We start from the raw sequence: 112,688 nt of genomic DNA, 5'->3' as shown, positions 1-112,688 counted from the left end.
CGCATGATCGCCGATGTCATGGAGTACGCCGCCGCGCACCGGATCGACGAGGTGTCGCTCAACTTCGCGGCCTTCCGCGAGCTGTTCGAGACCGAGGACCGCGGAGCGCTGGAGCAGGGGAGCTACCACCTGATCCATCTGCTCGACCGGTTCATCAAGGTCGAGTCGCTGTACCTGTTCAACCGCAAGTTCAAGCCGCGTTACGTGCCGCGCCGCGTGATGTTCCCTTCGTGGGCGAGCATCCTGCCGATCGCGCTGGCACTGCTGATGCTGGAGTTCGGGCACTGGCACCCGGGCTCGGAGGCCCGCCGTCAGGCCGAGCCGGTGCCCGAGGAGTCCTACGCGACGCTGCCGATCTATCCGGGCTGGTAACCGGCGCGACCGCACGGAGGCCGGGCACGGTGCCAGGACGCGGCGCCGTGCCCGGCCCGCGTTCAGGCGGATGTGACCTCGGGCCGGCGCATGACGACGACGCGTCCCAGACCTGTCTCGGCGATCCGGCTCCGCTCGAATCCGGCCGAGGCGGCCTCTTCGCAGAGCCGCTCCGCCGAAGGGGCGAATTCGGCGCCCCAGTGGCGGTACAGCAGCCGATCGAGGGCGAAGCCGCGCGCCCCCGCCTCATCGCCCGGCTCCGGGGGCACGAAGAGCTCCTGCATCAGGAGCGAACCACCCGGCTTCAGCGCATGAAAGATCATTTTCAGGACGCCGCCACGGGCGGACTCGGCGAAGAAGGGGTGAGCCCAGAACGACAGGTCGAAGGCGTTTTCCTCGTCGAAGGTCCGAGCGTCCTGGCACCGTACCTCCACCCGGTCCTGGACACCGAGCGCCTCCGCCCGCCTTCTCGTCTCCGCGGCGACCTCCGGGACCAGCTCGAGTCCCACCTGCCGCCCCTGGGGAAAGAGCGTGGCGAGATCGAGCATCGCCCAGCCGACTCCGCATCCGACGTCCAGCAGCCGGCCGCCCTCGCCCAGCACCTGGTACTCGGGGAGAGCGTCGACGAGTATCCGGAACACTTCCTGGGAGACGGGCGTGACGCGTCCGGCCGTCGCCTTGGCGAGGACGAGCGCGTCGCCCTCGTCCAGCGGGGCACCGGGGCCGTCCGCGACCGCGTCCCGCACCAGCCGGGGCAGCATCGCGAGGTGGGCGAGCATGTCCGTGAGGTCGACCGGCGCGTCGCCGGCGGACAGCAGCGCGAAGGCCGGGGCCAACCGCACCACGTCGGCGTCGCGCTCCACGATGTCGTATGCCGCCAGCGCCCCGAGCACGTCCTCCAGCCTCCCGGCCGTCAGCCCGGTGAAGTCCCGCAACACCGCGAGTCCGCGGGGTTCGGCCAGAAAGCCGAGCCAGCCGGCCTCGTGCACGGCCTCCAGAAGTGCCAGTGCCTGGGCGGCGCGGGCCCATCCCCTGACCACGGTACGGGCCGCGAACATCCCCTCCATGCGTTCCCGGTCCGTACCCGGCCGATTCTCCCGCGCACTGCTTCGTCATGCCGTCGACCCCGTTCGTCCTCACCATGCGGACCCGCCGGCGCCCGGCTCGCGTCCCTCGGTCCGGCAGGAGGCCGACCCTGATTTCGGCCTAGCCCGCGATAACTATAAAGACGACCGGATTAGGCGTTAGGGCTGGATGCGGGGCGACCCCGCCTACTCGGTGAGTCCCGCTACGAGCTCGTCGGCGGCGGCGTACGGATCGCACGAGCCGTCCAGCACCTTCTCGGCGAGCACGTCGAGACGCTGATGCCCGTGCAGGTCGCCCATGCGCTCGCGCAGCGCCGTGACGGCGATCGCCTCGATCTCGTCACGAGCACGGGTACGCCGGCGGCGGCCGAGCTCGCCCGAGTCCTCCATCCAGGACAGGTGCTCGTCGAGTCGTCCGATGACGTCCGCGACTCCCTCGTCCTTGACGGCCACGGTCGGCACGATCGGCGGCCTCCACCCTTCGGGCGCGGCCAGCGCGATCATGTTGCGCAGGTCGCGTACGGTCTGCTGGGCGCCGTCGCGGTCGGCCTTGTTCACCACGAACACGTCCGCGATCTCCAGGATGCCGGCCTTGGCCGCCTGGATGGAGTCGCCCATGCCGGGCGCGACCAGCACGATGGTGGAGTCGGCGAGCGAGGCGATCTCCACCTCGGCCTGGCCGACCCCGACCGTCTCGACCAGCACCACGTCACAGCCGGCCGCGTCGAGCACGCGGATGGCCTGCGGAGCCGCCCAGGACAGCCCGCCGAGGTGACCGCGGCTGGCCATCGACCGGATGAAGACGCCCGGGTCGGAGGCATGGTCCTGCATCCGCACCCGGTCACCGAGCAGCGCCCCGCCGGTGAACGGCGAGGACGGGTCGACGGCCAGGACGCCGACCCGTAGCTCCTGGGCGCGGAAGGCGCGGACCAGCGCACTGGTGGACGTCGACTTCCCGACGCCCGGCGCCCCGGTCAGGCCGATGATCCGCGCCTTGCCCGCGAGGGGGTTCAGCGCCGCCATGACCTGGCGGAGCTGCGGCGAGGCGTTCTCGATCAGGGTGATGAGCCGCGCGACCGCGCGCGGCTCGCCCTTGCGCGCCCGCGCGACCAGGTCGTCGACGTCGGCCTTCCGCGCCAGCGTTGCCACCCTGGGGCCCCTCAGACCTTCAGGATCAGGGCGTCGCCCTGGCCGCCGCCGCCGCACAGCCCGGCCGCGCCCACTCCGCCACCACGCCGGCGCAGTTCGCAGGCAAGGTGCAGGACGAGGCGGGCCCCGGACATGCCGATGGGATGGCCCAGCGCGATCGCGCCGCCGTTGACGTTGACCTTGGTCTCGTCCACACCGAGGTCGCGCATCGACTGGACGCCGACGGAGGCGAACGCCTCGTTGATCTCGATGAGGTCCACGTCGCCGACGTCCAGCCCCTGCTTGCCGAGCGCGTGCTTGATGGCGTTGGCCGGCTGGGACTGCAGTGAGTTGTCCGGGCCCGCGACGTTGCCGTGCGCGCCGATCTCGGCGAGCCAGGTGAGCCCGAGCTCCTCGGCCTTGGCCTTGGACATCACGACGACGGCGCACGCGCCGTCGGAGATCTGGGAGGAGGAGCCGGCGGTGATCGTGCCGTCCTTGCTGAACGCGGGCCGCAGCCGGCCGAGCGACTCGGCGGTGGTGTCGGCACGCACGCCCTCATCGGCCCTGAAGACGACCGGCTCACCCTTGCGCTGGGGGATCTCGACCGGGACGATCTCGTCGTCGAACAGGCCGTTCTTGGCGGCCTCGGCGGCACGCCGGTGTGAGCGGGCGGAGAACTCGTCCTGCTCCTCGCGCGAGATGCCGAGCTTGGCGTTGTAGCCCTCGGTCGACTCCCCCATGGACACGCCGTCGAAGGGGTCGGTGAGCCCGTCGTGCGCGGTCGCGTCGAGCATCTCGATGGAGCCGTACTTGTAGCCCTGCCGCGACTTGGGCAGCAGGTGCGGCGCGTTGGTCATCGACTCCATGCCGCCCGCGACGACGATCTCGAACTCGCCCGCACGGATGAGCTGGTCGGCGAGCGCGATCGCGTCGAGGCCGGACAGGCACACCTTGTTGATCGTCAACGACGGGACGTCCATCGGGATGCCTGCCTTGACCGCGGCCTGGCGCGAGGGGATCTGACCGGCGCCCGCCTGGAGCACGTGCCCCATGATCACGTAGTCGACCTGGTCGCCCGTGACACCGGCGCGCTCCAGCGCCGCCCTGATGGCGACCGCGCCGAGGTCCACCGCCGCGAAGCCCTTCAGTGAGCCCAGAAGGCGGCCGATGGGCGTCCGAGCCCCGGCGACGATGACGGATCCGGCCATAAAGAGACCTCCACTACCCGGGGCTGCGCGACGTTTGCCAACATACCCACACGGGGACGGTGGACTTCCTGGAGGGCAACGCATGCTCACACGCATCGACCATGTCGGTATCGCCTGTCACGACCTTGAGGAGAAGATCGCCTTCTACGAGACCACTTTCGGCCTCGTCCTGGCGTCCCGTGAGGTCAACGAGGCGCAGGGCGTGAAGGAGGCCATGATGCACGTCGCGGACGGCCCGTCAGGCTCCTCGTACATCCAGTTGCTGGAGCCGCTGGGCCCGGACACGCCGGTCGGAAAGTTCCTCGCCAAGCGTGGCGAGGGAGTACACCATGTCGGCTACGGTGTGGATGATGTCGCGGCCGCGCTCGAGGCGATCGGCGCCAAGGACGTGCGTCTGCTGGACAGGCGCCCCCGTCATGGGTCGATGGGAGCGTCCATCGCGTTCTTGCACCCCAAGGACGTGGGTGGAGTGCTGACCGAGCTGGTGCAGGCATCAGAGGGTCAGCACGAAGGCGAGTAAACGCCCGAAAATCAACTACAAAGAAGACAATGCACCCAGGGCGTCCAGTTGAGCCCCCAACACGGCAGTGTCCGGAGTACGCTGCTGTCGCCGGAAGTGGTCCCGCGCGTGCACTACCCCGTAACACGCAGTGTTCGCGTAGCCATGATCCGGCATCTCTACCACTTGTAGCCGTCTCGTCACAGCAGGATTGAGCCTCATGCAGTCCGACATCGACGCCCAGCTCAGTAACTTCTTCGAAGACACGCCCCCACGCGAGTTCGACGTGGTGCTCCGCGGCTACGACCGGCACCAGGTCGAAGAACACATCAAGCAGCTTGACAACGAGGTCCGCCAGAGCCGCGAGCAGACCTCGGCGATGCAGCGTGAGCTTTCCGACGCGCACCGTCAGTTGCAGGAGCAGGAACGCCCCACCTACTCCGGTCTCGGAGCGCGCATCGAGCAGCTGCTCCGGCTGGCCGAAGAGCAGGCCACCGAGCTCGTCCAGGCCGCCCGGTCGGAGGCCAACGAGATCAAGGCCGCGGCCAAGGTCGACGCGGCCGAGCACCGCGCCACGGCCGAGAACGAAGCGGCCGAGCTCCGCGCCACCGCCCAGCGCGAGGGCGAGGACATGCGCAACATGGCCGAGCGCGAGGCCGAAGAGGTGCGCACCGGAGCCCGCCGTGAGGCCGACGAGCTGACCTCGACGACCGAGCGCGAGGTGGCCAAGCTCCGCGCCACCGCCGACCACGAGGTCGCCGAAAAGCGTGCCGGCGCCGAGCGGGAGATCGCCAAGCTCCGCACCACCACCGAGCGGGAGGTCGCCCAGCTCCGGGCGTCCACCAAGCGGGAACGCGACGAGATCCTCACCACGGCCAAGCGCCAGGCCGACGAGATGCGGGCCCAGGCCCAGCGCATCCTCGAGGAGAGCGAAGCTCAGCGGGCACAGGCCGAGGGCGAGTTCGAGATCCAGCTGGCCGCACGGCGCGAAGAGGCCGAGCGGCAGGATGCGGAGCGTCACAGCGCCGCGCAGACCGCCACCCAGAAGCTCGTCGCCGAAGCCGAGCAGCGGGCCGCGTCCGCCGAGCAGCGCGCCACCAAGGCGACGCAGCAGGCCGAGCAGACCCGTCGCGAGGCCGACAGCCACGCCAAGCAGCTGGTGGCCAACGCCCGAAAGAACTCCGACTCGGTCATCGCCGAGGCGAAGTCCCAGGCCGAGCAGCTCCTGTCGGACACCAAGTCCGAGGCCGAGCGGATGCGCACGACCGCGCAGCGCCAGGTGGACGAGCTCACGCGCCAGCGCGACAGCATCACCAGCCACCTCAACCAGCTGCGTCAGCTGATCGGTGGCATGCAGTCCCCGCTGGGTGGCGCCGCCGCCGAGGAGGCTCTCGCCGCACCGCCGGAGAAGCCCGCCCTCGCGGCCGCCGAGCCCAAGCCGGCACAACAGCAGCAGCAGAAGGCGCAGCAGCAGGGCCAGCCGCGCAAGAAGGACGAGGACGACGACTGGTGGCAGGAGTAACCATCAGCCCACTCCCCGAATAACGCGGGCAATCCCGCTATAAAACGCGAGACGGCGGAAAGCCTAGAGGCAAACCTTGCCTCTAGGCTTTTTGCCATAATTTGGGGCACTTCAAAGGAGGTGGGGAGTGCCTGACGAGCTCCCGAAAAACAGCCGGCGCGCTGACCGGGGCCTACTTGCCCGGGACCGGCGCCGGGACGACGACTCGGCCGAGCGACAACGGGCCGAGTCGGACACGGCTGAACCGGATTCAGCCGATGAAGGTGCTGCGTCAGATACGGCCGACGTGGATACGGCCGGCATCGATACCACCGAATCGGACACCGGCGGCCCGGAAACGGGCGCGGACACGGAGCTGGAACCCGCCGAACCCGGCGAGCCCATCCCGGCCGAAACCCTGTCCCCACAGGAGAGGGCCGCCGACCCGATCACCGATATGAAGGCCCGCGAACGCGAGGCCGGCGTGGACGAGCGGTTCCCCTTCGGCCGCCCTGGCCGCCCGCTGACCAGGAGCCACCCGTTCGTCTTCGGCTTCTACGGGGCACTCGGCGTTCTGGTCGCGTACATGCTGGTCCAGGCGCTGCAGAACGCCCTCCAGGTGATCATCCTGATCATCGTCGCGCTGTTCCTCGCGGTCGGCCTCAACCCCGGAGTCGAGGCGCTGGAACGGCTCGGCATCTCGCGCCGGTGGGCGGTGCTTCTGGTGTTCCTCGCGCTGGTGGGGTTCTTCGTCGGGTTCGGGTTCGCCATCGTCCCGCCGCTCTCCCAGCAGACCACCGCGATCATCCACAACCTCACCAGCGGGAACGGCTACCTCGAACAGCTACAGAACAACCCTCGGGTGCAGGATCTGGATCACCGCTACCACATCATCCAGAAGGCCAGAAGCGCTCTGCAGAGCAAGGACCTGGGCACGCGGGCGGCCAACGGGGTGGTCGGCTTCGGCCAGGTCGTGCTGAGCGGGCTCTTCAGCGCGCTGACCGTACTCATCCTCACGCTCTACTTCCTGAACTCGCTGCCCAGCATCACCGGCTTCATGTACCGGCTGGCGCCGCGCTCACGACGGGCGCGGGTGGCCCTGCTCGGCGACGAGATCCTCACCCGGATCGGCGGCTACGTCGCCGGCAACCTGCTCATCTCGCTCATCGCCGGGGTGACGTCGTACATCTTCCTGTTGATCGCCGGGGTGCCGTTCGCCCTCGCGCTCGCCCTTCTCGTGGCCATCACCGACCTGATCCCCCTGGTCGGTGCCTCGATCGGGGCGGTGTTCGTCACGGCCCTGTCGTTCTTCTCCGGCTTGTGGGTGGGGGTCGCCACAGCGATCTTCTTCATCATCTACCAGCAGGTCGAGAACTACATCGTCCAGCCGAGGGTCATGAAGCGGTCGGTCGACGTGCAGCCGGCCGTGACGATCATCGCGGCGCTGATCGGCGGCACGCTGCTGGGCGTGATCGGCGCCCTGCTCGCGATCCCGGCCGCAGCGGCGCTGGCTCTGATCCTGCGTGAGGTCGTGATGCCTCGCCAGGAGGAGGTCTGACCTCGCGGCCCTGACCGTACGCGCCCGCTCAGCGGAGCGTACGGGTCAGGGCCGCGCCGAACTCCGTCACCGCGTCGTTGAACAGCTGCGGCTGTTCGACGGCGGTGAGGTGACCCGAGCCGGGGATCATGATGAGCTCCGCGTTGGGCAGGGCCTCGGCCATGCTCCGCGCCTCGTCCTCGGTGATGATGGCGTCCTCCGCGCCGTGCAGGACGAGCGTGGGCGCACGGAACTCCGCGAGCGCACCGGTCGAGTCGGGTCGCGCGGCCATCGCGCGCTGGGCCCAGGCCGCGGCGAGCGGGGGCGTGGACTGCACCAGCCCGCGGACCCGCCCGTACACCAGCGCACGCTGCTGCATCGTGGTCGGTCCCACCAGTCTCGGCAGCAGGTCGTCCAGGAGCACGCTGACGTTGCCGTCGGCCTCGAGCCGCTCGGCGATACTGATCCGCGCCTCCCGTGCCGCGGCGGCGTCCTCGGTCGCCTTGGTGTCGGCGAGGACGGCGCCCAGGACGCGATCCGCGTGCCGCCGGCAGAACGCCAGCGTGACGTACCCGCCCATCGACAGTCCGCCGATGATCGCCCGGTCGATGCCCTTGGTGTCGAGCAGGGCCGCGACGTCGTCCGCCATGGCGTCGACGGATGGCTCCTCGGCTCCGAGCGGAGACCCGCCGAATCCCCGCATATCAGGCGTTAGCACCCGAAAGCGCGACACCAGGCCCTCTCGCTGGGCCAGCCACATGGCCGACGACAGCGGGAACGCATGCAAGAGCACTAACGGCGTCCCGCTCCCGACGTCGCGGGTGTACAACTGCACGGCGTGCCCCTCCCCGTTTGCTACGCAAACCTCCCCAGTCCGGTACTTACCGGACCCCGCTCATCGTTACCCGTGATTGCCGCCCTGCCGACACCGTGGCCGCGATCGGTCTCAGACGTTTAGGCGAAGCGGGTTTCTGGGAGGAGTACTCCCCATATCGGCCCCTGTAGACGCGGAGCCTACGGGACCTCGGTCGACAACGGGTACGCCTCAGGCGCCACATGCTTCACGATCTCGTTGAGAACGATCCGGACATAGGGCTCACCTACCCACAGATGCTTGGCACCGTCGACGCCGATCACCTCGGCCTGGGGTACCCGCTTGAAGCGCTCACGTGCCTCCGGCGGCCGCAGGTAGTCGTCGCGCTCGGGTACCAGCGCGACCAGCGGGCGGCCGAACTCCGCCCAGGCGTCGAGATCGCCGTCGGTCGCCCGGTGGAGCGGCGGCGACAGCAGAATCGCCCCTTCGACGAGCGGGTCGCGCCCCCAGCGAAGTGCCAGTTCGGTGCCGAACGACCAGCCGAGCAGCCAGGTCCTGGGCAGATCGTGGTATTCGGCCCACTCCAGCGCGGCCGCCACGTCGTACCGCTCGGAGTCGCCGTCGCCGAACTCTCCCTCGCTCGTACCGCGATCGCTGCTCGTGCCCCGGGTGTTGAACCGGAGCACGGCCACGCCGGCGAGGGCCGGCAGCCGGTACGACGCCTTGCGCAGCACGTGGCTGTCCATCATGCCCTCGGCCGTCGGCAGCGGATGCAGGCACACGAGGGTCGCGACGGGCGGCCGGTCCTCCGGGAGTGCCAGCTCACCGACCAGGGTGAGCCCGTCGGCCGTCTGCAGCTCGATTTCGGTACGGCGCGCGGGCAGTACCGTGCTCGCCCGGATCTCCGCCATCCTCGTCCTCTCAGTAGCGCGGGCCGCGACGGGACCGCTGGATGTTGGGCAGGCGGTTGAGCCGGTGATCCCAGCACGGCCGGTGCCAGTGGCGCCGGTCCTGCGGGCCACCACCCTCGGCCGGCCATGCCACGAGATGCCCGACACCCGGTGGGATCTCCTGGTCACAGCCGGGGCAGCGGTAGGACTTCGCGGCCCCGGCCGCCGGACGTACGATCCAGTCTCCGTCGGGCCCTTCCTCGGTCCGCTGCGGACCGCCGAACGCGCCACTCCCGGTTTCCCGTGCGGTGTCGCGTGTGCGGCGATTCTTACGCGGACTCATGCCGATCAGGGTAGATGAGGCCGTTCCGGATGAGTGGTGGAGGCTCAGGCGAGCCCGCCACGCCGCCGCCTCCATACGACTAGGGTGGGCGACCGTGCGTCTCGTCATCGCCCGCTGCAGCGTCGACTATGTCGGCAAGCTCACCGCCCATCTCCCCATGGCCCCGCGGCTCGTTCTCATCAAGGCCGACAAGTCGGTCTCGATCCATGCCGACGACCGGGCGTTCAAGCCACTCAACTGGATGAACCCGCCCTGCACTCTCAAAGAGGAAGAGGGCAAGTGGACGGTCACCCACGCGAAGTCCGGTGAGCAGCTGATCCTCACGATCGAGGAGATCCTGCACGACTCCAGCCACGAGCTCGGCATCGATCCCGGCCTGCAGAAGGACGGCGTCGAGGCGCACCTGCAGGAGCTGCTCGCCGAGCACATCACGACCCTCGGCGCGGGCTGGAAGCTGATCCGCCGTGAGTACCCCACCGCGATCGGCCCGGTCGACATCCTCTGCCGCGACGACGCGAGCACGACGGTCGCCATCGAGATCAAGCGCCGCGGCGAGATCGACGGCGTCGAGCAGCTGACCCGATACCTGGAGCTGCTCAACCGTGACCCGCTCCTCGCCCCGGTGAAGGGCATCTTCGCGGCGCAGGAGATCAAGCCGCAGGCGCGGGTGCTGGCCGCGGACCGCGGCATCGGCTGCGTGACGCTGGACTACGACGCCCTGCGCGGCATCGAGCGCGACGGCACCCTCTTCTGAGCCGGAGATAACCCGTCAAGAACTGACAGGTATCTCCACCAGGGTGAAGGTCGCCACCTGCGGGGTCGTCGTCTCCCGGTCTCTCACGCGGGTGGCGGGTCTCAGCGTTTGCCGCGCTGGGCTTCGGAGAGGGCCTGGGTCAGGCGGTCGCCGCCGCCCAGCCGTGCCATGCGGGCCGCCAGTACCGGGGCCACGCCGGCGAACCTGGCGCCCAGGCGGAAGGTCAGGGGTGCGACGTCGACCTCGGCCAGGTCGCGCTCGATCGCGCGGCTCACGGCGTGTGCGACGTCGCCGGGGGTGTGGGTGCCGAGGCCGCGCGGGAGGGTGATGTCCGTCTCGGCGAACATGCCCGCGTCGCGGATGAAGCCCGGATAGATCGTGGAGACGCCGACGCCATGGGGCCGCAGGTCCTCGCGGAGCGCCAGGGAGAACCCGCGCAGCCCGAACTTCGTCGCGTTGTACAGCGACGTCCCACCGGCCGCCATCTTGCCGCCAACCGACGACACGAACACCAGGTGCCCGCGGCGGCGGGAGACCATCTCCTCCGCCGCCAGCCGGGCCAGCACGACCGGGGCGCGGAGGTTCACGTCCAAAGCCCGGTCGACCGCCTCCAGGGTGTACTCGGTGAGCGGGCCGCTGGCGGGCAGCCCCGCGCCGGCCACGAGGATGTCCACCGGGCCGGCCTCGTCCATCAGCGCGGCCGCGGCGTCGCGGTCGGTCAGGTCGGCGATGATCGCCCGGCCGCCCAGCTCGGCGGTGAGGGGTCCGAGCACGTCCGCGCGCCTGCCGGTCAGCACCACTGACGCGCCCCGGCCGGCCAGCTCCCGTGCGATCGCCTGGCCGAGCCCGCCCGTCGCACCGGTGACCAGAGCGGTCATCTGGGCGATCTTCATGGCGGCATCGTGTCACGTCGAGCGCCGCCCGAACATGCTTCGCACGGCACCAGAACGCCGAGTCGTCCGGGTGGAACGGGGACGTACCCTCTGATCCGGCGTCTCGCGTTCACGCACCGTGCAACAGAAGGCAACATCTGTCTCATGTGCCGCCCCCTCGTCGTACCGATAACCTGCGAGGCATGCCGCAGGTCTCCGAGATCCGGGAACGGATCGTGAACGCCGCCGAGGGGTGCTTCGCCCGGTACGGCGTCGGCAAGACCACGGTCGAGGACATCGCGGCGGCGGCGGGGCTGTCCCGCGCCACCGTCTACCGCAGCTTCGCCGGCGGGCGGGACGAGGTGATCCTTGCCGTCGTCCAGCGCGACCTACGGCGCTTCCTCGACCGCCTGGCCGGACGGCTGAGACGCGAACGTTCCGTCCCCGACGCCATCGTCGAGGGCGTGGTCGACGCGGTCGCCTTCGTACGAGGAGAGCCCCAGGTCGCCGCGCTGCTCACGCCCGACGCCGCCGGGCACACCCAGGCCGCCGTCGTCGGCGGCGCCAGGAGCCTGCTGGACCTGTGCGCCGACTACGTACGCCCTCACTTCGGCGCCGCCCAGCGTGACGGGGCCCTTCGGCCGGACATCACCGTCGAGGGCGCCGTCGAGTTCCTTTTCCGGATCATCTCCTCGATGATCGTCATGCCTCGCGAGGACGAACCCCGCGAGTTCCTCCGCACCTACGTCGTCCCCGCCCTGGCAGAGAGCAACTGATGAGCAACGTCACCGCCCTGCGGTCCTCCGTGCGGCCCAGCCCGATCTTCCTGTTCGTCCTCGGTATCTTCGCCCTGTCCGGACTGGCCGTCTGGCGGTACGGCACGGATGTCGGGCACGGCGCCCGGTTCCTGCTGTTCGTCTTCGTGGTCACCGGCTGGATCGTGTCGCTGTGCCTGCATGAGTTCGGGCACGCGTTCTTCGCCTACCGCTCCGGCGACCGCAGCATGGCCGCCAAGGGATACCTGACCCTCAACCCGCTGAAGTACACGGACGTGGCGCTGAGCTTCCTGCTGCCCGTGCTGTTCCTGCTGCTCGGTGGCATCGGACTGCCCGGCGGCGCGGTCTACATCGACCGCGGCGCGATCCGCGGCCGGCTCCGCCACAGCCTGATCTCGGCGGCCGGTCCCCTGGCCAACCTCGTCTTCGCGATCGTGCTCGGCGTCATCCTCTCGAACCTCGCCACGAGCCTGGACCACGCGCTGTTCTGGAGCGGCATGGCGTTCCTGGCCTTCCTCCAGGTGACCGCGGCGGTGCTCAACCTCCTGCCGGTGCCGGGCCTGGACGGCTTCGGCATCGTCGAGCCGTACCTGCCGCGCCACTGGGTCGCGCAGGCCAACAGGGTCGGTGGTTACGCCTTCATGGCGCTGCTCGCGCTGCTGTGGATCCCGCCGGTCAACCGCCAGTTCTTCTCGATCATCTACCACCTGACCGACCTGTTCGGGATCAACTCCGACCTCACCACGGTCGGGCACGCCCTGTTCCAGTTCTGGCAGAGCGTGAACCTCGGCTGAGGTACGGCGCCGTGTCCACCGTTCGGTGGACACGGAAAGGACCGGACCGCCGATCGCGTGAGGCGCCCGCCGCCACGACGCTGGCGGTATGGACGAAACGGCAGTGCGCGTACGCGGTCTGCGCAAGCGATACGGCGATCTCGACGCGGTGAACGGCGTCGACCTGGACATCCCGCGCGGTGAGGTGTTCGCCCTACTCGGGCCGAACGGCGCCGGCAAGAGCACGACGGTAGAGATCCTCGAGGGGCACCGGCGGCGTACGGGCGGTGAGGTGTCGGTCCTCGACCTGGACCCCGGCCGGCCCACCCGTGGCTGGCGGGCCCGCATCGGCATCGTGCCGCAGACCTCGAACGAACAGCCTCAGCTGAGCGTACGGGAGATGGTGCGCCACTTCGCCGGCTACTACCCCGCGCCGCGCGACCCCGACGAGGTGATCGAGGCGGTCGGGCTGACCGGCAAGGCCGATGCGCGGCTGTCGGTACTGTCCGGGGGCCAGCGTCGCCGGGTGGACGTCGCGCTGGGCATCGTGGGCGATCCCGAGCTGCTCTTCCTGGACGAGCCGACGACCGGCTTCGACCCGGACGCGCGCCGGCGGTTCTGGCAGCTGATCAAGGGCCTGGCCGGCGGCGGCACGACGATCCTGCTGACCACCCACTACCTGGACGAGGCCGAGGCCCTCGCGGACCGGGTCGGTGTCATCGCCGGCGGACGGCTCGTCGAGGTCGCCCCGCCCGGCGACCTCGGTGGCCGTGCCACCGCCAAGGCGCGGGTGCGCTGGACGGGCCCCGAAGGCCCGCAGTCGCTCGAGACGGACTCCCCCACCCAGGTCGTGGCCGAGCTGGGCCACCGGTTCGACGGCGAGGTGCCCGGCCTGACCGTCACGCGGCCCACGCTCGAGGACACCTACCTTTCGATGATCGGAGCAGGCCGATGACCGCTCTCGCGATGCCCTCCACGCTGAGGGTCGGGCTCTCACGCGGCGCGCTGGAGCTGAAGGGCTTCGTCCGTGAGAAGGAGGCGATGGTCTTCACGTTCGCGATGCCGGTCCTGCTCATGGTGGTCTTCGGCACGATCTTCAAGGGCCGGGTCGACGGCACGAACGTGGACTTCCGGCAGTACTTCGCCGCCGGCATCATCGCGAGCGGCATCGCGTCGACCACGTTCATCAGCCTCGGCGTCGGCATCGCGCAGGAGCGCGACGACGGAACGCTCAAGCGGCTCTACGGCACCCCGATGCCGCCGGCGGCGTACTTCATCGGCAAGACGATCTCGGCGCTGGTGCTGTCGGTGACGGAGACGGTGATCCTGTTCGTGCTCGGCGGCGTGATGTTCGGCCTGCGGCCCCCGAGCACGCTCGAGCGCTGGTCCACCCTGATCTGGGTCTTCGCCGCGGGCGTGACCGTCTGCACCCTGCTCGGCATCGCGGTCAGCAGTGTGCCCCGCTCGGGACGGGGCGCCGCCGCCGTGCTCAACCTGCCCTACCTCGTGCTGCAGTTCATCTCCGGGGTGTACTTCACCTTCAGCGGCCTGCCATCGGGCATCCAGCAGGTCGGCGCGGTGTTCCCGCTCAAGTGGATCTGCCAGGGCCTGCGATCGGCGCTGCTGCCGGACACCCTGCTCCCCGCCGAGCCCGCCCACTCTTGGGAGCACGGCCGGATCGCCCTGGTGCTGGCGGCCTGGGGTATAGCAGGCTTCGTCCTGTGCCTGACCACATTCCGCTGGAAACGGCGCGGCGACGGATGAACGGCGAAGACGCGTGGGAGCTGGGCGTCGGCCGGTGGGAGATCTACTTCGGTCTGGTCCTGATCTGCACGGTCATCTATGTACTGGCCGGGGACGGCTCGTGGCCCAAGGGGGCGGTCGCGGCCGTCCTACTGGCCGCCATGGTGCCGTGGTACGCCGCGTTCGGCCGGCGCGCCATCGGCGCGGACCGCCAGGGTGCCACCGCCCTGGTCTACGTCGCCGGGCTGGTCGCCCTGTCCGCCGGCGCGGCGGCAGCGACGCCGGAGAGCGCACTCGTGCTGTTCGCGCTCTGCCCGCAGTGCTACATGATGCTCAACTGGCGGACGGCGATCGTCGCGGTGGTCCTGCTCAACATCGTGCCGGCCGCGCGTTTCCTGGTCGGCTCGACCGGCGCCGGCGCCATCGTGTCGTTCGCGCTCTGGACCGTCGTGGTCATCACGTTCTCGGCGTTCTTCGGGCTCTGGGTCGAACGCATCATCAACCAGAGCATCGAGCGGCGTGAGCTCATCCGGCAGCTCGAGGCGACGCGTGCCGAGCTGGCCACGGTCAGCCGGGAGGCCGGGGTGATGGCCGAGCGCGAACGCATGGCCGCCGAGATCCATGACACCCTCGCGCAGGGCTTCACCAGCATCCTCATGCTGCTGCAGGCGGCCGAGCCGCGCCTGGCCGACGATCCCGGCGGGGCGCGGCGGCAGATCGGCCTGGCCGTCCGTACCGCACGCGAGAACCTCGCCGAGGCCCGTGCCCTCGTCAGCGCCGTACCGCCCGCCGCGCTGGGCGAGGCGTCCCTGGACGAGGCCGTACGGCGGCTCGCGGACCGGCTGGGGGAAGAACTGGACGTCGACACCGAATGCGTCGTCTCCGGTGAGCCGCGACGACTGGACGCCCGGTCCGAGGTGGTCCTGCTACGGGCGGCCCAGGAAGGGCTGGCGAACGTCCGCAAGCACGCAAAGGCCGACGCTGTCGCCATCACGCTCGACTACGGCGCCGCCGCGGTACGCCTGGAGGTGCGCGACGACGGCACCGGCTTCGACCCCGAGACCGCCAGCGGCTTCGGCCTACGCGGCATGCGTGAGCGCGCCGCCCAGGTCGACGGCACGCTCGACGTGCGCAGCGTGCCCGGCGTGGGGACCTCGATCACGGTGGAGGTGCCGGCGAGTTGATCAAGGTACTGCTGGTGGACGACCATCCGGTCGTACGCGAAGGGCTGCGCGGCATGCTCGCGGCCGAGGAGGACCTCACGGTCGTGGCCGAGGCCGGCGGCGCCGCCGAGGCGGTGGCCGCCGTACGCGCCCACGAGCCCGACGTCGTCCTCATGGACCTGCGCATGCCGGGCGGCGACGGCGTCGAGGCGACCGCGCGCGTGCTGGCCCAGCGCCCGGCGGCCCGGGTGGTGGTGCTGACGACGTACGAGACCGACGCCGACATCCTGCGCGCCGTGGAGGCGGGCGCCGCGGGCTACCTGCTCAAGGACGCGTCGCGCGCCGAGCTCGCCCAGGCGATCCGCGCCGCGGCGCGCGGTGAGACGGTGCTGGCCCCTTCGGTCGCGGCCAAGCTGGTGTCGCGGATGCGCTCGCCGGTGGAGCTGTCACGGCGCGAGATCGAGGTGCTCCGCCTGGTCGCCCGCGGTCATACCAACGCCGAGATCGGGCGGGAGCTGCTGATCAGTGAGGCGACGGTCAAGACGCATCTGCTGCGGACGTTCGGCAAGCTGGACGTTTCGGACCGTACGGCCGCGGTGACGGCGGCTCTGGAGCGAGGCATCCTGCCCGCCCCGGGCCGGTAGACGGCCGGATGCACAGACCCCCGGGCGCTGCGCCGAACCGTCCTCGACCGCGCGGCCCAGCGGACCGGGTGAAGTACCCGCTGCCCCGCCGGTCGGGCAGTCGCTCAGCGATCAGCGATTCTGGGTGCCCGGCCGAGCCGGACCAGCGCCAGCGCGGCGGCGACTGCCAGCACGGCCGGGCCGGTGGTGTTGGTGACGCGATCGCCGCCGGATGATCATCACCGCCACGCCGGCCGGCGCCGAGCTGCTGCACGAGGCAACCCGCCGCGCCGTTGAGCTGGAGCGCGAACTCCCCCGATGACCCAGGACCCGCCTCACCCGCACGGACCTCGAAACACCGACTGGCCTGGACCAACCCCACTGCGCCGGATCGCACCGGAACGAACAGGAACGTCCAGGCCGGGACAGGTCCGGTTGCGGTAATTTACGAAGTACCAGAATGTCCTTCTAGTGGGTGGTGGCGATGACGGCGACCATGGATGCCGAGACCACGGAGAGTTTCCGGTCTCTCAACCCGGCGACCGGCGAGCTCGTCGGCGAGCATCCGGTCCACGGTGAGGAGGCGGTGAACGCCGCGATCGAACGCGCACGTGCCGCGTCCGTGTGGTGGGCCGGCCTGGGGTGGAAAGAGCGGCGGATCCGGCTGCTCAACATCAAGGGCGCCCTCACGCGCTCGCTCAACCGGGTCGCCAGCCTGATCCACCAGGAGACCGGCAAACCCATCGAGGACGCCCAGCTCGAAGTCATCCTGGCCGTCACGCACCTCGACTGGGCCGCGCGTAAGGCCGAAAAGGTCCTCGGCCCGCGCGGCGTCTTCCCCGGCATGCTCGCGATCAACCAGAAGTGCGTGCTGGAGTATCAGCCGCTCGGCGTCGTCGGTGTCATCGGCCCGTGGAACTACCCGCTCTTCACGCCGGTGGGGTCGATCGCGTACGCGCTGGCGGCGGGCAACGCGGTGGTGTTCAAGCCCTCGGAGTACACCCCGGGCGTGGCCCTGCTGCTCGCCGAGATCGTCGCCGGAGTCGTGCCCGAGCAGCCGGTGCTGCAGGTCGTCACCGGCCTGGGCGAGACCGGCGCCGCGCTCACCCGCGGAGCCGTCGACAAGATCGCCTTCACCGGGTCGACCCCGACGGCGCGCAAGGTCATGGCCGCCTGCGCCGAGCGTCTCACCCCGATCGTGGCCGAGTGCGGCGGCAAGGACGCCTTCATCGTGGACGCGGACGCCGACGTGGACAGTGCCGCCGAGGCCGCTCTCTGGGGCGCCATGTCCAACGCGGGCCAGACCTGTATCGGCGTCGAGCGCGTCTACGTCGTCGACAGTGTCTATGAGACGTTCGTCGACCGGCTCGCCGAGCAGGCGAGCGCGCTGCGGCCCGGCGAGGACCGCGGCGCCTCGTACGGCCCGATCACCATGCCCAGCCAGCTCGGCGTGATCAAACGCCACATCGACGAGGCCGTGGCCCAGGGCGGCAAGGCGATCGTGGGCGGCTCCGCGTCGGTGAAGGAGCCCTACGTCGAGCCGGTCATCCTGCTCGACGTGCCGGACGACTCCTCCGCCGTACGCGAGGAGACGTTCGGCCCGACCATCACCGTGCACCGGGTGAAGAGCGTGGACGAGGCGATCGCCCGCGCCAACGCGACGGAGTACGGCCTGGCCGGGACGGTGTTCTCGAACAGCAAGTCGGCGGCGATGAGCGCCGCGCGCCGGCTGCGCGGCGGCATGACCTCGATCAACGCGGTGGTTGCCTTCGCGGCCGTGCCGGCGCTGCCCTTCGGCGGGGTCGGCGACTCCGGCTTCGGGCGCATCCACGGCGCCGACGGCCTGCGGGAGTTCGCCCGTGCGAAGGCCATCACGCGCCAGCGGTTCTCGTCGGTGAACCTCTCGTCCTTCAAGCGGACGGACAAGGACATGGCCAGGGCCCTGCAGCTCGTCAACCTCCTGCACGCCAAGCGCTACAAGTGAGCACGGAGTGAGCACGGCCGCCGGGCCCGTACGCCCGGCGGCCCGCCTCAGCCACCGCTCACGAACGGGACCACGGCGGGGTGGGACCGGCGTTCGCCGATGGCGATCTCGAGCCGGTCGAGCCGCCGCAGCGACCGCGGCGGGGCGATGCGCGTGTGGGCGATGGCGGCGGCGAAGAAGACGAAGCCGGGGAGCCCGGTCCCGACACGGTCACTGATCACGCTGGTCAGGTCGGCGACGCCGAGCAGGGCGATCGACCATGGGCCGTACCTCGCCTGCCACCGCAGGACGCGGCGCTTCCGCGTGATCATCGCGAGGACGGCCTGGTCCAGTACGGGGTCGGCGGGGGCCTCGCCGGAGCGGTAGGCCCGCGCCATGGCGATCCGCTCCGTCCGGCTCCATCCGTGGCGGAACCGCCGGTCCGCGAGGCCCGCGGCGACCAGGGCGGCCGCGACCAGCCCGACCACGAGACCGCCGGACAGATCCGCGGCCGTACTCACCTCGGGCGCGGCCAGCCTCAGCAAGGCGCCGAACCCTGCCGTCGTGATGACGAGACAGCACAGCGCGACGGCCCACAGCGGCAGTGTGGCCGGGCTTCTCACCGGCACGGACTCCGCATCTTGCGACATAGCGGAGCAACGCTACTAGAGCAGAGCGATTCCTTTTCCGGCGACGACGGTCTTCATAGGCGACGGACACGGCCGAAAGAGGACACATGCCAAGCAAGCAGTCACAAACGGTGAAAGAGCTCTACCGGGGCTGGACGCGAGCCATGATCGAGTCGCGGGAGCCCGACATCGATGGCTGGGGTGACCTGACCGCCGAACCGCGTGGAGTCGACTATCTGGAGACCGACGCGGGCGGCGTTCCCGCGATGTGGGCGGTGCCCAAAGGATGCGCCGAGGACCGTGTGCTGCTCTGCCTGCACGGCGGGGGGTTCATGAGCGGATCGATGTACACGCATCGCAAGCTCTACGCCCACCTCGCCAAGGCGGCCGGCGTACGTGCGCTGATCCTGGAGTACCGCCTCGCACCCGGGCACCTCCATCCCGCCCAGGTCGACGACGCCACGGACGCGTACGCCTGGCTTCTGGGCCAGGGCGTCGGCGCTCGTCACATCGCGTTCGCCGGGGACTCCGCCGGTGGCGGTCTGGCCATCACCACGATGCTGCGCGCCCGCGAGCGGGGCCTGCCGCTGCCGGCCGCGTCGATGCCGCTCTCCCCCTGGGTGGACATGGAGGTCCTCGGCGGGTCGTACGAGTCGAACCGTGACAAGGACGCCTTCTTCTACCGGGAGGTCGTGCAGGCGCTGGCGGACCTGTTCCTCGGGACGGACGGCGATCCGCGGGATCCCCTGGCCAACCCGCTCCACGCCGACCTCACCGGGCTACCGCCGGTCTACATCCAGGCGGGCGGCGACGAGACACTGGTGGATGACGCCCACCTGCTGGAGGAGCACGCGCGTAAGGCGGGCATGGAAGTGCGGCTCGACGTCTTCCCCGGCCAGCAGCACAGCTTCCAGATGACCGCCGGGCGCGCGCCCGAGGCGGACGAGGCGATCCGCTCACTGGCGGCGTGGGTGCGCCCGAGACTCGGTCTCTGACCGGCCCGCCCGGACGCGAGAAGGAGTGACGATGCCACCGAGCCCAGGGGCCGGACCGGAGAGCGCGGAGTTCGCCCGGCTCGCCGAACCGTTCCGGCGTGAACTGCTGGCGCACTGCTACCGCATGCTCGGCTCGCTGGACGAGGCCGAGGACCTCGTCCAGGAGACCTACCTGCGGGCGTGGCGTTCGTACGGCGGGTTCGAGGGACGGTCGTCGCTGCGGGTCTGGCTCTACCGGATCGCGACCAACGTCTGCCTGACCGCGATGGAACACCGCGGCAGGCGGCCGCTGCCGTCCGGGCTCGGCGGCCCGGGTGAGGACCCGGACGGGGCGCCGGTCGCGGCGGGCCCCGGGGTCACCTGGCTCCAGCCGATCCCGGACGCGCTCGTGACGCCGGACTCCGCGGATCCCGCGGCGATCGTCGCCCTGCGGGAAAGCCTCCGGCTCGCCCTCGTCGCCAGCCTGCAGTACCTGCCCGCGCGGCAGCGGGCCGTGCTCATCCTGCGGGAGGTGCTGGCATTCCGTGCGGCCGAGGTCGCAACGATGCTGGACACCACGACGGCCGCGGTCAAGAGCACGCTGCAGCGGGCGCGCGCCCGGCTCGACGAGGTGGGCGCGGCCGGCGTCGAGCAGGCCGGCGAACCCGGCGATCCGCGGGCCCGCGCTCTGCTCGAGGCCTACATCGCCGCCTTCGAGAACGCCGACGTGGCGGCTCTGGAGCGGGTGCTGCGCGAGGACGCGACCCTGGAGATGGTGCCGTCTCGTACATGGTTCGACGGCCGCCGCGACTGCATGCGTTACGTCACCCGGTTCCTCGGCACTCCCGGGGACTGGCGGATGGTCCCGGTCGTCGCGAACGGCCAGCCCGCGGCGGCGGCCTTCCTTCGTGGCGAGGACGGGACCCACCGGGCGTTCGGGCTCGCCGTGCTCACCACGACCTACGCCGGGATCGCCCGCATCACGGTGTTCGGCGATCCTGGCCTGGCCGCGAGGTTCGGCCTCGGCAGGTCCTCCCCACCACCGCGGATCGGGGGCCGGGACCACTTCAGGACGGTGTGACGCGTGCCGGTTCCGCGAGTGGGTAGGTGACGCCGGTCTGCCGTTCGGACTCCTGCCACAGACGGCGCCCTGCCGCCATGTCGTGGGAGCGTGCGGTGGACCGGACGCGGGTGGGATACCCGGTGAACTGGGCACGGCCCGGCGGGCCGTAGTAGTCGCCGCCGCGCGCCTCCGGGTCGACCGCGGCGCGCACCGTGGCCAGGGCCGCTTTCTGCGGACTCTGCATCAGCCACCAGGTGAGCATCCGGAATTGCGGACGCATCATGACCCGGACCGGGAGCGGCATCTCCCGGCCGAACTCCGTGCGCGCGTTGCCGGGATGGGCGGCCACCGCGATGGCCGGCACGCCGGCCGCGGCCAGCCGCCGGTGGAGTTCGTAGGTGAACATGAGGTTCGCGAGCTTGGACTGGAAGTACGCGTGCGCGTACCGGTATCCGCGGGTGAAGTGCAGGTCGTCGAAGGCGACGGTGCCCCGCCGGTGCCCGATGCTGGCGACCGTGACGACCCGCGCCCCTGGTACGGCCAGGAGCCGGTCCAGGACCAGGCCGGTGAACGCGAACGGGCCGAGGTGGTTGGTGGCGAAGGTCAGCTCGAAGCCGTCCTCGGTGACCGCGTACCGCCGCCTGACTCCGCCGGCGTTGTTGACGAGCAGGTCGATCCGTGGGTGGTCGGCGCGGAGCCGTTCGGCGGCACGCCGGACCGAAGCCAGTGACGACAGGTCGAGCCGCAGTGTGCGCACCGTCGAGTCCGGCGCCAGTGCGGTGATGCGGGCCGCGGCGTCCGCCGCCTTGACCGTGTCGCGGCAGGCCAGGATCACGGTGGCGCCGCGTTCGGCGAGCAGCCTGGCCGTCTCGAAGCCGAGCCCCGTGTTCGCGCCCGTGATCACGGCCGTGCGTCCTCGCTGGTCAGGAATGTCGGCAGCCGTCCAGCGCCGCCTCGTGCTCAGTACCATCTGACATCTCCGGTGCACGGGGTAGAATCGGGACAGCCGTCCCGGTTCTGGGAAATATACGGGACGGCCGTCCCGCTTGTCGACCCCGAGAGGAGACGCGGCCCCGCGATGGACGATCCCGCCGCGAGCGATGCCGACGGCCGCAAACCCGGCAGGGCACTACGCGCCGACGCCCGGCGCAACCGCGCCCAGGTGCTCCAGGTGGCGGCCGAGGTCTTCGCGGCCGAAGGGCTGTCCGTGCCGGTGCACGAGATCGCGCGCCGCGCCGGCGTGGGCACCGGTACCGTCAGCCGGCACTTCCCCACGAAGGAGGAGCTGTTCGCGGCGGTCCTGCTCGACCGCATGAGGCAGCTCACCGAACAGGCGGACGAGGTCGCCGGCACCCATGACGCCGCGACCGCGTTCTTCACCTTCTTCGCCACACTGGTCCACGAGGGTGCGGCCCACCGGGGACTCGCCGAGGCCCTGGCCGGCGCCGGCTACGACGTGGAGACCGCCGCCGTTCGCGCCGGCTGCGACGTCTCGGGCCGGCTGCGCACCATGCTCGTCCGTGCACAGGAAGCGGGAGCGATACGGGCCGACATCACGTACCCGGACGTGAAGGCCCTGATGGCGGGCTGTCTGGCGCGCGAGGCCGACGACCCGCACGGCACCGCGCTGAGCCGGCTCGTCACGGTGGTGTCCGAAGGGCTCCGTACCCGGCCGAGCCGAGCGGGGAGCGAGGCGGCCGCCGGGCCCCTAAGGCCGTCTGGGACGGACTAAGGCGCCCTAAGGAGGCCTGAGGCGGCATCGGCCGAAGAGATAGTGCATCGTCCCAATGTGGGGGCACCCGGCTTAGCGCGAATCTTGGTATTGCGAGGCCGGATCGACCGGTTCGCAGCAGGAGGAGCCGGACATGCATCCCGACATCATCAGGGCCATCATGAACGAGCACGTACGCGAGCTGAACGCCGACGTCGAGGCCGGGCGCCGGACGCGGAAGAGCCGCGCGCGGTGAACCCGCGTCGGCCCGCTCAGCCGAATCCCGCCCACGCCGGAACCCCCCGGCCGGGCGGGATTCTTCGTCTGTGCCCGGCCGGCGGTGTCGCCCGTGCGTTTCGCGGCGGCTGTCGGACATCACTGGCGAGGCGGAGGGCGTTCATCCAGATCTACGGCTGGTCGGCGGCAGGGAGCAGGCCGTCGGTGGAAGCCGGGTCCGCGGAAGGCAGCAGCGGGCCGCCCGCGATCAGGTCGGCGGCGCGTTCGGCGATCGCGATGGTCGGGGCGTTGGTGTTGCCGCGGGGCACGGCCGGCATGACCGAGGCGTCCACGACACGCAACCCGTCCACGCCGCGTACGCGCAACTCCGGGTCGCACACCGACTCGTCGCCGCCGCCCATCGCACACGTGCTCGTCGGGTGGTACAGCGTCACGACCTCGTGACGGATCCAGTCGGTCACGTCGATGCCCTCGCCGGGAGCCGCCTCGCCGCCGCTGATCCGCGCGAACGGGCGGTTCGCCGCGATCTCCCTGGCCTGGCCGACGCCCGCGAGGAGCACCTCCAGGTCGGCCCGCTCACTGAGGTACGCCGGGTCGATCAGCGGCTTCCAGCGCGGGTCGGCCGACCGCAGGGTGATGCTGCCGCGGCTCGCCACCGAGACCACCGTGGCGAAGACGGAGATCATCCGCTCGGCGACGTCGACCAGGCCCTGGCCGACGTACGGGGTGCCGAGCACGTGGTACTGCAGGTCGGGTGCCGGCAGCCCCGGTGTGGTCCGGACGAACCCCCCGGCCTCGGCCACGTTGGAGGCGTACGGTCCGCGGCCCAGCGTCTGCCAGAGCATGAGGTTGCGCAGGTTGGCGACCTCCCAGACCGACTTGGTCCCGGGCGTGTGCCACCGGACCGGCACGATCGGGTGGTCCTGGAGCCCGGTGCCGACCGAGGGCAGGTCCGCGACGACGTCGATGCCCAGCGAGCGCAGGTGGTCCGCGGGGCCGAGCCCGGACAGCATGAGCAGCTGCGGTGAGTTGACCGCCCCGCCGCACAGGATGACCTCGCGCTGGGCGAGCGCCTCCTCCTCGCGGCCACCGGTCACGTAGCGGACGCCGGTCGCCCGGCCGTTCTCCACCAGGACCTTCGTGGTGAGCGCGTCGGTCTGCACGGTGAGGTTGGGGCGGTCCAGGACCGGCCGGAGGTAGGCGTCCGCCGTCGACCAGCGCCGTCCGCGCCGCTGGGTGACCTGGTAGTAGCCGACGCCGTCCTGCTCGGCGCCGTTGAAGTCGTTGTTGGCGGGCAGGCCGAAGGCCTTCGCCGACTCGACCCACGAGCGGGTCAGCGGGTGCTTGTAGCGCAGGTCCTCCACACGCAGCGGCCCGCCGACGCCGTGGAACTCCGACTCGCCCCGTTGCTGGTCCTCCGCACGCCGGAAGTAGGGCAACAGGTCGGCATAGCCCCAGCCTTTGCAGCCGTAGTCGTCCCGCCAGGTGTCATAGTCGTGCCGATGACCACGGATGTAGATCATCGCGTTGGTGGACGAGCTCCCACCGAGCGTGCGGCCGCGCGGCCAGTAGACGCCGCGCCCCTGCGCGTTCTCCTGGGGCGTCGTCGTGTAGTCCCAGTCGTAGGGGCCCTTGAAGAGCGTCTGCAGGCCTGCCGGGATACGGATCTCGGGCGCGTCGTCGGCCGGGCCCGCCTCCAGCAGGAGTACGCGGGCACCGGAGTCGGCGCTGAGCCGCGCGGCGAGCACACAGCCCGCACTACCGGCACCCACGATGACGTAGTCGTACACGGCCGCCTCCGGAGCTTGGGGAACCTCGGCGAAACACTATCGATTACGGGCGTTCTGGGGCAGTCCACCGAACCGTGTTCTAGCCAACACTGCCGAACTCGACAACTAGTCGGTTACAACGGCTGGCGGCGGGATGCCAGAGATGTCAATCTCTGGGCATTACCTCCGCTTTACCTGTTGAGAAAGGGCGCTCGTGCGCAAACTCGCCATCGCTACCCTCATGGGCCTGGCCGCCGCCTCGATCACGACGGCGGTTCCGGCGGACGCGGCCGCGCATCCGCGGCTCGACAAGCTGGTCAAGCTCAAAGACATCCGTAGACACCAGCAGGACCTCCAGACGATCGCCACCTACAACGGCGGCACCCGCGCCGCGGGTGAGCCCGGCTTCGAGATCTCGACCAAGTACGTCGTCAAGGAGCTGACCAAGGCCGGCTACAAGCCGACGGTGCAGGACTTCCCCTTCGACTACTTCAAGGAGAAGACGCCCGCGGTCTTCGACCAGCCCGGTGGCCCCGTCTACACGTACGGCACCGACTACGACACGCTCGACTTCTCCGGCTCGGGCGACGTCACCGCGACGGCCGAGGCGATCGACACGGCCGGTGCCGGAGTGGGCAGCGGCTGCGAGGCCGAGGACTTCACCGGGTTCACCAAGGGCGACATCGCGCTGGTCAAGCGGGGTGGCTGCAACTTCTCCGTCAAGGTCACGAACGCGGTGACCGCAGGCGCCACCGCCATCGCGATCTACAACGACGGGGCGGCACCCGACCGGATGGGTCCGGTCGCGGGCACGGCCAGCCAGCCCTTCCAGATCCCGATCATCGGCCCGACCTTCCAGCTCGGCACCGACCTGGCCAAGGCCGCCGCGTCGGGCACGCTGAAGCTGCACATCAAGACCGACACGATCAACGAGAGGCGCACCGCGCACAACGTGATCGCCGACACCGCGCGCGGCCGCGCCGACAACGTGGTCGTCATGGGCGCCCACCTCGACAGCGTGGTCAAGGGCCCGGGCATCAACGACAACGGCAGCGGCACGGCCACGGCCCTCACCGTCGCCGAGCAGATCGCCAAGCTCGGCGGGGACATCAAGAACAAGGTCCGGTTCGCCTTCTGGGGCGCCGAGGAGGAGGGCCTGCTCGGCTCGACCTACTACGTCACCCACCTGAGCGCCGACCAGAAGGCCACCATCGCGCTGAACCTCAACTTCGACATGCTGGGCTCGCCCAACGGCCGCCGTGGCGTCTACGACGGCGACGACTCCGAGGGCGCGGGCACCAACCCGCCCGCGGGCTCCGGCGCGATCGAGAAGGTCTTCCTGGACTACTACGGCGGACGTTCGCTGCAGACCTCCCCGAGCACGTTCGACGGGCGCTCGGACTACGGACCGTTCATCGACAACGGCATCCCGGCCGGCGGCCTGGACTCCGGCGCCGAGGGCCTGAAGACGCCCGAGGAGGCCGCGATCTACGGCGGCGAGGCCGGCAAGGCGTACGACGGCTGCTACCACCAGGCCTGCGACACCTACGACAACAACAACTCCACCATTCTCGACCAGCTGTCCGACGGTGCCGCGCACGCCGTCCAGGTGTTCGCCAAGAGCACCCTGCCGGTCAACGGTGACCGGATCGCCGCGCGCAAGGCGGTCACGCACACCGTGCTCCGCGCCCCCGCGGGCGTCGACGTCCGCTGAGTGCGGGACGGGTCCCCGGCCGCGCCCGTACGGGGCGGCCGGGGGCCCGTCGCGATATCGCGGTTCCCGGCACGCCCCCGAGGTCCGCCGGGCACCGCTTGTGAGGCCGTCCCGCGCAAGCGGAACGGCTGTCACCTGGGAAGACGCCGCAGACGGCGTCCAGCGTTGCCTGTGCCGGCGAATCCATGCCATGGACGCGTGAGCCCGCCGGGCCCTCGTGGCTAGGGTTGGTGTCATGCCCAAGAACCGCGATGACCAGCCGGTCGTGCTCTCGAAGATCTACACCCGTACCGGCGACGACGGCACGACCAACCTCGGCGACATGAGCCGTACCTCCAAGAACGACCCGAGGCTCGTGGCGTACGCGGACGTCGACGAGGCCAACAGCGCCATCGGCGTGGCGATCACGCTGGGCGGCCTGCCGGAGGAGGTCGCCACGCTCCTCCAGCGCGTGCAGAACGAGCTGTTCGACGTGGGCGCGGACCTGTGCACGCCCGTCGTCGAGGCGCCGGAGTTCCCTCCGCTGCGGGTCACCGAGGAGTACGTCGACAGGCTGGAGGCGGCCTGCGACACGCACAACGCCGGGCTGCCGACGCTGCGCAGCTTCATCCTTCCCGGCGGTACCGCGGGCGCGGCGCTGCTCCACGTGGCCCGTACGGTCGTACGCCGGGCCGAGCGCGGGACCTGGGCGGCCCTCGACGCGCATGATGACATCAACCCGCTCACCGCGCGCTACCTCAACCGCCTGTCCGACCTGCTGTTCATCCTCGGCCGGGTGGCCAACGCCGACCACGGCGACGTGCTGTGGAAGCCGGGCGGCGAACGCTGAGGCTCGGGGCCGGTGACGCGCCGGCTCTCCGTGCTTCGCCCGTCGCGGTCAGGCCCCTCCGTTGACGTGAAGCGAACTGCCGGCGATCCACTGGGCACGGTCGGACAGCAGGAACGCGATCGCCTCGGCGGCGTCACGGGCGTCGCCGCCACGGCCGATCGGAACCGCGGCGTACGCCTGCTCCGCCGTTCCGCCCATGGCCCCCGCCATCGGCGCCAGCACCTCGCTGCCCCCGGGCGTGAGGACCATGCCGAGGACGACGGTGTTGACCCGGATGCCGGACGGCGTCAGCTGGGTTGCAAGGCCCTTGGACCAGCTCTCCAGCGCCGCCTTGGCCGCGCCGTAGTGCAGGACGGGCGCGGGCGGATCGGTGCTGACACCCGACGAGACGTTGACGATGGCCGCCCGTTCGCTCTTCCGCAGGGCCGGCAGGGCGGCTGAGGTCACCCGTACGGCCGACAGGAAGTTGATCGCGAGGGAGTCCTCCCACTCCTCGTCCGGAATGCCCGCGAGGTGCGCGCGGGCCGCGCCCGCGTTGTTCACCAGGAGGTCAAGGCCGCCGAGGGCGTCGAGCGCTCCGTCCACGAGACGGCGGGCCCCGTCGGCGCCGCGGATGTCGGCACTGATGAAGGTGGAGTCCTTCGGGGTGTCCTCGGTGCGGTTGCGGGCGCTGGTGACGACGGTCGCCCCGCCGTCGATGAGGTGCCGGGCCACGGCCGCGCCGATCCCGCGCGACCCTCCGGTGACCAGGGCGCGCCGCCCCGCGAACTCGCCTGGAACCGGGGTTGTCGGGACGAATGCCTGTGCGACGGACATGAAGATGCTCCTCCGAGGGTGCTCGGTCGAGGTGGAAGCGCCGGTGCACCGGAGTTCCGCGGACGAGCGGAGCTCCCAACAGAGCGGCCACTTTGTTGAAGGCTAAATTATCATACTGAGAGTCCGACCAAATTAGATGGTCTCACCGCCGCGCCCCGGCACGGTGGCTCACCAGCCCCGGTCCGGAGAGGCGCGGCGAGACGGCCGGTAGGCTCGGCGCGCGACGAGCGCGCACACCACGTGGTCGGCGGCGACCACGGAGCGGACCAGGAGCGAGGACATGAGTGCGAGGCCGCCGGCCAAAGGGACCTACCGCTCGGGCATCCGGGCCCAGCAGGCCGAGGCGACCCGGCGCGCCGTCCTCACCGCGGCATCCGATCTCTTCGCCGCACGCGGATACGCCGGCACGTCGATCGACGCCATCGCCGAGGCCGCGGGGGTCAGCCGGTCGACCGTCTTCACCGCGGCCGGAGCGAAGCCCTGGCTGCTCAAGACCGCCTACGACCAGGCCCTGATCGGCGACGACCGCCGCGTCCCCCTCGCCGACCGGCCCGAGTCGCGGGACATGCAGGCCCTGGACGACGGCGCCGACATCATCGCCGCCTACGCCGACATCCTCGCCCGCATCGTGGCAGGGGTGTCGGCCCTGTACGAGGTGGTCCGCACCGCCGCCGACACCGACACCGACGTCGCCGCCCTGTGGGCCGACATCGGACGCCAACGGCGCGAGGGCGCGCGGCGGGTCGTCGCCCTCCTAGTCGCCGCCGGCGCCCTCACCCCCCGGCTCACCCCGGAGCGGGCCGCCGACGTGATCACCGTCTACAACGACCCCGGCCTGCACCGTCACCTCGTCGGTGATCGCGACTGGACGTACGAGGACTTCCGCGACTGGCTCGCCCGGACCCTCCACCACGAACTGCTCACCTGACGGCGGTCCCGTGCAGGTCCGCGAACCCACCTTCGCGAGGTCGGCCCAGCGGCACCATGACCACAGCGAACGCCTTCTGGCCGGGCGGGCGCGGCCGGCCTTCTCGATCACCCTGCAGTTCGAGGCGGGGGGCAGCCGATCAGCGGCGCGCCCGGACCGATCAGCGAGCCGACCCTGCCGGGCTTCGCCGGCCGCGGGCAGAACAGCTTCTACGAGTACGGCGCCCGCGAGGGGGTGCCCCGCCTCTTGGACCAGGATCGCGAAGAACGTCCAGGCCATCGAGGAGGCCACCGGTACCCGGCCCTCGCCCATCCCGAGACCGCCGCGTGGGTGGAACGCGATCCCGCCCCTGTCAGCGGCCTGCCCGGGACCAGCACCTGAGAACGTCTCAGTTGAGCGAGGACCCCGGCGGGGAGGACTCCAGCCAGGCGAGGAACCCCGTCAGCGCCGCGCCGCTCATCGCCAGCTCGACGGTGTGCCCGTCGTCCTGGACCTCGACGATGCCGGTGTCCGGGTGCAGGGCCGCCTCCTCGGCGGCCTCCGGCTGGCGACGGCCGGCAACGACAAGGCCCCGGCGGTGGACGACCCGCCGGGGCCTGAAACGAAAACCGAAGATCGCGAACCAGAGCAGCTCGTCACCGTTGTAGCGGCCGATGCCGAGGCGCCATACGCCACGGCCGTCCGGCTCACGCAGGCTGCACTCGACCGTGCCGCCACGGCGTTCGAGCAGCCAGCGCCGGAGCGACAGCATGGCGAACACGGCGACGACCGCCAGCAGGACAGCGGCAAGGACCCCGCCTACGTTCAGTGCCAGGTACCCGCCCACTCCCCCCTGCTCCCCCCGGAGATCGGTGAAGATCAGACTTCTTCGCCGGCGGCTCTCAGTCGTGCCCGCGCGCGGCGCTGGGCCGCGGCGGCCTCGTCGCCTTCGGACGCCGAGACGCGTTCGTACTCCTCGCGGGCGGCGCGAACATCGATCTCACCGCCCAGCTCGGCGTACTCGGCGAGCACCGACACCTCGTTGGAGGCGACCGAGAAGAATCCGCCGGAGACCATGGCCGCGACGACGTCGCCGCCATCGGCCGGCTTGATGCGCACGACACTACCGTCCACCATCACGCCGAGGACCGGCGCATGGCCGGGCAGGATGCCCAACTCACCGTCAATGGTCTTGGCGACGACCATATCGGCTTCGCCGGCCCAGATCTCACGCTCGGGTGAGACCAGCTCGACGTGCAGCTTCGCCACTTGGCTCTCCTCTTAGTTTCCGGCCGGGCTACTTCTGCAGTTCCGAGGCCTTCTTCTCGGCCTGCTCGATGCCGCCGACCATGAAGAACGCCTGTTCCGGAAGGTGGTCGTACTTGCCCTCGGTGATCGCCTTGAAGGAGGAGATCGTCTCGCTGAGCGGGACGTTCTCGCCCACCTGGCCGGTGAACGCCTCGGCCATGTACATCGGGTGGGACAGGAAGCGCTCGATACGCCGCGCCCGCTCCACCGTGACCTTGTCCTCTTCGGCGAGCTCGTCGATGCCGAGCAGGGAGATGATGTCCTGCAGCTCCTTGTAGCGCTGGAGGATCCGCTTCACTTCCTGGGCGACGTCGTAGTGCTCCTTGCCGAGGATGACCGGGTCCATGATCCGCGACGTCGAGTCGAGCGGGTCCACCGCGGGGTAGATGCCCTTCTCCGTGATCGCACGCGAGAGCACCGTGGTGGCGTCGAGGTGGGCGAAGGTCGTGTGCGGCGCGGGGTCGGTGATGTCGTCCGCGGGCACGTAGATCGCCTGCATCGAGGTGATCGAGTGACCACGGGTCGAGGTGATCCGCTCCTGCAGCTCGCCCATCTCATCCGCCAGGGTCGGCTGGTAACCCACGGCGGACGGCATGCGGCCGAGCAGCGTGGAGACCTCCGAACCCGCCTGGGTGAACCGGAAGATGTTGTCGATGAACAGCAGGACGTCCTGGTTCTGGACGTCACGGAAGTACTCCGCCATGGTCAGTGCGGACAGCGCAACCCGCAGACGGGTGCCCGGCGGCTCGTCCATCTGGCCGAAGACGAGGGCGGTGTCCTTGAGGACGTCCGCCTCCTTCATCTCCAGCAGAAGGTCGGTGCCCTCACGGGTACGCTCACCGACGCCCGCGAACACCGAGGTGCCACGGTGGTTACGCGCGACACGGGTGATCATCTCCTGGATGAGCACCGTCTTGCCGACGCCCGCGCCACCGAACAGGCCGATCTTGCCACCCTTGACGTACGGGGTGAGCAGGTCGATGACCTTGATGCCGGTCTCGAGGATCTCGGTCTTGCTCTCCAGCTGGTCGAACGCCGGCGCGTGCCGGTGGATCGGCCAGCGCTCGGTGACCTCGAGCGAGGAGGTCGGCACGTCCAGGGACTCGCCGATCGTGTTGAACACGTGGCCCTTGACGCCGTCGCCGACCGGCACCGAGATCGACTCGCCGGTGTCGACCACCGGGGCGCCGCGGACGACACCGTCGGTCGGCTGCAGCGAGATGGCGCGGACCATGTTGTCGCCGATGTGCTGGGCGACCTCGAGGGTCAGCGTCCGCTCCCGCTCGCCGAGCGTGACGTCGATCTTCAGGGCGTTGTAGATCTCGGGCATCGTGTCGACGGAGAACTCGACGTCGATCACGGCGCCGGTGACACGGGCTACCCGGCCCGTCGCCGTGGCTGTCTCTTCTACCGAAGCAGTCATGGTGGCTCTCACTCACTCCCCGCGGACGTCTCGGCGAGCGCGTTCGCGCCACCGACGATCTCGCTGATTTCCTGCGTGATCTCGGCCTGACGGGCCTGGTTGGCCACCCGGGTCAGGTTCTCGATCACATCCTTGGCGTTGTCGGTCGCCGACTTCATCGCCCGCCGGCGCTGTGCGTGCTCGGAGGCCGCGGCCTGGAGCAGCATGTGCCAGATCCGGCTCTCGATGTAGTTCGGCAGAAGGGCGTCGAGGACGGCTACGGCCGAGGGCTCGAAGTCGTACGCCGGCAGTCGTCCCTGGGCATCCTCGTCGGGAAGCTCTTCGGCCTCCTCGATCTCCAACGGGAGGAGACGGCGTACCTGGGCGGTCTGCGTCAGCATCGAGACGAACTCGGTGAAGACGATGTGGATCTCGCCCACACCGCCCTCCTCGGTCTCCTTGTTGAACTCCTCGACGAGGGCACGGCCGATCGTCTCGGCGTTCTCGAAGCGCGGGTTGTCGCTGAAACCGGTCCACTCGGCGGCGAAGTCCCGCTCACGGAAGCGGTACCAGCCGACACCCTTGCGGCCGACGATGTACGGAACGGGCTCCTTGCCCTGTTCGCGCAGCAACGTCATGAGACCCTCGGCCTCGCGGAGGACGTTGGCGTTGTAGCCGCCGGCGAAGCCGCGGTCGCTCGTGATCAGGAGCACCGCGGCCCGCTTGGAATCGGGCTTCTCCGCCAGGAGCGGGTGGCTGATGCCGACGTTGTGGCTGACCAGCGCGGAGATCGCGCGCGTGATCTGCCGGGCGTACGGACCCGACTCCTTGACCCGCTGCTGTGCCTTGACGATGCGGGACGAGGCGATGAGCTCCTGCGCACGCGTGATCTTCGCCATCGACTTCGTCGAGGCGATGCGCCGCCTTACGACGCGAAGCTGGGCGCCCATCCGCTACTTCTTCCTCACGCGGGTGATCTTTTCCTGCTCCACGTCACCCTCGTCGATCGCCTCGACCGTCTCCTCCTCGACGAGGAGGCCGTGGCTCGTGGTCTCGAAGCCCTGCTTGAAGTCCTTGATCAGGTCCTTGAGCTTCGTGGCGGCGTCGTCGTCGAACTTGCCGGTCTCCCGGATCGTCTCCAGCAGGCCGGACTCGTTGCGCTTGATGTGGTCGAGCAGCTCGCTCTCGAACCGGCGGATGTCCTCCATCGGCACCTCGTCCAGCTCGCCGTTGGTGCCAGCCCAGATCGAGATGACCTGCTCCTCCATCGGGAACGGGTCGTTCTGCGGCTGCTTGAGCAGCTCGACCAGGCGTGACCCGCGGTCCAGCTGGGCGCGCGACGCGGCGTCGAGGTCGGACGCGAAGGCCGCGAACGCCTCGAGGTCACGGAACTGGGACAGGAACAGCTTCAGGTTGCTCGTGGCCTTCTTCATCGCCTTGGTCATCGCGGCGCCGCCGACGCGGGACACCGAGATACCGACGTTGATGGCCGGGCGGACACCCTGGTTGAACAGGTCGGTCTCCAGGAAGACCTGCCCGTCGGTGATCGAGATGACGTTGGTCGGGATGTAGGCCGAGACGTCGTTGCCCTTGGTCTCGATGATCGGCAGGCCCGTCATCGACCCGGCGCCGAGCTCGTCCGAGAGCTTCGCGCAGCGCTCCAGGAGACGCGAGTGCAGGTAGAAGACGTCACCGGGGTACGCCTCGCGGCCCGGCGGGCGGCGCAGCAGCAGTGAGATCGCGCGGTAGGACTCGGCCTGCTTGGACAGGTCGTCGAACACGATCAGGACGTGCTTGCCCTCGTACATCCAGTGCTGGCCGATGGCCGAGCCGGTGTAGGGGGCGATGTACTTGTAGCCCGCGGGCTCGGAGGCCGGGGCCGCCACGATGGTGGTGTACTCCAGCGCGCCGGCGTCGCGCAGCGTCGCCTGCACCTGCGCGATCGTCGAGCCCTTCTGGCCGATCGCGACGTAGATGCAGCGGACCTGCTTGTCGGGGTCGCCGGTCTCCCACGCCTGCTTCTGGTTCAGGATCGTGTCGATCGCGACCGTGGTCTTGCCGGTCTGCCGGTCGCCGATGATGAGCTGGCGCTGGCCGCGGCCGATCGGCGTCAGGGCGTCGATCGCCTTGATGCCGGTCTGCAGGGGCTCGCCGACGGGCTGGCGCTGCATGACGCCGGGCGCCTGCAGCTCGAGCTCGCGACGACCGCTCGTCTCGACCTCGCCCTTGCCGTCGATCGGGTTGCCGAGTGAGTCCACGACGCGGCCCAGGTAGCCGTCGCCGATCGGGACGGACAGGACCTCGCCGGTACGGCGGACCTGCTGGCCCTCTTCGATCTTGGAGAAGTCGCCCAGGATGACGACACCGATCTGCCGAACGTCAAGGTTCAGCGCGATGCCGCGCGTGCCGTCCTCGAACTCAAGGAGTTCGTTCGCCATGGCCGAGGGCAGGCCCTCGACGAAGGCGATGCCGTCGAAGCACTCGACGACGGTCCCGACCTCCTCGCGCGCGGCGGCTTCCGGCTCGTATGCCTGCACGAAGCGCTCGAGCGCGCCCCGGATCTCCTCCGGCCGGATCGTCAGCTCCGCCATGTCTTCTTCGTCTCTCTCCGTGAGTCCAATGCGTGGGTTCAGCTCGCCCGTTCGATGCGCCGGCGGATGTCTGCCAGGCGGCGAACGATGGTGCCGTCGATTTCCTCATCCCCCACTCGGATGGACATTCCACCCAATACGGAGGGATCGACCTCAATGTTCAAGTGAACGTCGTGGTCGTACTGTGCCGAGAGCGCGGCGGCGAGGCGTGTCCTCTGCTGCTCGCTCAGCTCCACGGCGGTGCGGACCACCGCGACAAGGCGGTTACGGCGCTCGGCGGCGATGCGGCCGAACTCGGCCAGCACACGCTCAAGACTACGTCCTCGCGGATGCGTCACCGCCTCGATGATCAACCGCAATGCCGACGTGGTCGTCTTGCCCTCGAGCAGGTCGGTCAGCAGCTCGGCCTTGCGGTCGACCGACACGCGCCGGTCGGCCAGCACACCGCGCAGCTCCGGCTGCCCCTCGACGATGCGGCCGAACCGGAACAGCTCGTCCTCGAGGTCGTCCAGGTCGCCCGAGGCCTCCGCGCTCGCCACCGTGGCGATCACGGCGAGCCGCTCGAGCGCGTCGGTGAGGTCGATCGACCGCGTCCACCGCAGCCGTACGACGTCCGCGACGAACTCGGCGGTGCCCGCGGCGACCTTGCCCTCGAGTACGGCGGCGGCGAACTCGCCCCGCTGCTCCGGGGGCCGGGCCGGGTCGGACAGCGCCCGCCGCAGCACGTGCTCGCGATCGAGCAGCCGCAGCACCGCGAACAGCTCGTCGCCGAGCGTCGCGGCCTCGCCCGCGGACAGCGCGGAATCGAGCCGCTCCTCCGCATCGGCGAGTGATGCCCTGCTAGCGCCCCTCATATCTAGGCCTCCGCCCGCGCCCGGTCCTCGAGCTGGTCGAGGAATCGGTCGACGGTGCCGCGGCGGCGGGCCTCGTCCTCCAGGGACTCGCCCACGATGCGACCGGCCAGGTCGACCGCCAGCTCACCGATCTCCGTGCGCAGCCGGGTGAACGCCTGCTGGCGGTCGGCCTCGATCTGGGTGTGCGCCTGGTCGATGACGCGCTGGGCCTCGGTCTGAGCCTGCTCGCGCATCTCGGCGATGATCTGCGCGCCCTGCTCGCGAGCCTCCTCGCGAAGACGAGCGGCCTCGTGCCGCGCCTCGGCGAGCTGCTCCTTGTACTGCTCGAGGAGCCGCTGAGCCTCGTCCTGGGCCTCTTCGGCCCGCTTTATACCGCCCTCGATCGCGTCGGTGCGCTCGGCGAGGGTCTGCTGGATCCGCGGGATCAGCATCTTGCCGAGAACGAAGAGCACGACGAGAAACGCGAAGATACCGAAGACCAGCTCCGCCGCGTCGGGGAGCAGGGGGTTCGGGTTCTTCGTCTCCGCGGCAAGGAACCCGGCGGCGTGTTCGGCCAACATCATGGCGTGCACAGCCTTCCGTCAGAGGACCTGGGTCAGGAGGTGTAGATGAACGGCGCGACCAGACCGATCAGGGCGAGCGCCTCACTGAAGGCGAAGCCCAGCAGCATGTTCGTGCGGATGGTGCTGGTCAGCTCCGGCTGACGGGCGATCGCGTTGACGCCCTGGCCGAAGACGATGCCGACGCCGATGCCCGGGCCGATCGCGGAAAGGCCGTATCCGATCGACTTCAGGCCGGGGTTGATGTTCGTCTCGGCGACGGTCGTCGTAGCGGCGGCGAGGAAGGACATTCGTAATTCCTTTACAGTCGGCCGGCGGGTCGTCTCCGCCGGTCAGGTGTTGACGATCTGCGGTCGGGTCTCAGTGGTCGGAGTAGAGGCCGGCGCTTATGTAGAAGGCGGCCAACAGTGTGAAGACGTAGGCCTGCACCGCCTGGATGAACAGCTCGAAGGCGGTCATGACGATGGTCAGGACCACTCCGAGGATGCCCACGCCGAAGCCGAGCGGGGTGACCTTCTCCCAGAGGAAGTGAAAGGCGACGGTCGCGAAGAGTGCGATCAGGATATGACCGGCGAACATGTTCGCGAAGAGTCGTACGGCGTGCGTGAACGGCCGGATGAAGAACGTCGAGACGAACTCGATCGGGATGACGATGATGTACAGCGGCTTCGGCAGGTCGGGCGGCATCGTCGCGTTCTTCAGCAGACCGAAGAAGCCCTGGTTCTTGACCCCCACGACCCAGAAGGTCAGGTAGATCAGGACGGCCAGCACGAGGGGGAACGCGATACGGGAGTTCACCGGGAACTGCGCGACCGGCACGACCGACATGAGGTTGCCGATCCACACGAAGAAGAACACCGGGATCAGCAGGCGCATCCAGGGCTCGGCGTCCTTGCCCAGGAAGGGCCGGCCGATCTCGTCGCGCACGAACACGTAGGCGACCTCGCCGACGTTCTGCCAGCCGCGGGGTACCAGCTGCGGCTTGGAGAACGCGGCCCAGAAGAAGCCGACAACAATGATCATGACCAGCAGGACCAGGACGATCGGCTTGGCGACCGCGAAGGAGCCTATGTGAAAGAGGGGCTTCCACTCGAACAGGCCGAGTCCCGGGGCTTCGAAGTCTTTGGCGAGGATGTGCGGGGCGCTCACCCGGTGTTCCTTTCGCTGTCGTAGCTCATCGTGGCGGCAACCTTGCTGTCGTCTCGGTGGGCCACGGCCCCGCTCGGCGCGTTCAGCGGCCGTAGCGGACGTAGACCAGGTATCCAGCGAAGACCAGGCCCAGCACCAGGAAGATGGGTAGCAGTGCTTGGATATCCAGCCAACGAGCGAGGAGCCAGCCCGCACCGCCGAAGACCAGCATCCCAGCCAGAATGGTGGCGGGGGCAGCCGACACGGCGTTGGCGAACTCGCGGTCTTCCGACTCGGTGGGCAGACGCCCATTTCCAGTCATCGCGCTCCGGACGATAGCAGGCCACCTGCCGCATAGTCATATTGGAGTAGTCCAATGTCATCATGCGCCCGGTTTGCCAAGGTCACGCGACCCCCGGCCGGGGTCGACATAGGGGGTCTTGGCGTTGATCGTGGCGTTCACCTCGGCGGCGAGCCACACGATGGTGAGGGCGAGCACGGTCCAGCCGAACGCGTGGGCGTTCCAGGCGGTCACGTGGTTGAGCGCCGCGATCAGCGCGATCACCGCCACCAGCTTGACGAGGTAGCCGAACAGACCCGCGGCCATCACAAGTTGTTGCGACAATCTCGAGACATAGCTGACGACGAGCATCCCGAGGGTGAAGAATACGAGAACGAGGACAGCCCCAATGGCCGAGCCGAGCGCGCCCTTGCCTCCTGCGAGCAGGAGACCGGCGATGATGGCGCCCAGTCCGGCGAGACTTGTGGGGATCACGGCGCCGCGGAGGATCCGGGCGTCGGTGGAGTGCATGTGTGCTCCGGGGTGTTCACAGTGGGTGGTTGCTGCCCGCTCGTGAAAGATATCACAAGCTTCTCAGACTCCAGGATTACCCGTCAAGTAATGGCAAAGTGCGCAGTTCAGGCGGGTTGCCGTGGTCGCTCATCAGCTGATCGCTCCGCCGTACGGTGCCGTCGCCCGTGGGGCCGCAGTTGCGGGAAGGCCATCACGACGAGTGCCGCGATCGCGACCAGGCTCGCGACCGACAGCACCACGAGCGGCGACTTGACCGCCGACAGCGCGACCACGCCGAACGAGAACAGCCCCGTCCACAGGTACATCACCAGGGCGGCGCCCCGGTGGGAGTGGCCCATGTCGAGCAGCCGGTGGTGCAGGTGCTTTTTGTCCGGCGCGAACGGCGACCGGAGGTCGTAGGAGCGGCGGATCACCGCCATCAGCATGTCGGCGTACGGGACGACGAGGATCGCGAGCGGGATCAGCGGCAGGATCGTCGGGAACCGGTTGATCGAGCCGCGCAGCGCGACCGGGTCGAACCCCGACACCGTGATCATGGACGTGGCCAGGAGCAGCCCGATCAGCATCGACCCGGTGTCGCCCATGAAGATCCGCGCGGGGCTGAAGTTGTGCGGCAGGAACCCCACGCACATGCCGGCGAGGACCGCCGCGATGAGCGCGGGCGCCGACTGGTGGTCGAGGTGCACGACGACCGTGACCAGGAAGGCGTAGAGGAAGAAGGCGAGCGCCGAGACGCCGACGATGCCGGCGGCCAGACCGTCGAGGCCGTCGATGAAGTTGACCGCGTTGATCGTCGCGACCACGAGGACGATCGTCAGCGGCACGCCGTACGACGGGGGCAGCACGAGGGTGCCGCCCGGCAGCGGGATCCACAGGAGCTGCACGCCGTTCATGATGAGCAGGCCCGCGGCCGCGACCTGACCGGCCATCTTGGTCAGCGCGTCGATCTCCCACCGGTCGTCGGCGATGCCGACCACGACGAGCAGGCCACCGGCCGACAGCAGGCCGATCCAGGTCGGGCTCTCGGTGAAGACCTTGTGCAGGTGGGGCAGGCGCGAGGCCATGAGGAGCGCCGCCAGCATCCCGAAGAACATCGCGAGCCCGCCCAGGCGTGGCGTCGGGATCGCGTGGACGTCGCGGTCGCGCACCGGGGTCATCGCCTTGAACCAGATGGCGAACTTGAGCACCAGCGGCACAAGGAGGTAGGTGACGATCGCGCCCGTCAGGAACGTGAGGATGTACTCCCTCACCGCTCCACCTCCCTTGACCGGGCGCCGGCGCCCGCTACGAACCAGGCACCAACTCTATTGCTCCCGGCCGACCAGGACGCGCGTCCACGGGTACTCACGTCCCGCGACCGGCACATCACATTTCAGTCACCCTGCGTGAGCCTCCGCAGCTCAGCACCGGTGCTCGCTAGTGTGCGCCCGTGAAGGTCACCCGGATCTGCGCACTTGTTCTCGCACTCGGCTCCGGCTGCGCGCACGGCATGACGCTGCCCGAGGCGGCCGATCGGCTCGAGTCCGACTCCCGCGGCGTCCTGGCCGAGGGTGCGCGACGGCTCGGCGCGCCCGGCGCGCGCCCCCGGATCGTCTTCAACGACCGTCATCCGTGCGGGGGCGGCAGGTCCCGCCGGCTCCTGCGCGGCACCGTCCCCCTGCGTCACGGGCCCGATCCACGCGTCGATCTGGACAATGCGACCGATGTCACGATCGGATTGGCGCGGGCGCGGGGTTATCGGCTCGAACGCCCGCCGGCAATCACGCGCAAATTCCGTACTTTCACGATGGCGCGCGAAGGTTCCATCGTGCGAATGGTCGTCCAACTCCACGGCGGACATCACTCCTCCATGCGCATCGACGCCTCCACCGTCTGCCTTCCGGGCGCCTGACGGGCGCGCGTACGGCCGAGGGCGGCGCCGGTGACGCTGCGTTCTCCCAGGTCCCGGGGGCTCGCCGCTTGGTGGCGATCTCTCGGAGCGTGTGGATACGTGCCGACCTGATCCGTTAGACACCCGAATGAGGGCATTGGTTTGGCCACCGCGGTCACGAATACATCACGTACGCGAGACTCCCCCTCTTGCGCATCCCTTTTTCCGGGCAAGGACCGAAGCGTTCGGGCTGCTACCATCGCCGTTTCGTTCCGGCGAAACGATCATCAGGGGGATCAATGCGGGGAGTCGCGATGGTGACTCTGGCGGCCGGTGCCATCATCACCGCGCTCTCGCTGACCGCGGTCCCGGCGGGCGCCGAGGCCGGCTTCTGGCGGTCGGCCGGGCTGCGCGGAGTGGACGCCTTCGGCGTCTACCGCACGCATGCGGCCAGGGCGACGCTCTCCTTCTTACTCAAGGACGTCAAGAAGGACCGGGCCGTCGCCGCCGTCCGGTTCACCTTCACCGAGCGGCACCATGGCAACTCCGTACGGGTCGCGGCGCTCCGGCCCGGGGCACACCGCGCGTGGCAGACCGTGAGCTCGGCGAACACCGGACACCTGTACGTCCAGGAATGTGTCGGGACGTGGCACCGGAAGGTGTTCCGGACCAAGAAGTGCGCAGGCTGGCGCCGGCGCTACTGACGGGGCCGCTCCTCGGCGGAGGTTGCGGGCGCGTCCGTGCCGCTCGTCGCCTCGGTGGTCTCCACGGGCCCTGCGGGCTCAGCAGGTGCCGCGGGCTCGGCCGCCTCCGCCTGCGCGATCTCCACGGGCTCGGCCGTGTCGGCGGGCTCCTCGGACTTGGCCGCCTCGGCAGGCTCCTCGGACTTGGCCGCCTCGGCGGGCTCGGCCGGCTCTTCCGCGTGTTCGGTGGGCTCGTCCTCGTCGCTGAGCAGCACTCCGCACACCTCGCGGATGCGGTCTTCGGAGATGGCACCCGCGCGCAGGAGGCGAGGGACGGCGCCGGTGAGGTCCACGATCGAGGAGGGATCCGCCTCGCCGCTCGTGCCGTCGTCGAGGTAGACCTCGACGGACTCGCCGAGCTGTGTCTCGGCGTCCTTGGCGGTGCGGGCCGGCGCGGCGCCGGAGCGGTTGGCGCTGCTCACCGCGAGCGGCCCCGTCTCCTTGAGCAGCTCCAGCGTGAGCTGGTGCAGCGGCATGCGGATCGCGACGGTGCCCTTGCTGTCGCCGAGATCCCAGGCGAGGGTGCTGTTGGCCCGGCACACCAGGGTCAGCGCCCCCGGCCAGAACTCGTCCACGAGGTCCTGTCCGTACGTGCCGAAGTCCTCGACCAGCGCCTGGGCCGCGCGTACCGAGCCGACCAGCACCGGCGAGGGCATGTCGCGACCGCGGCCCTTGGCCTCCAGCAGCGCGTTCACCGCCGCGGGGGTGAAGGCGTCGGCACCGATGCCGTACACCGTGTCGGTCGGCAGCACCACCAGCTCGCCGCGGCGTACGGCCGAGACCGCCTCCGCGATCCCTCGCGTGCGCTCCATCGGGTCTGAGCAGTCATAGCGTCGGCTCACGGCCGCCATTCTTCCACCGCCCGGCAGTCCTTCACGCACGGGCTTCGAGCACGGGCTCAGTCGAGGCCCAGGCGTGCGGTGACGAAGCGGTCGCGGCCGGTCAGATCCTTGTGGTTGCGCATGTCGCGCCACCCGTGCTCTTCGGCGAAGATCCAGTAGACCGGGTTGCCCTGCAGGTCGCTGTGCTCGACCGCCGCCCAGCCGCCGGGGCGCAGCAGCCGCCGCGCCGCGCGCTCGACCACGCGCATCGCGTCCAGGCCGTCGTCGCCGCCGCCCCACAGGGCCGGCGGCGGGTCGAAGTCGCGCACATCCCCCGGGACGTACTCCCACTCGGACATGGGGATGTACGGCGGGTTGCTGACGACCAGGTCGACGGTACCGTCGAGATCACGCAGAGCGTCGGCGAAGTCTCCGAGGTGCAACCGGACCCGGCCGCGTTCGTCCAGATCCTCGACGTTGCGGGTGGCGTGGACGTAGGCCTTCGGGTCCTTTTCCACCGCGTGCACGCGCGCGCGGGGGACCTCCTGGGCGATGGACAGCGCGATGGCGCCCGAGCCGGTGCCGAGGTCCACGACGAGCGGGTCGCCGACGTCCATGGTGCGAAGCGTGTCGATCGCCCAGCCCGCGACCACCTCGGTCTCCGGACGCGGCACGAACACCCCCGGCCCCACCCGCAGCTCCAGGTAGCGGAAGAACGCACGGCCCGTGATGTGCTGCAGCGGCTCACCCGCCTCACGCCGTGCGATGCCCTCCCAGAAGCGCGCGTCGAAGGCGGCGTCGGGCACCCCGTGCAGCTCGGCACGCCTGACGCCGTGCACGAACGCCGCGAGCTCCTCGGCGTCGGCCCGGGGCGACGGAATCCCCGCGGCGGCCAGCCGTGCCGTCGCGCGGGCGATCTCGTCGGAGAGCAGATGGTTCATCGGTTATGTCACTGGTCAGGTTGCTTGTGCGAGCTTGTGCTCCATGTCGGCGTCGACGAGCGCCTGGATGACGTTGTCCAGATCACCGTCGAGCACCTGGTCGAGGTTGTAGGCCTTGTAGCCCACGCGGTGGTCGGAGATGCGATTCTCCGGATAGTTGTAGGTGCGGACCCGCTCGGAGCGGTCCACCGTGCGCACCTGGTTCTTGCGTTCGGCCGCCGCCGCGGCGTCGGCCTGCTCCCGCGCGGCGGCCAGCAGCCGGGCCCGCAGGATGCGCATGGCCTGCTCCTTGTTCTGGAGCTGGCTCTTCTCGTTCTGGCAGGAGACGACGATGTTGGTGGGCAGGTGCGTGATCCGGACCGCCGAGTCGGTGGTGTTGACGCTCTGGCCGCCCGGCCCGCTGGAGCGGAACACGTCGACGCGCAGGTCGTTCTGGTCGATCTGGACCTCGACGTCCTCGGCCTCGGGCACGACGAACACGCCCGCCGCACTGGTGTGGATACGGCCCTGGGACTCGGTCGCGGGGACCCGCTGGACGCGGTGCACACCGCCTTCATACTTCAGTCGCGCCCACACACCCTCGGCGGATGGGCGTGATTTCACCGCGACGGTGACGTCTTTGTAGCCACCGAGGTCGGAGTGCTGGGCGTCGATGACCTCGGTCTTCCAGCCGGCGCGCTCGGCGTAGCGGAGGTACATCCGCAGCAGGTCGCCGGCGAACAGCGCCGACTCCTCACCGCCCTCGCCGGCCTTGACCTCGAGAATGACGTCCTTGCCGTCGCTCGGATCGCGCGGCACGAGCAGCCGCCGCAGCGTCTCCTCGAGCTCTCCGATGCGCTTGTCCAGGTCGGCGGCCTCGTCGCCGAACGCCGGATCCTCGGCCGCCAGCTCACGTGCGGCAGCGGCGTCGTCGCGGGCGGCGCGCAGCTCGCGCCCGACCTCGACGATCGGGCGGAGCTCGGCGTAGCGCTTGCCGAGACGCCGCGCCTCGGCCTGGTCGGTGTGTACCGCCGGGTCGGCGAGCCGCTTTTCGATGTCGGCGAATTCGCTGGTCAGATCGTCGAGGTTCACGTCAGGTCCTGGGTTGGCACTGGGCAGGCAGGCCGACGCCGACCGGAGATCGCCTCTCCGGCCGGCGTAACACGCAATGGTTACTTCTCGTCGCCCGTGGCCTTCTTGTCGCCCGTGGCCTTCTTGCCGAAGCGCCGCTCGAACCGGGCCACACGGCCACCGGTGTCGAGGATCTTCTGCTTGCCCGTGTAGAACGGGTGGCAGTTGGAGCACACGTCGGCGTGAATGGAGCCATTCTGTGCGGTGCTGCGGGTCTCGAAGGTGTTTCCGCAGGTACACGTCACAGTGGTGACGACGTAGTCCGGGTGGATTTCAGGCTTCACTACTTCTCCTCGCTTCAGGCGGTCGCCGGGTCATCTCCGGGGATCCGGGGATGTGAACCGGTACCGCAGCGCGTACCAGTGTGCCAGATTGCACAACATGCCGAGGCCACCGCGCATTCCCCGGCCCGTACGGGGCCCGTAGGCTCCCGTGCGGGTTGCGGTCAACGCCCGACCGTGACCGGGTGTTCCAGAGGGCTCGGAGGGACCTCCTCCTCGCCGTGGGAGACCTTCGGCAGCCAGCCGAGCCAGCGGGGCAGGTACCAGTTGGCCTCGCCGAGCAGGGCCATCGCCGACGGCAACAGCACCGCGCGTACGACGGTCGCGTCCAGCAGCACGGCCACCGCCAGCCCCACTCCCATCTGCTTCATGTCCTGCATCGACAGCGTCCCGAACACCGCGAAGATGGCGACCATGATCACGGCCGCGCTGGTGACGACTCCGGCGCTGGAGCGGACCCCGTGCGACACGGCGTCGCGGGTACGCAGGCCGCGGTCGCGGGCCTCGCGGATCCGGGACACGACGAACACGTGGTAGTCCATCGACAGCCCGAACAGCACCACGAAGACGAACAGCGGCATCCAGGACTCGATCGCGCCGACCGGCTCGGCGCCGACCAGGCCCGCGCCCCAGCCGTGCTGGAAGACCGCGACCATGACGCCGTACGCCGCCGCCACCGACAGCAGGTTGAGCAGGATCGCGGTCACCGCGATGGCCACGGACCGGAACGAGACCAGCATCAGCAGGAACGTCACGATCATCACGAAGGCGAACACCGGCACGATGTCGTGGCGCAGCTGAGCGGTGAAGTCGAGCGACCCGGCGAGCTGACCGGTGACGTACGCCGTCGCCACGCCGCCGACGGTCGCCGGCACCAGCCGGTCCCGCAGCGTCGCGAGGGCGTGCTCGGAGACCGCGTCCGTGCCGTCGCCGGCGAGCGGCACGTCGATCTGGGCGATGTTCTGCTCCGCGTGCACGGTCACGGTGACCGGGGCGCCGAACTCCCGGCTGCGGCCGGCCTCGCTCTTCAGGCCGGCGATGGCCTGGGTGACCTGCGGCGACCGGATGTCGGTGGCCTTGACGACCACCTGCGCGGGCGCCGGCCCGCCCGGGAACGCGCGGGTGATCCGCTGGTACGCGTCGACCATCGGGGTGTCCTTGGACATCTGCTGGTCGAGGCCGAGGCTCTCGGTGTGCATGCCCACCGCCGGCGCGGCCAGCACGACCAGCACCCCGGCGGCCAGCACCGCGAAGATCCCGGGACGGGCCAGCACCGGGCGGAGGATGGCGGCCGAAAGGCGGCCGCTCTCGGTGCGACGGCCCCGGCGGCGGCCCAGGAACGGGACGCGGCCGAACTCCACCTTGTCCCCGATCAGGGACAGCAGCGCCGGCAGGACGGTCACCGAGCCGAGCATCGCGATCGGCACGACCAGCATGGTGGCCAGCGCGAAGCCCTTGAACAGCAGCAGGCCGGACAGGAACATGCCCGCCATGGCGAGCATGACCGTGAGCCCGGAGACCAGCACGGACCGGCCGGAGGTCGCGGCGGCGATGCGCAGCGCGGTCTCCTTGTCATGGCCCGCGGCCCGCTCGTCGCGCTCGCGGCGGATGTAGAACAGGCAGTAGTCCACGCCGACCGCCAGGCCCATGAGCAGCATCACCGAGCTCGTCGTGTCGAAGACGTGCAGGCTGTGGCTGGCCACGGCGAGCAGCCCGTTCGCCGCGACGAAGGCGGTCAGCGCGAGGCCGACCGGCAGCACGGCCGCCAGCAGCGCCCCGAACGCGATCAGCAGGATGCCGAGCGCGAGCGGCACCGCGGTCCACTCGGCCTGGGCGAAGTCCTTGCTCAGGATGTCGTTCAGCCATTTGCCCGAGCTCGCGTCGCCGAACTGGCCGATCGTGACCTCCGGATGGTCGGCCTTGACCCGGTCGACGGCGTCGAGGACGGGCTGTACCCGGTCCGGCGCGGTCGCAGGGTCACCCGTCATCTGGAAGCGGACCAGTCCGTCCCGTCCGTCCTTGGCGGCCAGGGCGGGCTGGAGGTGGTCGACACGGCCGGTCGCGCGTACGGCCGCCGCGACGGCCCCCGCCGCGTCGCGCCAGCCGTCCGGCGTACGGCTGTGCACGATCACCATCTCGCCGGCCGGGTGCTGGATCCCCGCGTCGGCGAGGATCTTCTCGGCGCGGAGGGAGTCGCCGGCGCCGTTCTGCTCTGGTTTCATCGTGACCTGACCGGCCATCGCGCCGATCATGCTGGCGGCGATCACGAACAGCAGCCAGCCGATGATCGCGGTCTTCCGGTGCCGCACGCTCCAGCCGCCGATCCTCGCGGCGAAGGAAGAGTGTGGCGTGTGCCTGCCGATGTGGCGTCTCATGAGGGTCTCCCGACTCTTTGGGGTTGCCCGAGACGCTAGAAATCCGCCGCGGCCCACCCCAGCCGGTCAGCCCCCGCTCCACGGTGGATGTGAACCCCGGCGATGGTGGTGCCGGCACCACCATCGCCGGGTCGCTGACCCCAGTGACCGGCGACGGCCCACTCGCGAGACTCGAGAAGGCAAAATAAGACCGGGATCGGGAGGAATGATGAACATTCGAACCACGGCACTGGCGGCCGTACGCGGCCTGGGCCTGGCCCTGCTTGCCATGGTCGGATCGCTGGTGTTGTTCATCCTGATGGTCGTCTCGATCTCGCTGACTCCGGTGGTCATCGGCGTCGTCCTCGTACCTCTGGTCGCGCGTCTCGCCCGTTCGCACGCCAACCTGCGCCGTCGGCTGGCGTACCGGTGGTTCGGCGTGGAGATCAAGGAGCCGTACCGGCCGAAGCCGCACTTCCAGGGCGGCCTGATCGGGGCGCTGGAGCGGTACCGCTGGGTCATGATGGACCGGGCGACCTGGCGTGACCTGCTGTGGATGATCTGTGACGCGACGGCCGGCTTCACCCTGGCGATCTTCGCCTTCTCGCTCCCCTTCTACGGCCCGTACGGCTGGGTCCTCGCACTCGGCGTGTGGCGCCCGATCGTGCACTCGGGCGGTAACGAGTGGTACACCTTCGTGCCCATCAGCGACCAGGCGACCGCGACGATCGCGGGACTCGTCGGTTTCGTGTACGCGGGGCTGGGCCTCTGGCTGACCCCGAAGACCATGCACCTGCACTCACGGCTGACCGCCGCCCTGCTCGCTCCGACGCACGAGCGTGAGCTGGAGCTGCGCGTGGCGCGCCTCACCGAGACCCGCTCCGACGCCCTCGACTCCCAGGCCGCCGAGCTGCGCCGGATCGAGCGCGACCTGCACGACGGAGCGCAGGCCCGGCTCGTGGCCATGGGCATGAGCCTCGGCGCCATCGAGCACCTGCTCGAACGCGACCCGAAGAAGGCGAAGGTCCTGTTGTCCGAGGCGCGTGAGTCCTCCTCCAAGGCCCTCACCGAGCTGCGCGACCTGGTCCGTGGCATCCACCCTCCGGTCCTGGCCGAACGCGGGCTGGGAGACGCCGTACGCGCCCTCGCGATGGCCAGCCCGCTCCAGACCGAGGTGTCGGCCGAGATCCCCGGCCGCATCGAGGCGCCGGTCGAGTCGGCCGCCTACTTCGCGGTCTCGGAGATCCTCACCAACGCGGCCAAGCACTCCGGCGCGCGGCGTGTCTGGCTGGACCTGCGGCACGAGAACGGCATGCTCCGCATCGTGATCACCGATGACGGGCAGGGCGGCGCCGCCATGTCCCATGGCACGGGAATCAGCGGCATCGAGCGGCGAATCGGTACATTCGACGGAGTCCTCGCCCTCAACAGTCCCGTGGGGGGTCCGACGATGGTGACCATGGAGCTGCCATGCGAGCTGTCCTCGCCACAGCCTTAGTGACTCAGGAGCCGTGATGCGTGTCGTCCTCGCCGAGGATCTGTTCCTGCTGAGAGACGGCCTCATCCGGCTCCTTGAGGCGTACGACTTCGAGATCGCGGCCGCGGTCGACAACGGGCCGGAACTCACCAGGGCTCTGCTCACGGTCAAGCCGGACGTGGCCGTGGTCGACGTACGCCTGCCGCCGACCTTCACCGACGAGGGCCTCCAGGCGGCCCTGCACGCCCGTCGTGAGGTGCCGGGGCTGCCGGTGCTCGTGCTCTCGCAGCACGTCGAGCAGCTGTACGCCCGCGAGCTGCTGGCCGATGGCAGCGGCGGCGTGGGCTACCTGCTCAAGGACCGGGTGTTCGACGCCGACCAGTTCGTCGACGCCGTACGCCGGGTGGCCGCGGGCGGCACGGCGATGGACCCGCAGGTGATCTCCCAGCTGCTGGCCCGCAAGTCACGGGACGAGCCGCTCGGCGACCTGACCCCGCGCGAGCGCGAGGTGCTCGGCCTGATGGCGGAGGGGCGTTCCAACGTCGCGATCGCGCAGCGCCTCGTCGTCACCGAGCGGGCCATCGCCAAGCACACGTCGAACATCTTTCTCAAGCTGGACCTGCCGCCCTCGGACGACGACAACCGCCGCGTTCTCGCCGTCCTCGCCTATCTGAACGGCTCCTGAGTCAGCTCTGGCCGAGGTAGGCGAGGACCGCCATGACGCGGCGGTGCGTGCTGTTCGTGTGCTGGAGGCCGAGTTTGAGGAAGATGTTGGAGATGTGCTTTTCCACCGCGCCGTCCGTGACGACGAGCCGGCGGGCCACCGCCGCGTTGGACAGGCCCTCGGCCATCAGGCCGAGCACCTCGCGTTCGCGGGGGGTCAGTGCCTCCAGCCGGTCGCCACGGCGCCGGCGGCCCAGGAGCTGGGCGATCACCTCCGGGTCGATCACCGTGCCGCCCTCGGCCACCCTGCGGACCGCGCCGAGGAACTCCGCCACGTCGGCCACACGCTCCTTGAGCAGATAGCCGACGCCGTCGGCGCCGCCGCCGATGAGGTCGGTGGCGTAGCGCTCCTCGACGTACTGGGAGAAGACGAGGATCGGGGTGCCCGGCACCCGCTGCCGCGCCTCCAGCGCGGCGCGCAGCCCCTCGTCGGTGAAGGACGGGGGCATGCGTACGTCCACGATGGCGAGGTCAGGACGGTGCTCCTCGACGTTCGCGACAAGGCCTGGGCCGTCGTCCGACGTGGCCACCGTCTCGATGCCCTCGTCGGCGAGGAGCCGGATCAGGCCTTCCCGCAACATCACTGCGTCTTCCGCGATCACGACCCGCACGGCCCACAGCCTAGAGGAATGCGCCGGAAGACGGACACGTCCCGCCGTTCGTGAGAGAAGCCCGGCGGTGCGCCGGGCTTTTCGTCACGGTTCGCTCACCAGACGGAGGGAAGATCCGCCCTGATCACCGTGGGGCCGCCGAGCGGGCTGTTGACGGTGAGGATCCCGTCGATCCCGGCCGCACGGTCGGCCAGACCGGCCAGACCGCCGCCGGGAGAGGCGCTCGCGCCACCGACGCCGTTGTCGGAGACCTCCACCACGATCCAGTTCTGGTCGCGGCTGACGCGCACGGAGGCGTGGGTGGCGCGGGCGTACTTATTGATGTTGGTGAGGGCCTCGGAGACGATGAAGTACGCGATGCTCTCCACCGCCGCGGGCGGCCGGGTGGGCAGGTCGACGTCAACGGTGACCGGCACCTCGCCGCGCGCGGCCACCGCGGAGATCGCCGCGTCCAGGCCGCGGTCGGTGAGGATCGCGGGGTAGATGCCGCGCGCGAGGTTGCGCAGCTCCACGATGGCGTCCTTGGCGCCGGCGTGGGCCTGCTGGATCAGCTCCTGCGCGGCCACGGGGTCGCTCTCCAGCTTGGCCCGCGCCCGGCCGAGGTCCATCGCCACCGCGAGCAGCTGCTGCTGGGCGCCGTCGTGAAGGTCACGCTCGATGCGGCGGCGCTCGGCCTCGGCGGCGTCCACCCCGCGTGCCCGGCTCGCCTGGAGCTGTGCCGTACGCACGCGCAGTCGCTGGGTCTCGTTCGGGCCGAGGAGATAGCGGGCGAGCGCGCCGTGGGCGTAGCCGACACCACGGACGACGTACAGGGTCGCCCCGGCGAGCGCTATCCCGAGTGGGATCGCCGGCAGGGTCGCGATCGTGTTGTCGAACCAGATCTGCCGGCCGCCGATCGTGAGGTACAGGAAGCCCGCCTGCTGCCAGTTGATCGTGAGCGGTGTCGCGATGAGCCCGGCGGAGGCGGACCAGAGGCCGACCGACAGCACGAACTCAAAGATGCCCAGCGGGAAGACCAGGAAGAGGTAGACCAGGTCCTTCCAGGTGGCCGGGTCGCCGGCCATCGTCCTCAGCTTCCTGACCGGCTTCGCGCCCTCGGGCATCGCGCGGTACGGCCTGGGGATCTCGACGCCGAAGGCCGCCTTCACGAGCCGGCGTTCGAGGATCGCGGCGGCGCGCCAGAGAACCATGGCCAGGGCGAAGCCGAGCACACCGACCCAGATGACCAGCGTGCCCGCGGAGACCGACAGGAGCACGACCAGGCCGACGAAGTAGACCAGTCCCAGAGGAAAGTGCAACAGCAGGTAAGCCGCCGACCGCCAGGTCAGCGATTCCCTCGCCAACCTCAGCGGCCCGAACCTCCGCTGGGAGGGTGTCATTTCGAGCGTGCTGTTCACCGCTGTCCCTTTCGCGCCGCCATCAACCGTACGGCTACAGCCTCGCTAACGGCAGCCCCGCGCACCATGGAGCGTCCCAGCGTCGTCGTGGTGGGGCTATCCCCACCACGGGCCCCGACCACAGGCCCCGACCACAGGCCCCGACCACGGGTCTTGACCACGGGTCCCGGTGTCCGGAACGCGAGGACGCCCCGGGCGAATGACCCGGGGCGTCCTCTTCACGCGTTCACGCGTCGCGTCAGTCGTTGTTCAGCGTGGTCTTCTGCACCTGGAGCAGGAACTCGGCGTTGGACCCGGTCTCCTTCATCTTCTCGATGAGGAGCTCCAGGGCCTGCTGGGCATCGAGCGCGTGAAGCACCCGTCGCAGCTGCCAGACGACCCGCAGCTCCTCCGGAGCCATCAGGATCTCTTCCTTACGAGTGCTGGAGGCGTCGACGTCGATGGCCGGGAACACGCGCTTGTCGGCGAGTTCGCGGCGCAGCCGCAGCTCCATGTTGCCGGTGCCCTTGAACTCCTCGAAGATGACCTCGTCCATACGGGAGCCGGTCTCGATCAGCGCGGTCGCGAGGATCGTCAGCGAGCCGCCGTTCTCGATGTTGCGGGCGGCGCCGAAGAACCGCTTCGGCGGGTACAGCGCCGTGGAGTCCACACCACCGGACAGGATCCGGCCGCTGGCCGGGGCCGCCAGGTTGTACGCCCGGCCGAGGCGGGTGATCGAGTCGAGCAGCACGACGACGTCGTGGCCCAGCTCGACGAGCCGCTTGGCACGCTCGATGGCCAGCTCGGCGACCATGGTGTGGTCGTCCGCCGGGCGGTCGAAGGTCGAGTGGATGACCTCGCCCTTCACCGTCCGCTGCATGTCGGTGACCTCTTCAGGGCGTTCGTCGACCAGAACGACCATCAGGTGGCACTCGGGGTTGTTCTTGGTGATCGCGTTGGCGATCGCCTGCAGCACCATCGTCTTGCCGGCCTTGGGCGGCGAGACGATCAGGCCGCGCTGGCCCTTGCCGATCGGGGCGACGAAGTCGATGATCCGCGTGGTGAGCTGCGTCGGGTCCTGCTCGAGGCGCAGCCGCTCCTGCGGGTAGAGCGGGGTCAGCTTGGAGAAGTCGACGCGGCCCTTGGCCTGCTCCGGCTCCATGCCGTTGACCGTGTCGAGGCGGACGAGCGCGTTGAACTTCTCGCGCCGCTCACCGTCGCGCGGCTGCCGCACGGCGCCGGTGATGACATCGCCCTTGCGCAGGCCGTACTTGCGGACCTGGGCCAGCGAGACGTAGACGTCCTGCGGGCCCGGCAGGTAGCCCGTCGTACGGACGAACGCGTAGTTGTCGCGGATGTCCAGGATGCCGGAGACCGGGATCAGGACGTCGTCCTCGGCGATCACCGGGTCGGCCTCGCCGTAACGCTCCCGGCCGGTTCCACGGCCACGGTTGCGCTCGCGGAACCGTCCGCGCCTGCGGCCGCGGCCACCGCTCTCGTCGTCGTCATCGTTTTGGCGGTCGTTCTGCCGGTCGTTCTGGCGCTGACCCTGGCCGCCGCGCTGACCCTGGCCGCCACCACGATTGTCATCGCGCTGGCCACGGTTGTCATCGCGCGGTCCGCGGTTGTCGTCGCGCTGCCCGCGGTTGTCGTCACGCTGGCCACGGTTGTCATCGCGCTGCCCGCGGTTGTCATCGCGCTGCCCGCGGTTGTCATCGCGCTGGCCACGGTTGTCGTCGCGCTGGCCGTCGCGGTTGCGGTTGCTGCGCTGGCGCTGACGCTGCTGGCCCCCGCCGTCACGACCGCCGCCCTCGCGGCCGTTTTCGCGGCCGTTTTCGCGGCCGTTCTCGCGAGCGCCGCCCTCACGGGCACCGCCCTCGGACTCGGCCGAGTCGCTCCGGACTTCTTGCTGGCCCTGCTGGGCGGCGTCGTCGCGCCTGGGCGCGCGCTCGCGCCGTGGCTGCTGGGACTCGCCGCTCTCCGTGTCGGCGGCGACCGGCGCCGTCGTGGGCTCACTGTCAGTCTTAGGCGACGATGTCGCCTGTTCACCGCCGCCGGCGTTCTGCGCCTGCTTCTCCTGGATGGCAGCGATGAGCTGGCTCTTGCGCATGCCGCCCGTACCGCTGATGCCGAGGCTGGAGGCAAGAGCCTTCAGCTCAGGGAGCACCATCGCCGACAGGCCGGTGCCCGTGCGACGACGCCGCGGAGCAGCAGGAGCCGCTTCTTCGGCAAGGGTGGCGTCAGGCGCCGTTGTAGCTGCGTCCGTGAGGAGTTCGGTGGATTCGCTCACTAAGGGTCCTTCCCAGGGAGCGGGTGTGGCCGCCGTCGGCCAGGCAACCCGGTAGTGCGAGCCGGCGGGGGCGCCGGATCAGTCGAGCTCTGCTGATCTGGTGTTGATCGGCGAAGAGTTCTGCCCACAGCCAGATGGTGGAGGCAGGTCGCCGGATCTGATCCCCGATCCCGTTACGTCCGAAGCTTTGCCTGAACAATGAACGACGAGCGGTTTCGGTGCCGGGGAACCACATCCGCATCACGCGGCCGGCATAAGCCGGAGTGGCCGACGAGCCCACGCCCCCGAGCGGGGCATCTGGTGCGGCACTTAGCCTAACATCACCTGGGCACACTGCTATTCCCCAGAGGTCGATGTCGCGTGTCACTGATCAATTGGCTGAACGCATGCGCCATGGGGGGCCACATCCAGCGGCTGTATGTGCCACGAACTACCCACTTCCGCGCCAATTGAATCAACTTCGCCATCGCGGAAGGCGAGTGCGAGAACCGTCGGTCCCGCACCGGAGACCACGGCGGCGACGCCCTTTCCGCGCAGCCGCTCGACCAGGTCCAGCGACTCGGGCATCGCCGGAGCGCGGTAGGACTGGTGCAGCCGGTCCTCGGTGGCGTCGAGGAGGAGTTCGGGAGACGCGGTCAGCGCCGCGATGAGCAGCGCGGCGCGTCCGGAGTTCGCGGCGGCGTCGGCGTGGGGCACCATCTCCGGCAGCAGCCCGCGGGCGCGCACGGTGGACAGGTGCGAGTCCGGTACGAGCGCCACCGGCCGTACGCGCGGGGAGACGCCGAGTCTGGTCAGGCGTGGCCCGCCGGAGGTCTGCCAGGCGATCGTGAGGCCGCCGGCGAGACAGGGCGCGACGTTGTCGGGATGCCCCTCGATACGGGTGGCCAGTGCCAGGACGTCCTCGTCGGTGAACTCCGCGCCATCGGGGTGCAGGGCACGCGCGGCCAGGATGCCGGCGATCGTCGCCGCCGAGGAGGATCCGAGCCCGCGAGCGTGCGGGATGCGGTTGACGCAGCGGATCCGTAGGCCCTCCGCGGCGCCGCCGATGCCCGCGTACGCCGCACGGAACGTCTGCGCGACCAGGTGCCCCTCGCCGCGGCCCGCCGTGTCCTCGCCCTCCCCGCTGACCTCGATCGACAGGCCGGAACCGGCCATCTCGATCTCGACGTCGTCGTACAGGCCCAGGGCCAGGCCGAGCGCGTCGAAGCCGGGTCCGAGGTTGGCGCTGGTGGCGGGGACGCGTACGCGTACCGCTCGGGTCAAGTGAGCTCCAGGGCCGACGCCGCCGCGTGGGCGTCCACCGGCACCGTCAGCGGCGCGGGCGCGCCGGAGATCGCCCAGTCGGGGTCCTTCAGGCCGTGTCCGGTCACGGTGCAGACGACGCGCTCCCCCGGCCGTACGAGGTCCTCGTCGCGGGCCTGCAGCAGGCCGGCGACGCTCGCCGCCGACGCGGGCTCGACGAAGACGCCCTCCTCACGGGCCAGGAGACGGTAGGCGGCGAGGATCTGCCGGTCGGTGACGGCCTCGATCGCGCCGCCGGACTCGTCGCGCGCACGGATCGCGAGATCCCAGGAGGCGGGGTACCCGATGCGGATCGCGGTGGCGATGGTCTGCGGTGCGAGGACCGGCTCGCCACGGACGATCGGCGCGGCGCCGGCGGCCTGGAAGCCGAGCATGCGCGGGCGCGTGTCGTATTCCTGGTAACCCATCCAGTAGGCGGAGATGTTGCCGGCGTTGCCGACGGGCAGGCAGTGGACGTCCGGTGCGGCGCCGAACGTGTCGACGATCTCGAACGCGGCGGTCTTCTGCCCCTCCAGCCGGTAGCGGTTCACCGAGTTGACCAGGGCGACCGGGTAGTCGGCGGAGAGCTTGCGCGCGAGCTCGAGGCAGTCGTCGAAGTTGCCGTCGACCTGCAGGAGCCGGGCGCCGTGCACGAGTGCCTGCGCCAGCTTGCCCATCGCGATCTTGCCCTGGGGCACGAGAACCGCGCAGACCATGCCGGCGCGTACGGCGTAGGCGGCGGCCGCTGCGGCGGTGTTGCCGGTGGAGGCGCAGATGACCGCCTTGGCGCCTTCTTCGGCGGCCCGGCTGATCGCGAGCGTCATGCCGCGGTCCTTGAACGAACCGGTCGGGTTGGAGCCCTCGACCTTGAGGTGGACGTCGCAGCCCGTGAGCTGGGAGAGCCGTGGAGCCGGGAGCAGTGGTGTGCCGCCCTCGAGCAGGGTGATGACCGGCGTGTCGGCCGTGACCGGAAGCCGGTCACGGTATTCCTCGATGACCCCCCGCCATGCCTTGGTCACGTGCTCCTCCTGACCTGCGATGATCGTGGGCCGAGTCTACGGGCCGTGGCGCTCGCGTCTCACGTCGTTTCACATGTTGGACGCGCCGGAAGTGGCCGGTCCGTATTCGCCCATGTCGGCCGGGGGGACCCACCTATCATTGTGCCTCGTGCGCCCCCGAGCACGTGTCGCCGCCTCCGCCACACTGACCGTCCTCGTCGGTGTGGGCGTTCTCTGGCTGTCCGGCGGCCTGCGCGCCGCCGACACCCCGCGGTCCGTGCCGCCCGGCCGGGAGGTCGACCAGCACCTGTTCCGCACCCGGCTCGTCGGAGCGCACGTCGCCGTCGTCAAGAAGACGAAGTTCACCGCCGAGCGCCGGCTGTTGGTGATCAACGCCTGGGTGACGAACCCGACCCGCGAGACCCTCGGCACGAGCGGCGCCGACAGCGACCACGGAGTGTTCTCCCACGGCATGTTCCTCCACTGGAACTCCCGGAACGGCCCGCTCCCGAAACTCGTCGACGCCCAGGCCATCGCCGGGAACACCCTTTTCCGTTCACTCCAGCCCCAGCTGCCCACTTACGTCGCGGTGCAGTACGAGCTCACCCCGCGGACCGTCGTGCCGGACCAGGTCACCGTGGCGCTGGCGAGCTACGAGCACGCCGAGGCGGGGATCCTCGACCCGCGCGGCTACTGGGAATGGCAGGCCCGGCGCTTTGAGAAGAAGGTCGAGACCAACCCGCTGACCCACAAGTCGGGCCGTGTCACGGAGATCATCCCGGTACTCGCCGCCAACGTGACCCTGCCGGTGAAGCGATGAGGCGACTGGCATCGATCGTCGTCGCGGTGGCGCTGGCCTGCGCGGCGGTGGCCCTGCAGGGTGCCCATTGGAGCTACGAGCGCGCGTACGGCCCGTTCGTCGAGAACGGGCGCATCGGCCGTACGCTCACCGAGCCGCGCTTCACGATCCGGGTCGAGCAGGTCCAGACCGCGCGCTCGATCCGGGTGCCGGAGGGGCCCTACGGCGCCAAGCCACAGATCATCCCGGCGGGCGGCGTCTTCGCCGTCGTCATCGCCACCGTGGCGGCGCGGCGCTCGCCGGTGTACGTCGCGTCGGCCACGTTGCACACCGCGTACGGCGACTACTACCCGACCGACAAGCTCGGCGGCGGCATCCTGTCCCAGCCCCTGGTCACGCCCCTGAGCTACCTGCGCTTCCAGCCCGGAATGCCACGGCGAGGCGTCTACCTGTTCGACGTGCCGGCACGGGCGCTGGCGGGCGCGCGCCTCTACGTCTCCGACCGTGACACCGAGGACGCGGAGTTCGGGTTCTACCGCAACGACCCGGTCCGGTTCAGCGACGAGGCCCACGTCGACCTCGGCATCTCGGCGGCGGACGCCGTACGCCTGGACCACACGGCGGCCCAGGGCTACGGCCTGCCGGGGCCGTCGTGAAACGCCTCCTGCGGATCCTGGCGCTGCTGGTGCTGGCGGGCACCGCGATCTACCTGCCGTTCCGCCCGCAGTGGAAGTACTACCGCCAGGACGTGCCCGGCGGCCACACCCGTACGGTGGCGTTCGGGCGGCCCGCCGTCTTCCAGCAGATCCGCTGGACGCTCGTCGGCTACGGCCGTGCCGTGCTGAGACCCGGCGACCTGCCGGCGGAGGGCATCGGCTCACCGGCACGGCCCGGCGAGACGCTCGTGCTCGCCACGCTGCGGGCCGAGCCGCTCACCAAGAGCCCCCGTGACTTCCAGATCGACTACTCGCTGCACGACCGCGCCGGGCACAGCTGGAGCGCCTTCCCCTGGCACACCACGATCTACCCGGGCAGCAGGGACCCCGCGCAGGTGATGGGGCTCGTGCCGAGCTGGGCGGCCGACACGTTCGAGCTGGTCATGCGCCACCAGCACCAGGACCTGTCACCGGCTCTGGGCGGTCCGCAGCTGGTCTTCCGCCGCTGACACGGCGCACCACGAGTTCGAACATCGCGGCCAGCAGGGCCAGGCGCAGGATCTCGGCCAGCAGGCGGTGGCCGAACTCGATCGGCGTCAGGGCGAGGTTCCAGAACCGCACGGTGTGGTCGGTGCCGATGAGCATGACGACACCGCGCTGGGCCCGGTCCATCAGCGCGCCGATCGCCACGTAACAGAGGCAGAACCACGCGAACGCCGGCGCTCCCGCGCGGAACACCAGCCGTACCGCGTGCACGACCGGCACGTACTTTTCCCGCATACCGCGGCTGGTCAGCTCGGCCAGCCGGCGCGGGCGCCCGGCGAGTCGGTCGGGCAGCCCCTGCAGCGGCGTGCCCTCGATCGCCGCGCGGTCGTGCATCTCCAGGCCGTAGACGATGGCGGCGATGGCCAGCCACACCAGCGGGAGGATGAGGGCGTCCTCGACCGGCCCCGGACCCGGCAGGTGCAGCGCGCCGGTGATCGCCTGCCAGAACACGCGGTCGGCGATCCAGTGCTGACCGATCCTGATGAGCGCGACGATCGAGTACAGCGCGTACAGCGTGAAGTTGACCTCGAGGAAGGCGATGAGGAGCTCGAGTACGCGGCCGGGCCTGGTCTCGTGCCGGCGTTCGCACAGCGCCCGCAGCACCCATGCCACGACGGCGACCACGAGTGCCATGGCGATCGGCAGATCGAGGATGTTGCCGGCGTTCATGCCGTCACCCGCGTCGGCGAGCCGCTGGGCATCGGCCCGCAGCACCTCGCGCAGATCATCGGTGTAGAGGTTCCAGCCGAGATAGACCAGGACGAAGGGGAACAGCGTGCGGCCGATCGCCGCGACGTACGCCTCGGCCGGATCCTTGATCACCGACAGTCCGCGCCCCAGCGTGAACATCATCCCGATCGTGACGACCAGCGAGGCCAGGACGGTGACGCTGAGCGGGAGCAGCGCGACCACGGCACGGATGCCGGGGTGGCCGCCGTGGCCGAGCCGGGAGATCCGCTGGATCAGCAGATAGCGCACCACCGCTCCGGCGGAGTACCAGAGGGCCAGCGGGACGAAGAACCGCGCGGCGAGCCGCAGCGCCGAGACCGGCAGCATCGCCACGAGGAGCGATCCGGTCCGCGGCGCGGTGGGCGCGTTGTCAGCCATCGCCGGGAATGGTAGTGCGAGAGCCCCTGCGCGCACCGGGGTTCGGCGAGCCCCCTGTGCCGGCTACTCGTCGCCCTCGACGCGCATGACGCTGGCGACCTCGCGGACGATCTCCAGGTCGTGCAGGCCCTCGATGGTGGCCGACAGCGCGCCGTCCGGGGCCCGGTGAGTGACGATGACCAGCTGTGCCTCCCGGCCGTGGCCCTCCTGGCGTACGGCCTGGATCGACACGTCGTTCTCGGCGAACGCGTCGGCGACCCGTGCGAGCACGCCGGAGCGGTCGGCCACGTCGAGCGCCACGTGGTAGCGCGTGATCGTCTCGGCCATCGGGAGTACGGGCAGGTCGGCATAGGTCGACTCGGCCGGCCCGCGCGTGCCGCTCACGCGGTTGCGTGCCACCGCGACGATGTCGCCGAGCACCGCGCTCGCGGTCGGGGCTCCGCCGGCGCCCGCGCCGTAGAACATCAGCGACCCCGCCGACTCGGCCTCCACGAACACGGCGTTGTACGCCTCGCGGACGCTCGCGAGCGGGTGCGAGCGCGGAATCATCACCGGGTGGACGCGTACCGAGACGCCGCGGCCCGCCCGGTGCTCCTGCGACGGCACCCGCTCACAGATCGCCAGGAGCTTCACCACACAGCCCATGGCCTTGGCGCTGGCGATGTCGGCCGAGGTCACGTCCGCGATCCCCTCGCGGTGCACCCCGGCGGCGGTGACCCGCGTGTGGAACGCGAGCTGGGCGAGGATGGCCGCCTTGGCCGCCGCGTCGAAACCCTCGACGTCGGCCGTCGGGTCCGCCTCGGCGTAGCCCAGGGCCTGGGCCTCGCCCAGGGCCTCGGCGAAGCCGGCGCCGGAGGAGTCCATCTGGTCGAGGATGTAGTTGGTCGTGCCGTTGACGATGCCCATGACCCGCTGGACGTGGTCGCCGACCAGCGACTCCCGCAGCGGGCGCAGCAGCGGGATGGCGCCCGCGACGGACGCCTCGTAGTAGATGTCGGCGCCGTACTCCCTCGCCGCGCCGAACAACGTCGCGCCGTCCTCGGCCAGCAGCGCCTTGTTGGCCGTGACGACGGACTTTCCGGACTTCATCGCGGCGAGCAGCAGGCCGCGCGCGGGTTCGAGACCGCCGATGACCTCCACCACGATGTCCACGTCGTCGCGGGTCACCAGGCCCACGGCGTCCGTCGTGAGCAGCTCGGGCGGAACGCCCTCGCGCCGCTTGTCGAGCCGGCGCACGGCGATGCCGGCGAGCTCGAGCGGAACACCGACGCGCGCGGCGAGATCGTCGGCCTGGCTTCGCAGGAGGCGTACGACCTCGGTGCCGACGACACCGCAGCCGAGCAGCGCGACCTTCAGCGCCGGCCGGGTCATGGCGACACCTCCAGGCGCAACAGGTCGTCCTCCGTCTCCCTGCGGAGGATCAGACGGGAACGCCCGCCGCGTACCGCCACGGCCGCCGGCTTGAGCAGGTGGTTGTAGTTGTTGGCGAGCGAGCGGCAGTACGCGCCGGTGGCCGCCACCGCGACGAGGTCACCGGGCGCGAGGTCCTCGGGCAGCCACAGGTCGCGTACGACCATGTCGCCGCTCTCGCAGTGCTTGCCGACGAGCCGGCTGAGCATCGGCGCGGCCTCCGAACGGCGTGAGGCGAGCACGCTCGTGTACTCCGCGCCGTACAGCGCGGTCCGGATGTTGTCGCTCATGCCGCCGTCGACGGAGACGTACGTGCGGAGGCCGTCGAGCGGCTTGACCGTGCCGACCTCGTAGACCGTGATCCCGCCCGGCCCCGCGATGGTGCGGCCGGGCTCCACCGTCAGCCGCGGCACCGCGAGATCTCGTGCCCGGCAGGCGCGGGTGATGATGCCGCTCAGGTTGTCGGCGATGTGCTTGGGGTCGAGGGGGTCCTCGCCGTCGAGGTAGGCGATGCCGTAGCCGCCACCGAGGTCGAGCGTGGGCAGCTCGACGCCGTGTTCGTCGTGGATGGCCACCAGGAGGTCGACGACACGGCGGGCGGCCAGTTCGAAGCCGTCGGTGTCGAAGATCTGCGAGCCGATGTGGGAGTGCAGGCCGGCGAGCTCCAGCTCGTCGAGGGCGAGGACGCGCCGTGCGGCCTCCAGCGCCGTCTCGCGGGCGAACCCGAACTTCTGGTCGTCGTGCGCGGTGGCGATGAACTCGTGCGTGTGCGCCTCGACGCCGGTGGTGACACGGATCATCACCTTGGGCCGGGCGTTCTTCTCCTTGGCGAGGTAGCCGAGCCGCGCGATCTCCTCGAAGGAGTCGAGCACGATGTGCCCGACGCCGACGTCGAGGGCGCGGGTCAGCTCGCCGACCGACTTGTTGTTGCCGTGGAAGGTGATCCGGTCGGCCGGAAAGCCGGCGTGCAGTGCCACGGCGAGCTCGCCGCCGCTGCAGACATCCAGGCCCAGGCCCTCCTCGGCCACCCACCGGGCGACCTCGGTGCACAGGAACGCCTTGCCCGCGTAGTAGACGTCGCCGTCGGAGAAGGCGGTCTTGAAGTCGCGGCAGCGGGACCGGAAGTCGTCCTCGTCGTAGACGTAGAGCGGCGTGCCGTACTCCCCCGCGAGGTCGCGTACGTCAACACCGCCGATCGTCAGGGCACCGTCGTCGCGGCGGGCGCTGCGCGGCCAGACATCGGCCGCCAGCAGGTTGAGGTCGTTCGCCGGCGGCAGCGGGTGGTCCTCCGGCAGCACGTCGGCGTGCCGTTGCCCGGCCGGGTGAACTCGGCTCATGCTCTCTCCATTGCGGGTCGTGCGTTCACTGCGCTCACAGGCGGTCGTCCGGCATCTCGCCGAGCATCCGCAGGCCGTTTCCCAAGACGATACGGACGGCCCTGGCCAGGCCGAGCCGGGCCGTGTGGAGTTCGCCGGCGCACTCGTCGCCCCTGGGCAGCGCCGGGCACTGCTCGTGGACGTCGTGGTAGGCGTCGGCGATCTGCTCGAGGTGCCGGATGAAGGGACGGAGGGTCCGCTGCCGTGCCGCCTGCTCCGCCCGGCCGGGGAAGTCCGCGAGTCGCCGCAGGAGCAGGCGTTCGCGTGGATCCTCCAGCCTGCCGACCGTTTTCTCTCCGGCCTCGTCGATCCCGAGGTCGGCGGCGTGCCGCCGTACGCCACTGGCACGCGCGTAGGCGAACCGCACGCGGAAACCGGGGTTGTCGAAGGTCAGGGGACGCGTGGGCCAGGCCGGCTTCCCGTCGTACGGGACGGCCGTCAGGCCGTACGTCTCGTCGATCCGGGCGATGAGCGGCGCGTCCGTCGTGATGGTCAGGAACCCCGGCCCGGTCACACGCGCGGTGCGGACTCCGGGCCGTTTCATCACCCGCCTGGCGAGCGTGGCCGCCACATCGGAGGCGGGCCGCCCCGCGACGCCGGCCAGCCGCAGCGGAAGCGGTGTGGCGTAGTCGCCGGCCGCGGTGGCCTCGATCGGCACCCGGTCGGGTACGGGAACGGCGAACTCACCATCGGCCACCGCATCACGCACGGCGGCGATGACGGCACTGCTCAGCTCGCCCGGGGTCACGTGCGCGAGGCTACCCGGGGTCACGGGTACGAGACTATCCGACCAGCATGTGAGATCACGCGCTGTCGTCGGGGTCTTCCCTGGGGCCGGCGCCGGCGCCGGCCAGCTCGCGGACCGTACGGATCAGCTCCGAGGGGTCGAACGGCTTGGTCACGTAGGCGTCCACACCGATCTCGTGCCCTCGCCTGATGTCGTGCTCCTGCGCCCGCGCCGTGATCATCACGACCCGGATGCCCTGGGTCTCGGGATTCTCACGCAGCTTCACCGCCGTGACCCAGCCGTCGAGCCTGGGCATCATGATGTCGAGCGTGATCACATCCGGATCGACCTCGCGCACCTTTTCCAGACAGTCCTGCCCGTCGACAGCCGTCGCCACCTCGAACCCCTCCAGTTGGAGGTTCACGGCGATGAGCTGGCGGATCACCTCGTCGTCATCGACGACCAGCACGCGTCCAAGGGTCACGGCCGCAAAGCTAGCGGGTCGACCGGTGTGAACACGCGGATAACCGCAACGTGCAGCACCATCGTTATCGGGCAGACGACCGACCGAAACCAGCGCGTAGCCATAGAGGCACCCGGCGTTCAGCGGTCCCCGCCCGTTCTCCGGTGCCCTGCGCGGAGCGACCGGTACCCCGATGCTGGTAGCCTCTACCCGTCCCGAGCCCCCTTAGCTCAGGGGATAGAGCACCGGCCTCCGGAGCCGGGTGCGCAGGTTCGAATCCTGCAGGGGGCGCCTCGGAGGATCAAGCAAAAGCCCCGGCTGACCAGCGGAAACGTTGATCGCCGGGGTTTCGTGCATCTGCGGCCGCGTGCCGATCAGGCGGCCGGGCCCACGGACGGGCTGTTGTCCCCTCAGCGCATCCGCGGCATCGCCGGCAGACCACGCTGCCGTGAAAAGCGGTCACTCTGGCCGGTCGCCGGCGAAGTGCAACTCGTCCTCGGCGTACGACCAGTAGGCGTAACGGCCGCGTGAGGTCCATGTCTCGGCCGCGGTCTGTGTCCGTTCCACCCATTCGCGAAGCCGGGGCAGACCGCGCGATCGCAGGAGCGAACGCGCGGCAAGCCGGTCCGAAGATCGCACCGGTCGGACAACGACATCGATCCCGACCGCGTCCGGATGGATGCCTCCCATGCCGTAGTCGAACGACTGGGCGGGAGTCCAACGCACCGTCAACACCACGTCGGGGACCATGCCCGTGTGGAAACTGGGCCGTTTCACGAGGGAGTACGCGTCACCCAGCCCATCGATCAGGTCGGTGAGGGTGAGCGGCCATGACTGCCCTCGGGGCAGATGACGGTTACGCGACGGCATGCGGCTCATGATGCAGACCTGGAGGAGCGTCCGGCATCCGAATATCCGCCCCGCAAGCGCCTCGGCGGGGGCCTCTGACTCGGGGACGGAGCGGGGCAGGGCGCAGCGGTGGAGGTGGTCACGGCGTCGTGGCGTCCGCACGCCGACGAGGCGCCTCGTCCCGCAAACCATGATCGCCCAGCGGTCCGGCCGTGCCATCAGCGTGCTGGTGGTCACCTCGGGTCCCCGTGGTGGGACGGTTCGATGAGAATGGCCAGATGGCGTTCGAACTGTCTGTAGTGGACGCGGCGAGCCTGGCCACGTGGTGCGAGCTGCATTTAGGCAGTCCGGCGGAGAGCGAGCTGTTCCGGACCGGCCACCTCACCTGCGTGATCGGAACACGGCTGGCCGACGGGCGTGAGGTCGTGGTGCGGGTCCGCCCGGCCGCGCCGCGGCTCGCCGCGTGTACCGAGGTGCAGCGCCGTCTGTTCGATTCCGGGTATCCCTGCCCGCGGCCGCTGGCCGGCCCGGCACCGCTCGGTGAGTACGAAGCCACCGCCGAGAGCCACATCACGGGCGGGGCCATGCTGCCCGACTCCGGCCGCACCGCTCAGCCCTTTGCCGCGGCGCTCGCGCGACTGGTGCACCTGGCTCCCCGACCCGAGCAGATGCCCTCGCTGGCGCCCGCACCGCCGTGGGCGGCGTGGAACCACGGCCAGGGCGGGCTGTGGCCATGGCCCGAGGACCTGGACATGGACCTGAACCAGGTGGACGGGCCGGACTGGATCGACGCGGCCGGCCAGGCCGCCCGGCAGAAGCTCCAGGAAGATCCCGGCCAGACCGTGATCGGGCACGGCGACTGGATAACGGACAACCTGCGCTGGCACGGCGACCGGCTGCTGGTGGCCTACGACTGGGACAGCCTGATCGCCGACAGTGAAGCGATCATCGCCGGACTCGCCGCGGCCATCTACCCCTACCCGGCACCGGCCACCGTGACCGAGACCCGCGAGTTCCTCGACGCCTACGCCACCGCCCGCGGACGGCCCTTCAGCCCCGGTGAGCTACAGCGCTGCTGGGCCGCAGGCGTCTGGACGAGGGCCTACGACGCCAAGAACGAACACGCCGCCGGACAGCCGGTGACCTGCCTGACCCAAGACGAAGCCCACGACCGCCTCCACCGGGCCGGAATGCGCTGAGCCACCCGTGCCGCACGGCGGGGCAATGAAGCAGTAGATCCCCCAGCCGACGGCGGTGGCGGGCAGGCCGAGGACCTGGCTTTCCCAGGGGAGCAACCGGACGTCGCGCAGGCGGTACTTTTCCTTGCGAGGTCGCGTTCGTCCCCAATGACCGGCCAGACACTCGGCGGCCTCCTGCCCGGCGGAGGAGTGTGATCTGTGGTGGACACCGTGGTGAACTTCGAGGCGTTGACGCCGACGGCGTACCTGGACCGGTCGGCGGCGGTCTTCGCCGACCGTACGGCCGTGGTCGACGGGTCCCTGCGCCTCACGTACGCGGAGTTCCACGACCGGTGTCTGCGCCAGGCCGGTCTGCTGCACGACCTGGGCGTACGGCCGGGTGACCGGGTCGCGGTGCTGGCGCCCAACACGCACCTGATGCTGGAGGCGCACTACGGCGTGCTGTACGCCGGTGCGGTGCTGGTGGCGCTCAACACCCGGCTCTCGGCCGCCGAGCTCGCCTACATCGTCGAGCACTCCGGCGCGCGGGTGATGCTGCACGATCCGGGGCTGGGCTCCGAGGCGGCCGAGATCACCGCCGGCCTGGAGGTCCGCCTCGTCGGCGGGGGCGAGGAGTACGAGCGGCTGCTGGGCGAGGCCGGCCGGCTGCGGGTCCCGGTGAGCGACGAGCGCGCGCTGATGGCGCTGAACTACACCAGTGGCACGACCGGGCGCCCCAAGGGCGTCATGTACCACCACCGGGGCGCGTACCTGCAGGCCATGGCCATGGCGATGCACTTCAAGCTGGACAGCGAGTCGACCTACCTGTGGACGCTGCCGATGTTCCACTGCAGCGGCTGGTGCTTCACCTGGGCGGTGACGCTGGCCGGGGGTACGCATGTCTGCCTGCCGCGGCTCGACGTCGAGCGGGTCTGGGAGCTGCTGGCCGGCGGGGGGATCACGCACTTCTGCGCGGCGCCGACCGTCCTGGTCATGCTGGCCGACCACGCGGCGGCCCGGCCCGGCGGTGACGTCGTGGTCGCCGTCGGCGGGGCTCCGCCGTCCCCGACGCTGCTGGAGCGCTGCGGCGAGCTCGGGCTCCGTGTCACCCACCTGTACGGCCTGACCGAGACCTTCGGCCCGGTCGTCATCTGCGACTGGCGGCCGGAGTGGGACCGCCTCCCGGTCGCCGAGCAGGCGGTCGTACGGGCCCGGCAGGGCGTGGGGAACGTCATCTCCTGCGCCGTGCGCGTGGTCGACCCGGAGGGCGAGGACGTCCCGGCGGACGGCGAGACCATCGGCGAGGTCGCGCTGCGCGGCAACAACGTGATGCTCGGGTACTACCGCGACGAGGAGGCCACCGCGACCGCCGTTCCCGACGGCTGGTTCCGTACCGGGGATCTCGGCGTGCTGCATCCGGACGGCTACCTGCAGATCCGCGACCGGGCCAAGGACGTCATCATCTCCGGCGGAGAGAACATCTCCTCGGTCGAGGTGGAGGCGGCGCTGGTGAGCCATCCGGCCGTGCTGGAGGCGGCGGTGGTCGCGGTGCCCGACGAGAAATGGGGCGAGCGCCCGGCCGCCTGGGTCACGCTCAAGGACGACGGTGACGTCAGCGCGGATGAGCTGCGCGAGCACGTACGTGGCCGGCTCGCGGGGTTCAAGGTGCCCGGCCGGATCGAGTTCGGCCCGCTGCCCAAGACAGGGTCGGGCAAGATCCGTAAGTTCGAGCTGCGCTCGGCGGCATGGGCCGGGCACGAGCGGCTGGGTCCGGTGGGCGGAGGTTCTGATGGCGTTTGACTTCTCGGTACCCGAGCGCGTCGCCGAGTGGCGTACGCGCATCGCGGCCTTCGTCGCGGAGACGGTGATCCCGCTGGAGCAGCGGGCCTTCGCCGACGGGGTGGACGGGGAGTTGCGGGACGAGCTGCAGGAGGCCGCACGCGCCGCCGGGGTCTGGGCGCCGCAGGCCGGTGCCGCGCTCGGCGGCGGCGGTTTCCGCTTCGACGAGGTCGCGATCCTGCTGGAGGAGGCGGGCACCAGCCTGCTCGGGCCGCTGGCGCTGAACTGCGCCGCGCCGGACGAGGGCAACATGCACCTGCTGGACGTCGTGGCGACCGGGGACCAGCGGAGCAAGTACCTGGAGCCGCTGGTCGCCGGGGCCATCCGGAGTTGCTTCGCGATGACCGAGCCGCCACCGGGCGCGGGCTCGGACCCGAGTGCGCTGCGCACCGTCGCCACCCGTACGTCCGGCGGATGGCTGATCAACGGGGAGAAGCACCTGATCACCGGTGCCGCCGGCGCGGCGTTCGTGATCGCCATGGTCCGTGACGCGGACACCGGATCGGCCAGCATGCTGCTCGTGGACGGCGACAACCCCGGAATGCGGGTCGGTGACCACGCGCGCACGCTGGACTCGACGATGATCGGCGGCCATCGCCAGGTCGTCTTCGAGGACGCCTTCGTGCCGGACGACGCGGTGCTCGGCGAGCCGGGCGAGGGCTTCCGGTACGCGCAGGTCCGGCTCGCCCCGGCGCGGCTGACCCACTGCATGCGGTGGCTCGGCGCCGCCCGGCGTGCCCACGAGATCGCGCTCGAACGCGCGGTCGGGCGTGAGGTGTTCGGCGGCCGCCTGGCCGACCAGGGCATGGCCCAGGCCATGATCGCCGACAACGAGATCGACCTGGCCGCCGCGCGTGCGCTGCTGTGGCAGACCTGCTGGCAGGTCGCCGAGGGCGGCCGGGGCACGGAGGAGTCATCACGCGCGAAGGTGTTCATCAGCGAGGCGACAAGCCGGATCGTGGACCGTGCGGTCCAGCTGGCCGGTGGCCTGGGCACGAGCGACGACCTGGTGATCGGCCGCATCTACGCCGAGATCCGGGCGTTCCGCATCTATGACGGCGCCTCGGAGGTCCACCGGATGTCGATCGCGAAACGGGCGTCGCGCCGTACGGCGACCCGTCTCGGGCGGTCGTGAGCGGCGGCCTGCCGCGCCCGCCGTCCGGACCGGCCGGCGCCCGGCCGCGCGCGGCGCTCGGGTAGCCAGGGGACGCCGGGTGCGTCAGCTCGCCTCGCCCAGGTCGCGGGCGACCCGGGCGCGTACCTGCTCGCCCGACGCGGTGGCGACGGCGAGGAGTTCGGTGCGTTCGGCGTCGGCGAGCGGGTGGCCGTACTCGCCGACGCAGTAGGACAGGAACTCGATCAACAGCCCGGACTCTCCGTGCGCGAGGAACTCCAGGGCATCCTCACGCTGGGCGGCCTCCAGCCGGTCGGAGAGGGACTCGACCAGCGCCCTCAGGCGGTTCTCCCACTCGCGGATCTCCTGGTAGTCCTGATGTGTGCGATACAGACCCATCGCCCTCTCCCCCGGATGTCAGCCGGCCGGTTTGCGCACGAGGAGATGGCCGCGCGGGAACCTCTCGGTCTCGTTCGGCTCGCGGCGCAGCCGGGCGGACTCGGTGAAGCCGGCCTTGTGCAGGAGCTCGGCGAAGCCGTCGACGGACCAGCGATAACCGGGCGTCACCCTGTGGTCGAACGGCTCCGCCAGCACGCCGGACTCGTCGTCGGCCTGGAAGAAGGCGACGAGCAGGTGGCCGCCCGGCGCCAGTACGCGGTGGAGCTCGGTGAGGACGGCCGGGAGCTCCTCCGGTGGGGTGTGGATGATGGAGTACCAGGCGAGAACGCCGGCCAGAGTCCCGTCACCGATATCCAGGTCGGTCATCGACCCCACCTCGAACCTCAGGTCCGGGTGTGCCTGACGGGCCAGATCGATCATGGTCGGGGACAGGTCGACGCCGAACGCGGGCAGGCCGAGAGAGTGGAGATGCGCCGTCACGCGGCCGGGGCCGCAGCCGAGGTCCGCGACCGGGCCGGCGTCCGTGGCGCGTACGAGTTCGGCGAACGCGGCGATCAGCGCACGGTCCAGCGGCAGGTCCACAAGGTGGTCGCCGACCTGCTCGGCGTAGCGCACGGCGGCGGCGTCGTAGGCCGTCCGCGTCGTGCTCAGGTAGGAGGCTTCGGTCACAGCGGGCACCGTACTCCCCTGTTGGGCCGGAGGCGGCCGTGCCGCGCGATCGCACACCTGGTCCGCGTCGACCGCCCTCCACGGCGGTGCCGGGACGACCGGCGGCAGGCCGTCCGCCCCGAGCCGGCGGCACAATGAGGGGCATGACCCAGCACGGCCCGCCCGCCTCCGTCACGCCCTGCTTTTGCGGGCTGCCCGCACCGTACGAGGACTGTTGCGGGCGTCTTCACCGCGGGGACGCGAAGGCGCCGACCGCGGAGCGGCTCATGCGCTCGCGGTTCAGCGCCTTCTGCGTCGGTGACGAGGCGTACCTCCTGCGTACCTGGCATCCGTCGACGCGGCCCCCGCACATCGACTTCGACAAGGCCCTGCGGTGGGAGCGCCTGGAGGTGCTCCAGACCTCTGGCGGAGGCTTCCTCGACGACGACGGGACCGTCCGCTTCCGCGCCCACTACGTCGAGCGCGGACGTCCCGGATACCAGGAGGAGAACAGCCGCTTCGTGGTCCAGGACGGTGCCTGGCTGTACGTCGCTCCCCTCGCTTACGACCGCGGCTAGCGGGGCCGGGGTCAGCGCGTGGAGTACGAGTGCGCGCCGGTGCCGGCCAGGTGGCCCTTGTCGACGATGAGGTACTCCTCACGGATGGGGGTTCCGGCGAGCCAGGACTCCAGGATCTCGCGGGTCCCGGCGGCGTAGCGGGCCTGGGCGGACAGCGAGGAGCCGGAGATGTGCGGGGTCATGCCGTGGTGCGGCATGGCTCGCCAGGGGTGGTCGGGCCCGGCGGGCTGGGGGTACCAGACGTCACCGGCGTACCCGGCGAGGCGGCCGCTGCGCAGCGCGCGGGCGATCGCGTCGCGGTCACAGATCTTCGCGCGGGCCGTATTGATCAGGTAGGCGCCGTTCTTCATCGTGGCGATCAGCTTGTCGTCGAAGAGCCCCTCGGTCTCGGGGTGAAGAGGCGCGTTGATCGTGACGACGTCACAGTGGGGGACCATGTCGGCCGTGCTCTCGTGGAAGGTCAGGCCGAGCTCTCGTTCCACGGGCTCCGGCAGCCGGTGCCGGTCGGTGTAGTGCAGCTGGACGTCGAAGGGCTTGAGCCGGCGGAGCACGGCGAGCCCGATGCGACCGGCGGCGACCGTGCCGACGTGCATGCCCTCGATGTCATAGGACCGGCTCACGCAGTCGGCGATGTTCCAGCCGCCGTCGAGGACCCACTGGTGCGCCGGCAGGTAGTCACGGACCATGGACAGCATCATCATCACGACGTGCTCGGCGACGCTGATGCTGTTGGAGAACGTGACCTCGGCGACGGTGACGTCGCGGGCGACGGCGGCGTCGAGGTCGACGTGGTCCGAGCCGATGCCGGCGGTGATCGCGAGTTTCAGGTTCCGTGCCTTGGCGATGCGGTCGGCGGTCAGGTACGCGGGCCAGAACGGCTGGGAGATCACGACGTCCGCGTCGGGAAGTTCGCGGTCGAACTCCGAGTCGTCGCCTTCCTTGTCCGAGGTGACCACGAAGGTGTGACCGGCGCTCTCGAGGAACCGGCGCAGTCCGAGTTCGCCGGAGACGCTGCCGAGAAGATGGCCCGGCGTGAAGTCGAGGCCGCGCGGGGTCGGAGTGGTCTGGCCGCCGGGATAGTGATCGATTCGCGGTAGGTCATCGCGAGCGTAGGAAGTCGGGTAGCCATCGACAGGGTCGTCGTACAGAACGCACAGCACCTTGGCCATGATCTGGCTCCTTTTCCGTTCTCCGGCAGGTGCCACTGACTTTGTATGCAATCACCAGGAGCGTCAAAACGAAATTCGCTATGACGGGATAGAGCGCGCCTATCAGTCCGGCGCCGAAATTTACGCGGGCGGCCCGAGATGACTTTCCAGCAGTGCGTCCAGAGCGTCGCGTACGTCGGTCTCTCCGGCGATCCGCAGCAGCGCCCTGGCCTGCATGGGCACGGGACTGCGGTCGGCGACGACGAGCCCGACCCGCGGGCCGTGCACCGGATTCGCGATGGGCACGACCCGCATTCCGTCGGGGACGCCGAACATGTGCAGCCAGGCGTGGGAGATGACGCTGGACCAGCGCCGGCTCATGAGATGCACGTAAAGGCCCGCGACGGTGTCGGTCTCGATGGCGGGCAGCGCGGTGACGCCGTCCTCGGCGAAGAACTCGTCCAGGATCCGCCGGTTGCGCATGTCCGGTGAGAGCAGGCACAACGGCAGCGCGGCGATGTCCCTCCAGCGCGCCTTCCCGTACGCGGCCAATTCCCCGTCCGCCGGCGTCAGCAGCAAATAGCGTTCCTCGTACAGCGGCGTCTTGCGCACGTGCAGCAAACTGTCATCGTCCAGATAGGTCACCGCGACGTCGAGCTCGAATTCCGCCAGGCGATGGTTGATTTCCCGTGAGGACAATGACTCCATCCGGACCCGCGCCTTCGGGTGCCGTTCGCAAAATGGCGTCGTCAGCAGTGAGGCCGCGGTCATCGCGGTCGGGATGGCCCCGAGACGCAGCGTGCCCGTCAGGCCGCCGCGCATCGCCTCCAGCTCGTGCCCGAGGGCGTCGCGTTCGGCCAGGATGCGGTGCGCCCAGAGCAACACGCGCTCCCCCTCGGGGGTCAGCCCCTCGAAACGCCGCCCACGCCGCACGATCGGCACGTCCAGCTCACGCTCCAGCTTGCGGATCGCCGCGGACAACGAGGGCTGCGACACATGACAGGCGTCCGCGGCTCGGGCGAAATGCCGCTCGCGGGCAAGCGCGACCAGGTACTCGAGCTGACGCAGCAACATGCCCGCCATGATCACGGCGTCCGTCACCACGCGGCAAGCGCGGCCGTACCTGCGTTATCCGCCCTCGACGGCCCGCGGTCCCGCTCGCGTGGCGATCCCGCTCAGCGGCGCCGGATGCGAAGCAGGTCACGGAGCCGGTCCGTGACCGAGACGATTCCCCCGAAGAGCATGTTGCTCACCGCCGACTCCACGCCGGGGTGAGGGTGGGTGGGCGCCATGGCCTCGGCCGCCTTGATCGCCGCCGCCATGCCGCGGAGCTCGGCCTGGCCACGCCGGCGCAGGGCCGGGAACTCCTCGATCTCCTCGCGTTCGGCGTGCTCGAGCACGGCGGCGCGGAACCGGGCGAACATCGGGGTGAAGCTCGGGTCGTCGGTGCCCATCCGCTCCAGCTCGCGCAGCATCTTCTTACCGCGCCGCTCCTCCTCCAGCCGGGCGTCGACGATCTCGTCACCGAAGGGGACCGCGCGTCGTACGAGGGGATGGACGATCTGCTCTTCGGCCGTCTCGTGCACCGCGAGCAGGCGCCGGAGCCGTTCGAAGGCCTCGGCTCGTCGTGCGCCCATGTTCGCCTCGACCTTCCGGCAGAGGCGGCGGATCTCCTCGTGCTGGCGCATCAGCAGTCCGACGGCGCCGGTCTCCGGCATGGTCTCCGGGCGTTGGGTCATGGGTCGGGCCTACCCGGTGGCGACGGCCCAAAATCATGGATCCGTGCAGGTCCAGGCGGCGTCAGGGGTCAGTTCAGGACAGGGTGGTGCATACGGAGCGCCAGGCGGGGTCGCTCAGCAGCACGCGCCAGGAGGTGAGGAGTCCGAGCAGGGCCGGGCCGTACGCCTCGCGGAAGTCCTCATTGACCTGCGCGAGGTCCAGCTCGTTCGCCGCGGTGATCTCCGCGATGTCCCGGCGGGTCTGTGGCGTCTCATGGGACTCGATGCCGGTGAAACGATCCTTGTACGGGGCGCCGTCCACCGCGAGTCGTGAGTAGGAGAAGTCACGGTCGCACGCGGCGTAGAGGTAGACGAGGTGTTCCGCCTCGTCGCCGATGACCGCCGCGAGCTCGTCCCGACGGTTCACGTCACCCAGTGCCGTGGGGAAGCCGTCAGTGCCGTAGAAGGCGTGACAGAGACCGGCGAGCCGTACAGCCGGCCGCGCCTGCCACTCGGACAGCAGGCCGTGCACACGCCGCAGGTGCGCGAGGAGGGTGCCACCCGGATGTTCGATCTCCCGGGCGTTGCCGGCGACCAGCAGGTCGATCGCGGGCTGTGGTCCGGTGGTCATACCCGGACCCGCTGGTTCACCGGCCGCTGCCGGACGGTCGGCAACGGCCGGGCTTCCACGGCGCCCGCGACCCGGTGGAGGGTCAGAGCTTGGTCATCTTGTTGTACGGCGCCGGAATCCGCTCTTGCCGGGGGCGGAAATCGACGAGTACAGCGACCTCGTCCTCGACGCCGATAACGACGCCGAGGCCGTACTGATCATGGTTCACCCGGTCGTCCACGGCGAACCGTTCGACCGGCGGAGCGGCGGCCGGAGGCTTGAAAGGGCTGGTGGGCAGGTGTCGCCGGGTCGCGGCGCGGGGTGTCTTCATCTTCATTAGTATGCGCCTGCGAGCCCCTCAAAGGTGTAAATACGGGTGGGCCGATCCACGAACTCATGGCATTGTCACGCCAGGTAGGCGCCCTGTCGCCGCCTGTGACTCAGTTTTCGGCAAGTCGCTTCAACTCGGTGAGCCGCTCACGCCAGTACTCCTTCATCCGGGCGGCGGCCTCGGCGTCGGCGAGCTTCTCGTGCAGGACCGCGACCTGCGCCTTCGCATCCCCCTTCGCGACAAAGCCGACAGCGATGCGGCTCCCGTCCGCCCGGCCCGCCCGGAACGACTTGGGCGCGGTGGCCGTGCGTACGGTGAGCCCGGCACCGGGCAGCCAGCGTTCGCGGAGCTCGGCGTCGTCGAAGGCGGCGAACAGGCGTTCGACGGGTACGGAGATGGTCTTGCTCGCGGTCGCGGAGAAGGACCCGTCGCTGCGCTGACCGGGCGCACGCATGCCGCGGGCCTGCTCGTAGGCGACCGTGACGCTCTGCGCCCACCAGCCGTCGACCTGGTGTTCGTGCATGAGCCGACGGGCGATCTCGGTGTGCGTACGGTCCGTGGCACCCCAGGCGTCGAGCAGCACGAACCACTCGTCCCAGCCCCGGCCGGTCCGCTCACGCACGGAAGCGTCGGCCAGCCCCTGCGCCTTGACGCCGCCAGAGATGCCGGAGGCGGAAGTGCCGGAAGTATCGCTCTGCGCGGGCGTGGAGGACTGGGGCGCGGGATCGAGTGCCGAAGCTTCGGCCCCGGCGAGTTCGGGTCCGGTGGGCTCTGGCCTTGTGGGTTCGGACGCGGTGAGCTCCGACGCGGTGGGCTCGGATCCGGCGGATCCGGGTCCAGTGGACTCCGACGCGGAGGCGAGCACTCGCCGCCGGGCGGTCGTGTAGCTTTCGCCCGTCTTGTCCATGCGGGTGCGTATGCGGGTTTTGAGGGACTTCTGCCTGGTCATCATGCTCCCTGCAAACGGCGCGGCCCCCGGGACTCACGCTCCCGCAGGACCCCGCCGGATGGGGCATGTCGCCGGCATCCCGAGAACACAGGTCCCCTTTGCCCTCACAGAGCCGATGGCGCGAGCACCGGAAACGAGGGTGAGGCGCGGGATCACGCCTGCGGCAAGGGTACACACGCCCATGGCGGCGGCAAAGGGGCGGACCGGTAGACCGAGGCCCGTTTGTGAGCCTCGTCGGTACCGGCCGCCAGGGTTTTCATGATCCGCGTCCGCAGGGAGCGGTGTCGATGGGGTGCTACCACCGGACGAGGTGGCCAGCCCAACGGGCATGACGGACCCAGTGTCGGGCGGCCCGGTAGTGGAGCGGCTCGCTCGATCGGACGGCCTGGTGGGTCCGACTGACCCAATAGGTCCGACGGCCCGGTTGATCGCACCGCCCGCGGGCCGACGGGGCCCCGGCGGGACCGGCAAGTCCGCAGGACCGACCGGCACGTAGGCCCTCGACCGACTGGGCCGGTGGGTCCGACGGCCCCAGTTGGTCGAACGGGGCCCTGCTGGTCAAACGGCGCGCTCGCGTAGCGACGGCGCCGTCTGACGAACAGGTGCCGGCGGCATCGCCGCTTACTCAAGCGGCGCGGCGGCAGTCACCGGCAGTGCTGGCAGCACGATCCGACCCCGCCTAAGAATGTGCTGGTGTCGGCGGCCGGACCCGCCCGTGAGCGACGAGGACCACGCGGAGAGGCGCGTCGCTCTGGATATCGCACGGAAACGACGGCGGGCCGGGGAACGGGCCTAGAGGTGCCGGCGCCGGTGAACGGGACGGCTCTCGCGTAGGTGAGGGCAGCGCAGGGCGATCGGGGCCGGGAAGCCGGGACGCCGCGAGCCGGCACACCACGTGACCGTGCGGGGCGCCCGCAGCGCGAGCCGCGCGCGGTGTAGGTTCCCGTCACAACTCCTCATGCGAACAGCCAACCGTTCGCGGCGTCTCGTCCACAAGAGCGCTTAACGAAACCTGTACGTCCAGCGGGTTCAACCCGAACCCGCAGCTCAACATGGGTGAGGGGCCACAAGAGGACGGCCGCCCAGCCCTCGAGACGCGCACCGCCACCACCCCGGCGGCCGTCACGGCCCGCCAGGGCATCGCCCCCAGCGCGCCATCCGCTCCCACCGCCACCGGGACCGCCGAGCCGGCGGTCGTCGTGGCCAGGACGTTGGGGTCCAGCTGAATCCGGGTCACGCCCAGAGGGCGGAGCATCGCCCGCAGGGCGCGCTCGTGCAAATGGATCCACTCCTGGCCCGGACCCATCGTCTCGGTCAGGCGCTCCTCCGTCGTGAAGGCGATGCCGACACGCTCGCCCGTGGGTAGCCGGCCGCACCGTAGCGAGACCATCCCCGATCCGGCCCGTACCGGAACGACCATTAATCCCAATTCGCTCATGGCAAGGGACTTTAGGGACGAATCAGACAGCGGCGACGGCCGCGAACGGAGCCTTCACAGGTCGGCGCCGATCCTTAACGGGGCGTTGACGCACCGTCCAGGCTCGCCAGGAGGGCGGTCAGGGTCGGGCCGAGGGGAGCGTCGAGCGCCACGAGAGCGTGGTCGTGGCCGCGGGTCACACCCTGGTTGACGATCGCGACGGCCACGCCCAGCTTGGCCGCGTGGCGTACGAAGCGGTAGCCCGACAGCACCGTCAACGACGACCCGAGCACCAGCAAAGTACCGGCGCGTTCGGTCAGGGTGAAGCACTCCTCGACCCTCGGGCGGGGCACGTTCTCGCCGAAGAAGATGACGTCGGGCTTGAGCAGGCCGCCGCAGTCGGTGCAGTCCACGACCTGGAAGGAGTCGATCTGGTCGTCCGCCAGCACGGCGTCGCCGTCGGGGTTGATCGCGCCGACCTCGGCGCTCCAGCCGGGGTTGGCCGCGCGTAGCCGCCGGTCGAGGGCCTGACGCGGGGTACGGCGTCCGCAGCCGAGGCACATGACCCGGTCCAGGCTGCCGTGCAGTTCGATCACGTCGTGCGCACCGGCGGCCTGCTGTAGCCCGTCGACGTTCTGGGTGATGATCCCCGCGACGAGTCCACGCTCCTGGAGCCCCGCCACGGCGCGATGGCCGTCGTTGGGGGCGGCGCGGGCGATGTGGCGCCAGCCGAGGTGGCTGCGCGCCCAGTACCTCTGGCGGGCGGCGGCGCTGCCGGCGAACGCCTGGTAGGTCATCGGCTCGGCCCGCCGCTTCCGTCCGGTCTCGCCGCGATAGTCCGGGATGCCGGACTCCGTCGACAAACCCGCGCCGCTGAGGATCACCACGTCGCCGTCCGCGACGAGGTCGGCCAACATCTCAAGGTCCGGGCCGGCATCCGGCCCGGACAACGCACCGAGCGTGCCGCCCGGGCTCTCGTCCACGGTCCGAGTCACACCCCCATGGTGCCCGATTTACCCGATTACCCCGAACCGCGGCATCTCACTCCGGGCACGTCATCGCGAGCAGCACTGGATGGTGGCCGATGAGCAGCGGCCGGATGGGGATGAGAGCCAGGGCGTAAAGACCGCTCGCCGCGATGCCGAACCAGCAGATCAGATCGGCGGCGCGGGCACCATCGACTGGCGCGCGATCGGGTCGAGGGGCGGAGGGCACCCGGTCCGCGCCGGACCGCGACCGGCCGAGGTCGCCACGGCGCGGCCGAAGGCGCAAGATTGGCCCCATGTGCAGAAGCATCAAGACACTGCGGCCGCTCGCCACGGACGAGGCGGCCGAGGCCATCACCGACGAGGACGTCCACGCGGCGGCCCTGCAGTACGTGCGCAAGGTGTCGGGGTTCCGCAAGCCCGCCGCCCACAACGAGGCGGTGTTCGACCGCGCGGTCGACGCGGTGACGCAGGCGACCGCCGAACTGCTGGCCCATCTCGAGGTACGCGGCGCCCGCGCGCGGTCCTGACGCGGCGGTCACATCGCGCCGGCCACCACATACGCCGCGACCCGTACGAACGCCCGCGTACGGCGGCCCACGGCGCGGCGACCGCTGTACGCCTGGCCACGCTCGGTGCGGAGGGACCGACCGGCGGATCCCTCGACGACGGCGGCGCGCTTCCCCGGGTGACCGCGTTCTCCACAGCCTGTGGAAAAACCTTGGGGCGACAACGTGCATCTTGCACGCGGTACGGCGCGACAACGGCGGCGGATCCCTGCACAATGCATCCCGAAGCTCAGCGAGAGGGCAGGGATAGTGTCGACGTCTGTTCACCAGAAGATCGCCGAAGAGCTCGGCGTGCGCGAACGGCAGGTGCAGGTCGCGGTCGAGTTGCTCGACGGTGGAGCGACCGTGCCGTTCATCGCCCGCTACCGCAAGGAGGCGACGGGCACGCTCGACGACGCCCAGCTGCGTACGCTCGAGGAACGCCTGCGCTACCTGCGCGAGATGGAGGAGCGGCGAGCGGCGATCCTGGAGTCGGTCGAGTCCCAGGGCAAGCTCGACGACGCCCTGCGGGCCCAGATCATGGGCGCCGAGACCAAGGCCCGGCTCGAGGACATCTACCTGCCCTTCAAGCCCAAGCGCCGTACGAAGGCGCAGATCGCCCGTGAGGCGGGGCTCGAGCCGCTCGCCGACCGGCTCCTCGGCGACCCGTCGCTGGACCCGCAGCAGGCGGCCGCGCCGTTCGTCAAGGAGGACCTCGACGCGGCGGCGGCGCTGGAGGGCGCACGCGCGATCCTGGTCGAGCGGTTCGCCGAGGATCCCGACCTCATCGGCGACCTGCGCGAACGCCTCTGGTCCAAGGGCCGCATGATCGCGCGCGTACGCGACGGCAAGGAGGAGGCAGGCGCGAAGTTCTCCGACTACTTCGACTTCGCCGAGCCCCTGACGCGGCTGCCCTCACACCGCATCCTCGCCCTGTACCGCGGTGAGAAGGAGGAGATCCTCGAGCTCACCCTCACGCCGGAGGAGGAGGACGGGGAGGTGACCGCGTACGAGCGGGCCATCGCGCATCGCTTCGAGATACCGCTGAGCAGCCGGTGGCTGGCCGACACCGTGCGCTGGGCCTGGCGTACGCGGGTCCTGGTCCGGCTCGACCTGGACCTGCGGCTACGGCTGCGCCAGGAGGCCGAGGACGAGGCGGTACGCGTGTTCGCCGCCAACCTGCGCGACCTGCTGCTCGCCGCTCCGGCCGGCACCCGTACGACCATGGGCCTGGACCCGGGGTTCCGCACCGGCGTGAAGGTGGCCATCGTGGACGCGACCGGCAAGGTCGTGGCCACCGAGACGATCTACCCGCACAAGCCGCAGGGCCGCTGGGACGAGGCGCTCGCCACGCTCGGGCGGCTCGCCAAGCAGCACAACGTGGACCTGATCTCGATCGGCAACGGCACGGCCTCGCGTGAGACCGACCAGCTCGCGGCCGACCTGATCAAGCTGGTCCCGGGGCTCACCAAGATCATGGTGTCGGAGGCCGGGGCCTCGGTCTACTCCGCCTCGGCCTTCGCCTCGCAGGAGTTGCCGGGGATGGACGTCTCGCTGCGCGGCGCCGTGTCGATCGCGCGCCGGCTCCAGGACCCGCTCGCCGAGCTGGTCAAGATCGACCCCAAGTCGATCGGCGTCGGGCAGTACCAGCACGACATCTCCGAGACCAAGCTCTCGCGGTCGCTCGACGCGGTCGTCGAGGACTGCGTGAACGCGGTCGGCGTCGACGTCAACACGGCCTCGGCTCCCCTGCTGACCCGCGTCTCCGGCATCGGCTCGGGCCTGGCCGAGAACATCGTCCTGCACCGCGACGCCAACGGCCCGTTCCGGTCCCGTACGGCGCTGAAGGAGGTGCCGCGGCTGGGCCCGAAGGCCTACGAGCAGGCCGCGGGCTTCCTGCGCATCCGGGACGGCGACGACCCGCTCGACGTCTCCAGCGTGCACCCGGAGGCGTACTCCGTGGTCCACAAGATCTTCGAGTCGACCGGGCTGAAGGCGACCGGCGGCGACGTCTCGGCGCTGATCGGGAACACCTCGGCGCTGCGGGCCGTCAAGCCGCAGGACTTCGTGGACGGCACGTTCGGGCTGCCCACCATCACCGACATCCTCACGGAGCTGGACAAACCGGGCCGTGACCCGCGTCCCGCGTTCAAGACCGCGACGTTCAAGGAGGGTGTGGAGAAGCTCGGCGACCTCGAGCCCGGCATGATCCTCGAAGGCGTGGTCACGAACGTCGCGGCGTTCGGCGCCTTCGTGGACATCGGCGTGCACCAGGACGGCCTCGTGCACGTCTCGGCGATGTCCAAGACCTTCGTCAAGGACCCCCGCGACATCGTCAAGCCGGGCGACATCGTCCGGGTGAAGGTGCTCGACGTGGACATCCCGCGGGCGCGCATCTCGCTGACGCTGCGGCTCGAGGACGAGGCGGACCGGCGCAAGGCGGCCGACGGACGCCGCGACGGCGCCGGACGCGACGGCGAACGCCGCCAGGGCGGCGGCCGGCAGGGCGGCGGGCAGAGCGGTGGCGGACAGGGCGGCGGCGGGCGCCGCGACGGCGGCAAACGCCCTCAGCGGCCGCGCCAGGACCGGGCCGAGCCCGCCGGAGGCGCCCTCGCCGACGCACTCCGGCGAGCCGGCCTGGACAAGGGCCTGCCCGGCTCCTGACACGGAAGCGTGATCGCCGGCGAGCGCCTCTGACGCGCTCGCCGGCCTCCGCTCAGTACCCTCGCGAGGGCCACCGCCCCGCGGGCCGCGGCCACCGCCGGTCTGCTCGCCGGGCGGACCGCCCCGCGCGCGGCGGTCCGGTCAAGATCGCGATCACGCTCGACGTGCTGGTCACGACCGCGTGATGGCCTACACACCGGGGCATAAGGGCCAGTTCCGGCGGGTGGCTGAATGTGGCCGTAAGAGCAGACACGGGCCTCGTTTCCGGATTAACGTCCCGGCGTGCGTGCTTCCCTCACAGCTCTGATCGCGACCGGCCTTGTGGCCACGACCTCCGCCGCGGCACTCGATCCGACCCCCTCGCCCTCGCCTCGTACTCAGTTCAAGGTGCGGCTCGCCGATCTGCCGACGCGCTACTTCATCGCCCACCGCGGCGCGGGCGCGTACGTCGCACCGGAGGACACCGCGCAGGCGCTCGACCACGGGAACGACGAGCCCGACGCGGACCTGCTGGAGTTCGACGTCCGCGTGCTCACCGACGGAGTCGGCGGGGTCTGGCACGACCCGACCGTGGACCGGGTGAGCACCTCGACCGGATCGGTGGACGCCCTGAGCAGCACGGCGTTCTCCAAGCTGGTGATCGACTCCAGCTCCTGGTTCGGCGGCGGCGTCGCGAACACGCACCCGATCCTGCTCGACCAGGTGCTCAGTGAGTTCGGCGGGAAGCGGCTGCTGCTGGCCCACCCCAAGGACACGGCGGCCATGAAACTGGTGATCGACGAGGTCACCAGGCGCGGCCTGACCGACGCGGTGCAGGTCCAGACCCTCTCGCGCAGCGACCTGAAGCTCGCGATCGCCGCCGGGCTGAACGGTCAGCTTCTCATCCAGGACGCCGCCCAGGCCCAGGTCGACACCCCGGCCGCGGTGAAGGCCGACGGGATCAAGCGGGTCTCCATCCAGGACGAGCTCTCGGACGGCGTGATCCGCGATTACGTGAACGCGGGCCTGCTCGTGTCCGTCTGGAACGTCGACCGGCAGTACCGCCGCGACCACTTGTACGCGCTCGGTGTACGCGGCATCGACAGCAACGACCCGACCTACGTCAGCGGGGACACGGCGCGCTACGGGCGCGGCCGTGACCCGTTCTCCACACAGACGTGGTGGTACGGGCAGATCGGCCAGGCGCAGACGGCGGACGCGCTGACCGCCTCCAAGCGCGGCCGGTTCATCGCGCCGAACTGGTGGCACGTCAACCTGGGCGAGTATCCGCTGTTCGTGCTGCAGGGCTGGGCCTCTCCCCTGCCGAAGACGTACAAGCTGAAGCTGCAGATGCGGTACGACTCGCTCGGCAAGGACCGTAAGCGCTGGGGCGGGGTCTACTTCTCGGCGAAGAACGACTCGGCGTACAGCGACGCGGACTCCTCGCTCAACGGCGGCTACTCGGCCATCCTGCGCACCAACGGCACGCTCGGCCTGTACCGCAAGGACGCCGGAAAGACCGTGACGCTCAAGACGCTCTCCACCACCGCCCTCAAGAAGGGTCATGTGGCCGGCCTCACCATCTCCGTCAGCGGCTCCAGCGTGACGGTCACCCGGACCGACGGGCCGGACAAGAAGATCACGGTCAAGGACACGAAGTACCGCGGCCGCTATGTGTTCCTGGGCCGCCACGCGTCCGCCGGCCACGAAGGGCCAGGCGTGTCGTTCGCCAACGTCACGGTCGGCTGACGCCGGCCCCGCCGGGCACCTTGGGCGCGGCGGCGCGGCGGCCGGCGTGCAGGCTCGTGAGGGTGACGGTCGCCAGCGTCGCGACGATGACGGCGAGGGAGATCGGGGTCGGGATCTCCGGGAGCCAGGACCACGAGCCGTGCGCCCAGTGCAGGATCAGCTTCACGCCGATGAAGGCGAGGATGACGGCGAGGCCGTAGCCGAGGTGGACGAGCTTGCTCAGCGTGCTCTGCAGGACGAAGTACAGCGCCCGCAGGCCGAACAGCGAGAAGGCGTTCGCGGTGAAGACGAGGTACGGATCCTGGGTGACGCCGTAGACGGCCGGGATCGAGTCGACCGCGAAGACCAGGTCGGTGCCGAAGACCGCGACCACGACGAGCGCCAGAGGGGTCAGCGCCCGCCGGTTCCCCTGCCGGGCGGTGAGGTTCGGGCCCTGGTAGTCGTCGGTCACCGGCATGAAGCGGCGCACGAGACGTACCGACCGCAACGAGGACACGTCGACCTTGTGGTCCGCGCCGCTCACCGTGTCCCGCAGGATCTTGATGGCGGTGACGAGAAGGATCCCGCCGAAGATCAGGAACGTCCAGGAGACCGCCTGGACCGCGGCGGCGCCGATCGCGATGAACACCCCGCGCAGTACGAGCGCGCCGGCGATGCCGTACAGCAGGACCCGCTGGGTGAGCACGGCCGGCACCGCGAAGGCGGCGATGAGCAGCATGAACACGAAAAGGTTGTCGACCGACAATGACTTTTCAACCAGATAACCGGTGAAGTAGTCGACCGCGGTCCGTGATCCGAACCGCTGCCAGGCGAAGATCCCGAAGATGATCGGCAATGCCAGGTAGAAGGCGGTCCAGCCCAGCGCCTCGCGGAACTTGACGGTGTGCGGGCGACGGGTCAACACGAAGTCCACCGCGAAGAAGAACAGCACCCCCGCGAGAGTCACCGTCCAGAGCAACGGTGAGGCTACGGACTGGGTGACGTTTCCGGCTGCGGGCATACGGGCTCCTCGAACGGCTCATCGTTCGAGGTCTCCTTCACCCGCGCCTGCGCGGGCCACCGCCCGGGGACACCGCAAGGGACGTCCGTGCTGACCGGGCCGGCGCTGGGAAGTACTCCCCTCACCGCCCACGATAGCCGCTGGTCACCGGCCCCCGCTCCGGACATCCGGAATCAGGCCTCGATCAGTGCCCGAAACACCGGTCCGCCGTACGGATCGGGCCGTACGGCGGGCCGGTGGTGACGTCGGTCTAGTTCGGGCTGGCCACCCAGCCGTCGGCGACGAAGCGTGCCGCGTCGGACGGGCGCTCGCCGTCGAAGACGGTGTGCCCCGAGCCGTTCGTGGCCCGCACGCCGTCGACGTACACGCCGCGGCCCTCGTACACCGGGTCGGTCGTGTAGCGCCAGCGCACCGAGGTGGTGCCGGCCGGCAGCGTGGCCGTGGCCTTGGCCCAGCGCCGGTCGGAGAAGCCGGAGAACGTGCCGTTCACCGTCCACTCGTTGTGGCCCGAACGCAGCGAGAACGGCGCCGGTGTCCAGGTCGTGCCGTCAGAGGTGGTCTCGAGCACGCCCAGGTCGGACTCCTCGGTGTCGTACCAGAGGTCGAAGGAGAGCTTGGTCGCGCCGGTCACCGGGGCGGCGAGCGTCGCGGTGGTCTTGTCCTTCGTCTGGGAGAACCACGCGGTGCGACCCGCCGCGGGCCGTACCGGGATGGCACGGGCCAGGTCCCCGACGACCGCGCCGCGCGCCGGGGTGATGCTGCCCCAGTTGCGGCTCGGGTGCACCCGGTTGGTCAGCAGAATGCTGAACGACCGGGACAGCGGGTCGATCACTATGTCGGTGCCCGTGTAGCCGGTGTGGCCGGCGGTGACCGGCGAGGACAGTGCGCCCATGTAGAAGCGCTGGTTGAGCTCGAAGCCGATGCCGTGCGAGTTGCTCGGGAAGTTCTGGTTGTAGTTGGTGAAGATCTGCCGCACCGAGCCCTCCCGCAGGACGCGGGTGTGACCGTACCGTCCGCCGTCCAGGATCATCTGGGCGAGGATCGCGATGTCGTGCGCGGTGGAGAAGACTCCGGCATGGCCGGCGACGCCGCCGAGGGCGTAGGAGTTCTCGTCGTGCACCTGGCCCCAGACGAGGCCGCGGTTGAGCGCCGCGTAGGGCGTGTGCTCGTACTCCGTCGCGGCGATCCGCTGCTTCTTGGACGCGGGCGGGTTGTAGCCGGTGTCCTTCAGCCCGAGCGGCTTGGTGATCCCGTCGCGTACGAGCACGTCGAGGGTCTTGCCGGTCACCTTCTCCAGCACGAACTGCATCGTGATCAGGTTGAGGTCGGAGTAGACGTACGCGGTGCCGACCGGGTTCTGCAGCTTCTCGGCGTACAGCGCCTGCTCCTGGGCCGCGCGGCCCGTGTAGTTGTAGAACGGCAGGTCCGGCCGCAGGCCGCTGACGTGCGTGAGCAGCTGCCGCAGGGTGATCGTGCCCTTGCCGTTCTGGGCGAAGTCGGGCAGGTACGACGCGACGGTCGCGTCCAGACTGATCTTGCCGCGCTCGATCTCCTGCAGGGCCACGATGGTCGTGAACAGCTTCGACATCGACGCCAGGTCGAAGATCGTGTCGTTCCGCATGGGGATCCACTGATCCTGCGGCAGCTCGGTCGGCGTGTCATCGGCGTAGCGCAGGGCGTACCCGGACGCGCTGTGCTGCACGATCGTCCCGTTGTGCGCGGCGAGCACGACCGCACCCGGATACAGGGGGTGCGCCGCGCCCGGCAGGGCGGTCTCGTACGCCGCGGCGTCCTTGGCGATCGCCGCGACCTGGTCGGGCAGCAGCCCGGCCGACGCGGCGGAGCCGTAGTGCAGCGTACGGCCGGGCGTGAAGGTCAGGTCGTCGGCGGTCACGGTCGGTGGGCCGCTCGCCGTGGGCGCGGCCTGCGCGACGGCAGGCGCGCACAGGCACGCGGCGGTCAGAATCATCATGAGAGTGCGACGTGGGGGGCGACGCAATTTTCCTCCTCAGCGGTACAGCAGATAACGGGACCGCTGGGCGCGGAACCGTGCCAGCTCGCCCTGCCAGGAGGCGACGATCTGGTCCGTCGTCGAGCCTCCGTCGACCCCCTTTCGCACGAGGTCGGAGCCGGTCAGCTTGTCGATCCAGTACGGAGCGGCGCTCTCGCGCCAGGCGAAGTCCTTGGGGTACAGCTGCCGGGCGGTGACGATCATGGCGATCGCGGTGCGGATGGAGTCGAACCTGCGGCGGTCCGTGACGGTCACCTGCACGCCGGCGCAGTTCTGGTTCACCCACTTGGAGAAGGTCGGCACGAAGTACGCCTCGCGGAACCGCACGCCGGGCAGGTCGAGGGCGTTCAGCGCGTCGACGTAGTGCCAGTCGAGGAACGGCGCGCCGACGATCTCGAACGGGCGGGTCGTGCCGCGTCCCTCCGTGATGGTCAGGGCCTCGAACAGGCCCAGGCCCGGATAGACGACGGCCGTGTCGAGGGTGGGCATGTTGGGCGAGGGCATCACCCACGGCAGGCCGGTCTCGTCGAAGAAGGTGCCGCGCCGCCAGCCGCGCATCTTGATCACCTGCGGCTTGACCTTGCCGCCGAGGAACTCCTTGTCGAACAGCAGGGCCAGCTCTCCGACGGTCATGCCGTGCTGCTCGGAGATCGCGTTCTTGCCGACGCCGGAGGTGTATTCGGGATGCATGACCGGTCCGGTCGCCGCGACGCCGCCGAGCGGGTTCGGCCGGTCGAGCACGACGAAGTGCTTGCCCGCCTGGGAGGCGGCCTGCATGCAGTCGTACATGGTCCAGATGTAGGTGTAGAAGCGCGCCCCCGCGTCCTGGATGTCGAAGACCACGGTGTCGAGGCCGGCCTTGGTGAAGTCGGACGCGATCTGCGTCACGGACTTGGCGTAGGCGTCGTAGACGGGGATCTGCGTACGCGGGTCCTTGTAGGAGCCCTCCGAGCCGCCGGCCTGCGCCGACCCGCGGAACCCGTGCTCGGGGCCGAACACCGCGACCAGGTCGACGCCGCCCGAGTCATGCATCACGTCGACCTCGTGGGTGAGGTCGCGGACCACGGCGGTCGGGTTGGCCACCAGGCCGACCTTCTGGCCCTTCAGCTGCCGGTACCCACCGGCGTGCAGCACGTCGAAACCCGTCTGCACGCCGCCGGCCCTACCGGCGGAGGCGGAGGCGGACCCGGACCCCGCCAGTGCGGCGAACGGTGCCGCGGCTCCGGTGGCCGCGATCCCGCGGAGTACTCCTCGTCGTGTCGTCGTCATTGAATCCCCTCAGTGTCGGAGGCCTCTGAGGTCGGCCACGACGGGCCGGTGGTCGGAGGCGAGCGTGTCCGGGATGTGCGCGCCGGTGACGCGGATGCCGGGCGAGAAGGTCACGTAGTCGATGCGCTCGGTCGGCGCGTCGGCGGGCCAGGTCGGCGTGGTGCGCTGACCCTCGACGGTCAGCGCGTCGGTCAGCCGCGTCCACAGCGGCGCCAGTTCGGCGTCGTCGGGCTGGGCGTTGAGGTCGCCGAGCAGCAGCTTCGGACCGTGCCGTCGGTCCATGATCGCGTCCATGTCGGCCACCTGGGACTCGCGTACGCCCGGGTCGGCCCTGTAGTCCAGGTGGGTGACGTAGACCCACAGGGGCATGCCGTGCGCGTCGACGAGGACCTCGGGGAAACCCGGTCCGGGCGCGGGCACCGGGTCGGGCACCTGCGTGGACAGCCGGGTGATCTCCAGGTTCCGCGCGCGCAGGATCGGGAACCGCGACAGCAGGGCGACGCCGAACCGGCGGTCCGGCGCGCCCGCGCGGTCCGGCGGCAGGTCGTAGATCGGTGCGAAGAAGACATGCATGTGCAGCCGCTTGGCCAGCCAGGTGGCCTCGTCGGTGTAGTCGCTCCGTGCCGCCCAGTCGACGTCGACCTCTTCGAGCCCGACGAGGTCCGGGTGCTCGGATTCGATGGCGCGAGCCTGTCGTTCCAGGTCGAAGACGTGGTCAGCGCCCGCACCGGCCTGGATGTTGTAGGCCATCACCCGCAACCGTACGCCCCGCCCGTGATCGGCGGCGTGGGCGGCGGGGCCGGTGGCGAGGGTGCCGAGGAGCGCGATGACGGCGGGTACGGCGGCGATGCCGTGACGGCGGTGACGGGAGGGATGCGAGGGGGACGAGGACATCGGAACTCCCGGTGCTCGAAAATATCCAACGTCATGACGTGGTCGTATGGAAGTTAAGTACTAACGATCAGGACGTCAATACCCCTCCGCCCAAAGCTTCGGACCGGGGCGGCCACGGCCGCCGGGAGCATGGGCTGATAATTGGTGCGTCATGCCAACCCATCCGGTGTATCGCGCCGCGCGCTCGGTGGTCTTCGCCACCGTGTGCGTCGGGCTGGCCATCACCGGACACATGATGGTGTCCCACGCCGCGGTGCCCGTTCCGGCGGCGGTCGGCGGCCTGGTCGCGCTCACCGTCATCGGTATCGCGCTCACCGGCACCGAGCGTTCGCTGGCGACGATCCTCACCGGGTTGCTCGGCGGGCAGTTCATGCTGCACGCCGTGTTCACGGCGGCGCAGCAGGGCCAGCATCTGGAGCACGGCCACGCGATGGGCTCCTCCTCCGGTGCCGCCGCGATGACGTTCGTGCACGTCGCCGCCGCGGTGGTGTCGTCGTGGTGGTTGCGCCGCGGCGAGCGCGCGGTCTGGGCTCTGGCCAGGCGGATCGCCGCCGTACTCCTGCGGCCGGCCCGCGCCCTGCGGGCGCCGTCGCTCCCGATGTCCGCGGCGCCGTTCCCTGGGGTCCCGGCCGCCGTGCACGGCATCCGTGGCACCGTCCTCCGCCACGTCGTCGTACGGCGTGGGCCGCCTTCTCCTTCGACAGCGCTCGGCTGAGCGCAACGTTCCGGATCACGTGAATCCGGTCTTCGGCATCCCCCCGAAAAGCGTTCGAATGGAGAAGTCCTCACATGCGCATGTCACAACGCGCCGCGGCCATATCCGGCCTGGCGGCACTCGCCGTCACATTCGCGGCCACCGCCGCCTCGGCTCACGTCACGGCCAACCCGAGTACGGCCGAGCCGGGCTCCTACAGCAAAGTGTCATTCCGGGTGCCGAATGAGGAGCAGGGCACCGACACCACCAAGCTGAAGATCGAACTGCCCGCCGACCACCCGATCGCCTCGGTGTCGGTACGCCCGGTGCCCGGATGGACGGTCAAGGTCACGGAGGCCAAGCTGGCCACGCCGATCAAGTCGGACGACGCCGAGACCACCAAGGCCGTCTCGACCATCACCTGGAGCGGCGGGAAGATCGTGCCCGGCCAGTTCCAGGAGTTCGACGTCTCGATGGGCCCGCTGCCGACCAACACGGACCGGCTGATGTTCAAGGCCGAGCAGACGTACTCCAACGGCGACGTCGTCAAGTGGGACCAGGACCCGGGCAACGGCGGGCAGGAGCCCGAGCATCCCGCTCCCACGCTCCACCTCGTCGCCGCCGCGAAGGACGCCTCGGCGAAGGTCGCCGTCCCGGGCAGGGCCGCGGCGTCCTCCGACGACGACGGCACGGCGCGGCTTCTCGGCGGGCTGGGACTCGCCGCCGGGGTCGTCGGCATCCTGTTCGGCCTGTACGGACTGACCCGGAAGCGGGCGTCATGAGGCTCGCCGCGGCGGCCGCCGTCGCGGCGGCGCTGACGGGTGTCCTGGTCACCGCCGTGCCCGCGGAGGCCCACACCACGCTCACCTCGTCCGACCCCGCCAAGGGCGCGACGGTGACCTCGCCCGCGCAGATCCGGCTCACCTTCGCCGACCCCGTGCGCTTCACCGGCGTCGTCGTGACTGACGCCCGGGGCGGCCACCACGAATCCGGAAAGTCCCAAGCCGTGGACAACCACGTGACCGAGGCGGTGGCAGGGCCGCTCGCCGCGGGCGCCTACACCGTCGGCTGGCGCGTGGTCGCCCCGGACGGACACCCGGTCACGGGCGAGTTCGGGTTCACCGTGAAGGGCGGCGGAGGGACCGCCTCCTCGGCGCCGGCCTCCTCCTCGGCGCCGGCCGCGCCGGCGTCCCAGCCGTCCGCCGGGTCCACGAAGCAGGGCTCCAGCGCGGGCTGGTGGTGGATCGGGCTCGCGATCCTCGTCGTGGCGCTGGCGGGCGGCGGCCTCGCGCTCGTCCGGCGGCGCTCCTGACGGCACGCTGACGGTCCCGCGGCCGTAGGGGTCGCGGGACCGGCCGTTCAGCCCTTGGTGGCGACGAACTCGACGCGCTTGCCGGCCCGGCCGGGCGGCCGCAGCCTGCCGTTGACATAGACCTGCGCCGCGCTCCCGTCGCCGAGCACCACGCTCAGGCTCTGCTCGTCGAAGCGCACGGACTGGCCCCGTACCAGGCTCCGGTTGACCAGGATGTCGCCACCGGGCACGCGCACGAACACCTGGCACTTCGCGCCCGTCACGGTCACCGTGAGGGTGACGGAGGCGACGGGCGTCGCGGAGGCCGAGGCCGCCGGAGGCCCATGCCGAGCCGGCGCGTGCTCGCGGCCGTGATCCCAGATCTGGTACGCCGCGTAGGCCGCGGCGCACAGCAACACGATCATCGCGAGAAGCGCGAGGAAGAACCTGCCCCGTAGCGAACGTCTGCGCTCGGAGGACACATGACGCCCCACACCCGTGAGCTTAGTCAGTGCCGTATGCGACGTCAGGTATTTCAATCTGTCAAGGGGGGATCAGCGAGACAAAAATCGGCTCCTGCTGTTGACAGAACGCACCAGAGAAATCTCTGTGACGAATGTGACGAGTGTTATCTCACCACGTGGCCACATCTCAACTGAAATGTCAGGAAAAGGGACATTGCCAGCCGCTTAACCGGCTAATCTCCGGGCAAATGACGGGGTGCCGTCGATGATCGGGGGGCGGAAGTGCCGATCTCATACCGTCGCATCTGCCACAGCGTCGTCGGGGCGAGAGCGATGGTCCTGCTGCTGGCCATCGCACCGGCGACGGCCGCCTGCTCGATCGGATCCCACGCGGACGGCTGCCGCGCCGAGGCGATCACGGTGGCGGCGGCCCCCTCGATCGCACCCGCCGTGGAGCAGACGGCACGCCGCTACAACGCCCGTACCACCTGCGTCCGTGTCACCGTGGTCCGCGAGGAGCCCGCGGACGTCGCGGGCGTACTGTCGGGACAGGGTTCCTCACCCGGAGCGGCCCGCCCGGACGCCTGGATCCCGGACTCCTCACTCTGGCTCCCGGTCGCCCGGCGCACCCGGCTGGGGAGCGCCGCCGTACGGCCGTCCGGCACGTCGATCGCCTCGTCTCCGCTGGTGCTCGCCGCGGCCCAGGGGCGTTCTCCGGGCGACGTGAGCTGGAGGCTGCTCCTGGCCTCGCGCCTGCCCGGCACCGGGGCCGCGCAGCCGCCGGTACGCGTGCGGTTCCTCGATCCCACGACGCAGGCGGCCGGCCTCGGCGCGCTGATGCTCGCCCACCAGGCCTCAGGACCGGGCAAGACCGGGCTCGGCACGTTCGCGATCACGCTCTACTCCGACCTCGGCTCCGCGCTGCCGGACGACAAGGCCGCGTTCTCGGCGATGTTCCACGGAGGGGACCCGCCGACCGCGGTCGTGCTGTCGGAGCAGTCGGTCTGGCAGCACAACCACACCGACGCGAAGCGGCCGGTCACCGCCCGCTACCCGAGTGACGGCGCGCTTGCCCTGGACTTCCCGTACGTCTCGGTGACGAACGATCGCGAGCGTGGCAGGACGGTGGAGGACTTCCGCGCCGCGCTCTCCCAGTCACAGTCCCGCGAGACGTTGCAGTCGCTGGGCCTGCGGACGCCCGACGGCGTCGCCGGCACCGGGTTCGGCGCGAAGTACGGCGTCGCCTCCGAGGCGCCGATCCCGGCGCATCCGCAGGACCCCGCGACGGTCGGCCGGATCCTGCAGATGTGGCAGCGGACCGTGCTCGGCGCGCGCATGCTGATCCTGCTCGACGTCTCGCCCTCGATGGGCGACCCGGTGCCGCGGACGAAGGACACGCGCATCCGGGCGACGACGCGTGCGGCCATCGGCGGCACCCGGATTCTCAGCGACAACTCCCAGGTCGCGCTCTGGGAGTTCGCCACCCGGCTGGACCGCGACCACGACTACCGGCAGCTCGTGCCGTACCGGCCGCTGACGCAGAAGGTCGGCGCGCAGACCCAGCGCGACACCCTGATCGGCGCGTTCAACGCCGCGCAGCCCGCCCTGGGCACGCGGACGGCCCTTTATGACTCCGTCCTCGCCGCCTACCGCGAGGCGGTGCGGACCTACCAGCCGGACCGCAACAACGTGCTGGTCGTGCTCACCGACGGCATGAACTACGACCCCGGGCACACGATCATCCTGCAGGACCTGCTGAAGCAGCTCGGACGGTCCGCCGACCCGCTCAAGCCGGTCGCGGTCGTGCCGATCGCGTTCGGCCCCGACATCGATCCCGAACCCCTGCAGCAGATCGCCAAGGCGACCGGCGGGCAGGCCTTCGTCACCCTCGACCCCCGACAGATCCAGGAGGTGTTCCTGGAGATGCTCATACGCCTGACCTGTGGGCAGGCGTGTCCCATGTCATGAGCGCCCGGTAAGGTCGGGGTGCTGTGAGTTCACTCGAGTGGCTGGCGATCGCCCGGCATGGGGAAAGCATCGGCAATGTCGCCTGGCGCACTGCCGAGACGAACGAGCTTGAAGAAATCGACGTCGGCCTGCGCGACCCGGACGTCCCCCTCTCGGAGACCGGCAGACGACAGGCGGTGGCACTGGGCCGCAGACTGGCCTCGCTGCCGGCCGCCGAACGCCCCACGGCGGTGATCTCCTCGCCGTACCTCCGCGCCGCGGAGACCGCGCGCATCGCGCTGGCCGAGATCGCCGGTCCCCCGATCCGCTACGACGAGCGGTTGCGCGACCGGGAGACCGGCATCCTCTACGCGCTGACCGGGCGTGGCATCGCGGCCCGGTTCCCCGAGGAGGCGGCGCGCAAGCGGCTGACCGGAAAGTTCTACTACCGGCCGCCCGGCGGCGAGTCCTGGGCGGACGTCGCCCTGCGGCTCCGCAGCGCGATGTCCGATATCGAACGCGACCATCCGGGCGGCCGGGTGCTCATCGTGGCCCACGACGCGGTCGTGATGCTCTTCCGCTACATCGTGGAGCAGCTCACCGAGCAGCAGCTGCTCGAGATCGAGCGCACGCTCGTACCGAACGCCTCGCTCGCGATCTGGTCACGCCGGGAGGGCGAGATGCGTCTCGTCACCTTCAACAGCACCGACCACCTCGAGGACGGCGCCGGCCTGCCGGCCTGAGCCCCTACTCCTCACTCCGGTCGTCGTGGACGAACAGGTTGAGCAGCCAGCTCACCAGGCCGACGACGATGGCGCCCCAGAACGCCGCCCAGAATCCGGACACGTGGAAGGGCAGGTTCATCTTGTCCGCGGCCCAGCTCGCCAGCCACAGCAGCAAGCCGTTCACCACGAAGGCGAAAAGCCCCAGCGTGAGGATGTAGAAAACACAGCCGAGCGTCTTGATGATCGGCTTGAGGAAGGCGTTGATCAGTCCGAAGACGACTGCGACGACGATCAGGGTGCCCACCTTGCGGGGCATGGAGGCGGCCGTCAGGTCGATGCCGCTGACGATCAGCGTCGCCACCCAAAGTGCAATTGCGGTCGTAACTACCCGAATCAGGATCTTCACATACCGATCGTTGCACGAAACACTCTGCGCATGAGTGAGCCGAGCGAGCGAACCGGAGACCCAGCGCGCTCGGCCACCCCCTCCGGCGAAGGAGGACTCGTGAAGGTCCGCGACGTCACCGCCCCCGATGCCGACTCCCTGGCGGCGGTGCTCGGCCGTGCCTTCGCCGACGACCCGGTCTGGCTGTGGATGTTCCCCCGGCACCCGGAGCGGATGGCCGCCATGTTCGGGCTGCTGCTCCACCACGCCCGGCTGCCGAACGGCGTCAGCGAGCTGGCCGAACAGGACGGACGGATCCTGGCCGGCGCGCTCTGGGATCCGCCGGGCCGGTGGAGGATCTCGCTCGCCACCCAGCTCCGTCAGCTCCCCGGCCTGCTGCGGGTGCTGGGCACCAGGACCTTCACCGTCATGTACGGGCTCGGCGAGATCGAACGCGAGCACCCGATCGAGCCGCACTGGTACCTGGCCGTCCTGGGCACCGATCCGTCCGCCCAGGGCCGGGGGCTCGGCTCGGCCCTGCTGCGGTCGCGGCTGTCCCGCTGTGACGACCGGCGGTTCCCGGCGTACCTGGAGTCCTCCAAGGAGAGCAACGTCTCCTACTACGAGCGCTTCGGCTTCCGGGTGACCGGCGAGATCCGCGTACCCGGCGGCGGTCCGCGCGTGTGGCCTATGTGGCGGAACCCCCAGTAACCGCCGCGAAGGGCCTCACGACGGATCGTCGAGCAGCGGAAGCGTGAGGACGAAGCGGGTGCCGAGATCGTCGTCGGCAAGCGTCAGCGAGCCACCGTACGAGTCCGCGATGTCACGTGAGATGGCCAGGCCGAGCCCGCTGCCGCCGGAGTCGCGTTTCCTGGACGCGGGCAGCCGGATGAACCGCTCGAAGATCCGCCCGCGGTCCTCCGGCGCGATGGCCTCGCCGTCGTTGAAGACCTCCACGACCGCCTCGTCGTCCTCGCGGCGCACGGTCACGATCACCTCGGAGTCGGCGTGCCGGGCGGCGTTGTCGAGCAGGTTGGTGAGCACCCGGCCGATGTCGACGTTGTTCACCCGGGCGACCACACCGGGTTCGGCGTCCACCTTCGCCGCGACGCGGCGGGGCCGGCGGGCGACCTCCCGTTCGGCCAGGTCGCCCAGGTCGACGCGCTCGGCCCGGCCGGGCAGGCCGGCCTCCCGGCGTGCGAGCACGAGGAGCTCGGTGACGATGTTCTGCAGCCGCTCGGTGTTCTTGAGGGTCTTGCCGAGCGCGGCCCGCAGATCGGTGCCCTCCGGGTCGATCAGGGCGGCCTCCAGTTCGGCCCGCAGCCCGGCGATCGGGCTGCGCAGGTCGTGGGAGACGTCCGAGACGAGCTGCCGCTGCTGGTCCACCGCGGCCTCGAGCCGGTCCAGGGTGGCGTTGACGGCCATCACCAGCCAGTGGAACTCGTCGCGCTTGGGCGGGACCGACACCCGGCGATGCAGGTCGGCGGCGTTGATCTCGTCGAGCTCGGCGCGGATGAGCTCCAGCGGCCGCAGGCGCCGCCCCGCGAGCCACCACCGCCAGACCCCGGCCGCCCCGATGCTGACCGGGATGCCCAGTGCGAGGAGCACCGCCAGGCCGGGCCGGGGGAACAGCCCCAGCTCCGGGGCGAGGACGTACACCGTGAGCGGCCCGGACGGTGCGTCCACACGTGTGACGACGGCGGTGAAGCACCGGCTGCCGGGGCAGATGTGCTGGAAGAGCGGGCTCTCGCTGGTCGGCCTCGGTGCCCGCAGTGCCGACAGGCCGACCAGCGAACGGCTGGCGGCCACGACCTGGCGGCGCTCGTTCTGCACCTGGATCAGGCCGGGGTTGCCGCTGACGATCGGGCTCGTGAGGTGGCCGGCGCGTGCGATCGTGGCGACCTGGCGCGCGGTGAACGTCAGCTGGTTGGTGAGCTGGGTGCCCGCCTGAAAGCGGATGAAGGCGAGCAGCGCGCCGTACCCGAGCATGGCGATGAAGCCCGTCACGACCATCGCGATGACCGTGACGCGCACTCTGATCAGTTGCTCATTGGGAAGCCGCACGATTTTCCTCCGCGAACGCCGCCTCCTGACGGTCGCGCACGGCAACGAAAGAATTACCCGGCGAACGCTCCCTCTACGCATTTGCGCAGGCCACAGCCTTGTTCTCGGATCTTTCCGACAGGATCCGGCACGCCGCTCCGCGCGGATGTGTCCGGATGCGGACGGCGCAAGTCCCATCGCGTCTTGCGAAGTGGGCCGCGCCCTGACGAATGCGTTTCCGCAGGCCCGGTGCGGCGACGGAAGCGGACGGCCGACCGCGAGTGACCGATGGCCACACTCAGCGACGAAACCGTCGGTATATATCGCCGTCTCACGTCGTCTCGTTCGCATTCTCCCCGCGGCCACGACGGAACGCGTGAACCACTACGACACCGCCGTGACCAGTACATTTGATCGCATATGCGAAACCTGGCACGGGGTCTCGGCTCTCGGTCGTGCCTTCGCACCGATGTGTGTCAAAGTTGACACGCGACAGAATGCAGCGAAGCGGTGATACTCAACATGGGAGACACACGGTCGCGATGACGGCCGCCCGCCGGGCGGCTCGCACCAGAACAACTGAAACCGGAAGGATGCCGTCCTCGCCACAGGTTGGCGGCAAATCGGCGTTCGTTTGGAGGCGGGAGCGCCAATGAAGAAGTACCTTACCTGGGCACTCGGGGCCTTTGTTGTTTTCTACCTGCTGAAGTCTCCGGCAGGCGCGGCTCACGTGGTGCACAACGCCCTTGGAACCCTGACATCGGCGGGCGACTCACTGTCGAGGTTCGTGAACGCATTGTGACCCTCGGCGCGGCTCCCCGCCGCGCCGCTTCGAACGCATTCCGGCGGACCATTCCGCTGTGATCAGCCATGGAACTCCCATGGTCGGCCCGGTTTCTCGTGCTCCCCTTCCCCGGAGGCGGTGCACGGCACCGTAGAACGACGTTCTAGAGTGTGCCGCAGCGACCGATCAAAGGGGTGGGCATGGGACCGCTGCACGGTGTACGCGTCGTCGAGATCGCGAGCCTCGCGCCCGCGCCCTTCGCCTGCATGGTGCTGTCCGACCTGGGCGCCGACGTGCTCCGCGTCGACCGCCCGACCAGTGTGGGCCGCGAGGCCGCGATCGACCCGCTGGGCCGCGGCCGTCGGTCCATCGGCCTCAACCTCAAGGACCCGGCGGGGGTCGAGGTGCTGCTGCGCCTCCTGGACACCGCCGACGTCCTGATCGAGGGCTTCCGTCCCGGAGTCACCGAACGGCTGGGCTTCGGCCCGGACATCTGCCTGGAGCGCAATCGCGGCCTCGTCTACGGCCGGATGACCGGCTGGGGGCAGGAAGGCCCGATGGCCCAGATGGCCGGGCACGACATCAACTACATCGCCATCGCCGGCGCACTGGACCCGATCGGCCGCGCCGGCGAGCGTCCCCTGCCCCCGCTCAACCTCGTGGGCGACTTCGGGGGCGGCGGCATGCTGCTGGCGGTCGGCGTGCTCGCGGCGCTGTTCGAACGCTCGCGCTCCGGCCGGGGGCAGGTCGTGGACGCGGCCATGGTCGACGGGGCCGCGCTCCTGACCTCCTTCATCCACGGCATGCGCGGCCAGGGCCTCTGGCAGGACGCACGTGGCACCAACCTGCTCGACGGCGGTGCGCCGTTCTATGACACCTACGAGACGGCCGACGGGCTCCACATGAGCGTCGGCGCGCTCGAGCCGCAGTTCTACGCCGCGCTGCTGCGCGGCCTCGGGCTCGAGGGCGAGGACCTGCCCGCCCAGAACGACCAGGCCCGCTGGCCGGAGATGCGCGCGCGGTTCACCGAGGTGTTCAAGGCCAAGACGCGGGACGAGTGGACGCGGATCTTCGACGGCACCGACGCCTGCGTCGCCCCCGTGCTCGGTCTCGGTGAGGCGCCGGCCCATCCGCACGCCACCGCGCGGACCGGGTTCGTCGACGTCGGCGGCCTCACCCAGCCCGCGCCCGCGCCGCGCTTCAGCCGCACCGCCGCCGAGACGCCCGCCCCGCCCGTACGCCCGGGTGAGCACACCGAGGCGGCGCTGGCCGAGATCGGCCTTTCCGCGGCGGAGATCGCGGACCTGCGCGAACGGGGAGCAGTCGCCTGAACCCCACCTGCGGCCCGGCCTGACCCGGCCATTCTTCGCCGCTCTCCGCCAAATGCACGATCCCGTACCGCGGGGTGTGCGTCATCCTGTGCCCATGAGGCCCATCCGCGTCCTCATCGTCGATGACCAGGCACTGTTCGCCGAGGCGCTCGCCGCCCGGCTCAGCGCCGAACCCGACCTTGAGGTGCTCCCCGTCGCCCACGACATCCGGCGTGCCACCGCGCTCATCGCGACCGAGGCACCGCAGGTCGTCGTGCTCGATCTCGTGCTCGGAGAGGAGAGCGGGCTGGACGCCCTCGACATCATGCGCCGGCGGTACCCCGACGTCCGCGTGGTGGTCCTGAGCGGCATCACCGACATCGACCCGATGGTCACCGCGCTGCGCCGGGGCGCGGTGGGCTGGCTGCCCAAGACCGAGAGCGCCGACCTCGTCTCCCAGGTGATCCGCGGGGCGGCCGGGCGCGGCGGCTGGATCCCGCCGGCGGTCCTCGGTGAGGTGTTGCGCCGCCTGCTGGCCGACGGCGGACCGGACGTCGACGATCTGGCCGAGCTGACACCGCGCGAACGCGAGGTCCTGCGGTGCATGGTCGACGGCCAGAGCCGCCCGGAGATCGCCGACCGGCTCGGCCTGTCGGCCAACACCGTGCGCACCCACACCCAGAACCTCCTCGCCAAGCTCGACGCGCACTCCGCGCTGGAGGCGATCACGGTGGCGATGCGTGCGGGAATGCGTCCGTCGAATCCCGGTGATGATCCCCCGATGTGAACGGAGTCCCCCATATGGCGTAGGTCGTCATCGTCCCGATGCGCGTTCAGGCGCTGTGACGACGCCCGTACTCTCGGCCCAGGCGAGAGGGGCAGTCGTGGAAATCGGGCGAGGCTGACCTTGCGAAGGCGGAGATGCCACGGCGGCGAGGGCCGCTGCTCCGGCGTCCGCGCCGTGATCATCGGGGCCGGCGACGCCGGCCGCGCTCTGGCGCGCGCGCTGCTGGAGGCCGAGGGCGACCTGACTCCGGTCGGGTTCCTCGACGACGCCCTCACCGGTGAGACGGTGTCCGGCCTGCCCGTGCTCGGCGGCACCGTCGACATCACGGCCGCGACCTGGCCCGCCCGCACCCAGGTCGTCGTCGTCGCGATCCCGTCGCTGCCGCCCGTACGCGTCGCGAGCCTGGTCGGCCGGGTCGCCGAGGCCGGCCTGGACGTACGCTACGTGCCGCCGGGGGCCGCCGCCGGCACCGATCCGCTGCGGCTGCTCGGCCGCGACGAGCTGGCGGTGGCGAGCATCCGGGCGCGGCGGTTCGTGTCCGGGCGCCGCGTCCTGGTCACCGGGGCGTGCGGCACGGTCGGCGCCCGGCTGTGCCGCCGGCTGCGCACCCTGCGCCCGGCGGCGCTCATCCAGCTCGACAACGACGAGAAGGCCCTGGCCCGGCTGACCGCCGAGAGCGAGACCGGCCGGCCGGCGGTCGTCGACATCAGGGACGCCTCCCGGGTCGACGCGCTGTTCGAGGAGGTACGCCCCGAGCTGGTGCTGCACGCGGCCGGGTTCAACCACGATCCCCGGTGGCTGGAACGGCAGCCGTGCGCGGCGGTGCGTGCCAACGTGCTCGGCACGCGCAACCTCGTACGCGCGGCCGTACGCCAGGACGTGGAGCGGTTCGTGCTGGTCTCCACCGACCAGGCCGCCGAGCCCGTCTCCGTGCTCGGCGCCACCCGCCGGCTCTCGGAGCTGGTGCTGCAGGCGGAGGCGGGCGGGCAGACCTGCTTCGCGGCGGTACGGGTCGGCAGCGTGCTGGGGTCGGGCACGTCGCCCCTCGGCGCGGTCGCCGGCCAGCTCGCGGCCGGACAGCCGGTCACCGTCACCCACCCCGACGCCGCGCGGCATCTCATGAGCGCGCGGGAGGCGGCCGAACTCGTCCTGGAGGCCACCGCGATGGCCGAGGACGCGGAGACGTTCGCGCTCGACACCGGGCCGCCGTCCTCGGTGCTCGGCGTGGTGGGCGCGCTCGTCGACGGGCTGCGCCTGCCCGACGTGACGATCCGGTTCACCGGCCTGGGACCGGGCGAGCGGCTGCGCGCCCGGTCCTTCGCCGACTCGGAGGCGATGACACGTACGGCGCACCCCCTCATCTACGCGACGCGCGGCACCATGCCCTCGCACTGGCGGAACGAACCCCTCACCGCGCTGCTCGACGCGGCCGCGCGTGACGCCGACGACGAAGTACGCGCGCTGATGCGCCGCATCCTGCCGGAGTACCGGCCGCAGGAGGAACGCCCGTGACCGAGCGAAGCGAGGGAACCAGAAGGCACAGTCCCCCGGTCACTCCCCCGACGCGGGAGGGCCCGTGACCGAGCGAAGCGAGGGAACCAGAAGGCACAGTCCCCCGGTCACTCCCCCGACGCAGGAGGGCCCGTGACCGAGCGGAGCGAGGGAACCAGAAGGCACAGTCCCCCGATCGCCACTGGCCGCATGACCGAGCGAAGCGGCGAGCGCCTGCTCGCACCGCCGGTGGAAGAGGAGGTCACGTGACTCCCGTGCGCGTCGCGCTGGTGCTCGACCGGTTCGAGGGAGGACCGGCGCGCGCCGCGCTGACCGCGGCGCTCGCGCTCGACCCGGAGGCGTACGCGCACACCGTGGTCGCCGGTGAGCCGGGCGCCCTCGACGCGTGGGCACGGGAGTCCGGGATCGCGGTGATCCACGCGCACGGGCCGCGCGCGCTGGCCGAGGCCATGGGCGGCGGGTACGACATCGCCCACACCCACGTGGGGACGGCCGGGCGGTTCGCCGCCGTACGTGCCGGCGTCCCGCGGATCGTCCACACCTGGTACGCCCCACCCGGCCCCACCCTCGCCGAGCGCCGGGCCGCACGGCACACCGACGTGTTCCTCGCCGTGGGCGCACGTACCGCCTCGCGCGCCCTCCGGCTCGGCCTGGCGTCACCGGGGCGGCTGCGGGCGATCTGGCCGGCCGTGGACCTGCCGAACCTGGCGGGCACGCGTACCCGCGCCCGGCGGCTGCTCGGGCTTCCCCTGGGCGCACAGGTGGTCGGGGGGATCGGTCCGGCGCGCGGTGCGCGGCGGCCGGACGTGTTCGCGCGGGCCATCGCCCGGCTGCCCTCGAGCGTCTACGGCGTCTGGGCGGACGGCGACGGCGGCCCCGCGGCGCGGCTGCCGGGACGGCTCGGCCAGAGGTTCACCGAGCGCGTCGGCGGCGAGCGGCTGATCTGGCTGGGGCGGCGCGACGACGTGGCCGACCTGCTGCCCGGCTTCGACGTGCTCGCGATGACCGGCCGGCACGAGGGAGTGCCGTACGCCGCCGTCCAGGCCGCCGCGGCCGGCGTGCCGCTGGTGGGGACCGTCGCGCCGAGCGGCCCGGACATCATCCGCGCCGGTGAGACGGGTCTTCTCACCGCGCCGGGCGATCCGGCACAGCTCGCCGACGCGATCACATATCTTCTGGATAATCCGGCCGAAGCGCGCAGAATGGGCCGCGCGGCGCTGAAGCGGGTGGCGGACCGTTGCAGTCCGAGGTCACTATCGGTGACTTTGGACGAGGTTTACCAACGTGCATCGTCGCACCTTGATTGCACGTAGACGCTCCGAATTCAAGATTAGTTTACCCTCAGTGACCACATGACCACCTCCGGCCAGCAACCCTGTCTTTACCGCCGCCTACCTGGACACCGGCGTCGTAGAGAGTGACGGTCGACAACGTTGGTTCATGTTTTCCGAAGACGGGGGTCTGTCATGGTCGAAGGGCAATCACGCTCATCACCCTCCGCTACAGCACCGCTACTGGATCGCGGCGCGGGGGCCGCGACCACCGACGCGGTGGTCCTGCCGGCACGTCCGGCCGGCGACCCGGACCTGTGGCGGCGCAGGATCCGGCACGACATCCGTCACGAGCTCGGCACCATCATCATGCTGGCCTCCGCGATGTCGGTCGCCGACGACGTCGGCCCGGCCAGCCGCAAGCGCGTCGACGCGCTGCTCGGCGAGACGCGCTGGCTGGACCACCTGCTCCGGCGCCTCGACGAGGACGACGACCGGCCCGAGGAGGGCCCTCCGAGTCCCGAGCGCGTCCGCGTGGACGAGCTCGTCGGTGAGATCGTCGCCGGGCTGCGGCTCGCCTCGATCCGCCGGGTCGGCTACGACTCGGGCCCGGCGTGGGCGCACATCGACCCGCTGGCGCTGTGGCGTGCCGTGCGCAACATCCTCGACAACGCGTGCCGGGTCGCCGTCGAGCGCGTCGACGTGAGCGTGGCCTGCGAGGACGGATGGACGGTCGTGCAGGTCGACGATGACGGGCCGGGGTTCGGCGGCGGGGCGGCCGGCCTCGCCTCGCTCGGGCTGGGCATCGTGCACGACCTCGTCTCCGGCTACGGGGGCGGACTCGAGGTGCGCAGGTGTGAGCTGGGCGGCGCACGGGTGCGCATCCTGCTGCCCTCGGCGGTCTGTCCGTGAAAGTGCTGATCTGCGACGACCACGCGGTGTTCGCGGACTCGCTGGCGATGGTGCTGCGCGAGTCGGGACACGACGTGGTCGGCGTCGTCTACTCCCCCGAGGCGGCTTTGCGCCTGCTCCGGTCGGCCGCGGCCGACGTGTGCCTGCTCGATCTGCAGTTCCCCACCGGTTCGGTGCTGGAGAGCCTGCCCGGACTTGTACGTGCCGCGCCGTCGACGCGGTTCGTCGTGCTGTCGGGCTCGATCGACGCCGAGCTGCTCGAGGCCGCCCTCGCCGCCGGCGTGCGGGGCTTCGCCCACAAGGGCCAGCAGGCCGGCGAGATCGTCGCCATGCTGGCCCGCGTGCACGCGGGCGACGTGGTGATCGACCCGACCACCGGCTCCCCCATGCCGCCGCGCCCGCGCAGCGAGGCGCAGCGGCTCGCGCACTACCTCACGCCGCGCGAACGCGAGGTGCTGACCCGGCTGGTCCGCGGCGAGAACACCGCCACTCTCGCGCGCTCCATGAAGATCACCCGGAGCACCGCCCGCAGCCACGTCCAGAGCGTGCTGACCAAGCTGGGCGTGCACTCGCAGCGCGAGGCGGTGATCGCCGCGGCCCGTCATGGCCTCGTCAGCGTGAATACCGGCGAATGGCTCCTCACTTAGCCACCAATGCGCCGATAAATCGTTTCTCTCGGCATTGAAACCAATGACTTCCCGCGCGTGCACATTCGTGCGCGGTGCGAGCGATGTACGATCAGTAAAACTCACGGGCGGCAGCTGGTCTAACCGCTGACCTGCACCCTGCCTCCGCGAGCGTGCAAATGGGCGACGAAAGACGTGGTTGAACGCCGGATGAGCCGATATGAGCGGTGGAACGGCCTGCTCTCCCTGCTCGCGAGCCGTGGCCGGCTCAGTGTCGAGGAGGCCGCCGCCGAGCTGACGGTGTCCGCGGCGACCATTCGCCGCGACTTCGACCAGCTCGCCCAGCAGCAGATGCTGACCCGTACGCGCGGCGGCGCCGTCGCCCATACCGTCACCTACGACCTGCCCCTGCGCTACAAGAGCGCGCGGCGCGCCTCGGAGAAGCAGCGCATCGCGGCGGTCGCCGCCGACCTCGTACCCTCCGGGGCGGTCGTCGGCGTCAACGGCGGCACGACCACGACCGAGGTCGCACGCGCGCTGGCCACCCGCGCCGACCTGCACACGGAGGGCGCCTCACCCGCGGTGACCGTCGTGACGAACGCCCTCAACATCGCGGGCGAGCTGGTCGTACGCCCGCACATCAAGATCGTCCTGAGCGGAGGCGTGGCGCTCCCGCAGTCCTACGAGCTGGTCGGCCCACTGGCGAACGGCGTGTTCGACCAGGTGACACTGGACATGGCCTTCCTCGGCGTCAGCGGCCTCGACATCGAGCGCGGGGCGACCTGCGCCAACGAGGACGAGGCGAGCATCAACCGGCAGATGGCGGTACGCGCCGAGCGCGTCGTCGTCGTCGCGGACGGCTCCAAGCTCGGCCAGCGTGCGTTCGCCCGGATCTGCGGCATCGGCGAGGTCGACCTCCTGGTCACCGACACGGACGCGGACGTCCGCGCGTACGAGGAGGCCGGCATCAAGGTCGTCCGCGCCTAGGGTCCGTCTCGAAGTCCTCGGTCCGGGCCGCGCCCTACCTGAGCCGCGCCCCGTCGTGGGTCCTGCCCCGTCGTGGAGCCCGCCCCGTCGTGGAGCCCGCCCCGTCGTGGAGCCCGCCCCGTCGTGGAGCCCGCCCCGTCGTGGAGCCCACCCCCCTGGAGCCCACCCCCTGGAGCCCACCCCCCTGGAGCCCACCCGCCAGTGAGAATGGTGGGGCAGGCGATGCTGGTGTGGTTTGGCTCTTTGCCCGCCCGACCTCGTGAGTGAGTGTCTTTCCCCGGATCTGTCGGCCGTGCTGGTGTGTCTGCGGGGTGTGCGCTGGGCCGGTGCCGTGACTTGATAAGAGCTCGGCCTAGGAGCCTCATCACTGGTCTGTCCGATGCACCGGCCCAGCGCGTGCCACGTCTCGTTTCCCTCACGAGGATTGGCAGGTTCAGGATGGCACGCAGGAGCAGGCGACCGGACAAGCGGCGGGTCGTGGGTGGGGTCGACACCCACCACGACACCCATCACGCCGCGGTGGAGTTGATGAACGGCGGCCGGATCGCGGACGCGCAGTTTCCCGCCACGGTTGAGGGCTATGCGCGGTTGCTGGCCTGGATGGAAGGCTTCGGCCGGATCCACGCGGTCGGGGTGGAGGGCACCGGCTCCTACGGAGCGGGCCTGACCCGGTACCTGCGCGGTCAAGGTGTCACCGTGGTGGAGGTGAACCGGCCCGACCGCCGTCAGCGCCGCAGTGTCGGTAAGTCCGATCCGTTGGATGCTTATGCCGCCGCTGATGCGGTGCTGGCCGGCCGCGCCCGCGCACTGCCCAAAGGCAACGACGGGATCGCCGAATCGATCCGGGTGCTGCACCTGACCCGGACCGGAGCCATCAAGGCCCGCACCGCAGCCATCAACGAACTACGAGCCGTGCTGGTCACCGCACCGGCACAACTTCGCGAACACCTCACCGGCAAACCCACCCCGGCACTGATCAGCGCATGCGCACGGCTGCGCCCAGGCACCGACCTGACCGACCCGCTCCACGCCACCAAACACGCCCTCCGCGCGCTGGCCCACCGCCACCAGCACCTGACCACCGAAATCGATGGTCTCAACCTGCACCTGAAAGCCTTGATCACCCAGACCCGCCCCGACCTGCTCGCCATTTACGGCGTCGGGGTCGAGACCGCCGCACAGCTGCTGATCACCTGCGGCGACAACCCCGACCGCCTCACCACCCCAGCCGCCTTCGCCGCTCTGTGCGGGGTGGCCCCGATCCCTGCTTCCAGTGGCAAGACCACCCGGCACCGGCTCTCACGCGGCGGAGACCGCCAAGCCAACCGCGCCCTCTACCTGATCACCATCACCCGCATGAGCCACTGCGCCCGAACCCGAACCTACGTCCAACGCCGCACCAGCCAAGGCAAACCCAAACCCGAGATCATCCGCTGCCTCAAACGCTACCTCGCACGCGAACTCTTCAAAGCCCTCACCAGCACAAACACCACCAACAAACAGCTACCAGCCGCCACTTGACACCACATAAGAGCATCCGGGGGTGCCATCCCACTCTCATTGTCCAGCGGCAACAACTGCGGGCGGAAGTGGAGCGGGGTTCTGTGGATAACCCCGTGTGGCGCCACACGGCAACAGCGTGACTATGCGGCAGGCCCCAGGGTCCAGGCCTCGGCTCAGGGGCGTTCCTGTGGCTCGCCGTCGACCTCGATGTCGGTCCTCTCGTTGAAGAAGCACACGAGGTCGCGTACCGGCTCGGCCTCGTGCAGCGGCGTTTCGTACGTCCAGGCGATGTCCTCGGGGCCGTGGCTCCAGTAACCCGCCTCGCCCTTGTACGCGCAGTAGCTCGTGGTCTCGGACGGCTTCAGCGCGTCCAGGCGCACGTCCTCGCGCGGGAGGTAGTAGCGGACCGGCAGGCCGGTCTCGAACAGGATCACCGGTCGCGACGACTCCGCGAGCACCGTGCCGTCCACGCTCACCTTGACGTGCCGCGAGCTCCTCAGCGCGTCGACGCGGTGGTACGGGTCGTGCGGATGCCCGAAGACCTGCTCGTCCTCCTCGTACCAGGCGTCCATGGCGTTCCAGTAGAAGGAGACGTAGCCCTCGAGCCAGGGCGCGATGGGTTCCGGGTAGCCCCAGACGGCGTTCTCCGCCGTACGCCCGCCGGCCGACACCGTCCAGTACGCGGCGTCGCCCTTCACCGGGCAGTGCGTCGAGTGGTCAGTGCGCTCCAGCAGGTCCATCCGGACGTCGGACTCGGGGATGTAGTAGATGGGCAGGTGCGCGGTCTCGAACAGCAGGCGCGCGCCCGTCGTGTCGGCGATCGTCTCGCCGCCGAACTCCACGCGGATCCGCTTGTGCACCGGCTCGGAGTAGAGAAGGTGCTCAGGGGCCCGTACGTCTCCGTTGAACACTCCCGCGGGCCGTCCGGACAGGGGTGCTCCAGGCATGGTCAGGCTCATGGCAGCGGCAACCCCATCGGCCCGCGCCGCATTCCATACAACGCACGCGGTACGCCCGGAGCGGCCGATACCGGCCTTCCCTCGACCGCGGGACAGAGTTACGGTCCATACGCGGGAGGCAAAATGACTCAACGACGAGTCAGTGGTCCGGTCTCGGACACGGAGCTGATCTACAGCCCGGACACCTACGTACGCTCCGTGCCGCACGACGCGCTGACCCGGCTGCGTCAGTCGACACCGGTCGCCTGGGTCGAGGAGCGACCCGTCGACGACTGGCCGGCCGGCCCGGGGTTCTGGGCGGTGCTGCGGCACGCCGACGTACGCCACGTGCTGCGCAACCCGCGGTTGTTCTCCTCGCACCTGGGTGCCACGCAGATCAGGGACGCCGAGGACCTGGACTACGTGCGCCGCATGATGCTCAACATGGATCCCCCGGACCACTCACGTCTCCGCGGGCTGCTGACCAAGGCGTTCACGCCACGCGCGGTGGCCCGGCTGGCGGCGCGCATCGAACGACGGGCACGCGCCCTGGTCGACGAGGTCGTCGAGAAGGGCGAGGCGGACTTCGCCAAGGAGATCTCCGCCGACCTGCCGCTGCTGACCCTGGCCGACGTGTTCGGCATCCCCGAGTCCGACCGGTGGCTGCTGTTCGACTGGTCCAACCGGGTCATCGGCTACCAGGACGCGGAGTACTCCGCCAGCGCGTCGTTCGAGGCGTCGCGGGCCACGGACATGGCCAAGCGGGCGATCGCGCTGCGCCCCACGGGCCCGGTGAACCCCCGCTCACGCGCAGGCATGCCCGACCTGTACGCCTACGCGCACGAGCTGGGTGAGTACAAACGGCGCCATCCCGGCGACGACGTCATGACCGCGCTCATGCGCAACGACGAGGACGGCACCATCGCGATCGAGGAGTTCGAGAACCTCTTCTGGCTGTTCGCGGTGGCCGGCAACGAAACGGTGCGCAACGGCCTGCCCGGTGGGATGTTCGCGCTGCTCAAGAACCCCGACCAGCTCGCCAGGCTGCGCGCCGACCGCTCTCTCCTCGACGGCGCCGTGGAGGAGATGCTGCGCTGGTGGACCCCGGTGATGAACTTCCGGCGTACGGCGACGGCCGACACCGTCGTCGGCAACGTCCCGGTACGCAAGGGCGAGAAGGTCGTCGTGTGGTTCTCCTCGGCCAACCGGGACGAGGAGGTCTTCGACCGCCCGACGCGATTCGACGTCGGGCGGACCGAGAACGACCACCTGACCTTCGGGCACGGCCCGCACTTCTGCCTGGGCGCGCACCTGGCCCGGCTGCAGATGCGCGCGATGTTCGGCGCGGTGCTCGACCGGCTCCACCACATCGAACTCGCCGGCGAGCCGATCCGGCTCCGCTCCAACTTCCAGAACGGCATCAAACGCCTGCCGATCCGCTGGAACCCGGGGCCGTAGTGAGACCGCCGAGGTCGTGGGTGGCAGCGGCCGGCCGATGAGTTCCGCCCTCCCGTACGGTCTGAGGCGAGGAAGACCCCCCACCGGAGGAGCATCCAATGAGGCCCGTCATCGTCGCCCTGCCGATCGCCGACCGGCAGGTGTCGTACCGCTTCTACCAAGACGGACTGGGCTGGATGGCCGAGGGAGAGCCCGCCGAGGACGGGGTCCCCGAACCCCTGCGGTTCGCCCTGAACGAGGGCATGGGGATCATGCTGGTTCCGACGGGCGGCTTCGGCTGGGTCATCGGGGACCGCGAGGTCGCACCGCGTGGGCACAGCGAATGCGTCGTCAACTTCGACGCCGGCAGCGACGAGGGTGTCGACGAGCTGATGCGGCGCGCGCACGAGGCGGGTGCGGAGCTCGTGACCAAGCCCGGACCGCAACCGTGGGGCTACGCCGGTGCCTTCGCCGACCCCGACGGACACGTCTGGATGGTGACGAGCGGCCGCTGAGGTCACCGCGGGCACAGCTACGGCAACAGGCCCCGGGGCCCTAGCGGCCTTTGGCCTGGAGGTGCCGGATCATCGCTGAGGGTCAACCCGCAGCGATGATCTTCCGGAGTTCGGGTGAGCGCGCCTCGAAGACGTCGAACAGCCCCACCGCCGCCACGGCCGGGGCCAGCGCGCGCAACTGGTCGGACACGCGGCCGTGTTCCTCGGTACCGGGAGCGAGGCGCTGGAGGTTCTTGGCGTTGGCCACGAAGGCCGCCACCGAGCCCTTGCGAACCTGGACGCCGTTCAGCACGGTGCCGTCCACACCGTCGGGCAGGACGTCCTCGGGACTCACGATGTCGTCGACCATGACCCCTCCTAAAGAGCGTGCAATCTGCACGCTTCTTACCCTAGCCGAGATGCGTGCTTTTTGCACGTATCATGAGGGCCGTGACCGTGCCCGCCGAACAGATCGCCGCCGACCTCGGAGCCCTGCTGCTGCGCGGCAACCGCGCTCACCTGTACGACCGGCTCACCGAAGGGGTCGTCGGCGTCGACAGCACCACGTACCCGGTGCTGTCCGGACTGGCCCGCGCCGGGCCCGCGACGGCGAGCCGGCTCGCGGACCTCATCGGCCTCGACCGCACGGTGGCCACGCGGTACGCCACGCGGCTCGAACAGGCCGGGCTGGTGACGAGGGCCGCCGACGCCGACGACGCGCGGGCGACCCGCCTCTCACTGACACCCGAGGGCCGGCAGGCCGTCCAGACCATGCGCACCGCCCTCGAGTCGATCCTCGCCGAGGCCCTGAGCACGTCCGAGCCCGAGGAGATCGAGACCTTCGCCCGGGTGCTCCAGCGGCTCCTCGACGCGCTCGTCCCCGCGCCGCCGGGGGCGCCGCTACGCCGGTGAGGAGCTCAGGCGTCCTCGTGCTGCAGGTGCTGGCTCATCCAGAGCAGGGCGCTGGGCAGCACGCGCCGCCAGGTACGGGGGTTGTGCCCTCCGCCCGGTACGAGGATCTTGTCGGTCGTCAGCGGCGCCCGTGCCGTCTGGAGGAACTTCCTGGCCTCACCGAAGTCCCGCTCGCCGTCCGGGCTGGTGGTGATCAGCACTGAGATCGGGGGCGGCGGGAGGTGCTGGAGCCGCCAGATCAGACTGTTGTCGTTCTTGACCTGCTTGCTGCCCGCGTACAGATCGCCGGTCTGCCAGTCCTGCCGGGGGTAGAAGTACCCCGCCATCGACACCGCTGCGGTGAACCGGTCGGACGCCTTCATCGCCAGCTTCACCGCGCAGTAGCCGCCGGTCGAGTCGCCCATCGCGCCCCATGCGTGCGGGTTGCTCGCCACGCGGTACGTGGACATGAGGGCCTCGGCGACGTCCTGCGTGTAGAAGGACAGCACCTGCGGGCCGCCCGGCACGTCCGTGCACTCGGTGTCCTTGGGCATCACCGAGGTCGGTGACGGCCGCATCATCACGATGATCATCGGCTGGATCTGGCCGGCGTTCATCTCCGTGGCCGCGGTGGACGGCACCTTGAGCCGCGTGACGAGTTGTTCGGGCAGGCCGGGAAAGCCGGTGAAGTCATACATCACCGGGAAATGGCGCTTGGCGAACTGCTTCTGGAAGTACTGCGGGGGCAGGAAGACGTACGCCTGGGTGGTGAGGCCGGTGCGCGCTCCCTGGATCTGTACCTGCTCGATCTGACCGTCGTGAGTCGGGTCGGGCTTTTTCTTGTTGTCAAAGGCGGTCGTCTGGCGGGCCAGCGGCTGCCCCGTGCCCTTGGGCTTGGTGATGACCAGGCTGTTGTTGGCCTGGATGTGCACCGGCTGGTGGTTGGTCCCCAGCAGGTCCGCCCAGGAGGCATAGAACAGGAAGTAGTTGTTCACCGCCAGCAGCAGCACCATCATCAGCGTGAACTGGGCGCCTGCGAACAGCCCGATCCGGGAGAGCAGCATGCGGGCTCCGGCCCCGGCGAATCTCGGCCACCACCAGATCGTGGCCACGCCCAGGCCGATGGCCACCAAGACCACAAAGGCGAGGAGCCCCCCGCTCGTCAGTCCCACCGATGTCCTCTCAAGATCCGGCCCGTCCCGTACGGGAACGCACCAGGGTTCAGGAAGGGTGTGGGGCGGTCGATGACACGCCCCGGCCGGTTTACGGTATCTGTCAAACCGACTGCCCCCGCCCACTTATGACGCCCGAGTCGCGTAAAAAGTGCACGCACCTCCCCTTTGGGCCACACGCGTTGCCGCCACAGTGTTGTGGATGATCGGCAAACGCTCGGTAAATGCCAGGTCAGCGGGTGACTACTCCCGCTGACGTAGTCACGGTGTCCACCGGCGCACGATGTAGTACGCACACCGGATCTCCTAGGGTTCAGATGTGACCGGCGAACGCACGACCTCGCGATGGCGGCCGAGTGACCTGCCGTCCTTCGTCGTGCCTCTCGTCGTCGCCTTCATCCAGCTCACGGCCTCATCCGGCGCCGACGCCCACGTGCGCTACCAGTCCCTGCATCTCGACATTCTGGCGTACTCACTACTCGTCGCGGGCCCGGTCGCGCTCCTTTTCCGCCGTCGCCACCCGTCTGCGGTCCTGGCCGTGATCATGGCGATCACCGTGGTGTTCGTTCTGCGCGGATACGTCTTCGGCCCGGTCTTCCTCAGCCCGCTCGTCGCGATCATCGCGGCCGTGACCGCCGGCCGGCGTGCCGCCGCGTGCACCGTGACGGGCATCGCACTCGTCGTCCTCAGCACGCTGGGCCTGCTCACCCCGTTCGGGCCGTTCCGGCTGGGCTACTGGACACTCGGCCACGCGGTGGCCATGTTCACCTGGCTGCTGCTCGTGCTCGCCGGGGCCGAGGTGGTACGGATCCGGCACGAGCGTGCCGCCGAGGTGCGCCGCGCGCGCGTCGAGGAGGAGCGGCGCCAGGCCAGCGAGGAGCGGCTTCGCATCGCCCGCGAGCTGCACGACGTCCTCGCGCACAACATCTCGATGATCAACGTTCAGGCGGGCGTCGCGCTGCACCTCATGGACGAGCGTCCCGAGCAGGTACGAACGGCGCTCAGCGCGATCAAGGACGCGAGCAAGGAGGCGCTGAGCGAGGTGCGTTCGGTCCTCGGCGTCCTCCGTCAGGTCAACGAGGGCGCGCCGCGTTCGCCCGCCGCCGGGCTGGCGCGCCTGGACGACCTGCTCGCCCGCGCCGAGGTGGCCGGTCTCACCGTGCGCATGCGAACGATCGGTAAGCCGCGTCCGCTTCCGGCGGGTGTCGACCTCGCCGCGTTCCGGATCATCCAGGAGGCGCTGACGAACGTCACCCGTCACGCCGGACCGGACGTGACGGCGAACATCAGGCTCGAGTACAGGGAGGACCACGTGCTCGTCGAGGTCCAGGACGACGGACACGGTCTCCCCGGAGAGCCGCCGGGCGGCGGCGGCAACGGCATCCCCGGGATGCGCGAACGTGTCGCCTCGCTGGGCGGTGAGATCTCCGCCGGCCCCCGAAACGGCGTCGACGGCTTTCGCGTCCGTGCCCGGCTCCCGGTGCGCTCGCCGCCCACGGTCGAGCAGGTCCCGCCGCCCGGCCCGGAGACCCCGCACGAGACGGACGAGACGAACACCCCATGAAGATCCGTGTACTCCTCGCCGACGACCAGGCACTCGTACGTGCCGGCTTTCGTGCGCTGCTGGACGCCCAGCCGGACATCGATGTGGTCGGCGAGGCCGCCGACGGACAGCAGGCCGTGATGCTCGCCCGGCGGCATCGCCCCGACATCGTCCTGATGGACATCCGCATGCCGGTGATGGACGGCCTGGCCGCGGCCCGGCAGATCGTCGGCGATGACCGGCTCACCGGCACGAAGATCATCATTCTGACCACGTTCGAGCTGGACGAATACGTCTTCGAGGCGCTGCGCGGCGGCGCCAGCGGCTTCCTCGTCAAGGACACGGAGCCCGCCGACCTCGTACGCGGGGTCCGCGAGGTCGCCAGCGGCGACGCCCTGCTGTCCCCGAGCGTGACCCGCCGGTTGATCGCGGAGTTCGCCGCCAAGGCGAAGAAGCCGAGGGCCGGCGTCGAGCTGACCGCCCTCACCGATCGCGAACGCGAGGTCATGGCCCTGGCGGCCGAGGGCCTGTCGAACGACGAGATCGCCGCCCGCCTGGTGGTCAGCCCGGCGACGGCCAAGACGCACGTGAGCCGCGCCATGGTCAAACTGCACGCCCGCGATCGCGCCCAGCTCGTCGTCATCGCCTATGAGACCGGTCTCGTCAAGCCCGGCTGGCTCGACTAGGGAGATACTGCCTGGGCATGGCCGACCACGTCCTCGGGGACGCCTGGAGAACGGGGCCCAGCATGACCGGGATCACACGACGTCACCTTGAGGTCAACGGGCTGCGGATGCACCTCGCCGAGGCCGGTACGGGCCCGCTGGTGCTCCTGCTGCACGGCTTTCCCGAATCCGCCTACTCCTGGCGTTCGCAGCTGACCGCGCTCGCCGAGGCCGGCTTCCACGCCGTGGCGCCGGACCAGCGCGGCTACGCCGGTACGGACCGGCCCGCCGCGACCGAGGACTACACGATCCTGCATCTGGTCGGTGACGTGGTGGCGCTGATCGATGCTCTAGGCGAACGAACGGCCACCGTCGTCGGACACGACTGGGGCGCCATCGTCGCCTGGCAGACCGCGTTGTTGCGACCGGAACGGGTGCGCGGCGTCGCGGCGCTGAGCGTGCCCTACATGCCGCGGGGGTCGAGGCCGCCGATGGCCGCGCTGCGCGCCGCCTACGGCGATGCCCACTACCAGGTCTACTTCCAGCGGCCGGGGGTCGCCGAGGCCGAGCTCGGGGCCGACCTCGACGAGACGTTCCGGCGCGCCCTGTACGGCCTGTCCGGAGACAGCCCGCGGGTCTGGCCGATGCTCGTCCCGGAGGGCGGGCGCCTGGTGGAGTCGTGGCCCCGGCCCGGGCGGTTGCCCGCCTGGCTGACAGAGGATGACATCGCCACCTACGTGCGTGAGTACTCCGCAGGGGGCTTCACGGGCCCGCTCAACTGGTATCGCAACCTCGACCGGAACTGGGCCCTGACCGCCGCGTGGGACGGCGCGCCGATCACCATGCCCGCCCTGCTGCTCGCCGGCGACCTGGACCCGGTGATCGCCGCGTTCGACCTCAGGCGGCTCAGGGGGTCGATGCGGGCGCACATCCGTGATCTTCGCGGGTTCGAGCTCATTCCGGGCGCCGGGCACTGGCTCCAGCAGGAACGCCCCGCGGAGGTGAACGCCGCGCTGACGGACTTCGCCGCGGCCACGGCCACGGGCTAACCCGCGCCCACGCGCAGCATGAGGACGGCCACCTCGCCGGCCTCGACGGCCGACCGGCGCAGGTGGTCGGCCACCGCCTTGGCGGTGAGGTCGGTCCAGTCGGCGAGCAGCCGGGCCAGGCCGTCCGCGCCCGCGCCGGCGTGGCGGGCCGACGGCCGGCCGATGGCGCCCGGAGCGATCCCGTCGACCGCCCGGCCGGTGACGCACAGGAGCACGTCGCCCGGGTCTAGGTCGACGGTCTCCTCCTCGAACCTTGTGTCGCGCACCGCGCCGAGCGAGGACTGGGTCCCGGACACGGAGGTGACCTCGCCCGACAGGGTCAGCCGCAGCGGCGGCGGGTGGCCCGCCGACACCAGGGCGAGGCGTATGCCCGCTCCCGGCCGGTGGACGAGCTCGCCGTGGAGCAGCGTCATCAGCCGCCCGTGCGCGCCCTCGCGGACGACCGCCCGGTTGAGCCGGGTGATGACGTCGGCCACGCCATGTCCCTCCGCGGCCAGGAGGCGCAGGCCGTGCCGGGCCAGGCCGGCGACCGTGGCCGCCTCGGGGCCGGTGCCGCTCACGTCGCCGATCGCGAAGCGCCAGCGGCCCGGTGCCGCCTCGAAGACGTCGTAGAGGTCCCCGTCGTACGCCTCGCCGGCGGGCCGGTGCACGAGGCCGTACTCGACGCCGGGGATGTCCGGTGTCGCGTACGGCTGCGGCGGGGCGGGCACCGGCGCGGCGTCGGTGCACAGCCGGAACCAGACCGTCTTGGAGGCCGCGGCGTACGACACGCCCCACTCGGCGGCGAGCATCACGGGCATGAGCAGCCCCCGGCCGCTGATGCGGTCGGGGTCGTCGCCGTCGCCGGGGGCCGGGAGCACCCGGGTGGAGTCGCCGTCGACCACCTCGACCTGCACCGACGTGCCGGCGGTGCGGCAGATGACCTCGAACGGGGTGCGCGCGTGGATGACGGCGTTGGTCGCCAGCTCACTCGTCAGCAGGACCGCGTCGTCTATCGCGGCGTCGGCGCCCCACCCGATGAGCGTCTCCCGGACGAACCGGCGAGCCTGCGCGACCGCGGTCCGGTCCGCCGGGTAGGCCGCCCGCACGATCGGATGCACGGGAGCTCCCTTCGCGAGTTGTGCCGCTCGCTCGACCTCTTCCGCCCCATCGTGACAGAGAGCAGTCGCGCGATTACACATTGCGAGGAAAACGTATCGGCCGGGCCCCGAGAGAGCCGCCACATGATTACTTTCCGTGCGAACTCGGGTGGCCTAGGCCGGCGGCTGGAACGAACCGATGACCCGGTCCGCGAGATCGGGGGGGTAGCGGTTCTTGCCCCCCGGGTAGGCGACGAAGATCGCGTACTGGCGGCCGTTCGCGGTGAGGCCGCGGTCGGTGGCCGTCATGATGCCGTGGTCCTTGGTCAGGTAGGTGAACGCCAGGTCGGACGCCGGCCAGCCACCGGGCGCGGTGAAGCGGTCGCTCAGGCGCACCTCGCGGAAGCCGGGCGGGAGGTTCCTGGCCCTGACCTGGCGCTCGAACTCCCTCCAGTGCGCCACGGGGTCGGCGTAGTCCCAGGGAGTCGTGTCCAGCTGGATCTGTGCCCCCGTCGAGGGCTGCGTCCACAGCACGGAGTTCTTCCGAACCTGCCGGGTCCAGCCGGTGGGTACGAGCAACGACGCCCCGCCCGGACCCGGGGAGCGCTGGTAGCCGGCCGGGACGCGGGCGCTGGGCGTCGACCGGGGAGTGAGGGGCGTGGTGGGCGTGGGCGTGGGCGACGTGGAGCCCGAAGCGCCGTCGGCGGAATGGCGCGTCAGGAGCACCACCGCACACGCGGCGACCACGAGCAGGAAGACCAGGACGATCAGCAGGATCACCCTCGGCCTCCGGCTCGTCGTGGCGTCCTGCCGTGCCGGGGCCGGGTCCGGTCCCGGGACGGACCCGTTGAGCTCCTGCACGGTCTCGTCGGTAGCGGGTCCGCGGCCTCCGAACTCGGCCGTCCACGGGCCTGCGGCCCGTGGGGTGTCCGGTATGTCGCGCCAGGTCTCGGCGATGCCGTTGGTCTCGGTGAGCTCTCCGCGTGCG

The 112,688-nt window shown here is 70.4% G+C and carries 115 protein-coding genes and 1 tRNA gene (2 of these 116 running past the window's edge); 54 read left to right on the top strand and 62 right to left on the bottom strand.

Going from position 1 to position 112,688, the window contains the following annotated elements:
• Nucleotides 1–372, top strand: the 3' portion of a protein-coding gene (locus FB559_RS21230; protein ID WP_185792324.1) for a bifunctional lysylphosphatidylglycerol flippase/synthetase MprF. 1,356 nt of this gene lie to the left of the window's left edge; only the last 372 of its 1,728 coding nucleotides appear in the window; the start codon falls outside the window, past its left edge; its stop codon occupies nt 370–372.
• 62 nt (nt 373–434) lie between these two features.
• Here the strand turns inward: FB559_RS21230 and FB559_RS21225 are convergent, their stop codons facing one another.
• The 3 genes from FB559_RS21225 to FB559_RS21215 all read right to left on the bottom strand — a co-directional run bounded on the left by FB559_RS21225 (nt 435) and on the right by FB559_RS21215 (nt 3,796).
• Nucleotides 435–1,439, bottom strand: a complete 1,005-nt coding sequence (locus FB559_RS21225; RefSeq protein ID WP_141957257.1) for an SAM-dependent methyltransferase — start codon at nt 1,437–1,439, stop codon at nt 435–437.
• Between the two features lie 204 nt (nt 1,440–1,643).
• Entirely contained in the window at nt 1,644–2,606 is a 963-nt protein-coding gene (meaB, locus tag FB559_RS21220; protein WP_246121857.1) for a methylmalonyl Co-A mutase-associated GTPase MeaB, read from the bottom strand.
• Nucleotides 2,607–2,617: 11 nt separating this feature from the next.
• Nucleotides 2,618–3,796, bottom strand: coding sequence for an acetyl-CoA C-acetyltransferase (locus FB559_RS21215; RefSeq protein ID WP_141957256.1), 1,179 nt, complete (start codon nt 3,794–3,796; stop codon nt 2,618–2,620).
• A gap of 82 nt (nt 3,797–3,878) precedes the next feature.
• On the opposite strand from FB559_RS21215, the gene mce reads away from it, so the two are divergent.
• The 3 genes from mce to FB559_RS21200 all read left to right on the top strand — a co-directional run bounded on the left by mce (nt 3,879) and on the right by FB559_RS21200 (nt 7,354).
• Nucleotides 3,879–4,316 (top strand): methylmalonyl-CoA epimerase, encoded by a 438-nt coding sequence (gene mce / locus FB559_RS21210; RefSeq protein ID WP_141957255.1) that lies wholly within the window; start codon nt 3,879–3,881, stop codon nt 4,314–4,316.
• Nucleotides 4,317–4,515: 199 nt separating this feature from the next.
• Entirely contained in the window at nt 4,516–5,817 is a 1,302-nt protein-coding gene (locus FB559_RS21205) for a DivIVA domain-containing protein (protein WP_141957254.1), read from the top strand.
• A 286-nt stretch (nt 5,818–6,103) separates the two neighbouring features.
• Entirely contained in the window at nt 6,104–7,354 is a 1,251-nt protein-coding gene (locus tag FB559_RS21200; protein WP_246121848.1) for an AI-2E family transporter, read from the top strand.
• A gap of 28 nt (nt 7,355–7,382) precedes the next feature.
• Here FB559_RS21200 and FB559_RS21195 read toward each other — a convergent pair whose 3' ends face one another.
• From FB559_RS21195 to FB559_RS21185, 3 genes are all read right to left on the bottom strand, one after another.
• Nucleotides 7,383–8,126 carry an alpha/beta fold hydrolase gene (locus FB559_RS21195; RefSeq protein WP_281286335.1) on the bottom strand — a complete coding sequence of 248 codons (744 nt, stop codon included), beginning with the start codon at nt 8,124–8,126 and terminating at the stop codon, nt 7,383–7,385.
• 221 nt (nt 8,127–8,347) lie between these two features.
• Nucleotides 8,348–9,058, bottom strand: coding sequence for an alpha/beta hydrolase (locus FB559_RS21190; RefSeq protein ID WP_141957252.1), 711 nt, complete (start codon nt 9,056–9,058; stop codon nt 8,348–8,350).
• Between the two features lie 10 nt (nt 9,059–9,068).
• Nucleotides 9,069–9,380, bottom strand: coding sequence for an ATP/GTP-binding protein (locus FB559_RS21185; protein ID WP_141957251.1), 312 nt, complete (start codon nt 9,378–9,380; stop codon nt 9,069–9,071).
• Nucleotides 9,381–9,474: 94 nt separating this feature from the next.
• Here FB559_RS21185 and nucS point away from each other — a divergent pair, with 94 nt between their 5' ends.
• Nucleotides 9,475–10,134, top strand: a complete 660-nt coding sequence (gene nucS, locus FB559_RS21180; protein WP_141957250.1) for an endonuclease NucS — start codon at nt 9,475–9,477, stop codon at nt 10,132–10,134.
• Nucleotides 10,135–10,235: 101 nt separating this feature from the next.
• Here nucS and FB559_RS21175 read toward each other — a convergent pair whose 3' ends face one another.
• Nucleotides 10,236–11,027, bottom strand: coding sequence for an SDR family NAD(P)-dependent oxidoreductase (locus tag FB559_RS21175; RefSeq protein ID WP_141957249.1), 792 nt, complete (start codon nt 11,025–11,027; stop codon nt 10,236–10,238).
• 182 nt (nt 11,028–11,209) lie between these two features.
• Between FB559_RS21175 and FB559_RS21170 the strand changes: the two genes are divergently transcribed.
• The 7 genes from FB559_RS21170 to FB559_RS21140 all read left to right on the top strand — a co-directional run bounded on the left by FB559_RS21170 (nt 11,210) and on the right by FB559_RS21140 (nt 18,068).
• The gene (locus tag FB559_RS21170) at nt 11,210–11,782 is read left to right on the top strand and encodes a TetR/AcrR family transcriptional regulator (RefSeq protein ID WP_141957248.1); all 573 of its coding nucleotides are present in this window, start codon (nt 11,210–11,212) and stop codon (nt 11,780–11,782) included.
• Nucleotides 11,782–12,576, top strand: a complete 795-nt coding sequence (locus FB559_RS21165) for a site-2 protease family protein (RefSeq protein ID WP_141957247.1) — start codon at nt 11,782–11,784, stop codon at nt 12,574–12,576. The genes FB559_RS21170 and FB559_RS21165 overlap by 1 nt, the downstream gene beginning before the upstream one ends.
• A gap of 88 nt (nt 12,577–12,664) precedes the next feature.
• Nucleotides 12,665–13,510 (top strand): ABC transporter ATP-binding protein, encoded by an 846-nt coding sequence (locus FB559_RS21160; protein ID WP_141957246.1) that lies wholly within the window; start codon nt 12,665–12,667, stop codon nt 13,508–13,510.
• Nucleotides 13,507–14,319, top strand: coding sequence for an ABC transporter permease (locus tag FB559_RS21155; protein WP_141957245.1), 813 nt, complete (start codon nt 13,507–13,509; stop codon nt 14,317–14,319). Before FB559_RS21160 ends, FB559_RS21155 begins: the two co-directional genes overlap by 4 nt.
• Nucleotides 14,277–15,482 (top strand): sensor histidine kinase, encoded by a 1,206-nt coding sequence (locus tag FB559_RS21150; protein ID WP_221640109.1) that lies wholly within the window; start codon nt 14,277–14,279, stop codon nt 15,480–15,482. Before FB559_RS21155 ends, FB559_RS21150 begins: the two co-directional genes overlap by 43 nt.
• Nucleotides 15,479–16,105 (top strand): response regulator, encoded by a 627-nt coding sequence (locus FB559_RS21145; RefSeq protein ID WP_141957243.1) that lies wholly within the window; start codon nt 15,479–15,481, stop codon nt 16,103–16,105. Before FB559_RS21150 ends, FB559_RS21145 begins: the two co-directional genes overlap by 4 nt.
• 463 nt (nt 16,106–16,568) lie before the next feature.
• On the top strand, nt 16,569–18,068 hold the full coding sequence (locus FB559_RS21140) for an aldehyde dehydrogenase family protein (RefSeq protein WP_141957242.1): 1,500 nt from the start codon (nt 16,569–16,571) through the stop codon (nt 18,066–18,068).
• A 47-nt stretch (nt 18,069–18,115) separates the two neighbouring features.
• Here FB559_RS21140 and FB559_RS21135 read toward each other — a convergent pair whose 3' ends face one another.
• A complete protein-coding gene (locus FB559_RS21135; RefSeq protein ID WP_141957241.1) occupies nt 18,116–18,697 on the bottom strand; it encodes a hypothetical protein in 582 nt (193 codons plus the stop codon).
• An 86-nt stretch (nt 18,698–18,783) separates the two neighbouring features.
• On the opposite strand from FB559_RS21135, the gene FB559_RS21130 reads away from it, so the two are divergent.
• Complete coding sequence (locus FB559_RS21130; protein WP_141957240.1) at nt 18,784–19,671, top strand: alpha/beta hydrolase; 888 nt, start codon at nt 18,784–18,786, stop codon at nt 19,669–19,671.
• Between the two features lie 31 nt (nt 19,672–19,702).
• Entirely contained in the window at nt 19,703–20,731 is a 1,029-nt protein-coding gene (locus tag FB559_RS21125; RefSeq protein WP_141957239.1) for a sigma-70 family RNA polymerase sigma factor, read from the top strand.
• Here FB559_RS21125 and FB559_RS21120 read toward each other — a convergent pair.
• A complete protein-coding gene (locus FB559_RS21120) occupies nt 20,718–21,683 on the bottom strand; it encodes an oxidoreductase (protein WP_141957238.1) in 966 nt (321 codons plus the stop codon). The genes FB559_RS21125 and FB559_RS21120 overlap by 14 nt on opposite strands.
• 108 nt (nt 21,684–21,791) lie before the next feature.
• Here FB559_RS21120 and FB559_RS21115 point away from each other — a divergent pair, with 108 nt between their 5' ends.
• A complete protein-coding gene (locus FB559_RS21115) occupies nt 21,792–22,445 on the top strand; it encodes a TetR/AcrR family transcriptional regulator (protein ID WP_141957237.1) in 654 nt (217 codons plus the stop codon).
• A gap of 386 nt (nt 22,446–22,831) precedes the next feature.
• On the opposite strand, the gene FB559_RS21110 is transcribed toward FB559_RS21115, so the two are convergent.
• Nucleotides 22,832–24,451 carry a GMC family oxidoreductase gene (locus FB559_RS21110; RefSeq protein ID WP_141957236.1) on the bottom strand — a complete coding sequence of 540 codons (1,620 nt, stop codon included), beginning with the start codon at nt 24,449–24,451 and terminating at the stop codon, nt 22,832–22,834.
• Between the two features lie 193 nt (nt 24,452–24,644).
• On the opposite strand from FB559_RS21110, the gene FB559_RS21105 reads away from it, so the two are divergent.
• Both FB559_RS21105 and FB559_RS21100 read left to right on the top strand, forming a co-directional pair.
• On the top strand, nt 24,645–26,144 hold the full coding sequence (locus FB559_RS21105; protein ID WP_141957235.1) for a M20/M25/M40 family metallo-hydrolase: 1,500 nt from the start codon (nt 24,645–24,647) through the stop codon (nt 26,142–26,144).
• Nucleotides 26,145–26,379: 235 nt separating this feature from the next.
• Complete coding sequence (locus FB559_RS21100; RefSeq protein ID WP_141957234.1) at nt 26,380–26,973, top strand: cob(I)yrinic acid a,c-diamide adenosyltransferase; 594 nt, start codon at nt 26,380–26,382, stop codon at nt 26,971–26,973.
• A 48-nt stretch (nt 26,974–27,021) separates the two neighbouring features.
• On the opposite strand, the gene FB559_RS21095 is transcribed toward FB559_RS21100, so the two are convergent.
• Entirely contained in the window at nt 27,022–27,789 is a 768-nt protein-coding gene (locus tag FB559_RS21095; protein ID WP_141957233.1) for an oxidoreductase, read from the bottom strand.
• A 280-nt stretch (nt 27,790–28,069) separates the two neighbouring features.
• On the opposite strand from FB559_RS21095, the gene FB559_RS21090 reads away from it, so the two are divergent.
• Entirely contained in the window at nt 28,070–28,717 is a 648-nt protein-coding gene (locus FB559_RS21090) for a TetR/AcrR family transcriptional regulator (protein WP_141957232.1), read from the top strand.
• Nucleotides 28,718–29,105: 388 nt separating this feature from the next.
• On the opposite strand, the gene FB559_RS21085 is transcribed toward FB559_RS21090, so the two are convergent.
• From FB559_RS21085 to FB559_RS21030, 12 genes are all read right to left on the bottom strand, one after another.
• Nucleotides 29,106–29,543 carry a DUF2550 domain-containing protein gene (locus FB559_RS21085; RefSeq protein ID WP_141957231.1) on the bottom strand — a complete coding sequence of 146 codons (438 nt, stop codon included), beginning with the start codon at nt 29,541–29,543 and terminating at the stop codon, nt 29,106–29,108.
• A 32-nt stretch (nt 29,544–29,575) separates the two neighbouring features.
• Nucleotides 29,576–29,965 carry a F0F1 ATP synthase subunit epsilon gene (locus FB559_RS21080; RefSeq protein WP_141957230.1) on the bottom strand — a complete coding sequence of 130 codons (390 nt, stop codon included), beginning with the start codon at nt 29,963–29,965 and terminating at the stop codon, nt 29,576–29,578.
• Nucleotides 29,966–29,993: 28 nt separating this feature from the next.
• Complete coding sequence (gene atpD, locus FB559_RS21075) at nt 29,994–31,427, bottom strand: F0F1 ATP synthase subunit beta (RefSeq protein ID WP_141957229.1); 1,434 nt, start codon at nt 31,425–31,427, stop codon at nt 29,994–29,996.
• A gap of 8 nt (nt 31,428–31,435) precedes the next feature.
• Entirely contained in the window at nt 31,436–32,356 is a 921-nt protein-coding gene (locus FB559_RS21070) for a F0F1 ATP synthase subunit gamma (RefSeq protein ID WP_141957228.1), read from the bottom strand.
• A 3-nt stretch (nt 32,357–32,359) separates the two neighbouring features.
• Nucleotides 32,360–33,997, bottom strand: a complete 1,638-nt coding sequence (atpA, locus tag FB559_RS21065) for a F0F1 ATP synthase subunit alpha (protein WP_141957227.1) — start codon at nt 33,995–33,997, stop codon at nt 32,360–32,362.
• A 38-nt stretch (nt 33,998–34,035) separates the two neighbouring features.
• Nucleotides 34,036–34,851, bottom strand: a complete 816-nt coding sequence (locus tag FB559_RS21060; RefSeq protein WP_141957226.1) for a F0F1 ATP synthase subunit delta — start codon at nt 34,849–34,851, stop codon at nt 34,036–34,038.
• Between the two features lie 2 nt (nt 34,852–34,853).
• The gene (locus FB559_RS21055; protein ID WP_141961829.1) at nt 34,854–35,411 is read right to left on the bottom strand and encodes a F0F1 ATP synthase subunit B; all 558 of its coding nucleotides are present in this window, start codon (nt 35,409–35,411) and stop codon (nt 34,854–34,856) included.
• A 35-nt stretch (nt 35,412–35,446) separates the two neighbouring features.
• Nucleotides 35,447–35,701: an ATP synthase F0 subunit C gene (gene atpE / locus FB559_RS21050; protein ID WP_141957225.1), complete on the bottom strand. Its 255-nt coding sequence runs from the start codon at nt 35,699–35,701 to the stop codon at nt 35,447–35,449.
• A 70-nt stretch (nt 35,702–35,771) separates the two neighbouring features.
• Complete coding sequence (gene atpB / locus FB559_RS21045; RefSeq protein ID WP_141957224.1) at nt 35,772–36,560, bottom strand: F0F1 ATP synthase subunit A; 789 nt, start codon at nt 36,558–36,560, stop codon at nt 35,772–35,774.
• Nucleotides 36,561–36,642: 82 nt separating this feature from the next.
• Nucleotides 36,643–36,861, bottom strand: coding sequence for an AtpZ/AtpI family protein (locus tag FB559_RS21040; protein ID WP_141957223.1), 219 nt, complete (start codon nt 36,859–36,861; stop codon nt 36,643–36,645).
• A gap of 60 nt (nt 36,862–36,921) precedes the next feature.
• The gene (locus tag FB559_RS21035; protein WP_141957222.1) at nt 36,922–37,350 is read right to left on the bottom strand and encodes a Cg1360 family ATP-synthase-associated protein; all 429 of its coding nucleotides are present in this window, start codon (nt 37,348–37,350) and stop codon (nt 36,922–36,924) included.
• Nucleotides 37,351–37,457: 107 nt separating this feature from the next.
• Complete coding sequence (locus FB559_RS21030; RefSeq protein ID WP_141957221.1) at nt 37,458–38,603, bottom strand: MraY family glycosyltransferase; 1,146 nt, start codon at nt 38,601–38,603, stop codon at nt 37,458–37,460.
• 179 nt (nt 38,604–38,782) lie between these two features.
• Between FB559_RS21030 and FB559_RS21025 the strand changes: the two genes are divergently transcribed.
• Nucleotides 38,783–39,244 carry a hypothetical protein gene (locus tag FB559_RS21025; RefSeq protein ID WP_141957220.1) on the top strand — a complete coding sequence of 154 codons (462 nt, stop codon included), beginning with the start codon at nt 38,783–38,785 and terminating at the stop codon, nt 39,242–39,244.
• A 293-nt stretch (nt 39,245–39,537) separates the two neighbouring features.
• Nucleotides 39,538–39,927, top strand: coding sequence for a hypothetical protein (locus FB559_RS21020; RefSeq protein ID WP_141957219.1), 390 nt, complete (start codon nt 39,538–39,540; stop codon nt 39,925–39,927).
• On the opposite strand, the gene FB559_RS21015 is transcribed toward FB559_RS21020, so the two are convergent.
• From FB559_RS21015 to FB559_RS20995, 5 genes are all read right to left on the bottom strand, one after another.
• Nucleotides 39,921–40,808 carry an L-threonylcarbamoyladenylate synthase gene (locus tag FB559_RS21015; protein ID WP_141957218.1) on the bottom strand — a complete coding sequence of 296 codons (888 nt, stop codon included), beginning with the start codon at nt 40,806–40,808 and terminating at the stop codon, nt 39,921–39,923. The genes FB559_RS21020 and FB559_RS21015 overlap by 7 nt on opposite strands.
• Nucleotides 40,809–40,864: 56 nt before the next feature.
• Entirely contained in the window at nt 40,865–41,728 is an 864-nt protein-coding gene (gene prmC, locus FB559_RS21010; RefSeq protein ID WP_141957217.1) for a peptide chain release factor N(5)-glutamine methyltransferase, read from the bottom strand.
• Between the two features lie 15 nt (nt 41,729–41,743).
• On the bottom strand, nt 41,744–42,799 hold the full coding sequence (gene prfA, locus FB559_RS21005; RefSeq protein ID WP_141957216.1) for a peptide chain release factor 1: 1,056 nt from the start codon (nt 42,797–42,799) through the stop codon (nt 41,744–41,746).
• 80 nt (nt 42,800–42,879) lie between these two features.
• Nucleotides 42,880–43,122, bottom strand: coding sequence for a 50S ribosomal protein L31 (gene rpmE, locus FB559_RS21000; RefSeq protein ID WP_141957215.1), 243 nt, complete (start codon nt 43,120–43,122; stop codon nt 42,880–42,882).
• Between the two features lie 161 nt (nt 43,123–43,283).
• Nucleotides 43,284–45,494, bottom strand: a complete 2,211-nt coding sequence (locus FB559_RS20995; protein WP_141957214.1) for an MMPL family transporter — start codon at nt 45,492–45,494, stop codon at nt 43,284–43,286.
• 208 nt (nt 45,495–45,702) lie between these two features.
• Here FB559_RS20995 and FB559_RS20990 point away from each other — a divergent pair, with 208 nt between their 5' ends.
• Both FB559_RS20990 and FB559_RS20985 read left to right on the top strand, forming a co-directional pair.
• Nucleotides 45,703–46,971 carry a sensor histidine kinase gene (locus FB559_RS20990; protein WP_141957213.1) on the top strand — a complete coding sequence of 423 codons (1,269 nt, stop codon included), beginning with the start codon at nt 45,703–45,705 and terminating at the stop codon, nt 46,969–46,971.
• A gap of 16 nt (nt 46,972–46,987) precedes the next feature.
• Nucleotides 46,988–47,635 (top strand): LuxR C-terminal-related transcriptional regulator, encoded by a 648-nt coding sequence (locus FB559_RS20985; RefSeq protein WP_141957212.1) that lies wholly within the window; start codon nt 46,988–46,990, stop codon nt 47,633–47,635.
• 1 nt (nt 47,636) lies between these two features.
• Here the strand turns inward: FB559_RS20985 and FB559_RS20980 are convergent, their stop codons facing one another.
• The 5 genes from FB559_RS20980 to thrC form a co-directional block, all read right to left on the bottom strand.
• On the bottom strand, nt 47,637–48,284 hold the full coding sequence (locus tag FB559_RS20980) for a response regulator transcription factor (protein ID WP_141957211.1): 648 nt from the start codon (nt 48,282–48,284) through the stop codon (nt 47,637–47,639).
• Between the two features lie 95 nt (nt 48,285–48,379).
• Nucleotides 48,380–49,681, bottom strand: a complete 1,302-nt coding sequence (locus tag FB559_RS20975; protein WP_246121837.1) for a sensor histidine kinase — start codon at nt 49,679–49,681, stop codon at nt 48,380–48,382.
• A gap of 238 nt (nt 49,682–49,919) precedes the next feature.
• A complete protein-coding gene (gene rho / locus FB559_RS20970) occupies nt 49,920–51,950 on the bottom strand; it encodes a transcription termination factor Rho (RefSeq protein ID WP_141957210.1) in 2,031 nt (676 codons plus the stop codon).
• Nucleotides 51,951–52,313: 363 nt separating this feature from the next.
• Nucleotides 52,314–53,213 carry a homoserine kinase gene (thrB, locus tag FB559_RS20965; RefSeq protein ID WP_141957209.1) on the bottom strand — a complete coding sequence of 300 codons (900 nt, stop codon included), beginning with the start codon at nt 53,211–53,213 and terminating at the stop codon, nt 52,314–52,316.
• Nucleotides 53,210–54,250 (bottom strand): threonine synthase, encoded by a 1,041-nt coding sequence (thrC, locus tag FB559_RS20960; RefSeq protein ID WP_141957208.1) that lies wholly within the window; start codon nt 54,248–54,250, stop codon nt 53,210–53,212. The genes thrB and thrC overlap by 4 nt, the downstream gene beginning before the upstream one ends.
• 148 nt (nt 54,251–54,398) lie before the next feature.
• Here thrC and FB559_RS20955 point away from each other — a divergent pair, with 148 nt between their 5' ends.
• The 3 genes from FB559_RS20955 to FB559_RS20945 are packed head-to-tail and all read left to right on the top strand — an operon-like array spanning nt 54,399 to nt 56,193.
• Entirely contained in the window at nt 54,399–55,049 is a 651-nt protein-coding gene (locus FB559_RS20955) for a hypothetical protein (protein ID WP_141957207.1), read from the top strand.
• Nucleotides 55,046–55,684 (top strand): hypothetical protein, encoded by a 639-nt coding sequence (locus FB559_RS20950; protein WP_141957206.1) that lies wholly within the window; start codon nt 55,046–55,048, stop codon nt 55,682–55,684. The genes FB559_RS20955 and FB559_RS20950 overlap by 4 nt, the downstream gene beginning before the upstream one ends.
• A complete protein-coding gene (locus FB559_RS20945) occupies nt 55,681–56,193 on the top strand; it encodes a hypothetical protein (protein WP_141957205.1) in 513 nt (170 codons plus the stop codon). Before FB559_RS20950 ends, FB559_RS20945 begins: the two co-directional genes overlap by 4 nt.
• Here FB559_RS20945 and FB559_RS20940 read toward each other — a convergent pair.
• From FB559_RS20940 to FB559_RS20920, 5 genes are all read right to left on the bottom strand, one after another.
• Nucleotides 56,126–57,337 carry a hypothetical protein gene (locus FB559_RS20940; protein ID WP_141957204.1) on the bottom strand — a complete coding sequence of 404 codons (1,212 nt, stop codon included), beginning with the start codon at nt 57,335–57,337 and terminating at the stop codon, nt 56,126–56,128. The genes FB559_RS20945 and FB559_RS20940 overlap by 68 nt on opposite strands.
• Nucleotides 57,338–57,400: 63 nt before the next feature.
• Nucleotides 57,401–58,708 (bottom strand): homoserine dehydrogenase, encoded by a 1,308-nt coding sequence (locus FB559_RS20935; protein WP_141957203.1) that lies wholly within the window; start codon nt 58,706–58,708, stop codon nt 57,401–57,403.
• Nucleotides 58,705–60,084, bottom strand: coding sequence for a diaminopimelate decarboxylase (gene lysA / locus FB559_RS20930; RefSeq protein ID WP_141957202.1), 1,380 nt, complete (start codon nt 60,082–60,084; stop codon nt 58,705–58,707). The genes FB559_RS20935 and lysA overlap by 4 nt, the downstream gene beginning before the upstream one ends.
• A 34-nt stretch (nt 60,085–60,118) precedes the next feature.
• Nucleotides 60,119–60,895: a DALR anticodon-binding domain-containing protein gene (locus FB559_RS20925; protein ID WP_141957201.1), complete on the bottom strand. Its 777-nt coding sequence runs from the start codon at nt 60,893–60,895 to the stop codon at nt 60,119–60,121.
• 31 nt (nt 60,896–60,926) lie between these two features.
• A complete protein-coding gene (locus tag FB559_RS20920) occupies nt 60,927–61,319 on the bottom strand; it encodes a response regulator transcription factor (RefSeq protein WP_141961827.1) in 393 nt (130 codons plus the stop codon).
• A gap of 213 nt (nt 61,320–61,532) precedes the next feature.
• Here FB559_RS20920 and FB559_RS20915 point away from each other — a divergent pair.
• Nucleotides 61,533–61,604, top strand: a tRNA-Arg gene (locus tag FB559_RS20915).
• Between the two features lie 168 nt (nt 61,605–61,772).
• Here the strand turns inward: FB559_RS20915 and FB559_RS20910 are convergent.
• Complete coding sequence (locus FB559_RS20910) at nt 61,773–62,183, bottom strand: hypothetical protein (RefSeq protein ID WP_141957200.1); 411 nt, start codon at nt 62,181–62,183, stop codon at nt 61,773–61,775.
• A 257-nt stretch (nt 62,184–62,440) separates the two neighbouring features.
• Here FB559_RS20910 and FB559_RS20905 point away from each other — a divergent pair, with 257 nt between their 5' ends.
• From FB559_RS20905 to FB559_RS20895, 3 genes are all read left to right on the top strand, one after another.
• Nucleotides 62,441–63,361, top strand: coding sequence for a phosphotransferase (locus tag FB559_RS20905; protein WP_141957199.1), 921 nt, complete (start codon nt 62,441–62,443; stop codon nt 63,359–63,361).
• A gap of 198 nt (nt 63,362–63,559) precedes the next feature.
• Nucleotides 63,560–65,140, top strand: a complete 1,581-nt coding sequence (locus FB559_RS20900; RefSeq protein WP_246121835.1) for an AMP-binding protein — start codon at nt 63,560–63,562, stop codon at nt 65,138–65,140.
• Nucleotides 65,130–66,314: an acyl-CoA dehydrogenase family protein gene (locus tag FB559_RS20895; RefSeq protein ID WP_141957198.1), complete on the top strand. Its 1,185-nt coding sequence runs from the start codon at nt 65,130–65,132 to the stop codon at nt 66,312–66,314. Before FB559_RS20900 ends, FB559_RS20895 begins: the two co-directional genes overlap by 11 nt.
• 84 nt (nt 66,315–66,398) lie before the next feature.
• Here FB559_RS20895 and FB559_RS20890 read toward each other — a convergent pair whose 3' ends face one another.
• On the bottom strand, nt 66,399–66,692 hold the full coding sequence (locus FB559_RS20890) for a MafI family immunity protein (RefSeq protein WP_141957197.1): 294 nt from the start codon (nt 66,690–66,692) through the stop codon (nt 66,399–66,401).
• An 18-nt stretch (nt 66,693–66,710) separates the two neighbouring features.
• Complete coding sequence (locus FB559_RS20885) at nt 66,711–67,361, bottom strand: class I SAM-dependent DNA methyltransferase (RefSeq protein ID WP_141957196.1); 651 nt, start codon at nt 67,359–67,361, stop codon at nt 66,711–66,713.
• Between the two features lie 143 nt (nt 67,362–67,504).
• Between FB559_RS20885 and FB559_RS20880 the strand changes: the two genes are divergently transcribed.
• Entirely contained in the window at nt 67,505–67,918 is a 414-nt protein-coding gene (locus FB559_RS20880; protein ID WP_221640107.1) for a YchJ family protein, read from the top strand.
• Between the two features lie 11 nt (nt 67,919–67,929).
• Here FB559_RS20880 and FB559_RS20875 read toward each other — a convergent pair whose 3' ends face one another.
• The 9 genes from FB559_RS20875 to FB559_RS20835 all read right to left on the bottom strand — a co-directional run bounded on the left by FB559_RS20875 (nt 67,930) and on the right by FB559_RS20835 (nt 75,375).
• The gene (locus FB559_RS20875) at nt 67,930–69,087 is read right to left on the bottom strand and encodes an NAD-dependent formate dehydrogenase (protein ID WP_141957194.1); all 1,158 of its coding nucleotides are present in this window, start codon (nt 69,085–69,087) and stop codon (nt 67,930–67,932) included.
• 120 nt (nt 69,088–69,207) lie between these two features.
• Entirely contained in the window at nt 69,208–70,140 is a 933-nt protein-coding gene (locus FB559_RS20870; protein WP_141957193.1) for a LysR family transcriptional regulator, read from the bottom strand.
• A gap of 101 nt (nt 70,141–70,241) precedes the next feature.
• Nucleotides 70,242–70,805: a hemerythrin domain-containing protein gene (locus tag FB559_RS20865; protein ID WP_141957192.1), complete on the bottom strand. Its 564-nt coding sequence runs from the start codon at nt 70,803–70,805 to the stop codon at nt 70,242–70,244.
• Between the two features lie 73 nt (nt 70,806–70,878).
• Nucleotides 70,879–71,415 carry a DUF6817 domain-containing protein gene (locus tag FB559_RS20860; RefSeq protein WP_141957191.1) on the bottom strand — a complete coding sequence of 179 codons (537 nt, stop codon included), beginning with the start codon at nt 71,413–71,415 and terminating at the stop codon, nt 70,879–70,881.
• A gap of 82 nt (nt 71,416–71,497) precedes the next feature.
• Nucleotides 71,498–71,725 (bottom strand): hypothetical protein, encoded by a 228-nt coding sequence (locus FB559_RS20855; RefSeq protein ID WP_141957190.1) that lies wholly within the window; start codon nt 71,723–71,725, stop codon nt 71,498–71,500.
• A gap of 109 nt (nt 71,726–71,834) precedes the next feature.
• Nucleotides 71,835–72,632, bottom strand: coding sequence for an SRPBCC family protein (locus tag FB559_RS20850; RefSeq protein WP_221640106.1), 798 nt, complete (start codon nt 72,630–72,632; stop codon nt 71,835–71,837).
• 988 nt (nt 72,633–73,620) lie between these two features.
• The gene (locus FB559_RS20845) at nt 73,621–74,112 is read right to left on the bottom strand and encodes an SAV_915 family protein (RefSeq protein WP_141957189.1); all 492 of its coding nucleotides are present in this window, start codon (nt 74,110–74,112) and stop codon (nt 73,621–73,623) included.
• A gap of 74 nt (nt 74,113–74,186) precedes the next feature.
• Nucleotides 74,187–75,008, bottom strand: coding sequence for an NAD-dependent protein deacetylase (locus FB559_RS20840; RefSeq protein ID WP_141961824.1), 822 nt, complete (start codon nt 75,006–75,008; stop codon nt 74,187–74,189).
• Nucleotides 75,009–75,132: 124 nt separating this feature from the next.
• Nucleotides 75,133–75,375 (bottom strand): hypothetical protein, encoded by a 243-nt coding sequence (locus FB559_RS20835; protein WP_141957188.1) that lies wholly within the window; start codon nt 75,373–75,375, stop codon nt 75,133–75,135.
• Between FB559_RS20835 and FB559_RS20830 the strand changes: the two genes are divergently transcribed.
• The 3 genes from FB559_RS20830 (at nt 75,374) to FB559_RS20820 (ending at nt 80,017) form a co-directional block, all read left to right on the top strand.
• Nucleotides 75,374–75,607 carry a DUF2277 domain-containing protein gene (locus FB559_RS20830; RefSeq protein WP_141957187.1) on the top strand — a complete coding sequence of 78 codons (234 nt, stop codon included), beginning with the start codon at nt 75,374–75,376 and terminating at the stop codon, nt 75,605–75,607. The two genes, FB559_RS20835 and FB559_RS20830, sit on opposite strands and share 2 nt — an antisense overlap.
• Nucleotides 75,608–75,895: 288 nt before the next feature.
• A complete protein-coding gene (locus FB559_RS20825; RefSeq protein ID WP_141957186.1) occupies nt 75,896–78,289 on the top strand; it encodes a Tex family protein in 2,394 nt (797 codons plus the stop codon).
• Nucleotides 78,290–78,571: 282 nt separating this feature from the next.
• Complete coding sequence (locus FB559_RS20820) at nt 78,572–80,017, top strand: glycerophosphodiester phosphodiesterase (RefSeq protein ID WP_141957185.1); 1,446 nt, start codon at nt 78,572–78,574, stop codon at nt 80,015–80,017.
• Here FB559_RS20820 and FB559_RS20815 read toward each other — a convergent pair.
• From FB559_RS20815 to FB559_RS20800, 4 genes are all read right to left on the bottom strand, one after another.
• A complete protein-coding gene (locus FB559_RS20815) occupies nt 80,004–81,017 on the bottom strand; it encodes a TerC/Alx family metal homeostasis membrane protein (protein WP_141957184.1) in 1,014 nt (337 codons plus the stop codon). The genes FB559_RS20820 and FB559_RS20815 overlap by 14 nt on opposite strands.
• A 250-nt stretch (nt 81,018–81,267) precedes the next feature.
• Nucleotides 81,268–82,989: a serine hydrolase domain-containing protein gene (locus tag FB559_RS20810; RefSeq protein ID WP_221640105.1), complete on the bottom strand. Its 1,722-nt coding sequence runs from the start codon at nt 82,987–82,989 to the stop codon at nt 81,268–81,270.
• A 36-nt stretch (nt 82,990–83,025) separates the two neighbouring features.
• A complete protein-coding gene (locus FB559_RS20805) occupies nt 83,026–84,297 on the bottom strand; it encodes an exo-beta-N-acetylmuramidase NamZ family protein (RefSeq protein WP_141957183.1) in 1,272 nt (423 codons plus the stop codon).
• Between the two features lie 9 nt (nt 84,298–84,306).
• A complete protein-coding gene (locus FB559_RS20800) occupies nt 84,307–85,191 on the bottom strand; it encodes an endonuclease/exonuclease/phosphatase family protein (RefSeq protein ID WP_141957182.1) in 885 nt (294 codons plus the stop codon).
• Nucleotides 85,192–85,342: 151 nt separating this feature from the next.
• Here FB559_RS20800 and FB559_RS20795 point away from each other — a divergent pair, with 151 nt between their 5' ends.
• From FB559_RS20795 to FB559_RS20785, 3 genes are all read left to right on the top strand, one after another.
• Entirely contained in the window at nt 85,343–85,906 is a 564-nt protein-coding gene (locus FB559_RS20795) for a hypothetical protein (protein WP_141957181.1), read from the top strand.
• A 74-nt stretch (nt 85,907–85,980) separates the two neighbouring features.
• Complete coding sequence (locus FB559_RS20790) at nt 85,981–86,667, top strand: YcnI family copper-binding membrane protein (RefSeq protein WP_141957180.1); 687 nt, start codon at nt 85,981–85,983, stop codon at nt 86,665–86,667.
• A complete protein-coding gene (locus tag FB559_RS20785) occupies nt 86,664–87,197 on the top strand; it encodes a copper resistance CopC family protein (protein ID WP_141957179.1) in 534 nt (177 codons plus the stop codon). Before FB559_RS20790 ends, FB559_RS20785 begins: the two co-directional genes overlap by 4 nt.
• Before the next feature lie 47 nt (nt 87,198–87,244).
• On the opposite strand, the gene FB559_RS20780 is transcribed toward FB559_RS20785, so the two are convergent.
• Nucleotides 87,245–87,670 (bottom strand): hypothetical protein, encoded by a 426-nt coding sequence (locus FB559_RS20780; protein WP_141957178.1) that lies wholly within the window; start codon nt 87,668–87,670, stop codon nt 87,245–87,247.
• A gap of 252 nt (nt 87,671–87,922) precedes the next feature.
• Between FB559_RS20780 and FB559_RS20775 the strand changes: the two genes are divergently transcribed.
• Together FB559_RS20775 and FB559_RS20770 are read left to right on the top strand one after the other, a co-directional pair.
• Nucleotides 87,923–89,608 carry a substrate-binding domain-containing protein gene (locus tag FB559_RS20775; RefSeq protein WP_141957177.1) on the top strand — a complete coding sequence of 562 codons (1,686 nt, stop codon included), beginning with the start codon at nt 87,923–87,925 and terminating at the stop codon, nt 89,606–89,608.
• A gap of 23 nt (nt 89,609–89,631) precedes the next feature.
• Nucleotides 89,632–90,330 (top strand): histidine phosphatase family protein, encoded by a 699-nt coding sequence (locus FB559_RS20770; protein ID WP_141957176.1) that lies wholly within the window; start codon nt 89,632–89,634, stop codon nt 90,328–90,330.
• Nucleotides 90,331–90,334: 4 nt separating this feature from the next.
• On the opposite strand, the gene FB559_RS20765 is transcribed toward FB559_RS20770, so the two are convergent.
• Nucleotides 90,335–90,673, bottom strand: coding sequence for a phage holin family protein (locus FB559_RS20765; RefSeq protein ID WP_425455077.1), 339 nt, complete (start codon nt 90,671–90,673; stop codon nt 90,335–90,337).
• Between the two features lie 144 nt (nt 90,674–90,817).
• Here FB559_RS20765 and FB559_RS20760 point away from each other — a divergent pair, with 144 nt between their 5' ends.
• A complete protein-coding gene (locus tag FB559_RS20760) occupies nt 90,818–91,408 on the top strand; it encodes a GNAT family N-acetyltransferase (RefSeq protein ID WP_221640104.1) in 591 nt (196 codons plus the stop codon).
• A gap of 15 nt (nt 91,409–91,423) precedes the next feature.
• Here the strand turns inward: FB559_RS20760 and FB559_RS20755 are convergent, their stop codons facing one another.
• Complete coding sequence (locus tag FB559_RS20755) at nt 91,424–92,761, bottom strand: sensor histidine kinase (RefSeq protein WP_185792323.1); 1,338 nt, start codon at nt 92,759–92,761, stop codon at nt 91,424–91,426.
• A gap of 631 nt (nt 92,762–93,392) precedes the next feature.
• Here FB559_RS20755 and FB559_RS44005 point away from each other — a divergent pair.
• The 9 genes from FB559_RS44005 to FB559_RS20715 all read left to right on the top strand — a co-directional run bounded on the left by FB559_RS44005 (nt 93,393) and on the right by FB559_RS20715 (nt 102,450).
• A complete protein-coding gene (locus FB559_RS44005) occupies nt 93,393–93,542 on the top strand; it encodes a hypothetical protein (protein ID WP_185792322.1) in 150 nt (49 codons plus the stop codon).
• Nucleotides 93,543–93,724: 182 nt separating this feature from the next.
• Entirely contained in the window at nt 93,725–94,855 is a 1,131-nt protein-coding gene (locus tag FB559_RS20750; protein WP_185792321.1) for a CaiB/BaiF CoA transferase family protein, read from the top strand.
• Between the two features lie 94 nt (nt 94,856–94,949).
• Nucleotides 94,950–95,621, top strand: a complete 672-nt coding sequence (locus tag FB559_RS20745) for a response regulator transcription factor (protein WP_185792320.1) — start codon at nt 94,950–94,952, stop codon at nt 95,619–95,621.
• A 120-nt stretch (nt 95,622–95,741) separates the two neighbouring features.
• The gene (locus FB559_RS20740) at nt 95,742–97,133 is read left to right on the top strand and encodes a polysaccharide biosynthesis protein (RefSeq protein WP_141957171.1); all 1,392 of its coding nucleotides are present in this window, start codon (nt 95,742–95,744) and stop codon (nt 97,131–97,133) included.
• 245 nt (nt 97,134–97,378) lie between these two features.
• A complete protein-coding gene (locus tag FB559_RS20735; protein ID WP_141957170.1) occupies nt 97,379–98,446 on the top strand; it encodes a glycosyltransferase in 1,068 nt (355 codons plus the stop codon).
• Nucleotides 98,447–98,683: 237 nt separating this feature from the next.
• Nucleotides 98,684–99,316 carry an ATP-binding protein gene (locus tag FB559_RS20730; RefSeq protein ID WP_141957169.1) on the top strand — a complete coding sequence of 211 codons (633 nt, stop codon included), beginning with the start codon at nt 98,684–98,686 and terminating at the stop codon, nt 99,314–99,316.
• Nucleotides 99,313–99,963 carry a response regulator transcription factor gene (locus FB559_RS20725; protein WP_141957168.1) on the top strand — a complete coding sequence of 217 codons (651 nt, stop codon included), beginning with the start codon at nt 99,313–99,315 and terminating at the stop codon, nt 99,961–99,963. The genes FB559_RS20730 and FB559_RS20725 overlap by 4 nt, the downstream gene beginning before the upstream one ends.
• Before the next feature lie 189 nt (nt 99,964–100,152).
• Entirely contained in the window at nt 100,153–100,929 is a 777-nt protein-coding gene (locus FB559_RS20720) for a DeoR/GlpR family DNA-binding transcription regulator (protein WP_141957167.1), read from the top strand.
• A 477-nt stretch (nt 100,930–101,406) separates the two neighbouring features.
• Nucleotides 101,407–102,450, top strand: a complete 1,044-nt coding sequence (locus tag FB559_RS20715) for an IS110 family RNA-guided transposase (RefSeq protein WP_246121831.1) — start codon at nt 101,407–101,409, stop codon at nt 102,448–102,450.
• A 155-nt stretch (nt 102,451–102,605) separates the two neighbouring features.
• On the opposite strand, the gene FB559_RS20710 is transcribed toward FB559_RS20715, so the two are convergent.
• Nucleotides 102,606–103,379 carry a DUF427 domain-containing protein gene (locus FB559_RS20710; RefSeq protein WP_221640103.1) on the bottom strand — a complete coding sequence of 258 codons (774 nt, stop codon included), beginning with the start codon at nt 103,377–103,379 and terminating at the stop codon, nt 102,606–102,608.
• A 135-nt stretch (nt 103,380–103,514) separates the two neighbouring features.
• On the opposite strand from FB559_RS20710, the gene FB559_RS20705 reads away from it, so the two are divergent.
• Nucleotides 103,515–104,828 carry a cytochrome P450 gene (locus FB559_RS20705; protein WP_141957164.1) on the top strand — a complete coding sequence of 438 codons (1,314 nt, stop codon included), beginning with the start codon at nt 103,515–103,517 and terminating at the stop codon, nt 104,826–104,828.
• A 98-nt stretch (nt 104,829–104,926) separates the two neighbouring features.
• Nucleotides 104,927–105,322 (top strand): VOC family protein, encoded by a 396-nt coding sequence (locus tag FB559_RS20700; RefSeq protein WP_141957163.1) that lies wholly within the window; start codon nt 104,927–104,929, stop codon nt 105,320–105,322.
• Nucleotides 105,323–105,404: 82 nt separating this feature from the next.
• Here the strand turns inward: FB559_RS20700 and FB559_RS20695 are convergent, their stop codons facing one another.
• A complete protein-coding gene (locus FB559_RS20695; protein WP_221640102.1) occupies nt 105,405–105,671 on the bottom strand; it encodes a hypothetical protein in 267 nt (88 codons plus the stop codon).
• Between the two features lie 80 nt (nt 105,672–105,751).
• On the opposite strand from FB559_RS20695, the gene FB559_RS20690 reads away from it, so the two are divergent.
• Nucleotides 105,752–106,213, top strand: coding sequence for a MarR family winged helix-turn-helix transcriptional regulator (locus FB559_RS20690; protein ID WP_246121824.1), 462 nt, complete (start codon nt 105,752–105,754; stop codon nt 106,211–106,213).
• Between the two features lie 5 nt (nt 106,214–106,218).
• Here FB559_RS20690 and FB559_RS20685 read toward each other — a convergent pair whose 3' ends face one another.
• Nucleotides 106,219–107,364, bottom strand: coding sequence for an alpha/beta hydrolase (locus tag FB559_RS20685; RefSeq protein WP_141957161.1), 1,146 nt, complete (start codon nt 107,362–107,364; stop codon nt 106,219–106,221).
• Between the two features lie 319 nt (nt 107,365–107,683).
• Here FB559_RS20685 and FB559_RS20680 point away from each other — a divergent pair, with 319 nt between their 5' ends.
• The 3 genes from FB559_RS20680 (at nt 107,684) to FB559_RS20670 (ending at nt 110,621) form a co-directional block, all read left to right on the top strand.
• Nucleotides 107,684–108,928: a sensor histidine kinase gene (locus FB559_RS20680; protein ID WP_246121817.1), complete on the top strand. Its 1,245-nt coding sequence runs from the start codon at nt 107,684–107,686 to the stop codon at nt 108,926–108,928.
• On the top strand, nt 108,925–109,593 hold the full coding sequence (locus tag FB559_RS20675; protein ID WP_141957160.1) for a response regulator transcription factor: 669 nt from the start codon (nt 108,925–108,927) through the stop codon (nt 109,591–109,593). The genes FB559_RS20680 and FB559_RS20675 overlap by 4 nt, the downstream gene beginning before the upstream one ends.
• A gap of 62 nt (nt 109,594–109,655) precedes the next feature.
• Complete coding sequence (locus FB559_RS20670; RefSeq protein WP_141957159.1) at nt 109,656–110,621, top strand: alpha/beta fold hydrolase; 966 nt, start codon at nt 109,656–109,658, stop codon at nt 110,619–110,621.
• Here FB559_RS20670 and FB559_RS20665 read toward each other — a convergent pair.
• Complete coding sequence (locus FB559_RS20665) at nt 110,618–111,721, bottom strand: ATP-binding SpoIIE family protein phosphatase (RefSeq protein ID WP_185792319.1); 1,104 nt, start codon at nt 111,719–111,721, stop codon at nt 110,618–110,620. The two genes, FB559_RS20670 and FB559_RS20665, sit on opposite strands and share 4 nt — an antisense overlap.
• Before the next feature lie 153 nt (nt 111,722–111,874).
• Nucleotides 111,875–112,688: the 3' end of a serine/threonine-protein kinase gene (locus tag FB559_RS45620; RefSeq protein ID WP_141957157.1), read on the bottom strand. It continues 827 nt past the right edge of the window; 814 of the gene's 1,641 nt are visible here — the last part of the coding sequence; its start codon lies off the right edge, out of view; it ends in the stop codon at nt 111,875–111,877.

The sequence above is a fragment of the Actinoallomurus bryophytorum genome (genome assembly GCF_006716425.1).
GTDB classification, from domain to species: domain Bacteria; phylum Actinomycetota; class Actinomycetes; order Streptosporangiales; family Streptosporangiaceae; genus Actinoallomurus; species Actinoallomurus bryophytorum.
The sequence above is the reverse complement of the archived record's forward strand: the minus strand, read 5'-3'. Positions and strand labels throughout refer to the sequence as shown.

Excerpts from the sequence above, each read along its gene's own strand:
- FB559_RS20995 (WP_141957214.1), bottom strand. The coding sequence starts at position 45,494 with ATGAGACGCCACATCGGCAGGCACACGCCACACTCTTCCTTCGCCGCG.
- FB559_RS20895 (WP_141957198.1), top strand. The coding sequence starts at position 65,130 with ATGGCGTTTGACTTCTCGGTACCCGAGCGCGTCGCCGAGTGGCGTACG.
- FB559_RS21040 (WP_141957223.1), bottom strand. The coding sequence starts at position 36,861 with ATGACTGGAAATGGGCGTCTGCCCACCGAGTCGGAAGACCGCGAGTTC.
- FB559_RS20705 (WP_141957164.1), top strand. The coding sequence starts at position 103,515 with ATGACTCAACGACGAGTCAGTGGTCCGGTCTCGGACACGGAGCTGATC.
- FB559_RS21090 (WP_141957232.1), top strand. The coding sequence starts at position 28,070 with ATGAGTGCGAGGCCGCCGGCCAAAGGGACCTACCGCTCGGGCATCCGG.
- FB559_RS21215 (WP_141957256.1), bottom strand. The coding sequence starts at position 3,796 with ATGGCCGGATCCGTCATCGTCGCCGGGGCTCGGACGCCCATCGGCCGC.
- FB559_RS20805 (WP_141957183.1), bottom strand. The coding sequence starts at position 84,297 with ATGACGACGACACGACGAGGAGTACTCCGCGGGATCGCGGCCACCGGA.
- FB559_RS20745 (WP_185792320.1), top strand. The coding sequence starts at position 94,950 with ATGAGGCCCATCCGCGTCCTCATCGTCGATGACCAGGCACTGTTCGCC.
- FB559_RS21140 (WP_141957242.1), top strand. The coding sequence starts at position 16,569 with ATGACGGCGACCATGGATGCCGAGACCACGGAGAGTTTCCGGTCTCTC.
- FB559_RS20800 (WP_141957182.1), bottom strand. The coding sequence starts at position 85,191 with ATGTCCTCGTCCCCCTCGCATCCCTCCCGTCACCGCCGTCACGGCATC.
- lysA (WP_141957202.1), bottom strand. The coding sequence starts at position 60,084 with ATGAGCCGAGTTCACCCGGCCGGGCAACGGCACGCCGACGTGCTGCCG.
- FB559_RS20880 (WP_221640107.1), top strand. The coding sequence starts at position 67,505 with ATGACCCAGCACGGCCCGCCCGCCTCCGTCACGCCCTGCTTTTGCGGG.
- FB559_RS21135 (WP_141957241.1), bottom strand. The coding sequence starts at position 18,697 with ATGTCGCAAGATGCGGAGTCCGTGCCGGTGAGAAGCCCGGCCACACTG.
- FB559_RS20990 (WP_141957213.1), top strand. The coding sequence starts at position 45,703 with ATGAACATTCGAACCACGGCACTGGCGGCCGTACGCGGCCTGGGCCTG.
- FB559_RS21020 (WP_141957219.1), top strand. The coding sequence starts at position 39,538 with ATGGTGACTCTGGCGGCCGGTGCCATCATCACCGCGCTCTCGCTGACC.
- atpD (WP_141957229.1), bottom strand. The coding sequence starts at position 31,427 with ATGACTGCTTCGGTAGAAGAGACAGCCACGGCGACGGGCCGGGTAGCC.
- FB559_RS21185 (WP_141957251.1), bottom strand. The coding sequence starts at position 9,380 with ATGAGTCCGCGTAAGAATCGCCGCACACGCGACACCGCACGGGAAACC.
- FB559_RS20855 (WP_141957190.1), bottom strand. The coding sequence starts at position 71,725 with ATGAAGACACCCCGCGCCGCGACCCGGCGACACCTGCCCACCAGCCCT.
- FB559_RS21165 (WP_141957247.1), top strand. The coding sequence starts at position 11,782 with ATGAGCAACGTCACCGCCCTGCGGTCCTCCGTGCGGCCCAGCCCGATC.
- FB559_RS20940 (WP_141957204.1), bottom strand. The coding sequence starts at position 57,337 with ATGGCTGACAACGCGCCCACCGCGCCGCGGACCGGATCGCTCCTCGTG.
- FB559_RS20850 (WP_221640106.1), bottom strand. The coding sequence starts at position 72,632 with ATGGACAAGACGGGCGAAAGCTACACGACCGCCCGGCGGCGAGTGCTC.
- FB559_RS20890 (WP_141957197.1), bottom strand. The coding sequence starts at position 66,692 with ATGGGTCTGTATCGCACACATCAGGACTACCAGGAGATCCGCGAGTGG.
- FB559_RS20840 (WP_141961824.1), bottom strand. The coding sequence starts at position 75,008 with ATGTTGGCCGACCTCGTCGCGGACGGCGACGTGGTGATCCTCAGCGGC.
- FB559_RS21160 (WP_141957246.1), top strand. The coding sequence starts at position 12,665 with ATGGACGAAACGGCAGTGCGCGTACGCGGTCTGCGCAAGCGATACGGC.
- FB559_RS21095 (WP_141957233.1), bottom strand. The coding sequence starts at position 27,789 with ATGTCCGTCGCACAGGCATTCGTCCCGACAACCCCGGTTCCAGGCGAG.
- FB559_RS20830 (WP_141957187.1), top strand. The coding sequence starts at position 75,374 with ATGTGCAGAAGCATCAAGACACTGCGGCCGCTCGCCACGGACGAGGCG.
- FB559_RS20720 (WP_141957167.1), top strand. The coding sequence starts at position 100,153 with ATGAGCCGATATGAGCGGTGGAACGGCCTGCTCTCCCTGCTCGCGAGC.
- FB559_RS21055 (WP_141961829.1), bottom strand. The coding sequence starts at position 35,411 with ATGTTGGCCGAACACGCCGCCGGGTTCCTTGCCGCGGAGACGAAGAAC.
- FB559_RS20985 (WP_141957212.1), top strand. The coding sequence starts at position 46,988 with ATGCGTGTCGTCCTCGCCGAGGATCTGTTCCTGCTGAGAGACGGCCTC.
- FB559_RS20795 (WP_141957181.1), top strand. The coding sequence starts at position 85,343 with ATGCCAACCCATCCGGTGTATCGCGCCGCGCGCTCGGTGGTCTTCGCC.
- FB559_RS20910 (WP_141957200.1), bottom strand. The coding sequence starts at position 62,183 with ATGCCGTCGCGTAACCGTCATCTGCCCCGAGGGCAGTCATGGCCGCTC.
- FB559_RS20810 (WP_221640105.1), bottom strand. The coding sequence starts at position 82,989 with ATGATGATTCTGACCGCCGCGTGCCTGTGCGCGCCTGCCGTCGCGCAG.
- mce (WP_141957255.1), top strand. The coding sequence starts at position 3,879 with ATGCTCACACGCATCGACCATGTCGGTATCGCCTGTCACGACCTTGAG.
- FB559_RS20950 (WP_141957206.1), top strand. The coding sequence starts at position 55,046 with ATGAGGCGACTGGCATCGATCGTCGTCGCGGTGGCGCTGGCCTGCGCG.
- FB559_RS21100 (WP_141957234.1), top strand. The coding sequence starts at position 26,380 with ATGCCCAAGAACCGCGATGACCAGCCGGTCGTGCTCTCGAAGATCTAC.
- FB559_RS20790 (WP_141957180.1), top strand. The coding sequence starts at position 85,981 with ATGCGCATGTCACAACGCGCCGCGGCCATATCCGGCCTGGCGGCACTC.
- FB559_RS21070 (WP_141957228.1), bottom strand. The coding sequence starts at position 32,356 with ATGGGCGCCCAGCTTCGCGTCGTAAGGCGGCGCATCGCCTCGACGAAG.
- FB559_RS20935 (WP_141957203.1), bottom strand. The coding sequence starts at position 58,708 with ATGACCCGGCCGGCGCTGAAGGTCGCGCTGCTCGGCTGCGGTGTCGTC.
- FB559_RS21175 (WP_141957249.1), bottom strand. The coding sequence starts at position 11,027 with ATGAAGATCGCCCAGATGACCGCTCTGGTCACCGGTGCGACGGGCGGG.
- FB559_RS21130 (WP_141957240.1), top strand. The coding sequence starts at position 18,784 with ATGCCAAGCAAGCAGTCACAAACGGTGAAAGAGCTCTACCGGGGCTGG.
- FB559_RS20860 (WP_141957191.1), bottom strand. The coding sequence starts at position 71,415 with ATGACCACCGGACCACAGCCCGCGATCGACCTGCTGGTCGCCGGCAAC.
- FB559_RS21035 (WP_141957222.1), bottom strand. The coding sequence starts at position 37,350 with ATGCACTCCACCGACGCCCGGATCCTCCGCGGCGCCGTGATCCCCACA.
- FB559_RS20835 (WP_141957188.1), bottom strand. The coding sequence starts at position 75,375 with ATGGGGCCAATCTTGCGCCTTCGGCCGCGCCGTGGCGACCTCGGCCGG.
- FB559_RS21170 (WP_141957248.1), top strand. The coding sequence starts at position 11,210 with ATGCCGCAGGTCTCCGAGATCCGGGAACGGATCGTGAACGCCGCCGAG.
- FB559_RS20815 (WP_141957184.1), bottom strand. The coding sequence starts at position 81,017 with ATGCCCGCAGCCGGAAACGTCACCCAGTCCGTAGCCTCACCGTTGCTC.
- FB559_RS20710 (WP_221640103.1), bottom strand. The coding sequence starts at position 103,379 with ATGCCTGGAGCACCCCTGTCCGGACGGCCCGCGGGAGTGTTCAACGGA.
- FB559_RS21190 (WP_141957252.1), bottom strand. The coding sequence starts at position 9,058 with ATGGCGGAGATCCGGGCGAGCACGGTACTGCCCGCGCGCCGTACCGAA.
- FB559_RS20700 (WP_141957163.1), top strand. The coding sequence starts at position 104,927 with ATGAGGCCCGTCATCGTCGCCCTGCCGATCGCCGACCGGCAGGTGTCG.
- FB559_RS21125 (WP_141957239.1), top strand. The coding sequence starts at position 19,703 with ATGCCACCGAGCCCAGGGGCCGGACCGGAGAGCGCGGAGTTCGCCCGG.
- FB559_RS21225 (WP_141957257.1), bottom strand. The coding sequence starts at position 1,439 with ATGGAGGGGATGTTCGCGGCCCGTACCGTGGTCAGGGGATGGGCCCGC.
- FB559_RS20670 (WP_141957159.1), top strand. The coding sequence starts at position 109,656 with ATGACCGGGATCACACGACGTCACCTTGAGGTCAACGGGCTGCGGATG.
- atpE (WP_141957225.1), bottom strand. The coding sequence starts at position 35,701 with ATGTCCTTCCTCGCCGCCGCTACGACGACCGTCGCCGAGACGAACATC.
- FB559_RS21155 (WP_141957245.1), top strand. The coding sequence starts at position 13,507 with ATGACCGCTCTCGCGATGCCCTCCACGCTGAGGGTCGGGCTCTCACGC.
- FB559_RS20865 (WP_141957192.1), bottom strand. The coding sequence starts at position 70,805 with ATGACCCAACGCCCGGAGACCATGCCGGAGACCGGCGCCGTCGGACTG.
- FB559_RS20905 (WP_141957199.1), top strand. The coding sequence starts at position 62,441 with ATGGCGTTCGAACTGTCTGTAGTGGACGCGGCGAGCCTGGCCACGTGG.
- atpA (WP_141957227.1), bottom strand. The coding sequence starts at position 33,997 with ATGGCGGAGCTGACGATCCGGCCGGAGGAGATCCGGGGCGCGCTCGAG.
- FB559_RS20875 (WP_141957194.1), bottom strand. The coding sequence starts at position 69,087 with ATGGCCAAGGTGCTGTGCGTTCTGTACGACGACCCTGTCGATGGCTAC.
- FB559_RS20870 (WP_141957193.1), bottom strand. The coding sequence starts at position 70,140 with ATGTTGCTGCGTCAGCTCGAGTACCTGGTCGCGCTTGCCCGCGAGCGG.
- FB559_RS20695 (WP_221640102.1), bottom strand. The coding sequence starts at position 105,671 with ATGGTCGACGACATCGTGAGTCCCGAGGACGTCCTGCCCGACGGTGTG.
- FB559_RS21115 (WP_141957237.1), top strand. The coding sequence starts at position 21,792 with ATGGACGATCCCGCCGCGAGCGATGCCGACGGCCGCAAACCCGGCAGG.
- FB559_RS44005 (WP_185792322.1), top strand. The coding sequence starts at position 93,393 with ATGAAGAAGTACCTTACCTGGGCACTCGGGGCCTTTGTTGTTTTCTAC.
- prmC (WP_141957217.1), bottom strand. The coding sequence starts at position 41,728 with ATGAACCATCTGCTCTCCGACGAGATCGCCCGCGCGACGGCACGGCTG.
- FB559_RS20750 (WP_185792321.1), top strand. The coding sequence starts at position 93,725 with ATGGGACCGCTGCACGGTGTACGCGTCGTCGAGATCGCGAGCCTCGCG.
- FB559_RS21205 (WP_141957254.1), top strand. The coding sequence starts at position 4,516 with ATGCAGTCCGACATCGACGCCCAGCTCAGTAACTTCTTCGAAGACACG.
- FB559_RS20675 (WP_141957160.1), top strand. The coding sequence starts at position 108,925 with ATGAAGATCCGTGTACTCCTCGCCGACGACCAGGCACTCGTACGTGCC.
- FB559_RS20845 (WP_141957189.1), bottom strand. The coding sequence starts at position 74,112 with ATGAGCGAATTGGGATTAATGGTCGTTCCGGTACGGGCCGGATCGGGG.
- FB559_RS21120 (WP_141957238.1), bottom strand. The coding sequence starts at position 21,683 with ATGGTACTGAGCACGAGGCGGCGCTGGACGGCTGCCGACATTCCTGAC.
- FB559_RS20785 (WP_141957179.1), top strand. The coding sequence starts at position 86,664 with ATGAGGCTCGCCGCGGCGGCCGCCGTCGCGGCGGCGCTGACGGGTGTC.
- FB559_RS21060 (WP_141957226.1), bottom strand. The coding sequence starts at position 34,851 with ATGAGGGGCGCTAGCAGGGCATCACTCGCCGATGCGGAGGAGCGGCTC.